Source organism: Maribacter sp. PR66 (assembly GCF_028464205.1).
In the GTDB taxonomy this organism is placed as follows: domain Bacteria; phylum Bacteroidota; class Bacteroidia; order Flavobacteriales; family Flavobacteriaceae; genus Maribacter; species Maribacter flavus.
This window is the reverse complement of the sequence record NZ_JAQPCH010000012.1, coordinates 1-113,440: the sequence shown is the minus strand read 5'-3', so window position 1 is coordinate 113,440 and position 113,440 is coordinate 1. Positions and strand designations below refer to the sequence as shown.

The 113,440-nt window shown below is 43.5% G+C and carries 76 protein-coding genes and 1 tRNA gene; 33 read left to right on the top strand and 44 right to left on the bottom strand.

Annotated elements, in window-relative coordinates; genetic code table 11:
- Positions 1–176: 176 nt before the first annotated feature.
- Together PP181_RS16805 and PP181_RS16800 are read left to right on the top strand one after the other, a co-directional pair.
- Positions 177–1,367: a molybdopterin molybdotransferase MoeA gene (locus PP181_RS16805; RefSeq protein ID WP_272637938.1), complete on the top strand. Its 1,191-nt coding sequence runs from the start codon at positions 177–179 to the stop codon at positions 1,365–1,367.
- 124 nt (positions 1,368–1,491) lie between these two features.
- A complete protein-coding gene (locus PP181_RS16800) occupies positions 1,492–1,899 on the top strand; it encodes a hypothetical protein (RefSeq protein WP_154920793.1) in 408 nt (135 codons plus the stop codon).
- 108 nt (positions 1,900–2,007) lie between these two features.
- Here PP181_RS16800 and PP181_RS16795 read toward each other — a convergent pair whose 3' ends face one another.
- From PP181_RS16795 to PP181_RS16780, 4 genes are all read right to left on the bottom strand, one after another.
- Complete coding sequence (locus tag PP181_RS16795) at positions 2,008–4,404, bottom strand: penicillin acylase family protein (protein ID WP_272637937.1); 2,397 nt, start codon at positions 4,402–4,404, stop codon at positions 2,008–2,010.
- Between the two features lie 328 nt (positions 4,405–4,732).
- Positions 4,733–6,025 carry an amidohydrolase family protein gene (locus PP181_RS16790; protein WP_272637936.1) on the bottom strand — a complete coding sequence of 431 codons (1,293 nt, stop codon included), beginning with the start codon at positions 6,023–6,025 and terminating at the stop codon, positions 4,733–4,735.
- 28 nt (positions 6,026–6,053) lie between these two features.
- Complete coding sequence (locus PP181_RS16785) at positions 6,054–9,008, bottom strand: amidohydrolase family protein (protein WP_272637935.1); 2,955 nt, start codon at positions 9,006–9,008, stop codon at positions 6,054–6,056.
- A 213-nt stretch (positions 9,009–9,221) separates the two neighbouring features.
- Positions 9,222–10,283 (bottom strand): DUF3810 domain-containing protein, encoded by a 1,062-nt coding sequence (locus tag PP181_RS16780; protein WP_330072501.1) that lies wholly within the window; start codon positions 10,281–10,283, stop codon positions 9,222–9,224.
- Positions 10,284–10,349: 66 nt separating this feature from the next.
- Between PP181_RS16780 and PP181_RS16775 the strand changes: the two genes are divergently transcribed.
- Positions 10,350–11,813: an aminoacyl-histidine dipeptidase gene (locus PP181_RS16775; RefSeq protein WP_272637933.1), complete on the top strand. Its 1,464-nt coding sequence runs from the start codon at positions 10,350–10,352 to the stop codon at positions 11,811–11,813.
- A gap of 58 nt (positions 11,814–11,871) precedes the next feature.
- Here PP181_RS16775 and PP181_RS16770 read toward each other — a convergent pair whose 3' ends face one another.
- From PP181_RS16770 to PP181_RS16760, 3 genes are read right to left on the bottom strand one after another with little or no spacing between them, the layout of a single operon-like run.
- Positions 11,872–13,011: a peptidylprolyl isomerase gene (locus PP181_RS16770; protein WP_419776396.1), complete on the bottom strand. Its 1,140-nt coding sequence runs from the start codon at positions 13,009–13,011 to the stop codon at positions 11,872–11,874.
- 8 nt (positions 13,012–13,019) lie between these two features.
- Positions 13,020–13,571: a gliding motility-associated peptidyl-prolyl isomerase GldI gene (gldI, locus tag PP181_RS16765; protein ID WP_138259403.1), complete on the bottom strand. Its 552-nt coding sequence runs from the start codon at positions 13,569–13,571 to the stop codon at positions 13,020–13,022.
- On the bottom strand, positions 13,568–14,584 hold the full coding sequence (locus PP181_RS16760; protein WP_272637940.1) for a DHH family phosphoesterase: 1,017 nt from the start codon (positions 14,582–14,584) through the stop codon (positions 13,568–13,570). Before PP181_RS16760 ends, gldI begins: the two co-directional genes overlap by 4 nt.
- 136 nt (positions 14,585–14,720) lie before the next feature.
- Here PP181_RS16760 and PP181_RS16755 point away from each other — a divergent pair, with 136 nt between their 5' ends.
- Positions 14,721–15,140 carry a nucleoside-diphosphate kinase gene (locus tag PP181_RS16755; protein WP_138259404.1) on the top strand — a complete coding sequence of 140 codons (420 nt, stop codon included), beginning with the start codon at positions 14,721–14,723 and terminating at the stop codon, positions 15,138–15,140.
- 360 nt (positions 15,141–15,500) lie between these two features.
- On the opposite strand, the gene PP181_RS16750 is transcribed toward PP181_RS16755, so the two are convergent.
- From PP181_RS16750 to recF, 3 genes are read right to left on the bottom strand one after another with little or no spacing between them, the layout of a single operon-like run.
- Entirely contained in the window at positions 15,501–15,797 is a 297-nt protein-coding gene (locus tag PP181_RS16750) for a DUF721 domain-containing protein (RefSeq protein WP_272637931.1), read from the bottom strand.
- A 2-nt stretch (positions 15,798–15,799) separates the two neighbouring features.
- Positions 15,800–16,213, bottom strand: a complete 414-nt coding sequence (locus PP181_RS16745) for a hypothetical protein (protein WP_154920802.1) — start codon at positions 16,211–16,213, stop codon at positions 15,800–15,802.
- Between the two features lie 3 nt (positions 16,214–16,216).
- The gene (gene recF / locus PP181_RS16740; RefSeq protein WP_154920803.1) at positions 16,217–17,296 is read right to left on the bottom strand and encodes a DNA replication/repair protein RecF; all 1,080 of its coding nucleotides are present in this window, start codon (positions 17,294–17,296) and stop codon (positions 16,217–16,219) included.
- 122 nt (positions 17,297–17,418) lie between these two features.
- Between recF and PP181_RS16735 the strand changes: the two genes are divergently transcribed.
- The 7 genes from PP181_RS16735 to PP181_RS16705 all read left to right on the top strand — a co-directional run bounded on the left by PP181_RS16735 (position 17,419) and on the right by PP181_RS16705 (position 23,599).
- Positions 17,419–18,186 carry a tetratricopeptide repeat protein gene (locus PP181_RS16735; RefSeq protein WP_272637930.1) on the top strand — a complete coding sequence of 256 codons (768 nt, stop codon included), beginning with the start codon at positions 17,419–17,421 and terminating at the stop codon, positions 18,184–18,186.
- Positions 18,186–18,668: a 6,7-dimethyl-8-ribityllumazine synthase gene (gene ribH, locus PP181_RS16730; protein ID WP_272637929.1), complete on the top strand. Its 483-nt coding sequence runs from the start codon at positions 18,186–18,188 to the stop codon at positions 18,666–18,668. The genes PP181_RS16735 and ribH overlap by 1 nt, the downstream gene beginning before the upstream one ends.
- A gap of 134 nt (positions 18,669–18,802) precedes the next feature.
- Positions 18,803–19,099: a riboflavin synthase subunit beta gene (locus PP181_RS16725; RefSeq protein ID WP_154920806.1), complete on the top strand. Its 297-nt coding sequence runs from the start codon at positions 18,803–18,805 to the stop codon at positions 19,097–19,099.
- A gap of 2 nt (positions 19,100–19,101) precedes the next feature.
- Positions 19,102–20,946, top strand: coding sequence for a DNA mismatch repair endonuclease MutL (gene mutL, locus PP181_RS16720; RefSeq protein ID WP_154920807.1), 1,845 nt, complete (start codon positions 19,102–19,104; stop codon positions 20,944–20,946).
- Positions 20,947–21,693: a rhomboid family intramembrane serine protease gene (locus PP181_RS16715; protein WP_138259412.1), complete on the top strand. Its 747-nt coding sequence runs from the start codon at positions 20,947–20,949 to the stop codon at positions 21,691–21,693. It abuts the gene before it with no gap.
- A complete protein-coding gene (locus PP181_RS16710; protein WP_138259413.1) occupies positions 21,693–22,568 on the top strand; it encodes a rhomboid family intramembrane serine protease in 876 nt (291 codons plus the stop codon). The genes PP181_RS16715 and PP181_RS16710 overlap by 1 nt, the downstream gene beginning before the upstream one ends.
- A 62-nt stretch (positions 22,569–22,630) precedes the next feature.
- Entirely contained in the window at positions 22,631–23,599 is a 969-nt protein-coding gene (locus tag PP181_RS16705; RefSeq protein WP_272637928.1) for an endonuclease/exonuclease/phosphatase family protein, read from the top strand.
- On the opposite strand, the gene PP181_RS16700 is transcribed toward PP181_RS16705, so the two are convergent.
- The 9 genes from PP181_RS16700 to udk all read right to left on the bottom strand — a co-directional run bounded on the left by PP181_RS16700 (position 23,576) and on the right by udk (position 30,453).
- Positions 23,576–23,896, bottom strand: coding sequence for a DUF6122 family protein (locus tag PP181_RS16700; RefSeq protein WP_272637926.1), 321 nt, complete (start codon positions 23,894–23,896; stop codon positions 23,576–23,578). The genes PP181_RS16705 and PP181_RS16700 overlap by 24 nt on opposite strands.
- The gene (locus PP181_RS16695) at positions 23,889–24,515 is read right to left on the bottom strand and encodes a WbqC family protein (protein ID WP_272637925.1); all 627 of its coding nucleotides are present in this window, start codon (positions 24,513–24,515) and stop codon (positions 23,889–23,891) included. The genes PP181_RS16700 and PP181_RS16695 overlap by 8 nt, the downstream gene beginning before the upstream one ends.
- Before the next feature lie 12 nt (positions 24,516–24,527).
- Positions 24,528–26,228 carry a signal peptidase I gene (gene lepB, locus PP181_RS16690; RefSeq protein WP_272637923.1) on the bottom strand — a complete coding sequence of 567 codons (1,701 nt, stop codon included), beginning with the start codon at positions 26,226–26,228 and terminating at the stop codon, positions 24,528–24,530.
- A 96-nt stretch (positions 26,229–26,324) separates the two neighbouring features.
- Positions 26,325–27,026: a 4-hydroxy-tetrahydrodipicolinate reductase gene (dapB, locus tag PP181_RS16685; protein ID WP_272637922.1), complete on the bottom strand. Its 702-nt coding sequence runs from the start codon at positions 27,024–27,026 to the stop codon at positions 26,325–26,327.
- Positions 27,027–27,028: 2 nt separating this feature from the next.
- Positions 27,029–27,664, bottom strand: a complete 636-nt coding sequence (locus PP181_RS16680; RefSeq protein ID WP_272637921.1) for a DUF5683 domain-containing protein — start codon at positions 27,662–27,664, stop codon at positions 27,029–27,031.
- Entirely contained in the window at positions 27,657–28,556 is a 900-nt protein-coding gene (locus PP181_RS16675; protein ID WP_272637920.1) for a ParB/RepB/Spo0J family partition protein, read from the bottom strand. The genes PP181_RS16680 and PP181_RS16675 overlap by 8 nt, the downstream gene beginning before the upstream one ends.
- 1 nt (position 28,557) lies before the next feature.
- Positions 28,558–29,331: a ParA family protein gene (locus PP181_RS16670; protein WP_138259420.1), complete on the bottom strand. Its 774-nt coding sequence runs from the start codon at positions 29,329–29,331 to the stop codon at positions 28,558–28,560.
- Between the two features lie 172 nt (positions 29,332–29,503).
- A complete protein-coding gene (locus PP181_RS16665) occupies positions 29,504–29,839 on the bottom strand; it encodes an FtsB family cell division protein (RefSeq protein WP_272637919.1) in 336 nt (111 codons plus the stop codon).
- Complete coding sequence (gene udk, locus PP181_RS16660) at positions 29,839–30,453, bottom strand: uridine kinase (protein ID WP_154920815.1); 615 nt, start codon at positions 30,451–30,453, stop codon at positions 29,839–29,841. Before udk ends, PP181_RS16665 begins: the two co-directional genes overlap by 1 nt.
- Before the next feature lie 109 nt (positions 30,454–30,562).
- On the opposite strand from udk, the gene PP181_RS16655 reads away from it, so the two are divergent.
- Positions 30,563–31,783 carry a multidrug effflux MFS transporter gene (locus PP181_RS16655; RefSeq protein ID WP_272637918.1) on the top strand — a complete coding sequence of 407 codons (1,221 nt, stop codon included), beginning with the start codon at positions 30,563–30,565 and terminating at the stop codon, positions 31,781–31,783.
- A 173-nt stretch (positions 31,784–31,956) separates the two neighbouring features.
- Here the strand turns inward: PP181_RS16655 and acs are convergent, their stop codons facing one another.
- The 8 genes from acs to nagB form a co-directional block, all read right to left on the bottom strand.
- Positions 31,957–33,864: an acetate--CoA ligase gene (acs, locus tag PP181_RS16650; protein WP_272637917.1), complete on the bottom strand. Its 1,908-nt coding sequence runs from the start codon at positions 33,862–33,864 to the stop codon at positions 31,957–31,959.
- Between the two features lie 84 nt (positions 33,865–33,948).
- Positions 33,949–35,643: a sodium:solute symporter family protein gene (locus PP181_RS16645; RefSeq protein ID WP_272637916.1), complete on the bottom strand. Its 1,695-nt coding sequence runs from the start codon at positions 35,641–35,643 to the stop codon at positions 33,949–33,951.
- Between the two features lie 67 nt (positions 35,644–35,710).
- Complete coding sequence (locus PP181_RS16640; protein ID WP_138259426.1) at positions 35,711–35,971, bottom strand: DUF4212 domain-containing protein; 261 nt, start codon at positions 35,969–35,971, stop codon at positions 35,711–35,713.
- Positions 35,972–36,015: 44 nt separating this feature from the next.
- A complete protein-coding gene (locus tag PP181_RS16635) occupies positions 36,016–37,092 on the bottom strand; it encodes an anhydro-N-acetylmuramic acid kinase (RefSeq protein WP_272637915.1) in 1,077 nt (358 codons plus the stop codon).
- A gap of 7 nt (positions 37,093–37,099) precedes the next feature.
- Complete coding sequence (locus PP181_RS16630) at positions 37,100–38,662, bottom strand: glycoside hydrolase family 3 protein (protein WP_272637914.1); 1,563 nt, start codon at positions 38,660–38,662, stop codon at positions 37,100–37,102.
- Position 38,663: 1 nt separating this feature from the next.
- Complete coding sequence (locus tag PP181_RS16625; RefSeq protein ID WP_272637913.1) at positions 38,664–39,929, bottom strand: MFS transporter; 1,266 nt, start codon at positions 39,927–39,929, stop codon at positions 38,664–38,666.
- The gene (locus PP181_RS16620) at positions 39,913–41,445 is read right to left on the bottom strand and encodes a glycoside hydrolase family 10 protein (protein WP_272637911.1); all 1,533 of its coding nucleotides are present in this window, start codon (positions 41,443–41,445) and stop codon (positions 39,913–39,915) included. The genes PP181_RS16625 and PP181_RS16620 overlap by 17 nt, the downstream gene beginning before the upstream one ends.
- 48 nt (positions 41,446–41,493) lie before the next feature.
- Positions 41,494–43,419: a glucosamine-6-phosphate deaminase gene (gene nagB / locus PP181_RS16615; RefSeq protein ID WP_138259431.1), complete on the bottom strand. Its 1,926-nt coding sequence runs from the start codon at positions 43,417–43,419 to the stop codon at positions 41,494–41,496.
- Positions 43,420–43,591: 172 nt separating this feature from the next.
- On the opposite strand from nagB, the gene PP181_RS16610 reads away from it, so the two are divergent.
- Together PP181_RS16610 and murQ are read left to right on the top strand one after the other, a co-directional pair.
- A complete protein-coding gene (locus tag PP181_RS16610; protein WP_272637908.1) occupies positions 43,592–44,341 on the top strand; it encodes a DeoR/GlpR family DNA-binding transcription regulator in 750 nt (249 codons plus the stop codon).
- Positions 44,342–44,349: 8 nt separating this feature from the next.
- On the top strand, positions 44,350–45,159 hold the full coding sequence (murQ, locus tag PP181_RS16605) for an N-acetylmuramic acid 6-phosphate etherase (protein WP_154920825.1): 810 nt from the start codon (positions 44,350–44,352) through the stop codon (positions 45,157–45,159).
- A gap of 107 nt (positions 45,160–45,266) precedes the next feature.
- On the opposite strand, the gene PP181_RS16600 is transcribed toward murQ, so the two are convergent.
- Positions 45,267–46,388, bottom strand: coding sequence for a PQQ-dependent sugar dehydrogenase (locus tag PP181_RS16600; RefSeq protein WP_272637907.1), 1,122 nt, complete (start codon positions 46,386–46,388; stop codon positions 45,267–45,269).
- A gap of 138 nt (positions 46,389–46,526) precedes the next feature.
- Between PP181_RS16600 and PP181_RS16595 the strand changes: the two genes are divergently transcribed.
- The 3 genes from PP181_RS16595 (at position 46,527) to PP181_RS16585 (ending at position 57,534) form a co-directional block, all read left to right on the top strand.
- On the top strand, positions 46,527–55,124 hold the full coding sequence (locus PP181_RS16595) for a T9SS type B sorting domain-containing protein (RefSeq protein ID WP_272637906.1): 8,598 nt from the start codon (positions 46,527–46,529) through the stop codon (positions 55,122–55,124).
- 189 nt (positions 55,125–55,313) lie between these two features.
- Complete coding sequence (locus PP181_RS16590; RefSeq protein ID WP_154920828.1) at positions 55,314–56,033, top strand: prolyl oligopeptidase family serine peptidase; 720 nt, start codon at positions 55,314–55,316, stop codon at positions 56,031–56,033.
- Positions 56,034–56,061: 28 nt separating this feature from the next.
- On the top strand, positions 56,062–57,534 hold the full coding sequence (locus PP181_RS16585; RefSeq protein WP_272637905.1) for a sulfatase family protein: 1,473 nt from the start codon (positions 56,062–56,064) through the stop codon (positions 57,532–57,534).
- Positions 57,535–57,565: 31 nt separating this feature from the next.
- Here the strand turns inward: PP181_RS16585 and PP181_RS16580 are convergent, their stop codons facing one another.
- From PP181_RS16580 to tsaD, 9 genes are all read right to left on the bottom strand, one after another.
- Positions 57,566–59,062, bottom strand: a complete 1,497-nt coding sequence (locus PP181_RS16580) for an FG-GAP repeat domain-containing protein (protein ID WP_272637904.1) — start codon at positions 59,060–59,062, stop codon at positions 57,566–57,568.
- A gap of 128 nt (positions 59,063–59,190) precedes the next feature.
- Complete coding sequence (locus PP181_RS16575; protein ID WP_272637903.1) at positions 59,191–62,508, bottom strand: VCBS repeat-containing protein; 3,318 nt, start codon at positions 62,506–62,508, stop codon at positions 59,191–59,193.
- A 212-nt stretch (positions 62,509–62,720) separates the two neighbouring features.
- Positions 62,721–64,466, bottom strand: a complete 1,746-nt coding sequence (locus PP181_RS16570) for a RagB/SusD family nutrient uptake outer membrane protein (RefSeq protein ID WP_272637902.1) — start codon at positions 64,464–64,466, stop codon at positions 62,721–62,723.
- Between the two features lie 74 nt (positions 64,467–64,540).
- Positions 64,541–67,849, bottom strand: coding sequence for a SusC/RagA family TonB-linked outer membrane protein (locus PP181_RS16565; RefSeq protein WP_272637901.1), 3,309 nt, complete (start codon positions 67,847–67,849; stop codon positions 64,541–64,543).
- 377 nt (positions 67,850–68,226) lie between these two features.
- On the bottom strand, positions 68,227–69,420 hold the full coding sequence (locus PP181_RS16560; protein ID WP_272637900.1) for a class I SAM-dependent methyltransferase: 1,194 nt from the start codon (positions 69,418–69,420) through the stop codon (positions 68,227–68,229).
- Between the two features lie 6 nt (positions 69,421–69,426).
- A complete protein-coding gene (locus PP181_RS16555; protein ID WP_272637899.1) occupies positions 69,427–70,527 on the bottom strand; it encodes an AI-2E family transporter in 1,101 nt (366 codons plus the stop codon).
- Positions 70,528–70,530: 3 nt separating this feature from the next.
- Positions 70,531–71,178 (bottom strand): DUF4159 domain-containing protein, encoded by a 648-nt coding sequence (locus PP181_RS16550; protein WP_154920835.1) that lies wholly within the window; start codon positions 71,176–71,178, stop codon positions 70,531–70,533.
- Positions 71,179–71,242: 64 nt separating this feature from the next.
- Entirely contained in the window at positions 71,243–71,950 is a 708-nt protein-coding gene (locus PP181_RS16545; RefSeq protein WP_272637897.1) for a 16S rRNA (uracil(1498)-N(3))-methyltransferase, read from the bottom strand.
- Between the two features lie 3 nt (positions 71,951–71,953).
- Positions 71,954–72,982: a tRNA (adenosine(37)-N6)-threonylcarbamoyltransferase complex transferase subunit TsaD gene (gene tsaD / locus PP181_RS16540; protein ID WP_272637896.1), complete on the bottom strand. Its 1,029-nt coding sequence runs from the start codon at positions 72,980–72,982 to the stop codon at positions 71,954–71,956.
- Positions 72,983–73,090: 108 nt separating this feature from the next.
- On the opposite strand from tsaD, the gene PP181_RS16535 reads away from it, so the two are divergent.
- The 4 genes from PP181_RS16535 to PP181_RS16520 all read left to right on the top strand — a co-directional run bounded on the left by PP181_RS16535 (position 73,091) and on the right by PP181_RS16520 (position 80,623).
- Positions 73,091–77,500, top strand: coding sequence for a translocation/assembly module TamB domain-containing protein (locus PP181_RS16535; RefSeq protein ID WP_272637895.1), 4,410 nt, complete (start codon positions 73,091–73,093; stop codon positions 77,498–77,500).
- Positions 77,501–77,673: 173 nt separating this feature from the next.
- Positions 77,674–78,660 carry a 6-phosphofructokinase gene (gene pfkA, locus PP181_RS16530; RefSeq protein WP_272637894.1) on the top strand — a complete coding sequence of 329 codons (987 nt, stop codon included), beginning with the start codon at positions 77,674–77,676 and terminating at the stop codon, positions 78,658–78,660.
- Positions 78,661–78,687: 27 nt separating this feature from the next.
- Positions 78,688–79,689, top strand: a complete 1,002-nt coding sequence (gap, locus tag PP181_RS16525; protein ID WP_138259447.1) for a type I glyceraldehyde-3-phosphate dehydrogenase — start codon at positions 78,688–78,690, stop codon at positions 79,687–79,689.
- A gap of 82 nt (positions 79,690–79,771) precedes the next feature.
- On the top strand, positions 79,772–80,623 hold the full coding sequence (locus tag PP181_RS16520; protein ID WP_272637893.1) for an N-acetylglucosamine kinase: 852 nt from the start codon (positions 79,772–79,774) through the stop codon (positions 80,621–80,623).
- A 1-nt stretch (position 80,624) separates the two neighbouring features.
- Here the strand turns inward: PP181_RS16520 and PP181_RS16515 are convergent, their stop codons facing one another.
- On the bottom strand, positions 80,625–81,008 hold the full coding sequence (locus PP181_RS16515) for a RidA family protein (protein WP_272637891.1): 384 nt from the start codon (positions 81,006–81,008) through the stop codon (positions 80,625–80,627).
- A 10-nt stretch (positions 81,009–81,018) separates the two neighbouring features.
- Positions 81,019–83,751: a putative LPS assembly protein LptD gene (locus PP181_RS16510; RefSeq protein WP_272637890.1), complete on the bottom strand. Its 2,733-nt coding sequence runs from the start codon at positions 83,749–83,751 to the stop codon at positions 81,019–81,021.
- Positions 83,752–83,895: 144 nt separating this feature from the next.
- Between PP181_RS16510 and PP181_RS16505 the strand changes: the two genes are divergently transcribed.
- The 9 genes from PP181_RS16505 to PP181_RS16465 all read left to right on the top strand — a co-directional run bounded on the left by PP181_RS16505 (position 83,896) and on the right by PP181_RS16465 (position 94,902).
- Entirely contained in the window at positions 83,896–85,155 is a 1,260-nt protein-coding gene (locus PP181_RS16505; RefSeq protein WP_419776394.1) for an N-acetylmuramoyl-L-alanine amidase, read from the top strand.
- Between the two features lie 55 nt (positions 85,156–85,210).
- Complete coding sequence (locus PP181_RS16500) at positions 85,211–86,173, top strand: MlaD family protein (protein WP_272637889.1); 963 nt, start codon at positions 85,211–85,213, stop codon at positions 86,171–86,173.
- Between the two features lie 5 nt (positions 86,174–86,178).
- A complete protein-coding gene (locus PP181_RS16495) occupies positions 86,179–87,504 on the top strand; it encodes a 4Fe-4S dicluster domain-containing protein (protein ID WP_272637888.1) in 1,326 nt (441 codons plus the stop codon).
- A gap of 10 nt (positions 87,505–87,514) precedes the next feature.
- Positions 87,515–88,306 carry a (Fe-S)-binding protein gene (locus PP181_RS16490; protein WP_154920846.1) on the top strand — a complete coding sequence of 264 codons (792 nt, stop codon included), beginning with the start codon at positions 87,515–87,517 and terminating at the stop codon, positions 88,304–88,306.
- Between the two features lie 32 nt (positions 88,307–88,338).
- The gene (locus PP181_RS16485) at positions 88,339–88,821 is read left to right on the top strand and encodes an ABC transporter ATPase (RefSeq protein WP_272637886.1); all 483 of its coding nucleotides are present in this window, start codon (positions 88,339–88,341) and stop codon (positions 88,819–88,821) included.
- A gap of 95 nt (positions 88,822–88,916) precedes the next feature.
- Complete coding sequence (locus tag PP181_RS16480) at positions 88,917–91,826, top strand: glycoside hydrolase family 3 N-terminal domain-containing protein (protein ID WP_272637885.1); 2,910 nt, start codon at positions 88,917–88,919, stop codon at positions 91,824–91,826.
- A 196-nt stretch (positions 91,827–92,022) separates the two neighbouring features.
- A complete protein-coding gene (gene bshA / locus PP181_RS16475; protein WP_154920849.1) occupies positions 92,023–93,162 on the top strand; it encodes an N-acetyl-alpha-D-glucosaminyl L-malate synthase BshA in 1,140 nt (379 codons plus the stop codon).
- 61 nt (positions 93,163–93,223) lie between these two features.
- Entirely contained in the window at positions 93,224–93,595 is a 372-nt protein-coding gene (locus PP181_RS16470; RefSeq protein ID WP_154920850.1) for a hypothetical protein, read from the top strand.
- Positions 93,596–93,717: 122 nt separating this feature from the next.
- Complete coding sequence (locus tag PP181_RS16465) at positions 93,718–94,902, top strand: OmpA family protein (protein WP_272637884.1); 1,185 nt, start codon at positions 93,718–93,720, stop codon at positions 94,900–94,902.
- A gap of 215 nt (positions 94,903–95,117) precedes the next feature.
- Here PP181_RS16465 and PP181_RS16460 read toward each other — a convergent pair whose 3' ends face one another.
- The 5 genes from PP181_RS16460 to PP181_RS16440 form a co-directional block, all read right to left on the bottom strand.
- Positions 95,118–95,804 (bottom strand): hypothetical protein, encoded by a 687-nt coding sequence (locus PP181_RS16460; RefSeq protein WP_272637883.1) that lies wholly within the window; start codon positions 95,802–95,804, stop codon positions 95,118–95,120.
- On the bottom strand, positions 95,801–98,905 hold the full coding sequence (locus PP181_RS16455) for a PQQ-dependent sugar dehydrogenase (protein ID WP_272637882.1): 3,105 nt from the start codon (positions 98,903–98,905) through the stop codon (positions 95,801–95,803). Before PP181_RS16455 ends, PP181_RS16460 begins: the two co-directional genes overlap by 4 nt.
- A gap of 94 nt (positions 98,906–98,999) precedes the next feature.
- Entirely contained in the window at positions 99,000–100,556 is a 1,557-nt protein-coding gene (locus PP181_RS16450; RefSeq protein ID WP_272637881.1) for an FAD/NAD(P)-binding protein, read from the bottom strand.
- Positions 100,557–100,902: 346 nt separating this feature from the next.
- Positions 100,903–102,948: an Ig-like domain-containing protein gene (locus PP181_RS16445; RefSeq protein ID WP_272637879.1), complete on the bottom strand. Its 2,046-nt coding sequence runs from the start codon at positions 102,946–102,948 to the stop codon at positions 100,903–100,905.
- A 929-nt stretch (positions 102,949–103,877) separates the two neighbouring features.
- Positions 103,878–103,968, bottom strand: a tRNA-OTHER gene (locus PP181_RS16440).
- A 208-nt stretch (positions 103,969–104,176) separates the two neighbouring features.
- Here PP181_RS16440 and PP181_RS16435 point away from each other — a divergent pair.
- The 3 genes from PP181_RS16435 to PP181_RS16425 all read left to right on the top strand — a co-directional run.
- Positions 104,177–104,932, top strand: coding sequence for a PQQ-dependent sugar dehydrogenase (locus tag PP181_RS16435; protein WP_272637878.1), 756 nt, complete (start codon positions 104,177–104,179; stop codon positions 104,930–104,932).
- A 12-nt stretch (positions 104,933–104,944) separates the two neighbouring features.
- Entirely contained in the window at positions 104,945–109,465 is a 4,521-nt protein-coding gene (locus PP181_RS16430; protein ID WP_272637877.1) for an RICIN domain-containing protein, read from the top strand.
- Positions 109,466–109,734: 269 nt separating this feature from the next.
- Positions 109,735–113,440: PQQ-dependent sugar dehydrogenase (locus PP181_RS16425; protein WP_272637876.1), on the top strand; the 3,706-nt coding region annotated here is incomplete at its 3' end.

The following is a 113,440-nucleotide window of genomic DNA, read 5'->3' as shown; positions in this document are numbered from 1 at the left end:
GCTAAAGGCTAAAGGCTAAAGGCTAAAGGCTAAAGGCTAAAGGCTAAAGGCTAAAGGCTAACAGCGAAGAATGCAGAGTTAAGAGGTAAAAATTATTTCATTAGCCAACAACCAACAACCAACAACCAACAACCAACAACCAACAACCAACAACCAAAAGCCAAAAATAAACAACAGTGATTACATTTAAGGAAGCATTGCAAAAGGTATTGGAACATCCCCTGAATTTAGGGAGTGAACACGTACTTTTGATGGATAGTATGGGTCGGTATTTAGACGAACCCATTTATGCTGACAGGAATTTCCCTCCTTTCGACCGCGTAACCAAGGATGGAATTGCTATCCAATTTGATGCTGTTATAGGCAAAGTTGAAACACTGCGTATTGAAAACATTGCCAGTGCTGGTATGGCACAATGTACCCTTCAAGATGAAACGGCCTGTATCGAAGTCATGACGGGTGCCGTATTGCCCAAGCACACGGACACGGTCATAATGTACGAGCATCTAACCATTGAGAATAATCGTGTAACCATCAATGAAACGGTTACCAAGGGTCAGAATATTCACTATGAAGGGAGCGACGAAAGCAAGGGAACCCAAATATTGTCGAAAGGAACCAAAATAACCCCTGCCGAAATTGGGGTGATGGCCTCAGTGGGAAAATCGAATGTCTTGGTGAAAAAGGTCCCACGCGTATGCAGCATCGCTACAGGGAATGAATTGGTGGATGTTGATGTACTACCGGAACCCCATCAGATTAGAAAATCGAATAGTTTTACCATGGTATCGGCCCTATCCGATTTGCGAATCGAGGGAAGTTCCTTGCATCTTTTGGACGATAAAAAAAGTATTGAAGATGGTCTTTCATCCGCCTTGCGTGAAAATGATGTCCTGTTGTTGAGTGGTGGCGTATCAAAAGGTAAGTTCGACTTTATACCGGAAGTGATGGAAACTCTAGGTGTGGAGCAGCTATTTCACCGGGTGGCGCAGCGCCCTGGAAAGCCCTTTTGGTTCGGGATCCATAAGGAATTCAATACCGTTATATTCTCCTTCCCCGGGAATCCGGTATCGACCTTTGCCAATTATCATTTATATTTTTTGCCGTGGCTGTTTCGTTCCTGGGGAATCAAAATAGAAAATCAATATGCTCAATTGACTGTTGAACTTGATATTAAACCTCCCTTGACCCGGTTTATTCAGGTACGTACGCATTGGCTGGACAGCTGCCTCCAGGTTACACCGGTGGTGGAGAATGGCTCGGGTGATTTAACGAGTTTGTCCCGTGCCGATGGCTTTATTTGCCTAGAACCAAGAGATTTAAAATATACAAAAGGTGAGCTGGTATCTTTTATTTCCACAAGGTAAACTTTGTAATTGCTTTTTGCAAAAGATTACTATTTAATCTCTTATTATTGGAATGAACATAAAATGCTATCTTGGTTTTGCTATAAAGTAAACGATTATCATTCATATCTAAATAAAAGTAAAAATGAACCCCATTATTAAAAATATATTAGCAGTAATTACCGGAGTTTTAGTAGGAAGCATCGTAAATATGGGTATTGTCATGATTAGCGGTTCTATAATACCGCCGCCGGAGGGAGGAGATATTACAACCATGGAAGGATTGAAAGCGACAATACACTTGTTTCAACCAAAACACTTTATATTTCCTTTTCTCGCTCACGCATTAGGAACTTTGGTCGGTGCATTTGTAGCCGCCAAAATCGCAGCAGCACGTCCTTTATCCATAGGTTTGATAATTGGGGTTTTCTTTTTGATTGGAGGGATAATTAATATCACAATGTTGAACGGGCCAGTATGGTTTACTATTTTGGATTTGGTTGGAGCCTATTTGCCAATGGCGTATTTAGGTACAAGATGGGCAACTAGATAATGGAAACCATTTATTTTTAAAAAAAGTTATTTTCTTTCAGGCGAATTTTCCCCTACCTCATTGAAAGTTGCGCAAATACGACATTAAATAATTTGTGAACGTTTCTGACTAATTATCAAAGGGTAGAAACCTCTTACGCTCAACCGCTATGGAATCAACCTTTTGCTTAGTGTAATAGACAGGAAAATACTGGTCCTTGGCCCAAGGTTCAAACAGATTGCTATAAAAAGGACTTTCAGGATTGCCGGATTGCCCCGGGCCATTGGTAGCTTGTGCAGTATCCCAATCCCCGGTATTTACGATCATCCGGAAGGAGGCACCGCTCGACTGGTTGAGATTACCGCCTGTTGATCCCGGTGTCGTACCACTGCCGCCCCTAGGCAAAGGGCCTAGATTGAAAAGGGTGTCACGCATTGCTTTGTTGACAACTTTCCCCAAGGCATGCTCTATATATACGTGTTTGTTTTTTGCCTGACCGTACTGCCATTTTTCCATATCTGGACCCAATCTGTTTTCCAGGTTATCGATGGCTTGTTGAAAGGACTTTTTTAACAACTCGTTTCTATTTCCCTCTGTATCGCTCCCAAAAACTATTTTAGGATGTGAAACAAAGTCAATGATTGTTTTAAGTTGCAAGGAGGTCACAATATGTTTTGCTTCTTTGGGAATGACCAAATCTTCCATCATTTCTGCCAACGAATCCTCCCAAGTTACATAGATGGCCGCGGGAATGGAATTCGGGTTCAATGTAAAATTCCAATCCTCCAATTTCGTTTTGGCCTCTTGGTAGGTACCGTCCAACGTAATTTTATTTAGCAAGGGAACAAGTTCCTTTGCCGGAAGGGAAACATAATCGGTTTGTAAGGCTTTAAAATCCTCCATGGTAAAGTCCGATTTACTACTTAAAACCTCTTCGATCCTGTTACCCCTGTAAGGATCCGACCATGAAAAGCCAATGGCATCCCAATGTTCATAATCGGTTGGTGTTACATTTTGGTTGGCGGTGGCAATAAAGCCTTTGTCAGGGTTATGGTCGTTCGGTTTTTCAACAATGGGCAGATAACCGTCCCATTCATAGGTTCCATCCCCGGGAACCGGGACCAATCCGCTAAAATTTCTTCGGATAGGGGCGATGCCAACAGCTTGCCAGCCGATATTCCCTTCTTTGTCCGCCCAGACCATATTTTCCCCGGGAATATGGCTGTAGTTACAGGCTTCCCGAAATTCCTCCCAATTTTTGGCCTGGTCCATTCGTAAGGATGCCAAGTACGGGGAGCCTCCAGGCTCCAACCAAGCACAACGAACGGCATAGGCAACGTGGTTTTTTGTATCGATTAGGGTTACAGGGCCGTGCTGGGTGTAGTGTAGATTGACAATGGTGTCTTTTTGCCCTTTTATCTTAATGGTTTCCTGAATGGTTTTCATATCCACCCATGCTCCTTGGTACTTATATTGATTCGGATTTTCAGGATTGAGTTCGTACACGTAAAGGTCTTCACCGTCGGTTTCAAAAACAGTCAACCCCCAGGTTCCATATTCATTATGCCCTATTGATATTCCCGGGATTTCGGGCTCCCCGCCGCCAATAACATTCCAACCCGGAGCGACCAAATGGGCCATATAGCGCAAGGAAGGTACGGCAATGGTCCTGTGCGGGTCATTGGCCATAAAGGTGTTGCCATTCTTGGTACGGCTACCGTTGACTACCCAATTATTACTCCCAATGGACAGGGAATCCCTATTTATATACTGACTTTCAATAAAAGCATCAGCGACCTCCTGGCCTCTATATTCGGGTTTAATATCCTCAGGGGCGAACTTTACCGATTTTCTATAGGCATTGTAAAGCTCCAAAATATCCTGGGACAGGAGTTCCTTGTTAATTTTTTTGTCGATGGTCAAGTCAGGATCTTTGGGGTGTAACCAAAATAATTTCTTCGTCACTTGCGGTCCCAGTTTTGCGACCGCCCTACCAATTTGTAACTCGTCATTGATATTTCCCAACAAGCCTTGATGTCTGGATATCACCACTTCTGGCGTCCATTTTTGGGGCAGTATGTCCAATATTTTGAACTCTATGGGCAGGCTATCAGGATTTTGCAATACTTCGTCAATGTAGGCATTGACCCCATCCGTATAAGCGGTTATGATTTCTACGCCATCCTCGTGATAGTGGTTCATTTCCGTTTCCATATCTCCTCGAAACTGGAAGAGTCGGGTGCCAATATCCCGCTTCAATTCACGTTCCCCAAGAATTTCCGCCACGGTACCCGTTGCCTGTCTACGCCATATTTCGAATTGAAAAAGTCGGTCCGCCGCCGCTGCGTACCCTTGGGCGAAGAAAAGATCGTGTTGGTTATTGGCGTAAATATGGTTGATGCCCCATTGGTCCCGCACTATCTCTACGGGTTCTTTAAGACCGGCCAATTCCAAAGCATTTTCCGATGTTTTGTTTTTCTTACAGGAAAACAAAACCAATAGACCTAGGAAGAATATTTTTTTCATACGGAAGGTTGTTATTTACACAAACAAAAAAGCCCGATAGCATACCGAGCTTTTGTTGATACTTAATTCGCTAACAATAAAGTCGATACCTACCGACTTAAATGTACACTTTTATAATCAGATTCCTAATCTAGTAATTAGATTGATTATAGTTTCTGTCCTCTTGAGCGCAGTAGAAAGGTCGACAGAAACATCTCGACTGCGCTCGATGTGACATATGAATAGAGTCGTATGTTTTTAGACGGCCTCTTTGTTTTTATTTGGTTCATTTCCAATTCAGTCGATACCTACCGACTTAAATGTACACTTTTATCTTTTTAGAAACGATTTATTCCCCCTCATATTTGCCCATGTATCGTTTCCACAATTCGGTTTGGTGAGTTTCAAGGGAAATATTCCTACCATCAATAAACGCATGGGTCAACTGGTTGGTGCGCATGTCCAAGGCATCTCCCTCCGAAATAAAAAGTGTGGCACTTTTACCAACTTCCAGAGTACCATAACTATCATCAATGCCCAAAATCTTAGCGGAATTCCCGGTAATCAACTGTAAGGCCTTTTCCTTATCCAATCCCTGTTGCCCCACTTGGCCAGCATAGAAAGGCAAGTTCCTGGTTTGGAAATTGGACGCTTCGTTGTTTTGTAGACCAACCAACAGGCCACTGTCCACCAAGAGTTTGGGAAGTTTGTAAGGAAGGTCATAATCGTCGTCATCAAAAACGGGAAGATTGTGGGTAAACTGAACCAAAACGGGAATATTGTTCTTTTTAAGGAAGTCGGTTATTTTATAGGCTTCATACCCTCCTACCAGTACAACTTCTTTGATTCCGTTTGATTTTAGCGTGTTTATGGCATCTATGATTTCCTTTTCCCCATCGGCATATACATACATTTTCTGAGACCCCTCCAGCACACCTTGCATTGCCGCAAATGCCGGATTCATCTCGGTTGAGGTCCCTTTACCATATGCAGCGGAATTTTTTAGAAAGGTGACTACCGTTTCCACATCTTTAATATAGTCCTTATTGGGTCGATAGCCTCTTTCCTCGCCCATCCACCAACGTCCTTGGCGGAAACTTCTAGGCCAATTTAGGTGTATGCCATCATCAACCTTGACTGCCGCATCTTCCCAGTTCCACGCGTCGAACTGAACTATGGAGGACGTACCGGAAATTCTTCCACCAGATGGGGCAATTTGTCCAATTAGGACACCATTGGGCCGCATGCTTTCCACCACCTTGGATTCCGCATTGTAGGCAATGAGACTGCGCACATGAGGAATCAGTTCCCCGATCTCGTCCTGGTCGTCCGTGGCACGTACGGAATTGATTTCAATAAGTCCCAAGGTTTTTGCCGGGGCAATGAATCCGGGATAGACATGTTTTCCTGTTGCGTCGATGACCTTTCCTTTTCGGGCGATTTTCATTTTGGAATCCCCCACAAAGGTGAGGTTGCCATCTTCGAACATGATCAATGAACTTTCAATGACCTCTCCATTGCCCAAATGTGCCGTAGCGCCTTCAATGGTAATGGCTTCGGTCTGTTTGGAGGCTGGGGTCTGTTGGGCGTTACTTGGCAAATACATTGCTGTTGCCAGAAGTATAATTATTAATTTTTGCATCTTACTAACTATTTTCGTTTTTAGAATTTTAAAGCGTTTCACAAGTGAACGTTTGTTTTACACTTTGTTTTGGACCTTGGGTCTTTTTGCCTCCGGCCTTCTCTTCCAGCATCATTTTTACCAACTCGTTGCGTTCCTTTTTTATAGCTTCCCGCTGGGCCTTGTCCTTTTCCAGGTCAAAGTAGGTGGCACCTTCAATGATGGTTTTTTCGGCTTTCGTATACACTGATAATGGATTGCCGGACCATAAAACAAGGTCAGCATCCTTTCCTTCCTTGATACTACCCACACGATCATCCAGATGAAGGAGCTTCGCCGGGTTGATGGTAACCATTTTCCAAGCTTCGAGTTCCGTCATACCTCCGTATTTGATGGTTTTAGCCGCTTCCTGATTCAAACGCCTCATCATTTCGCGATCGTCACTATTTATGGCGACCGTGACACCTTGTGAATGCATGATGGCGGCATTATAGGGAATGGCATCCTTTACTTCGTATTTGTAGGCCCACCAATCGCTAAAGCTTCCTGCCCCAACACCGTGCTCGGCCATTTTATCGGCTACCTTATATCCTTCCAAGATATGTGTGAAGGTATTGACCCTAAACCCAAAGTGCTCCGCAACTTTCATCATCATATTAATTTCGCTCTGTACATAGGAATGGCATGAAATAAACCGTTCACCATTGATAATTTCTGCCAATACTTCCATTTCTTCATCATAACGATAAGGCTGTCCGCTTTTTTTCTTTTCGTCGTACTCTTTGGCACGTTGAAAATAGTTCATGAACACCTGCTCCACGCCCATTCTCGTCTGCGGGAAACGGGAGTAGCTATCCCAATTGGACTGTTTTACGTTTTCGCCCAAGGCAAATTTTATAAACTTGGGGGAGTTATCGTAGATAAGACCATCCGCTTCCTCACCCCATTTTAATTTTAGGATGGCCGAACGACCCCCAATGGGGTTTGCGGAACCGTGCAATAACTGAATCGAAGTAACCCCACCCGCCAGACTATGGTAAATTCCCATATGTTCAGGATCTACAACATCTTCCATTTTCACTTCTGCCGAGCTATTATGACCTGCTTCATTGACAGCAAGTGCCGCAATATGGCTGTGTTCGTCAATGATTCCGGCAGTTAGGTGTTTGCCTGTGGCATCGATGACCTTGGCGCCGCTGGCTCCCAAATTGGTGCCTATTTTAGCGATTTTTCCATTTTTGACCAACACGTCCGTATTTTCCAAAATTCCCGCTTCCTCACTGGTCCAGACCGTGGCATTTTTGAACAACAAATTTTCCTGCTTGGGTTTGGAGGTATAGCCGTAGCCCACATTTGGAAAGGTAACCGGCATTACCTTGGGAGCATCGGAAGCATCGCTGTCATCTTTGGATTTTTCCTCAAAACCTGATTTTTTGTTGGCCATAAAGGAGGTTTCCGTTCCGTCCGGCAATATCAACCTGCCGGAAAGATTGTCGGTATCCGGAAGCACCGCTCCTATCATCCGGTAGGTTTTGGCACCTTTATCGGCGGAAAAAGAAAAGGTCAGCCAATCATTTTCATAGGATATTTTTGAATCCAGTTTTACGGTATCCAGCTTTACCTCCATTTTGGGCTTTGCGAGTTCGCCAGTTATGGAAATATCATAGGTTTTACCTTCGGTAGTCAGGGTATAGTCACCCCGTATGTCCGTGATGTCCTTATTGTTGATGCTATTTTTATTCCCTTGTACCCAGTTTTCATAAAGGGTCGTGGACTTGTCAAAAATATCGCCCGATGTAATCAGGAAGTTTGCATGCGCCCCTTTTTTTAGGGTTCCAAGTACATTTGATTTTCCCAATATTTCGGCAGGAACCGTAGTTAGCGCCTCTAGGGCCTTAGTTTTGGGTAGGCCATATTCTATAGCCTTCATCAGGTTATCCTTGAATTTTGACATGGATTTTAGTTCGTAGGGTGTCAGGGAAAAAGTGACCCCATTTTCGGCCAGCACTTTCGGATTGGTGGGGGCCTGGTTCCAGTAGCGCATATCCTCCAAGGATACATACCCTGCCTGATAAGGGTCGGAAACATCATAGGCATCCGGAAAATTCAAGGGGATTATGAACTTGGCGTTGGTGGCCTTTATTTCATCAATGCGCTCAAACTCATTTCCACCGCCTAGAATGGTATATTGAATACCATAGGCGTCCCCAATTTTATCGGCACGTAGGTCGTTGCCCTTATCCTTGGCCTCAAAGATTTGGACCAGTCCCTTGTTTTTTATTAATGCCTCCAAGGATCGATCCGTTGTGGATGCATTTCCGTTTGCATACCAATTTGCGTCACTATACATCTGGCGCAACAAGGCTAGCGCACCCATTAGGGAGGTGGGGTAGGACTGTTGTTTGGTAACACTCTTTTCCAACGAAAAATATTGGGCGGATCTATCATCCAGTACCCTGTTGGCATCTGTACCCGCATTGTTCAGGGCGATGAGTACACCCGTACCCCGAGCGATTCCATCGTGGGTATGCGAATTCACCGCACCAAAACCCGCTTCAATCAATTCCTTCGCTTCTTTTTCGTCATACTTGAAACTGCCAATGGCATCGTTTTCGGGCATGATATGGTCGTTCCAGTAAAACCCTTCCCGAGTGGGCTCAAATTGCGGGGAACGTCTTCCACCACTGCTCCGCTTTGGTTGTTCTATCCCAAACTTGGAATAAATATCTATAAAGGAAGGGTATATCGATTTTCCGTTTAAATCCACCACGATTGTATTTTGTGGTAGTGTTACGGATGCGCCAACATTGACCACTTTGCCGTTTTGGATGAGCAGCGTTCCTTTTTGAATGACTTCAGTAGGGGTCACAAAAATCTTGGCGTTCGTAAAGGCCGTAAAATTATTGTTGTTCGCTTTCACGCCTTCACTTTCAGGGAAGTAATCCTGAGAAAAGAGGAGGGCACCACACCAAAATAGGCATAGTGAAAAAATAAGTTTTTTCATTTTGAGTTCGTTTGATTAGTCTTTTTAAAATTAAGGTTTAATCCCTGCTATCCGATGATTTTAGTTTTTTTTAACACTTAAAACGGCCAAATTGTGTGACTTTGAACACAGCTATTAAAATTTGGAAAATTTTATAACAAATTGATATAAATAGTATCAAATTGCTAAAGGTTTTACTCGTTTTGGTTAGCTAATTTTAAAATTGCGGGTATTCTAAAGCGGATATTTTTTGTGATAGGCTATCACAAGGGAAACCACCCCGTTGTAACTTCTAATACCCTGTTCTTGATTATTCGCCTTTAAAAAGGAATTGAAGATCGATTTGAATACGGGTTCCAAGGGGTTTTCATATTGTTCCCAAAACAGGGCCATTTCCTCAAAATTGGCCCGGACACCTGGATTGAGTTTTTGGAACATTCGGTCGAAAGTTTCTCTATTTCCACGCCGTACATCGCTGAGACAATATCCCATGACATAAGCATATGCTGCATATTGAAAATAGGGGTCCTTGTTTTTTGATGTTACCAAGTATCCAATGAAATTGGTCTCATTTTCGGCTGAATAGCCCAATTGATGGCCAATTTCGTGTCCGGTGACAATGGGAAACCTAAAATTGGGCAGGATGCCGTTTACCTGGGCTTCATTGGTAAATGGGTTCAAGTAACCCGCGTAGCCCATATAGGTGAGTCCGGTGCTAAAAAGTGAGGTTTTCACGCTTGGATGTTCGTACCCCAAAAAACCGAATTCCTTGGCAAGCTCATGATAACCTTCAATGCTCATTTGAAACATTTCATTTTGGGAATAGGGAATGTTCACTTTTTCAAGGGTATCGCCAACCACATATTCTTGTATGGAATTTGTTTTTTGGATAAGCCTTTCCGTAAAGTCCAATAATTCTCGATAATCCTTGGTTTCGGTCAAACCCAATTTCTCCGATAGCGGTCTGCGATAATAATTAAATCCCCATACCAGATGGAATGTCAGGTAGGCAATGGACAGCACCATCAGCACATCCCTTAGAAACTTCAGTTTTTGTGTTTTGATAAAAGTCCATCGTCGGTATAAGTAAAAAATGACTGTACATATTAGAAGGAAATAGAGTAGGTCGCCCACGGAAAAAGGAATCCAACCAAAGAGCCATCTGAAAAATCCGGATATATGGGGATACAGCCCCATGCTGTAATAGGATTCTATGAAATCTGTGTTTTGGCCCAACCATTTTACAAGCATAATTTGGGGAATCAAGGAAACCGCGATTACGGTTTTTAAGGACATCTTCATGATTTCAAAAATAGGGATTTGATTTTATGGTATGTATTTTTACTGAAAAATTTCAATCTTATGAAAAACCAGATACTCGAATTAGAACCCAAAAACGTTTGGAAGAACTTTTCAAGATTGAATGCGGTTCCCAGGCCTTCCAAAAAGGAGGAAAAGGTGATTCAATTTATGGTCGATTTTGGAAACTCATTGGGGCTGGAAACCTTGACCGATGCCGTAGGAAATGTCATTATCCGGAAGCCAGCAACAGCTGGTATGGAACAAAGAAAAACCGTTACCCTACAGTCCCATTTGGATATGGTGCACCAGAAAAACGCGGAAACCGACTTCGATTTCGAGAATACCGGGATTCAAATGTTTGTTGCCGGCGATTGGGTAAAAGCTAAGGGTACCACTTTGGGAGCCGACAATGGTATGGGGGTCGCTGCCATTATGAGCTTGTTGGAATCCACGGAAATTGCTCATCCACCTTTGGAAGCCTTGTTCACCATAGACGAGGAAACCGGGATGACGGGAGCTTTTGGGTTAAAGGATGGTCTGTTACAAGGAGAAATTCTGTTGAATTTGGATACCGAAGAGGACGATGAAATCGATATTGGGTGTGCGGGGGGCATTGATGTCACAGCAACCAAATCTTATAATCAGACTCCTAGAATATCGGGGGAAGTCGGCCTGAAAATTACTGTAAAAGGACTTGCCGGGGGCCATAGCGGTATGGATATCCACAAGGGTCTGGGCAATGCCAATAAAATAATGAATCGGTTGTTGTTCCAAGGAAATGAATACGATTTTAGGATTTCTGAAATACATGGTGGGGGCCTTAGAAATGCCATACCCAGGGAAAGCACATGTCTGTTAAATGTGGACGAAAACCAGCTGCCCGCATTTTTGGAAAAATTGAAGACCGAAGCACAAGCTATCAAAACCGAATTGGCGGTGGTGGAACCGAAACTGGATATCCACTTTGAGACAGTCAATCATCCTTTTGAAAAATTGATGGAATTGGAGCAGCAGGAGCAGCTATTAAAAACTATTTACGGGCTTCATAACGGGGTTTACCGAATGAGTGCCAACATGGAAGATTTGGTGGAGACCTCCAACAATGTGGCAAAGGTGACCGTTGCCAATGGCATGATAGAAATCGGTTGTTTAACCCGGTCTTCGATTGAATCCGGAAAAATGGATTTGGCCAATGCTTTAAAATCGGTATTTGAACTTGGGGGCTTTTCGGTTACATTTTCTGGGTCCTATCCCGGATGGAATCCCAATATGGATTCTGAAATACTCAAGATTGTCACATCGGTGTATACAAAACTTTTTGATGCCAAACCCCGTGTGGTTGCCTGTCACGCCGGATTGGAATGTGGGATATTAGGACAAAATTATCCGAGGATGGATATGGTCAGTTTTGGACCCACCATCAAAGGGGCCCATTCTCCCGATGAACGCGTAAGCATCTCCTCCGTACAGAAATTCTGGAAGTTTTTACTGGAGGTACTAAGTCAGATACCTTTAAGGACGTGACGGGTTTGGTTTTTTTAGACCTGACAGGTTTCCAAAACCTGTCAGGTCTTTACATGTACTATTCCTGTATTCCCGTAATCTCCAAATCAAATACCAAATCTGAATTGGGAGGAATGGGTCCAGACCCCTGCGCTCCATATCCAAGATGTGGAGGTATGAATATACGTACCTTGTCCCCAACGTTCATGCTTAAAAGACCTTCCCTGAAACCGGCTATTAAAGGTGATTCTGGACTGTAGTCCATAGGTATCGGCATGTAGCCGCCTCCCTGTAAACGTCGCTCATCGAACATGTCATATTTTCTGGCAACTTCTTCATAATTACTGTCAAACAAAGTACCATCCTCCAGATAACCGGCATACATTACGCCAACTTTTTGGCCTACTGTGGGTTTTTCGCCAGCGCCTTCGTTCAAAACAAGAATTTTTAGACCGGATTCCAAGGTTTTTGCCTCTTGCTTTTGAGTTTCCAAAGTGGATGAGAACTCCGATTTCATTTTTTCGATTTCGGCCCTTTTTGCGGCTTTTTCCTTTTCAATGGCAGCAAGACGTTCTTCCTCCCCGTCAAAATACTCTGTCATTATTTTTACGGCATCGAATTTTTTCGCTTCCTTTCCATTACGAATGATTTCAATGGTATTCATTTTTACGGGTTCCAAGGGCTTATTATTTCCGGGGGATACCTGTACGCCTGCGATGGAATCCACCACTTCCAGACCCTCTACAACTTCACCAAAAACACTGTGCCTGTTATCCAACCATGGGGTAGGAGCATGGGTGATGAAGAACTGGCTTCCGTTGGTCGCAGGCCCTGAATTGGCCATGGAAAGTATCCCTTTTTTATCATGGATGAGAGAGTCGTTGAACTCGTCAATAAATTTATAGCCCGGATTCCCGGTACCCGTAGCCAATGGATCTCCACCCTGTATCATAAAGTCCTTCATCACACGGTGGAAGGTAAGTCCGTCATAATACTTTTTCCCTTTGAACTGTTCACTAACAAAAGGGTTGTTGCCTTCGGCCAAGGATACAAAATTGGCCACCGTAACTGGTGTTTTTTCATGCTCCAGTTTCACGATAATATCGCCATGGGTGGTTTTGATATCGGCGAAAAGGCCATCGCCCAAATCCGCTCTCTGACTGGTTTTACAGCTTGCCATAAGCAAGACAAGGGCCGCCCATAGGTATGTTTTCTTTATCATAATATTTATTCTTCTAAATTATCCTGTTGTTTTTCTATGTTTAAAATTGTAATCGTCGATTTAAGGGGCACATTGGTGCCTATTTTATTATTGTCGCCATGATATCCGTAAGCTATGGACGAGGGGAAAAGGAAAGTGGCCTTTTCGTTTTCCTTTAACAACTTTACCGCCGCTCTAAGGCCCAGAAACAATTCCTGCTTGTCTACCTTATAAGTAAATGTTCCTATCTCATCTTCGGAATACAAGGTGTCGTTATCCAAGGTCAGAAGATTATATTTCATGGTAACAATATCATCCGTTTGGGGGGTATACTCCGTTGAGTCGTTCACCCTAAGGTAATGATACCAGGAACCGGAAGCACTATGGGTGTAATGCTTTAAAGAATCAATCTTTATGATTTCCTGGATTTTTTTTTCTTCGGCCTCCAACAATTTTCTACTCCTTTCAATGGATTCCTTGAAATAACTGCCGCTTTTTCGCTGGACCGGTTTGCGAGGTTCAGGACCCTGACATCCATAAAGTAAAATGAAAACGAGAAGTACGCCAAGGGTTCTCATGCTGTCAACTCTTTTTTATAGTTGGGTAATAGGGATATAAAGTAATCGATGGTCTCTTGCAAGGATTTTTCGCTTTTGCCGCCAGCGGCATTGGTATGTCCGCCTCCCTCGAAGTGGTTCCGTGCAAATTCGTTCACTGAAAAATCGCCTACGGACCTAAAGGAAATTTTAAAGATCCCTTCATCCTTATTCTCGATAAAAATAACCGCAAAACGAATATTGTTCAAGGTAAGGCCATAATTCACGAAGCCCTCCGTATCGCCTTTTTCATAGTCGTACCTATCAAGTTCTTCTTGGGTCAACGTAATATAGGCCGTGTTGAATTCTTCAAGAATGACCATGTTCTTTAGGGCACAGCCTAAAAGGTGCAATCGGCTAGGCGAGTTGGTATCGTAGACTTTCTCGTGGATGGCCGTATTATCGGCCCCTTTGTCCATAAGTTCCGCAACGATGCGATGTGTCTTACTGGTAGTAGCCTTAAACTTGAAGGAGCCGGTATCCGTCATAATACCCGTATATAGGCAGTTTGCTATATCGCTGTCGATGAAATCACGGTCCCCCATGGCATCGATGAGGGTGTAGACCATTTCGCAAGTAGAGCTTATGGTTACATCGGAATACGTGATGACTGCATAGTCCGAAGGTTGCTGGTGATGGTCCACCATGATGAATTGTGCCGATGCATTTTCCAAACATTCCGCCATTTGGCCTACACGTCCAAAGTCGTTAAAATCCAACGTGAAAATCAAATCGGCATTTTCGATAAACTTTTTTACTTCCGTATTATGCCTTTCAAAGTTCAAGATTTCAGTGGCCCCGGGCATCCATTTCAGGAACTTTGGAAAATCATTGGGAGCGAGTACTTGGGTTTCATGACCTTTTTTTGACAGATAATGGGAAAGCGCCAGGGTGGAACCAATGGCGTCCCCATCCGGATTTTTATGCGGTACAATGGCAATCCTTTTTGAAGAGGAAAGCAATTTCTTCAACGCCGTTACTTGCTCAAAATTCATGGGCGCAAAGATACAATTTAATAGGAAAGCGAATACAGGGTCCACATTCTTTTCACAAGGCATATTCTTTTAGTATGCTACTATAAAGTTGTGGTTCTTTGCGAAAAGCGTATTTTTGCGCAAAATTTTAGAATAAATGACTACAAATAGAACATTTACCATGATTAAGCCCGATGCTGTTGAAAATGGACACATTGGAGCTATTTTGGAAAAAATCACGGCGGCCGGATTTAAGATCATCGCCATGAAATATACCCAGTTAAGCGTACGGGACGCACAGGAATTTTATGCCATACACAAGGAAAGACCTTTCTTTGGGGAGTTGGTTGAATTTATGACACGCGGCCCCATCGTTTCAGCCATATTGGAGAAGGAGAACGCCGTGGAGGATTTTAGGGCCTTGATCGGTGCTACCAATCCTGCCGAAGCTGCGGAAGGTACCATCCGAAAGATGTTCGCTACGGATATTGCGGAAAACGCCATACATGGTTCTGATAGTGATGCCAATGCCGCTATCGAGGGCGCGTTTCATTTTTCCGGTAGGGAAATATATTGATAGGAAAATTTAATTTAAGAAAGTAAGGCTGTTCAAATAATGATTTGGACGGCCTTTTTTTGTGGCCTTCGCTTTGCTCCGGGAGACCGTATTGGCTTTTTGGTTGTTCGTTATTTATTATTCGTTGCTCGTTGCTCGTTGTAGGTAGTAGCTAGACGCCTTGTGATGAACGCTTTACGCTGAGCTTTTCGCTTAAGGCTTATAGCTTTTGCACAAAATCGTTCATTGTAAACTTTTTACTGTAAACTCCTACTGTTTACTGCCAACTGTTAACTTATAACTGGTAATTGTTCATTGCCAACTGCACACTTAATACTGGCAACTGAAACATGCTAACGGCAAGCTGCTACTGATTTCTGTTCAACGCAGCACCAATTTTTTTATGAGCTCTTTGCCCAACTCTTCGTTCAGCATGGTGATAATCTTGGTCTTTCCATGGCTTAGTTCTTCCCGTAGCACGGAAGAAGTTAGGGAAACGAACAGCGTGTCCCTTTTAAGTTCCACATCCGTCGTATAATTTAATACCCCATTGCCCATAAGATTGGCCCACGCCGTACGAACATCCACCTTGTCCATTCCTTCCTGCAGGTTGTTCTTTTTTATGAAGGCCGATAAGGCATCCTGCATGCTCAAATGGTCGTTTTCTCTTCGGGGCATGGTCAATCCAGTTTTATAGGTTCAAAGCGTTTGAAACGATATAGGATTCCTTCCGGATTTTCAACGGAAAATGAATCTTCTGATAAAGATAACAACCTTTCCTGCCATTCGCTCAATGGATTTTCATAGCGCAAATAAAAAACACCGTTTTCTTCAAAAATGTTAAAGGGTTCCGCATCATCCGAAGTTTCAAACGTACCATCGAACCGGGGCACCATTTTTTTTCGAAACCCGTTATTCTCGTTGAGCTCGATATAGTCAACCACGGTATTCATGGGGTATTCCTTTTTGTTGCCATTAGGGAATTCCACTTCCTGGATTTCCCAGTATCCGTTCAAATGATGTAAATCCTCCATGGCAATCCTGTCATTGCAGGAAACTCCTAATAGCATTAGTAGAAACAGCAACCTGTACATGGTTCAAAGTTTAAAAATTTTATACGACTGGTGTATTTTTTTTACAACGGCTTCGGTACGGTCGGCATGGGTGTCACTCACAAAAATCTGCCCAAAGTTTTCCTTGTTCACCAAGGAAATGATGTGGGAGACCCTGTTTTCATCCAGCTTGTCAAAAATATCGTCCAAGAGTAAAATGGGATTGGTCTTCGATAAATTGCGCATAAAATGGAACTGGGCAAATTTTAAGGCGATCAAAAAGGACTTTTGTTGGCCTTGGCTTCCAAATTTCTTGATGGGATACTCCCTAATGGAGAAATTTAAATCGTCCTTGTGAATACCCACGCTTGTATACTGCAAGGCTCTGTCCTTTTCCAAATGTTCCTGCAAAAGCGTGCCCAGGTTTTGGGAGAACAGTTTGCTGTCGTAGGTAAGGTTTACATCTTCGATATTGTTTGTGATGGCCTTGTACTGCTCCTTGAAAATGGGTATGAAGTCCTCCAAAAATTTCACCCGCTTTTTGAATAGTTCCGTACCGTAATTTTCCAATTGTCCGTTGTAAACGGATAACGTGGTCTTGTCAAAAGTATGGTTGGCGGCAAAGTACTTTAAAAGCGCGTTTCTTTGCGAGAGGACTTTGTTGTAATTTATCAGGTGTTGTAGGTACTCCTTGTCCGACTGGGCAATGACCCCATCCATAAATTTTCGGCGGACATCGCTCCCTTCCAAAATCAGGTCCCTGTCGGCCGGGGAAATGATCACCAATGGCAATACCCCAATATGGTCCGCAAATTTCTCGTACGGTTTTCCGTTTCGTTTGATGATTTTTTTATTTCCTTTTTTTAAGCTACATACGATTTTTTCTTCTTTGTCCTCCTTTTGAAAATGCCCTTCTATTACAAAGAAATCGGCATCATGCTTTATGTTTTGGGAGGAAACGGGGTTAAAGTAGCTCTTGCCAAAGGACAGATGGTAAATGGAATCCAGGATATTGGTTTTTCCAACGCCATTGTCCCCCACAAAACAGTTGATCTTGGAATCAAACTCCAGATTTTTGGATTCAAAGTTTTTGTAGTTCAGAAGGGAAAGGCTCTTTAAATACATTAAAAGATTCGAGTTTTTATTGCGCAAAGGGCATCCATTGCTTGGACTTCCAAAAATAACGAATAAATACACTATTGGATTTCAATAAAAACTTTATTTTTGCGCGACCAATAAAAATAGAGATGGCAACATACAAGAAAAGAGGATTTAAGCCCAAAACAAAGGTTGAGGCTCAGGAGTTTGAAGAGCAGGAAAGTACTACCGCGGAAGTTTTTAGTTCGTTGGATGAAGGTGCTTCCAGGACCGAAGAATGGGTTTCCAAGAATCAGAATTACATCTTAGGAATCATTGGTGTGGTCGCCGTAGCCGTATTGGGGTATTTGGCCTATAATCAATTTGTATTGAAGCCAAAGGAAGCCAACGCCGCCAACGAAATGTATTATCCGCAGCAGTATTTTGACCAGGCCTTGAACAGCACCACGGCAAAGGATTCCCTGTTCACGCTTGCCTTGGAAGGTGCGGAAGGTAAATACGGTTTCTTGGACATCATTGAGGAATACAGTGGTACCAAGGCAGCCAATTTGGCCAATTATTCCGCAGGCATGTCCTACTTGAACATGAATAAGTACCAGGAAGCCATTGATTATTTAGAGGATTTTAAATCCGATGATGCCATTTTAGGGGCTCTGGCAAAAGGTGGTCTTGGAGATGCCTTTATGCAATTGGACCAACCCTCCGATGCCTTGGGTTATTATGAGGCCGCTTTCAAGCACAGCAATAACGAATATACGACGCCCAAATTCTTGTACAAGGCCGGGGTTACCGCCTTGGAAATGGGTAATAAATCAAAAGCTTTGGAATACTTTCAAAGAATCAAGGACGAATTTTCCGGTTCCCAAGCGGCCACTTCCATCGATGCCTTTATCGGCATAGCCAAAACTGGCGCATAATGGCCACGGAGAACAAAAATCTATCGGAATACGATAAGGACACTATCCCAAACGCGAAGCATCTTCGGTTTGGGATCGTTGTTTCTGAGTGGAATTCCAACATCACGGAAGGGCTGTACCAAGGAGCCGAAACGGCCTTGTTGGATTGCGGTGCGCAGGCGTCCAATATCATACGGTGGAACGTTCCGGGAAGTTTCGAGCTTACCTATGGCTGTAAAAAACTGATACAACAGGAAAAACCGGACGCGGTCATTGCCATAGGGAGTGTCATACAGGGCGAGACCAAACATTTTGATTTTGTCTGTAGTGCTACCACCCAGGGTATCAAGGACCTCAATGTACAATTGAATGTTCCCGTCATTTTTTGTGTCCTAACGGACAATACCATGCAACAGGCCATTGACCGAAGTGGTGGAAAACACGGTAATAAAGGTGCCGAAGCTGCCATCGCGGCAATAAAAATGGCCGTATTGGGCAAGTAGCCGTTTCCTTTTCTTTCAAGCCCGTTTTTCCCATAACATAGTAAGAAATCCAGATTGCCAGGTAATGTGGCGTGTTAACAAATTTTGGGGATTCTTGTAAGGGGCTTTTTGCTATTTTGAGTAACTTTGAAGCTATGGGATTTCTGAGTAAAATAACGCGTTTACGAAAAAACAGAAGGTTCGAGTACAATCCTAGATTTTATGACGATAAGGGCAAAGGAAGCCCCTACCGGATAGAGCCCAAGTTTGATCAGTTTCGAAGTACCCTCAACAATCAACGGGGTTTGAAGAACAAGATCAGCAATGCCCTGGAAGATTCCCGAAGACAGGGCGATAGAAACGTAAAAATCCGATTCGTGATTATCTTGGCCATTCTCATTTTGATTTTCCTATATATAATTGATTTCGATCTCTCCATATTTTTTTCCTGATAATGGCGGATATTATTAGACTTTTACCCGATCACGTTGCCAACCAAATCGCAGCGGGAGAAGTAGTGCAACGACCGGCCTCCGTGGTAAAGGAGTTGCTGGAAAACGCCATTGACGCCCAATCGACCGACATAAAATTGATCGTAAAGGATGGGGGGAAAACCTTGATTCAGGTGGTGGACAATGGCATTGGCATGAGCGATACGGATGCCCGTTTGAGTTTTGAACGGCACGCTACCTCCAAAATCCAAAAGGCCGAAGACCTTTTTAACTTGCATACCAAAGGTTTTAGGGGCGAGGCATTGGCGTCCATAGCGGCCATTGCACACGTGGAAATGATGACACGTATCGCTGAGGATGAGGTAGGTACCCATATAAAAATTGAGGGCAGTAGGGTTATAAGTCAGGAAGTTGCCGTAGTGCCCAAAGGGACTTCCATGATGGTAAAAAATCTCTTTTTCAATATTCCGGCACGGCGTAATTTTTTGAAGTCGGATCAAGTGGAATTCAGGCATATTACGGATGAATTTCACAGGGTGGCTCTGGCGCATCCGCAGGTTTCGTTCAGTTTTTATAATAATGGCAGTGAGGTCTTTAATCTTCCTGCCAATGATTTTAGAAAGCGCATCGTTCAGATTTTTGGGCGAAAGACCAACGAGAAATTAGTACCTGTAAACGAGGAAACCCAGGTGGTGAAAATTACAGGATACGTCCAAAAGCCGGAATTTGCCAAAAAGAGTAGGGGGGAGCAGTTCTTTTTTGCCAATGATAGATTCATCAAGAGTCCGTATTTGCACCACGCCGTTTTGGGCGCCTTTGAGGGATTGATAAAACCTGGAATGCATCCGGGTTATTTTATTTGTCTGGAAGTGGATCCGGCCACTATAGACATCAATATACACCCCACAAAGACCGAAGTGAAGTTCGACGACGAGCATACTCTGTACGCGTATTTAAAATCGACCATAAAGCATAGTTTGGGCCAGTTCAATGTGGCCCCGTCCTTGGATTTTGAAAAGGACCAAAATTTGGAGACCCCATACGATTTTAGGGACAAAGCGGTATCGCTGCCCAGTATAACGGTCGACTCCAGTTTTAATCCCTTTGAGAAATCGGGAACCAATAACGCATCCGGGTATTCCCGACAACCGAGTGCCAAGGGATGGGAAAGCATTTACCACGGCTTGGAACGAAAATTGCCCCAGCGGGACATAGGTATCCTGGAAATGGAATCCGAAGGTATCAATAACACTATTTTTGATACTTCGGTGGAAACCCAGGAATCTGTAACGACTACCTTTCAGCTACGAAAGAAATACATTGTTTCCACCATAAAGTCCGGGATGTTGATCATCAACCAGAGCAGGGCACACCAAAGGGTGCTTTACGAAAGGTTTTTAAAGAATATAACCATCAAGGAGGCGGTGAGCCAACAATTATTGTTCCCGCTGAATCTAAATTTTACCCGGGGCGAAATATCCATACTGAAGGAAATAAAAGAAAGTCTTTGTGCGGTGGGATTTGTCTTTGGCGATATTACCCCCGAAACAGTGGAAGTGAAAGGCGTGCCCGTAGTGGTTACGGAAAGTGAGGTGCAAATGGTTATGGAACAGCTCATCTCAGATTTCCAAATGGAAGTTGCCGAAGATAGTTTTTCACAGGTGGATATGTTGGCAAAGACCTTGGCCAAGACCCTATCCGTTAAGACCGGGGAGGTGTTGGACGACCGTTCGCAGGTAGGTTTGGTAAACGACCTCTTTGCCTGCAAGGAAAGTGCCCTGAGCCCATTTAACAAACGTACCTATACCACGATTACAGAAACCGATATTGATAGAAAATTTATATAAATGAGCAGACTAACCGAGGCGATAAAGCACTTATTGATCATCAATATTTTATTTTTTGTTGCCACACAGATTTATGGGGACCAAATGTATCAATGGTTCTCGCTTTGGTTTCCAAAAAACGAGAATTTCGCAATCTGGCAAATTTTGACCCATATGTTCATGCATGGTGGGTTTATGCATATCCTCTTCAATATGTACGCCCTTTACGCATTTGGAACACCCTTGGAGCGTATGTGGGGTCGAAATAAGTTTCTGTTCTTTTATTTTTCCGCGGGATTAGGGGCAGCCTTGCTCCATACCGGGGTCAACTATTATTACTTTCAGGAAGGACTCAATGCCATCGTTAGTTCCGGAGTATCGGAAAGTTCTGTTATGGACATTGTTACTAGGGGGCAGTACAATACGGAGTGGTATAACATAGCTGGAAAATCAACTGTCGACAATTTTTTAAGCGCCTATCACACACCGGCCGTTGGTGCTTCCGGAGCCATTTATGGTGTATTGGTGGCCTTTGGGATGTCCTACCCCAACAGTGAACTTTTCCTAATTTTTCTTCCGGTTCCCATCAAGGCAAAGTATTTCATTCCCGTATTGATCGGTTTGGATTTGTTTTCAGGGATTACAGGCTATGGGATTTTCGGACAGGGAATTGCACATTTTGCCCATGTTGGAGGTGCGCTTGTAGGTTTTATAATGATGTGGTATTGGAAAAAGAATCAGTTTAACAATAATCGCTGGGACAGATAATGGCAGGATTCGATTTAAAATATCAATATGCACGCTTAAGTGTGGCCGAGAAGCTTATCGCGATCAACGTGGTGGTATATATTGTCAACGCACTTATTCCATTTCTATTTGGCTTCTCCAAAAATGCGATTGTCCAATGGTTTGAGCTGCCCAATGATTTCTTCGGGTTTTTGATGCAGCCCTGGTCCATTATTACGTATTCCTTTTTTCATGGCGGACTGGGACACTTGTTCTGGAACATGCTGCTTATTTTTTTTGTAGGCCGAATTTTTTTGAACCTTTTTGATGGTAGACGGTTTTTAAACGTATACTTTTTGGGCGTTATCCTTGGGGGCTTATTTTTTATGCTGGGCTATAACATATTTCCGGCATTCTTCAACGTGAACGCCGCATTGATTGGCGCCTCGGCCGGTGCGAGTGCCATTCTTATCTTTATTTGCACCTATATTCCCAACCAGGAAGTACGGGTCATTTTCTTCAATGTAAAGCTCTGGTATATTGGGGTATTCGTTATTTTGATGGATTTGATCCAACTGCCCACCAGCGGTAATGCAGGGGGGCATTTGGCCCATTTGGGAGGTGCTTTGCTGGGATATCTGTACGCCAGTCAATTGTTCAAGGGCAATGATATAGGGGCCGGGTTTTCAAATTTTTTTGACAGTATTGCCAATCTATTCAAGCGCACCGAAAAAAAGGCTCCCTTAAAAACGGTATACAGGAACCAAAGTGCCCCTTCCAATAGAAGTACAACCGATTATGATGCCCAGAGCAAGCAGAAAAAAATTGATGCCATTTTGGACAAAATCAGCAAGTCCGGTTATGAAAGTCTTTCTAAAGCGGAAAAGGACTTTCTTTTTAAGGCAGGTAAGGAATAGATTCAAATTGGCGTATGACTCTTTGGGGTAAAACCGTTTACGGGTTAAATATTGTTTTTTCGTTGGCATTGCTATTGGCCTGTGTTGCACAATACATGAAATCGGCCACCCTTTCCTTCTTAAGCCTCCCTGTTCCCGTGTTGGTGATTTCAAACTTTCTATTTCTTTTATATTGGCTCATGGTCAAGCCAAAACGTTTGTGGCTCTCCTTTATCGCTTTGGTGGTTGGCTATTTTAGCTTGGGCTCTTTTGTTCAGTTCAATACCGGGGAGGCGTATGACGATAATGCCCTAAAAGTCATGAGTTTCAATATACAGGGGTTTGAAGGGTTTCCGCGGAATTATGACCGACCCATTGTTCCCGAAATTGCCGAGTTCATCCAAAAGGAAAATCCGGACATACTATGCTTGCAGGAATTTGGATATTACGGTTTGCGGAATGAGGTTTTTACCAAGTATCCGTACAGTTTTACGAATTACGAGGTCGGTTCACAAGAAAAGGGGGTCTTAATGGCCATCTACTCTAAATACCCGATTATCAATAAAGGTGATATTGAGTTTCAGAACTCCTTGAACGGGGCCAGTTTTGTGGATGTATTGTACCAAAAGGATACCCTTCGCGTATACAATCTTCATTTGGAATCCTTAAAGGTGCGTCCCAGAAGCCTGAAAAGGGAGCGATCGGATAGATTACTGGGAAGATTGCGAAATTCCTTTGCGAAACAACAGGAACAGGCAGATTTGATCAGGCAACACATGAAAGGGGTGGGGCATAGCAAAATTGTTTGTGCCGATATGAACAATACCCAATATTCCTATGCCTATCAGGAGCTTAAACAGGATATGGCCGATACCTTCGTGGAAAAGGGAAATGGCTATGGTAGGACCATCAACTTTTGGAAATTCCCATTGCGAATCGATTTTATCTTGACCGACCCAAATATCGAGGTGTTGGGACATAAAAATTACAAGGTAAGTCTGTCCGATCACGAGCCCATCATGGCCGTCCTACAGGTTGTTTCGGATAAATAGGCAGTCGGCCAGATCCGCCACCATGTGGATTAAAAAGGCGATACCCCAGATTCGGGTGGTTTTCCAAAAAAGCATCAAACAATACATACCGATCGCCCAATAAGTGTGCAATGGGTGGAAGTTGATACTACATCTATCGGCATCAAAAATGGGCAAAGCCAAAAGATGATCTACATCCAGAACAATTCCCGCTAAAAGTATCAAAGCCACTTTCAACCGATGTTCCTTAAAAAAAAATAAGGCAACAAGTATGGGGACTATAAAATGAATCCCGTAGTGTACCAAGAACCTAAGCATTGGAAAAGGGTATTTCTATATCGGAAATATACCCGGCGGTGTTGGGACCTAAATTGAAAAGTACGTCTAGAATGCTCAGGTTGGGGATAAACCCATGTCGGTCTCCAAAAACCTGCACATATTCGGGAAATTCGTACGGCACCTCTTTTTTTGCATTTACCAAATACCGATAATCTTTTTCATACTCAAGGGAATAGATATCCGTGAATTCATCCACAAAGTCCAATTGTAGGCAATCACAGATGGTTTGGATGGAAGCCAAATTGAAATCCAAGAGGAGCTCGAATTCCTTTTCGTACAAAGGTTTGATTTCATCTTCGTAAAACTCGAAAAACGGCGAAGTTCTGTAAGCAGTTTCCAAGGTTCTCCAATGCTGGCGTTGCCATGGATAGGAATTGTCCAGTTTCACATCCTTGTAGCACTGCCTGCCTGTGGCACCTTTGGTGTGCACGATGGGAATGCTTAATAAATGTTTGCCCCGGTCCGTGCAGATATACGCCCGGTTCCTGTAGGTCTGTTTTTGATAGTTGTCCTGCATTTCCAGCACCACATTTTTAGCCTTTGTATACACACTTAAAAAAGCCACATTGGGAAAATAAGCAGGATGTAGTACGGTCATGGGTGCCTGTGGTTATTTTTGGGCCTTTTTGCGTTTCCAAAACCAGTTGCCCACGAAATAGGCCGCCAAGAGAATCAGGAAGTACTTAAAATAGGATTGTGGTTCGCCATCCCCGTTTACGGTCGTAAAGATGCGGTCCCATCTGGGGCGCCATTTGGACATGGGTTCCGTAAAGTTGTCAAAACTCATCCATATGAAAATAGGCGTTCCTACGATATGGTTCTCTGGTACATAGCCCCACGCCCTGCTGTCTTCTGAATGGTCCCGGTTATCCCCCATCATCCAATAATAGTCCTGTTGAAAGGTATACGTGTCAGCAACTTCGCCATTGATCACTATTTGGTTGCCGTTCACGTCCAGGGTGTTGCCTTCGTACTCGCGGATAATCTTTTTGTATAGCGGCAGTGTTTTTAGATTCAGCGAAACTGTCGCCCCTTCCTTGGGTATATAGATGGGACCCATTTGACTATAGTTCCAAGGGTAATCCGGACTTTGGGGGAAAAGGTTGATGCCCCTTCTGCCTTTGGGGACTATTTGCCGAACTACGGAATCGATACCCGAGTCCTTGCGTAGCGTAGCTACCATTTCATCCGTAAGGGGAACCAAGCGCTCCCGATCCGTTACCTCTTTAAGAGACAGCCGATTATTTCTAATGACATCGGTTGGGAAGCCTGAACTGCCCGTATAGAGTTCCAAACCGCCATCGGCCAGTTGGTTAAATCCTTTTAAATAGGGATTTATAGCTTGGGCCTGTTGTTGGTTGACGGGTCCTGAAATGTATTTTCTGGTGAAATCCGTAATTCCTAATTGGTCCAACAGTCTTGAGGATACTCCTTTTTGGGCGTAAATGATATAATCATACTGAGGTTTGGCACTTCCGGGTAATTCCAGCTGCTTGCCGTTTACGAATACATATCCATCGCGCACTTCCAGGGAATCCCCAGGAATACCCACGCAACGTTTTACGTAGTTGGATTTTTTGTCGATGGGTTTTTTCACCCCGGCTTCGGCCCTGAAGAATTGGCGAACGGTATCCGCCGGCCAACTAAAAACTACAATATCGTTCCGTTCAACCTTTGTAAATCCGGGTAATCGAAAATAGGGAAGCTGCGGTTTGTTCAAATAGGACTTTGTTCCTATGAGGGGAAGGGTGTCATGCACCATAGGTGCCGCCACCGTAGTCATGGGTGTCCGGGCCCCATAATGGAATTTGCTCACGAATAAAAAGTCGCCCACACGCAAGGTTCTTTCCAGTGATCCGGTGGGTATTACATACGGTTGAATAAAATACGTGTGCACCAAAGTGGCCGCCACTACGGCAAAAACAATGGAACTTACCCATTCGCCCAAGGCCGTGCCTGGATGGAGGCTCCTATTTTCGATATATTGTACGTCCAATGCATAGTTCACATAGAAGATATAAAAGCCTAGGGTCAATACGACCAACCAAGATTCCACGAGGCTGTTCCTGCCATAGCTCCGTATGGTCTCAACCCAAATTACAGGGAACATCAACAGATTGATGATGGGAATGAACAACAAAATGACCCACCATTTGGGTCTGTTGATAATCTGCATCAAAACGATGGCATTGTAGATGGGGACAAGGGCCTCCCAGGGCTTTCGACCGGCCTTAACGTATAATTTCCAAGTTCCTAGAAAATGAATTACCTGTATTGCTAAGATGAATATGATCCACTGTGTGCCATTCATGATGTATACTTTTTACGCGATAATCGATATTTAATGCTCCCGCTAGGAACGTAATTTGATTGTATCTGTCTATTGAATATTCGTTTGTTACTTATTTTAACCCAGGTTTAACACATCCTTCATTGTGAAAACCCCTGTCTTTCCAAGAATCCATTCCGCAGCAATGACGGCTCCCAAAGCAAATCCCTCGCGGTTGTGTGCGGTATGTTTTATCTCAATACTATCTACAGCGCTAGCGTATTCCACGGTATGGGTACCCGGCGTATCCCCGATTCTCTTGGCCGAAATCGCAATTTGATGATTCCCCGGTTCGTTCAGCTTCCAATTTTTGTAATCGGTATGGGCAATAATTCCTTCCGCCAAGGTAATGGCCGTGCCACTGGGTGCGTCCAATTTTTGGGTATGGTGAATTTCCTCCAACGAAACGGAATACTGGGAAAGGTTTTTCATCATTTTGGCCAAATATTCGTTTAGTTCAAAAAAGATGTTTACCCCTAAACTGAAGTTGGAGGCATAGATAAAGGCTCCTTTTTGCTCCTTACAATGTTGGACAACCGACCCGAATTTGTGAAGCCAACCTGTGGTTCCAGAGATGACGGGAATCTTATTGTCAATACAATTTAGTATGTTTTCGTAGGCGGCATCCGGAGTACTAAAATCGATAGCTACTTCCATTTTGGAGAAATCAACCTCTGTGGTACCCATATCGATTTTGGCAACGATTTCATGTCCTCTCTCAACGGCCAACCGCTCGATCATTTTTCCCATTTTTCCGTAACCGAAAAGTGCAATCTTCATACTTAAAATTTTATGGTTAGGGCCATCCCGTAGGTGGGGTTGTTGGTAACGGCGTTCAGGTCAAGATACGGTTCAAAATCCAAGGCCAGATTGTTATCGATATTGAATTGCTTTAAGTGCGCATCCACATTGGCATCGATAATGTTCAAGCTATAGGCCACGATTGATAAAACCAACCAAAGGTCCCGGTCGCGCTGAAAACGTTCCTGTTGGTTTTCCAAATCACCATCGTCCAAAAAGGGAAAAACACCTTCGCCATTAAATTCATCGTCCGTAAACCCGGCCTGCCTTCTTTTAAAGGCCGTCCTGAAACGTTTGTAGTTATCGTTGTTCCAAGTATAGGCATAAACGCTTCCACCAATAGCTCCCCAAACAAGCGGAACCTTCCAATAGCGCTTGTTGTAGATTTGGCCCAGACCGGGCAGCACCGCAGAATAAAATGCGGCCTTGCTAGGAGCCAACGGATTTATATTCCTTGTTTTCTTGACGGTTAGGGAGTCGTCCATTATTAAGACATCCGTACTAAGTGCGTTGGAAATGGAGTCCGTTGCTTTTTCCTCCGGTTGCTCTTCCTCTTGGGAATAGGACGTTACGGTCAAAAAAAACAACAGGGAGAGTATTGAAAAGTGTTTATGCACCCGTAATCAACTTTTTTATTCGCTCGAATTCCTCTTTGGAATGAAAGGGGATGGTAATGCTTCCTTTGGAATTTCCGCTGGTCTTTACTTTGATTCCTGCGGATAGATGTTTGGAGATTTCCTCGATTCCCGATGCCACATAGGTTGGGGTCTCCCCCATTGGTTTTACCGGTTTTGGCTCCTCTTTTTTGTGATAGTTCTTTACGGCATTCTCCGTATCCCGTACCGATAAATTTTGCCCTACGATTTTCTCGTAGAGGGCTATCTGGTCCTGCCTGTTCTCGATATTTACCAAGGCCCTCCCGTGGCCCATGCTCAAAAAGCCGTCGCGCATCCCGGTCTGTATAATGGGGTCTAGCTTTAACAGCCTTAGGTAATTCGCAATCGTAGAGCGTTTTTTTCCTACCCGATCACTTAATTTTTCCTGGGTAAGATTAATTTCATCGATAAGCCGTTGGTAGGAGAGCGCAATTTCAATGGGGTCCAAATCTTGTCGCTGGATGTTCTCCACCAACGCCATCTCCAAGGATTCTTGGTCGTTAGCGATGCGAATATAGGCCGGGATGGTATCCAGTCCTACCAATTTGGAGGCGCGATACCTTCTTTCCCCAGAAACGAGTTGGTATTTGTTGAAACCAAGCTTTCTTACCGTAATGGGCTGGATAACACCCAATTCCCGTATGGAAGAAGCCAGTTCCTGTAAAGTTTCATCGTTAAAATTGGACCGGGGCTGAAAAGGATTGACCTCAATATGCTCTAAATCCAGTTCAATGATATTACCAACGACCTTGTCGGCGTTTTTATCCGATGCAGATTGTATGTCATTATCAGGGTCCTTCAACAATGCCGATAATCCTCTTCCCAAAGCCTGTTTCTTTACTGCTTTTGCCATGTTATGCTGTCTGCTTGTTTTTCTTCACCACCTCGTCCGCCAGGTTCAGGTAGTTCGTAGCCCCTTTGCTGGCCGCATCATACTTTATGATACTTTCGCCGTAGCTGGGCGCTTCGCTCAATCGAACGTTCCGTTGGATGATGGTCTCAAAGACCATATCGCCAAAATGTTTTTTGACCTCTTCTACCACTTGGTTTGAGAGCCGTAATCTGGAATCGTACATGGTCAATAACATTCCTTCAATGTCCAATTGCGGATTGTGTATTCTCTGTACGCTTTTTATGGTATTTAATAACTTACCCAAACCTTCCAAGGCAAAGTATTCACATTGAATGGGGATAATTACGGAGTCTGCGGCGGTCAGTGCATTTAATGTCAAGAGCCCCAAGGAAGGGGCGCAATCGATAAGAATATAATCATACGCATCCTTTATGTCCATGACGGCCTTTTTCATCATATATTCTCGTTCGTCCTTGTCCACCAATTCTATTTCGATCGCCACCAAGTCTATATGGGCGGGAATCAAATCCACATTGGGTGAGGTAGTTGGGATGACGGCCTCTTTGGCAGTTTTTGTATGTTCCAAAAGCTGATAGGTGCCCAACTCGATACTGTCCACGTCAATACCCAATCCAGAGGTGGCATTGGCCTGGGGGTCGGCATCGATCAACAGTACCTTCTTTTCCAGAACACCTAGGGAGGCAGCGAGGTTTACGGTCGTAGTCGTTTTACCAACGCCGCCTTTCTGATTCGCTATAGCAATTATCTTGCCCATATACTAAGTAAGTTAGGGTGTAAAAATACGATTATTTGTGGGGCTGATAAAAGGATTTTGTTAACACAAGGTGAATAACCAAACCCTTTTGATTAAAATAGCGTTAAAGTTTTAGATATCAAAACTTTAGATGTGATACTTGCAATGTCTGTACCGATTGGCAGAAAGGACATCATTCTTTTTTTTCCTTGCGCTTGAGACTGTCTTCGTACTCAATCAAATAGATTTCCTCGTTTTTTTTCTTCAGGTAGTATTCTTCTCTGGCAAATTTTTCCAACTCGTCCTCATTGGACAGTTTTTCGATGACTTTTTTATCCTTGGCGATTTCCTTTTTTAGGAATTCCTGGGTCTTTTCCAACTTGTTTATTTCGCGTTTCAGCTCCATGTGGATGAGCAGGGAGTTGGTGTCAAAGAAGACCATCCATATAACGAATACGGTAAGTACCAAAACATAGATATTGGTCATGACCTTGAACCATTTTTTCTCCCTTAATTCCTTTAGTCCCACTAGGCTTCGGCTAATTTTTCGTTAATAATGCTCCGTACAATTTCAACGGCAACCGTATTGTATTTATTATTGGGAATAATGATATCAGCATATTCCTTGGTGGGCTCTATAAACTGGTCATGCATCGGTTTTATGACATTCTGGTAATTGTCCAGGGTTTCGTTCAAGTTCCATCCACGTTCGTTCACGTCCCTTTTTAATCTACGGATGAGGCGCTCATCGGTATCGGCGTGCACAAAAATCTTTATATCGCACATATTTCTGATTTCGGCATTGGTCAAGATGAGGATGCCTTCTACGATCATCACCTTTCTTGGATGGGTGGGTATGGTTTTTTCTGTCCTATTACATTCCAAAAACGAATACACCGGTTGTTCTACAGATTCCCCCGCTTTTAGCGCCTTCAGATGATTTTCCAATAATTTGAAATCGATGGCACTGGGATGGTCAAAATTGGTCTTTCGGCGTTCTTCCAAAGTGAGGTGCGAAAGATCATTGTAATAGGAATCCTGTGAAATGACCCCCACCTCGTTTTTGGGCAGTTCATTGATAATCTGATTTACCACGGTAGTCTTTCCACATCCCGTTCCTCCCGCTATTCCTATAATGAGCATCCATCTAATATTTGGTCCAAAAATACATATTTGAACATCAAAATGGTACAAAACTTAAAATTGACGATCGGGTAACGGTCATTCTGGTATTAAGGGTTACTTTTGCGCCATGCAAAACGAACAGGTAAAACCTAATTTTGAATTTGTAGCGTTAATGGCCTCATTAATGTCCATCGTAGCCTTAACGATTGATGCCTTGATACCTGCCATTTCCGATATTGGCATGGCCATCCATAGCCTGGACCCGACCCAGAATCAGCTATTGATCATCATGATATTTTTGGGACTGGGCGTGGGGCAGCTCTTTTTTGGTCCCATTTCCGATAGTTTGGGCAGAAAGCCCGTGGTATACATTGGTTTCGGAGTTTTCGCCATCGCCAGTGTTATCTGTCTTTTGGCGCCAAACCTAGAAATCATGATTGTTGGTAGGATTTTACAGGGTGTCGGGCTTTCGGCACCAAGAACCATAAGTATTTCCATTATCCGGGACACCTATCGCGGCGATTATATGGCTAAGATCATGTCCTTCGTAACCGCTTTCTTTATATTGGTGCCGGTCATCGCTCCCGCTTTTGGGAAATTTATCATGAGTTTTTCCAGTTGGGAGGGTATTTTTTATGCGCAGCTGTTTTTTGGTCTAGTGGTATGTTTTTGGTTTTACAAACGACAGGAGGAAACCCTAAAACCCGAATATAAGGTACCTTTTAAAACATCGGTATTTATCAACGGAACCACGGAAATCTTTAAGTACAGGGAGACTGTTTCTTGTACGATTATCTCCGGATTGATTACAGGTTCTTTTTTAGTGTATCTAAGCTCCGCCCAACATGTTTTTGAGGAATTATATGGCATGGCAGATAGCTTTCCGCTAATCTTCGCCGGACTCGCCATTTCCATCGGTTTTTCAACGTTGACGAACGGTACGCTAGTGTTACGTTTTGGCATGCGAAACCTATCTTTCGTGGCCTTGTCCGCCTTCACGGCCATCGCCCTACTCTATAGTGTTCTATTTTGGAACAAGCCCGACCCAAGCGTGCCCGTATTGATCGGTTTTCTTTCGATATTATTTTTATGTTTGGGTTTTATTTGGGGAAATTTACGGTCCATCGCCATGGAACCTATAGGTCACATAGCTGGCATTGGGGCGGCGATTACAGGTTTTGTCTCCACGGTATTATCGATTCCGATATCCATCTACATAGGAAAATTCATAACCGACTCTGTATGGGCCTTGTTCGCAGGGCTTGGTATATGTGGATTATTTTCAGTGGTCCTGTTCGTCGCGTTTAAGACAAGACCACTGTTTGCAAGTAATCAGGCGTATCAGTAGAATAAAACCCAGATTATGCATTAGAAAAGCTGTTACAACTAAAAATCGCTTCAAAATAAAACGCTACGCTGTATTTTCAATTTCGCCATAGCGGTGCTATGCCTAAATTTCCAAACCACTTTACTTTATTGCGCTTTTTACCTTCGCGACGCTCCCCTAATGCATATTCCGGGTTAAAGCGCCTCATCCATGATTTCCTGAACGATTTCAGGATTTAACAGCGTACTCGTGTCGCCAAGATTGGACGTGTCTCCACTGGCAATCTTGCGGAGGATTCGTCGCATGATCTTACCACTTCGGGTCTTGGGCAATCCCGAAACGAATTGGATTTTATCCAGTTTGGCAATAGGGCCAATTTGCTCCGTTATCTGCTGATTGATTTCCTTCCTGAGATTGTTTTTGTCCCTGCTTTCACCGGTTTCCTTCAAAATTATATATCCGTAGAGTGCATTTCCCTTTACATCGTGAGGGAACCCGACGATGGCGGATTCTGCCACTGCCGGATGTTCGTTGATGGAATCCTCAATAGGTGCCGTACCCAAATTGTGACCGGATACGATGATGACATCGTCCACCCGACCCGTAATCCGGTAATAGCCAACGGCATCGCGCAATGCACCATCGCCCGTAAAATACATGTCATTATAGGCCGAAAAATACGTATCCCTGTATCGTTCGTGGTCGCCCCAAATGGTTCTTGCCATGGAAGGCCACGGGAATTTGATGCAGAGCCTGCCATCGACCTGATTCCCCTTGATTTCCTGTCCGTTTTCGTCCATCAGGGCTGGCTGGATGCCTATAAACGGTAACGTTGCATAGGTTGGGGTCGTTGGGGTCACGTACGGAATAGGGCTTATCATGATGCCGCCCGTTTCCGTTTGCCACCAAGTATCTACAATGGGGCTTCGTTTTTTGCCAACATTGTTATTGTACCAATGCCAGGCCTCTTCATTGATGGGTTCGCCTACAGAGCCCAAAACCTTTAGGCTGGATAGGTCGTATTTTTCAACATAATCGAGATTTTCCTTTGCCAAGGCGCGTATTGCGGTGGGAGCTGTATAGAACTGGGTTACTTTGTGTTTTTGGACCACTTCCCAAAACCGACCAAAATCGGGGTAGGAGGGGATTCCTTCGAACATTACGGTGGTGGCACCGTTGGCCAAAGGCCCATAGACGATATAGGAGTGTCCGGTAATCCAACCGATATCGGCAGTACACCAAAACACGTCCTCTTCCTTGTATTGAAAGACATTTTTGAAGGTATAGGCGGTATAGACCATGTATCCGGCGGTGGTATGGACCATTCCTTTTGGCCTTCCCGTGGAACCTGAAGTGTATAAAATAAATAGTGGGTCTTCGGCATTCATGATTTCGGCCACATTGTCGCCATAGGCATCGTCCAATAAAGGTTGTAACCAATGGTCCCTTTCCGGCATCATATCGATATTGCTATGGATGCGTTTCGCCACTAAAACCGTTTCTACACCGGGGCAGCCTTCCAAGGCTTTGTCCACAATTCCCTTTAAATCGATGGTCTTGGCACCTCTATAGGAACCATCCGAAGTTATGACCAACTTACAATCGGAATCATTGATCCGTGTAGCGAGGGCATTGGAGGAAAACCCGGCAAAAACGACGGAATGTATGGCGCCAATTCTGGCGCATGCCAATACGGAAACCGCCAATTCAGGTATCATGGGCAAGTAGATACACACCCGGTCCCCTTTTTTGATGCCTTTTTCCAACAGCACATTGGCCATTTTACATACGCGCTGGTGCAATTGCCTGTAGGTAATATGTTCCGCTTCTTCCTTGGGGTCGTTGGGTTCAAAAAGAATGGCCGTTTTATCGCCACGGGTAGGAAGGTGTCGGTCGATGCAATTCTCGGTAATGTTCAACTGTGCACCTTCGAACCACTTTACTTCCGGTTTTTTAAAGTCCCAGCTCAGGACATTGTTCCATCGCCTGCGCCAAACAAAGTGCTCCTCTGCGATTTCTTCCCAAAAGGCCTCTGGATTACGGACGGATTTTCTATAAACTTGATAATATTCCTCTAGATGTTTAATGTGATAGTTACTCATTTTTGTATGCTGATTTTACGCTATAATCTAAATTGAAAATATTCCAAAACTGGTCCGTTCCGGTTTTTAAAAATACGAATTTATTTAATGGTCTATGGCCTCTCCCGCACCGCTTGGAATCCGAATATCTTCCACAATCTCCTGAACATTATAGGGAGGGGGCGGGGTGAGTTTCATGACACTAATGGATACCAAAAAATTGGCGAGCATGGCAATGCTTCCAAAACCTTCTGGGGATATTCCAAACCACCAATCTTCTGAAGTTCCACCGCCAAACCAGTCGAACTTGAACTTGGTCATATAGAACAGCATCAAAAGGGTTCCCGTGACCATGCCGGCAATGGCCCCTTCCTTGTTCATCTTTTTGTAAAAAATTCCAAGCACAATGGCCGGAAAAAAAGAAGCTGCGGCTAATCCAAAGGCGAGGGCGACCACGGCGGCAACAAAACCGGGCGGGTTGATTCCAAAATAACCAGCGATTACAACGGCAACCGTTGCCGATAAACGTGCCGCCCAAAGTTCCCCTTTATCTGAAATAGTGGGTTTGAATACTTTTTTTATGAGGTCGTGGGATACTGAAGCCGAAATCACCAATAGTAGGCCTGCCGCGGTAGATAACGCGGCCGCAAGGCCACCGGCCGCCACCAGGGCAATTACCCATGCAGGAAGGTTGGCTATTTCCGGATTTGCCAGTACCATGATGTCACGGTCTACCGTAAGTTCGTTTACGTTGGTGTCAGCAACATATTGAATTTTACCATCCCCATTTTTGTCGTCGAATGTCAGTAAACCCGTAGTTTCCCAATTGGTAAACCACTGCGGCATATCACCATACTCTTTATCGCTAACTGTCTTGATCATATTCGTTCTGGCGAATACGGCCACGGCGGGTGCCGTGGTGTATAAAATAGCGATTAGTAGTAGTGCCAATCCGGCCGATTTTCTGGCGTCCTTGACCCTTTTGACGGTAAAGAATCGGACAATGACGTGGGGCAGTCCGGCGGTGCCAACCATCAACGCCAAGGTAATGGCCAGCACATCGGTCATTGATTTTGAGCCGTTGGTATAGGCGTTAAAGCCTAATTCCGTGGATAATCCGTCCAACTTGTCCAAAAGGTAGGTTCCCGAGCCATCGGCCAATTTGGAACCCATCCCTAGTTGTGGAATGGGATTGCCTGTCATCTGGATGGAAATAAATATAGCAGGTACCATAAAGGCGAAAATCAAAACACAGTATTGGGCCACCTGGGTATAGGTGATTCCTTTCATTCCGCCGAGCACGGCATAAAAAAGAACGATGATCATTCCTATAATGACTCCGGTGTTGATGTCGACCTCTAAAAATCGGGAAAAAACTACGCCAACCCCGCGCATTTGTCCGGCTACATACGTGAAGGAAACGATAAGGGCACAGATTACGGCCACGATTCGGGCGGTTTTGGAATAGTAACGGTCCCCTATGAAATCCGGTACGGTAAACTTTCCAAATTTCCGAAGGTATGGAGCCAATAAAAGCGCTAAAAGCACATAGCCCCCTGTCCAGCCCATAAGGTAGACGGAACCGTCATAGCCCGCAAAGGCGATGATGCCTGCCATGGAAATAAATGATGCGGCGGACATCCAATCGGCTGCAGTGGCCATACCGTTTGCCAACGGGGAAACCCCGCCCCCGGCCACGTAAAAATCCTTGGTGGAGCCGGCGCGCGACCAAATGGCAATACCGATATACAGGGCAAAAGTAATTCCGACGAGAAGGTAGGTCCAGATTTGAACGCTCATAATTTTTTAGTTTGTGTGGTCTTTGGTTTTAGGCAGTCTTGGTGTTGTTTGAAAGCATTTTTAGAGACTATTCATTATAGCCATATTTTTTGTCCAGTTTGTTCATGAGTCGGACATACACGAAAATAAGGATTACGAAAACGTAGATAGATCCTTGTTGCGCGAACCAGAACCCGAGTTTAAAACCGCCAATTTTTATCGTGTCCAAGGCATCTTTAAAGAGGATACCCGCTCCATAGGAAACCAAGAACCAAATTGTTAAGAGAATGAAGAGATATTTTACGTTTTCCTTCCAGTATGCGGAGGCTCGTTTTTGTTTGTCGGACATTTTTAGGAATTATCTAATTAAGATAGAAAATTAATGAAAATACTTCAATTGGGTAAAAAAATAACCCCGCTTGAGGAATCCCTTTTGGCACCCGTAACTGTTTTGAGTACATTAATTTCCTTTTCCGACCTCAATACCCCCATGAACGCGAAAACCAGCGCTTCCTTGAATTCAATTATTTTTTTTTCCGGCACAACGACTTCTATATTTTTATTTAGTTTTTGCTTCAATGTTTCAATGAGAAAGGTGTTCAGGGCACCTCCACCGGTGATGAATAATTTTTGGGCTTGCTTTCCGGAATTCAAGGTCACTTGATGGGCAATTTTTTCGCAAATGTGATGAACGGCGGTGTGTAAAAGGTTCTCTGTACTGTCTTTTGTAGTTTCTACAATAGGAACGACCTCCTCCAAAAACCACTCATATCCAATCGATTTGGGGTGTGGCAATAAATAGTAATTAAGGTCATTGAGCTTTTTCAACATCTCAGGATTGATGTTGCCCGATTTTGCCATGGTCCCGTTTTCATCATAATCCAGTCCGATTTTTCTGGTGATGTAATTCAGGATCATATTCGCCAGGCCGATATCATAGGCAATCCTGCTACCTTTGGATTCAAAGGAGATGTTGCTGATACCCCCAAGGTTGAGGCAAAAATCATATGCACTGAAAAGCAATCGGTCACCGATGGGAACCAGGGGCGCACCCTGTCCGCCCAAGGAGAGGTCGTTACTTCTAAAGTCGCAGATTACTTTATGTCCGCAAGCATTGGCCAAATGCTGCCCCGATCCCAACTGAAAGGTGAGTCCTAGTTCCGGCCTATGATGCGAGGTATGGCCGTGGCTCGCAATAAAATCGGTCTCCAGATTATTTTCAGCGATGAATTCCTTGGCCCTTGCCCCAAGCCAACTTCCGTACTCGTTGTGCAGTTGCAGCAATTTTTCGGCCGATAGGTGTATGGCATCCTTGAGCTCGTTCTGCATTTCTTGGGTATAGGATATGCTTTTTGTTGCCTTGATCTCGAACTCCCATCGGTCCTTATGTTTCCAAAAATGGCAAAAGGCCATGTCCAGACCATCCAATGAGGTGCCGGACATCATTCCAATGACGTTATATTTTTTCATAGTTACGCTATTTTAAAGAAACAGGTAATTTTCCATGCGCCTTTATTTTTCCCAGGAAATGTTCTGTGGCCACATCCTGAAACTCGGTAAAATCTTGATAGACCAATACGGTTGCAACGGATTTTTTTACATCAAAAAGCTTTAGGGAATATGGATTTCCAAAATGGTAAAGTACCACGTTCTTTTCCTCTAGCATTGCATTGATGAAATCAATTTCTTCTTGAAAGAAACCAAATTGGTTCGCGGGCTTCACTTTGGGCGGGGTTACCAGTAAAAGAATATTTTTCTCTTGTTTGGTATCCTGTTTGGCTTCCTCCAAAAAGGATAGGATATCTTCCTTTGAAGCGTTTTCTTGGGAACGTTTTAGGGTAAGGGTACAAAAGTCTTTTTTGCTGAAAGAATCTATATCGGCTTCGGTACCATGGTATACCGTGATGCTTTTCCTTGCGATTTTTTTGTTTAACTCACTGCTATCCGAAAGTTCGCCCAATCCCTTCCAAAAGGGGTTTCCCATCGCCTTTTCCTTGAGCTTCCATACGCGTTCAAAGGTTTCTTCAAGCTGTTTTTCTGTACTATTTATTGTGATGGTCTCAATACCTTCCTTTACGTGTTCGGCAAAGCAAAGGATATCGTTTCCAGCATGGAAGGCGAACCATTCCAGTTCTCCGGGCACAGGATGGATTATTGAAACGGCATGCATGTTCAGGGCATCGGAGATGACAAGGCCCTTGAAATTTAGTTCGCCCCGTAAAAAATCGGTAATAATTTCACGGGAAATACTTGCGGGTGTATCCAAGCCATTCGCCAAAGCCGGTACCGACAAATGGCCCACCATTACGGCATCCACACCTTCTGATATTATTTTTTGAAACGGATAGAGTTCATTTTCCAAAAGCTCCTTCTTCGATTTATCAATGACCGGAATCCCCAAATGTGAATCTACGGAGGTATCCCCGTGTCCCGGAAAATGTTTGATGCTTGTCAATACGCCAACACTTTCCGTTCCTTTTATGTAGGCCAATGCTTTTTGCGTTACTTGTTCCCGGTCATCTCCAAAAGACCGATACCCGATCACAGGGTTGTTGGGGTTGTTATTGATATCCACTACTGGTGAAAGGTTCCAATGAATTCCGGCAGCCAAACAGTCCTGGGCAATCTTTTTCCCTACTTCATAAATCAGTTTCTCGTTTCCGGAAAACGCCCCCAAAGTGATGGCGTAGGGATATTGTGGGGTATTTTCAACGCGCATCGCCAAGCCCCATTCCGCATCTATGGCAATAAAAAGGGGGTATTTTGATACCGACTGATATCTTTTTATCAGGGATTTTAAGGTTTCAAAACTTTGCTCGTTTCGTAAGACCTCCTTTTTACCCTCAAAATTGGTAGCCGCACTCGCCCTCGAATGAAAAAAGCAAATGCCCCCAATACCGTAATTCCTGATCAAATCTTCCAAGGCACGGATTTCTTCTTCCGTATCGTTGATAAACGCTGCGGGCATGAAAAATTGACCAATTTTTTCGGCAGTACTTAAGGTGTTTTTGGCTTCGGTATAGTTAGGTAACGACTTCATGTTAGTTATCGGTTTTCTTTCCGAATTCCGGTGGGTAGGTGATGTATTTCAATAATATCAAGGCGGGTAAGGCCGCGATAACGACCCAAATAAAGAATCCGTCGTACCCCAACCATTGTTGCATATATCCGCTGATCATGCCAGGAAGCATCATGCCGAGTGCCATAAATCCTGTGGCAAAGGCATAGTGGCTTGTCTTGGACCTGCCTTCGGCTATATAAATAAGATACATGAGAAAAGCCGCAAAGCCGAAACCATACCCAAATTTCTCGAACATAACGGTGGCAGTTACTGGTATGACATGCGTGGTTTTGGTAATCGCCAAAAGGGCGTACAAAATATTCGGCAAGTTTAGGGAAAGCACCATGGGAAGCATCCATTTTTTGAGTCCGTCGCGGGAAATCAGGATACCGCCCAGAATACCCCCAATAGAAAGCATGATAACACCTGCCGTACCAAAAATGGTCCCTATAAGTTCCGTGGAATAGCCCAGCCCTCCTTTTTCCGGACTGTCCAGCATGAACGGTGCCGCCATTTTTACCAATTGCGATTCCCCTAGTCGGTACGTCAAAATGAACGCCAACGCGATTCCAATATTTTTTTTCTGAAAAAAGGATTTAAAAACTTCCAGGAAGCTTTTGGGTTTTTCGGTAACATTCGATGCTTCGGATTCATATTTTGGGGTCACAAAGAAATTGGAAATGGTGAGCAACAACATGAGAACGGCCGCGGCGATCATGGTCATGCTCCAGGCCTTGGAATTGTCCCCGTATTTGTTTTCCAGAAATCCGGCCATAATAACGATCAGCCCTTCTCCTGTGACCATCGCCAATCGATAAAAGGTACTTCGCATACCCACGAAGAAGGATTGCTTTTTTTCCGTTAGTCCCAGCATATAATACCCATCCGAAGCGATGTCGTTTGTGGCCGATGCAAAGGCCGCCATCCAAAAACAGGCGAGGGTTGTTATAAAAAACATATTGGTGGGGATGCTCAATCCTACGCCCAATAAGGCAATTGCGATGAGCAGCTGCATGGCCAAAAACCACTTTCGCTTGGTACTTTTGAGGTCTACCAAGGGACTCCAAAGGGGTTTTATTACCCAAGGTAAGTACAGCCAACTGGTATACAGTCCAATGTCCGAATTGCTGACGCCCAACTGCTTGTACATGATGACCGAAACGGTCACCACCAACACATAGGGCAGGCCTTGCGTGAAATATAAAATGGGCACCCAGCCCCATGCGCCCTTATCTTTTTCTGCCATACCCTGATATTTGTTTTAAATGTATGATTGTTGGTTGGGATTCCCGCCCATATCGGTCCAAAAAAGTAACCGCAATTCGCTTTCCTTTGAGAACCGACTTTGGTATTTGGACCTGATTTGATTCCGCCTCAATAAAAATCTTGTCAAGAAGTTTCTTGGCTTTTAATTCCGATGCCGTTCTTTTTCCCGATTTATATACAAGTGCATATTGAATTGCATCATTGTGCGCTATGGTCAATGTCAAAAAATCATCCGATTGTACCTTGCCGATAATGTCAATGTTTTCCGAAGGTTGTTTTTGCCCACCACTAATTTCTGGTGTAAGGGCCGGCCATTTGTAATACTTTTTTTTCAAATAGGAAACCACGTCCGGGTTATTATCCATTAGGGATTTTGCACTGAACAAAATATTGCCTGATATCTCCGGGGTCTGCCTCGCCAATTTGAACTGGTTGGGCAATTCCTTTTTTTTCTCCCAGGCTTGGTCACTATTATTTCGGACTTTATAAGCCCCATTCCCAATATATACTTGAGTATTCGCACTGTTCTTGGCCCACCAATCAACCAAGGTTTTATGGGAGGCCACAGAAAGGTCCAAACTCCAATAGATTTGTGGGGCTATGTAATCCAACCAGCCATTTTCCATCCATAGGAGCGGGTCGGCATAGAGGTTTTCATAGGTGGTCTGGCCCGCTTGTGTTTCGGAACCCCGTGGGTCTGTAGACTTATTTTTCCATACCCCAAACGGACTCACCCCAAAGGAAACCCATGGTTTTATTTCCTTGATCGTTGTGTAGCTTTTTTTAATAAGGCTGTCCACATTGCTTCTTCGCCAGTCTTCCAAAGACTGATTGGGTAAAGAGCAGTTGTAATACGTGACGCTATCGTTAAAAACTTCGTCCTTGATGGTGTAGGGGTAGAAATAGTCGTCAAAATGTACCCCGTCAATAGCATACGAACTGGTCAATTCATCTATTATAGAAGTCAATTTTTCCTGCACTTGGGGCAGTCCGGGATTGTAGTAAAATTTGGTTCCGTATTTGACCATCCAATCAGGATTTACATTGTAATCATGGTCTGGACTTAGAATGTCGGTATTTAAATCGAATGTGGCCCTGTACGGATTTAACCAAGCATGGAATTCCAAACCACGGCTATGCGCCTGTTCGATCATCCATGCCAAAGGGTCTTCTTTCCACTTGGGGTTTTCCCCTTCCGTTCCGGTCAGAAATCGGGACCACGGAGCATATTCCGAAGCGTAGAAAGCATCCCCGGCGGCGCGGACTTGCACAATCACGGCATTGTAGTTGAGGTTCTGATAAAAATCCAGAATTTTTAGAAAATCCTCCTTTTGTTTTTCGACCGTATCCAAGCCATTTTTAGGCCAGTCAATGTTCACCACCGTGGCTACCCAAACCCCTCGAAATTCCTTTTTTGGTTGTGGGATAGTGGAGGTAAGGACACCGCAGGAACTGGCAAGTGTCAAAAGGAAAACAACAATTAGCTTTTTGGGCATGGGAAAAATAAAAAGGGCCTATCGAAAATAGGCCCTTTTTTAAGAGTATTAAAATTTATGTCTTACAAAAGCTTCCATGGCCGCATAGGAAGACATGCCCAAAGCCTTGTATTTGTTTGCGGTATCCCTATTTCGCTCCTCGGCTCGCATCCAGAATTCGCGGGAGTCGTCCCCTTGGAACATAACCCCATCCTTTTGGGACTGATGGCAGAATATGGCATTTCTCTTTTTTAGGACCTGTCCCGGACTCATAGGAACGCACATTTCTATTTCGTTGATGTCCCATTCGTGCCAAGCGCCCCTATACAGCCACAACCAACAGTCTTGTATGAAAGGTTCCGGTTTTAGTCGTTTTAAGGCTTCTAGAACGGCGTCCAGACAGACTTTGTGGGTGCCATGAGGGTCTGCCAAGTCCCCGGCAGCATATATTTGATGCGGTTTAATCTGGCTTATGATATCTACCATTAAGTCTATATCCTCTTTAGAAAGATTGTTCTTTTTAATCGTTCCGGTTTCGTAGAAAGGCAGGTCCAAGAAATGGACGTTGGCATCCTTTAGGCCCATGTATCGGGTGGCGGCATAGGATTCGGACCGCCTGATATCTCCTTTCAACCTACGTAATTCCGGGGAATCGATTTGGCTATCCCGTTTGTTGTTGATTGAGTTGATGATTTTCTGAACTTTTTCAGAGGGGTTCAAGTTCATGGCGATTTCCGCGAATTTGCGGGCATCGGTATCGGATACGGCAATATTTCCGGATGTTTGGTACACTACATGCACTTCGTGGCCTTGTTCCACCAATCTATCGAAAGTTCCCCCCATGGAAATGACGTCATCGTCTGGATGCGGGCTAAAAATAATGACCCGTTTTTTGGCAGGTTCCGCCCGTTCCGGTCTGTAAGTGTCGTCCGCATTCGGTTTTCCGCCGGGCCATCCCGTGATGGTATGTTGTAGTTTGTTGAAGATCTGTATGTTGAGGTCATACGAATCCTCAATGGCGAGTAGATCGGCCATGCCGTTGTCGTTGTAATCCTTATCGGTGAGACTCAGAACGGTCTTGCCTGTCTCTTCGCAAAGCCAGATGATGGCCTTGGCCTTGAGTTCTTCCGTCCACTCGCAGGCATCTACCAGCCACGGGGTTTTGTTTTTTGTCAATTCCGAGGCTGCACCGGTATCCAGGATAAAGGTGCAGTTGGGATGGTTTTGTAGGTAGGTTGCCGGCACCTGCGAGGAAATTTCCCCTTCAATGGTTTTTTTGATGATTTCAGCCTTGTTTTCGCCCCAGCCCAAAAGCACGATCCGTTTGGCCTTGCGAACTGTGGCGATACCCATGGTGATGGCCTTCCTGGGAACGTTGGTTATTCCAAGAAACGCTGGTGCGGCGTCCACACGCGTGATGTGGTCCAAGGTGATCACCCTTGTCCCGGAATTATAATGGGAACCGGGTTCGTTGAAACCAATGTGTCCCGTTCTACCGATACCCAATAACTGAAAATCGAGTCCGCCGTAGTCCTTTATTTTCCGTTCGTAACCCAAACAATAGGCTACTGTATTCTCAGGGGCTACGGTACCGTCCGGAATGTGCACGTTTTCTGGGTCAATGTCGATATGGTTGAAGAGATGTTCGTGCATGAAGTAGTGATAGCTCTGAATATTGCTTTTTTCCATGGGCAAATATTCGTCCAAATTGAAGGTGACTACATTTTGGAAGCTAAGACCTTCCTCTTTGTGCATTCGTACCAGTTCAGAATACACACGAATAGGAGAGGAGCCAGTGGCCAGCCCCAAAACACATGTTCTTCCCTGATTTTGTTTTTTTCGGATGAGTTCCGCAATCTCTTCCGCTACGCGAATGGACGCTTCATTGGAATCCGAAAAAATTACGTTGTGGATTTTTTCAAATCGGGTTTCCTCAAATTGTCCAATGGGTTGGTGGCTTATGTCCCTCTTTTTTTTGACCATGGTGGTTTTCATAGAAAATTGGAATTATACTTTTTAAATTCATGCAAATATAGGCAATAAAAATATATTTTGCTGTTTTTTGCAATATTAAATATTAAATTAATTGTCAGGACACAATAACGGAATAAAACGGCATGTTTAAATTTTAGTTATCTTTGTCCCAATTCTATTTATTTGAATACCTATGTTAAAGGAAGAACGCCAACAAATCCTCTTGAACGAAGTAGAATTGCATAATAGGATTCTATTGACGGATATTGCAGAAAGCTTGGATGTTTCCATTGATACCATCCGTAGGGACGTTAAGGAACTGGATGCCGAAAACAAATTGAAGAAGGTTCATGGTGGTGCCATTTCCTTGGGTTTTACCAATAGCAATAGCAGGAATACAAACATCTATGCCCTGGAGGAAAAAGTAATTATCGCCCAAAAGGCTGTTACTTTGTTAAAGGACGGTGCGGTCATTTTTATCGATGGGGGTACCACCTGTATGGAGCTGGTACGGCTCATTCCGGATAATTTGAATTTGACCTGTTTTACCATCAGTCTACCGGTAGCCATGGAACTGTCCCACAAACCAAATGTAACGGTCATTTCCATTGGGGGACAGATTTCCAAGGAGGCCCAAATATCCATTGGTGCGAACGCCATTCATAATCTTTCTGAAATTAGGGTCGACTTTAGCTTTATCGGTACGGGGTATGTGGATGCGGTCTATGGGCTTACGGAGTTTGATTGGGATATCGTACAAGTAAAAAAGGCGGTCATAAAGGCGGCAAAAAAAACGGTTTTATTGTCCATTTCGGAAAAGCTAAATTCGCAGCATCGGTATAAAACCTGTGATATCAATACCATTAATACCATGATAACGGAGTTGGAACCGTCCGACCGAATGTTGGAGGTCTTCCGCAACTGTGACATACGCATCTTATAAGAAACTTTATGGAATACAAAAAAATTACGGAGTCCCCCTCCAATCATGATCATTTGGAACAATTGGATACGGTTTCCATCCTCCAAAAAATGAATGAAGAAGATAAGAAGGTTGCCGATGCGGTCGCCTTGGTAATCCCCCAGATTACTCAGTTGGTGGATGCCCTTGCCGAACGTTTTATACAAGGGGGACGTTTGTTTTACATAGGTGCGGGAACCAGTGGCCGCTTGGGGATTTTGGATGCCTCCGAAATTCCTCCCACTTTTGGTATGCCCCACGAACGTGTTATTGGACTTATTGCAGGAGGTGATACGGCTATTCGAAAGGCGGTCGAGAATGCAGAGGATGATACCCAACAAGCTTGGCTGGACCTAAATGAACATACAATAAATGAAACCGACGTTGTAGTTGGTATTGCAGCTTCGGGCACTACACCTTACGTAATCGGTGGTCTTGAATCGGCACAAAAAAATAATATCCTCACGGCTTGTATCACTAACAATCCGGGTTCGCCTATTACAAAGGTTTCCGATATTCCTATTGCTGTGAACGTGGGTCCTGAATTCGTTACGGGAAGCACGCGCATGAAAAGTGGTACCTCCCAAAAGCTGGTGCTCAATATGATCTCCACGGCACTGATGATAAAGATCGGACGTGTAAAGGGAAACAAAATGGTCAACATGCAACTCACTAATAACAAATTGGTGGATCGAGGAACGAGATATATTGTAGAGGGTCTTGGTGTAAGTTATGACGAGGCCGAGGCTTTGTTAAAAAAACACGGCTCCGTAAAAAAGGCCTTGGAGGCCGGTAAATAGTAAAAGTGTTTGCTTTCCTGGATTTGAGAATTAAAAAATTCAAAACACTAAAACCAAAATGCCCAATGTCAAAATCCCAGTGAATAAATGGCTTACCCTAAAGGTTTTTATTTTTTGGGGTTTAGCCGATAAATCCCTTTTCCTTCCACTCCCACGTAAATTAGTCCGTCAGGTCCTTCTTCAATGGAACGAACACGTCCTATGCCGTCCATTAATTTTTCCCTTCTCGTAACCTTGGTTCCATTCAGTTCCAAGCGTTCCAGATATTGAAATGCCAGGGAACCTACAAGGACACTGCCTTTCCATCCGTTATATTTGTCCGTAGTTATAAAGACCATGCCACTTGGGGCGATGGATGGTACCCAATAATGAATGGGTTGTTCCATGCCTTCCATTTTGGTCTTATCCGTAATGGGCGTGCCGCTATAGTTGATTCCATAGGTTATTACAGGCCACCCGAAATTGGCTCCCTTTTTGACGATGTTGATTTCATCACCGCCTCGAGGACCATGTTCGTTGTCCCAAATTTCACCGGTTATAGGGTGTACGGCAAGCCCTTGCGGATTTCTATGTCCGTAGCTATAAATGGCGGTTTTTGCTCCATTTTTTCCAACGAAAGGATTATCCTTGGGTATGCTGCCGTCATCGTTTAACCTATAAATTTTGCCACCGTCCCTAGTGATATCCTGCGGATTGACGTCCCGTTCCCCGCGTTCCCCTATTGAAAAATAAAGAAACCCTTTATCGTCAAATACTATTCTTGATCCAAAATGTTGCCCTTTTGTGGTGTTGGGAACTGCTTTGTAGAGCACTTGGTTTTGGACCAGTTTATCACCCTCCAGTTTGGCCCTGATGATGGCCGTATTTCCACCTTTGCTATCTCCTTCCGGGGAGGCATAGGACATATAGATCCATCCATTTTTTTCATAATCGGGATGCAGTTCAATATCCAAAAGACCACCTTGTCCCCGCTGATAAATTTTGGGTGCGTTATCGATTTTTGTCTTTTTTCCATTTAAAAATCGGATTAAATCACCGTTTTTTTCGGTAATCAGCAAACTTCCATCCGGAAGAAACGTAAAGCCCCATGGAACCTGTAGGTCATCGACGAACAGCTCTGCATCGAACGGAACGGTTTCTGGCGTAGAAACCTTGTTTTCAGGGTTTTGTGCGCAAGAAAAATTGAGCAATACAACGAAAAAACAGAAAAATAATACACTTTTTTTCATCTTGGAACGTTAGAAGAATATTAATGAGTGAAGATAGATTTTTTATCCTAATACCGAGAATATAAGCAAAAAATTTTACACCAAGGAGGGATATTGACACCCAAATCATTGTCCTTCTTACCAAACACTACTTAACCTATGCACCCATCACAACAGCGAAGATCGCTGTATGTACTCCTGCTGATACTGCTATCGGTGGTTGGCTCTACGGCACTTGCGGATTCAAGCATTACCAAGATTTTTAGTGAGGTAACCCTTGCAGTGGAAAGGGTGGTCGAAAATACGGTTTCCAAGAAGAAAGTCGAAACCTCTTCGGATTTTGATATTTCAAAGACCAAAGACTCCAACACTAAGTCGGCCACTGCCATGGCTCCAATGTTCATGACCATCATCCAAGGCGCGGACGAGGAGGTAGGTTGTAGCAGTAACGGATTCACGGTAGCCCGGTTTAACCTTTGTGGGAACAGCGATGATCGGATTATTAGTCTATCCGGTGGACCATACGGTTCTGTCTCGTGGCAGACGTTGGGCGGTTCCTGTTCTCCGGATATCAACAACGACTGTCCCAATACGGGTTCCTGCTACACACAAGTGGCCACGGGGCAAACCTTCAGTTTGGATGCGAGTTCCATCCCATCGACCATTGGTGCCGAATATAGGGTGGTCGCAGACGGACAAATATATTATTTCAAGGTCAAAAAGAGTACCATCAACCAAACCTTCGTTAAGGAGGATTATATCTGTGATGTACCTGGACGGATACAAATAACCAACTTGTCCAGCGCCTACGAATTTAGTATTGATAGTGGAAGCGGTTTTGGGCCATGGCAAGGCGCCATTTTCTCAAATTTGACTCCAGGTACCTATATTGTAAAGGCCAGGCTGAGAAATATCCCAAATACCTGTGAGTATCCTTACGAGCCTATTGAAATATTGGAAAGAAATTTGGATTTGTCCGTAAACTTTACGGATATCAACTGTCCCGGGGAAACGGGCACCATCACCGTAACGCCCACACCCGGCCTTGGACCGTATAAGTACACCCTTCTTAATAATATGGGCGTGGCGCAGGAATTTACCGCCTTTATACCGGATGAGACCTATACCTTTTCCGCCGTGGGTTCCGGTACCTATATCGCCCAAGTTGAGACCCAGCAATGTACGGGTGATCCATTGAACGGAATCAATCCGCCAAGAATTGCGGTTGATACTTTTGGAAACCCCATAACCATTGGATCCGGAATAAGTCCCCTAGATGCCTCCACGGAGGTAAATTCCAGTTTTGGATGTGCGACCATTTCCAGTGTGGATATCACGGTGAATACATCTGGTGGTTCCGCGCCGTATACATTTACGGTTAATGGTGGGCCTGTACAGCCTTCTTATGGGAATGCGGCGACAGATACCGGAACTACGACCTATACCGTAAATTCACCAGGAACCTATGACTTCGTTATTACCGATAGTAACGGTTGTATTATTACGGCCTCTTCCAACGTGGAAGACTTGCTGCCGCCAGATGTAACAGCATCCGGAATTGACGGAACGTGTAGCAATGGGGGTGCAAGAATTAACTTTACCACTATCGATGCAAGAGGCTACAACCTGTCCTATAGGGTGAATTCTGGTGACCCTTGGGTGACAGCCCCCCAGATTTCAGTTCCCGCGGGCACTTATAATAGTATTGAAGTCCGATATCAGCAAGGAGGTTTTGAATGTACCATTACCCTTCCTCCGATAACGGTGACCACGGTTGGAAACATAAACGGTTCCGCGACCAAAATCTCAGATGTTACCTGTGATGGCAGTGGAGGTACTAATGGAGGTCAAATAGACTTCGTGGGCCCCTTTACTGGTGGATCGGGTAGCGGATATGAATTCAGTATCGATGGGGTGAATTTTACGGGTATCACCTCTTATTCGAATTTATCGGCAGGAACGTATACTCCGATTATCCGTGATGGCGGTGGATGCAGATTGGAACTTACTCCGATTGATATTTTGGATGTAGATCCACCAACGAACCTTGATTTCGCCCAAAGTAATATTAGCTGCGCGGCCGGTACGTCCGATGTAACCCTGACACCGACATCCAATGCGCCAATTGTCAATTATTCCATCATTAGCCCCGTTCCCTTTAACAATGGGGGTAGCGCTACGTTTGTTGGATTGAGTACTTCGACATCCTATATTTTTCAAATTACCGATGCCAATAACTGCACCTACACGGAAGGTTTTAGTCCGGCCGTAATCAGTTCCATACGGGCCCGCGTCAAATCCGGTGGGGACTTACGAGTCTGTAATGGCGCTACGGATGGTACGGGCACCTTCATCATCGACGGATTTGCGAACAACTACACCTATAATATCAATGGAGGTCCTGAAAGTACCCCGCAAAACAATGCAGAAGTAGACTTGCCGTTATCCGGAATAGGGACCTATACCATTACCGTTACTGATGCTGATACCGGCTGTACGGATAGCGTTTCCTTTGATATTGTGGATGCACCTGCATTGGACATTAGCGGAAGTACCGTCACCCCTATGAGCTGCGCCAATGGAAATATAGGTAGCGTTCGTGCCAATTTTACCGGAGGTTGGGGCGGAAACAGGTATACCTTGACTCCGCCTTCCGGGCCTGCAATCGGACCTAGATCAGGTAGGACGTTTAGTAACCTGACAATACCCGGTACCTACACATTGACCGCCGAAGATGCGGAAGGTTGTACCGATACTTTTACTTTTGACCTGACACCAATAGACGCACCTACGGTAAGTTTGGACAATGCGGCATCCGATTTTTGTTATATTCCCGGTACCGGGGCAACCGCAGTGGTAACTTCCACGGCGGGCACAGCGGCATTGGGAACGCATGAATTCCGTATCAATGGTGGTGCTTTGCAACCAACGGGTACCTTCAATGGATTGACTCCCGGTAATTATACCATAGAGGTGGTAGACGGTAACAATTGTAGCGATTCCATAGTAATCACTGTTGCTCCACAACTAAGGGTCAATACTGCGGTAGTCACGGAAATCCCTTGTGGGGGATTGTCCGGCCAGATTCGGGTGGACGTAAGCGGAGGGTATGCTTCTGGAACCGGTCTCTATGAGGTAAGTTCCGATAATGGGGTAACGTTTAGTGCGCCTGCACCCTATACCTCCAGTACCTTCTTTTACGATACTGCCATTGATGGCACCTATATATTTAGAATAACCGATAACAATACTACCAATGCAGGTTGCGAAGCCACATCGGCACCGCTCATATTGAATCCGCCAGCGAACATTGCCGCTGCTTCGGTAATAACAAGGCCTGTAAGTTGCGGTGCTCCAAATAATGGGGTCGTAACCATTATACCCGACGGAACCAGTGGGGTGCCGCCGTACGAAGTCAACTTCAACGGTATGGGATGGAGTTCGCAAACAGTATACTCCGATTTACCGGCCGGTACATATCCTTTTTTAGTTAGGGATTCCAGAGGCTGTGAAACCGTACCGGCAAATGCCGTCATAGGTACCGATACCACCTTGCCACCGGATGCATCGGTTACCCAAGATGCGGCTATTTGTGACGGTAGTGGTGTCGTGAGCGGAGGAATTACCATTAACGGCGTTACCGATGGAACCCCAAATTTCGACTTTAGGATCGAGGACAGTACGGGAACGGAAATCACACGTTTGGAAAATCAGTCGGCATTTCCAATTACCATTAGCGATACCAACTTGATTCCAGGGAACTATACAGTGATTACCTTGGATGCCAATGGTTGTACGGACATAGATACGGTAACTATCACTTCAAATGAAGTTGTGATTACACCCATTTTGCCACCATTACCACCATCCTGTGACGATAGTAGTTTTACATATGCTGTTAGTGTGAGCGGCGGTTCCGGTTCTTATGAAATCAAGTTGGCGCAACAGCCTTCGTTTTATCCCTTGAACAATACGCCGGGCATTAATGACCATACCTTTAGTAATGCTACGGACGGTATCCAATATGGTATTGCCTATACCGTACAGGTGAGGGATGTAGTAACAGGTTGTTTGTACGAGCAGGAAATTCCGCCAGTTGATGCGCCTTCAACACTCGAAATTACGGCATCTTCAACACCTGGAGCCTGTGATGTGAACAGAAACGGGGAGATTGCCTATGAGATCATTGGTTATAATTCTGGGGATGTTTTAAGAATTGAGTTGCTGAACAATGATACAAACACCACAACGTTGATTGTCCCATCATTTTCGGCCCCTGCGCCACCATATACCAACACGTATCCAGAGTTGCCCGGGGATTATCAAATAATCGTGGTGAACGAAACGGATACCTGTAGGGACGCTACGAGTGTTATTATAGATCAGAATCTACCGGCAATTGATGTCATCTCCGATGTTCCCGCGAATTGCAATGCCTTCGGACAGATAACGGTACAGGGCCGTGGTGGATCGGGAGGTCCGTATGAATATGCCTTTGTGCCCGATGGTTCCCCTGAACCGGCCTATCCTGCGGATTATGTAAGTACCACGACTTTTGTAGGCCCTGCTGGAGACTACGATATTTATGTGCGCGATAGTGGTGGCTGTATCTCGTTTGATATTGCCACGGTAATCCAACTGGATCCGGATCTTCCCGTTCCCACATTTACAGTTGTGAACCAGTGTAATCCCAGTTCAACTTCCTTTGATATTACGGTGGCCATGCCAAATTCGGTCAACACGCCTCGTTTTACATTGGCAGGAGATGAACAGATTCCAACGGATGATGGAACCAACTGGGTATATACCTTTACGGTTGCCAGTCCGGGGGATTATGTGGTCGATGTGGTCGATGCAAACGGATGTACCAGTCAGGGTACCGCTACGGTATATAACTTCCTTTCGGCTACGGGCACTTTTTCTACGGATTCAACATGCAACGATGCCGATGGCGAGATTACGATTGCGACTTTTGGCGGCAGCGGTGATTTTGGATACATCCTTTCGGGAACCGATTACACTGGTGCTTCGGTGGGACCCATTACCCAAGAGGACGATCCCGTTTTCACCGGATTGGCTCCCGGTACCTATGATGTTTTGGTGGTGGACCGAATTATGTTCGACGGAACCAATTTCTGCGAATATAATGTGGCCGGAATCAATCTGAATCAGGCCGCGCAACCAGTTATCACTTCAGAATTGGCTACCGATATCACTTGTCGTGACAACAACGACGGTACGATTGAAGTGGTCGTGGGACCTGCAAATGCTTTGGTGCCATTTACTTCTCAGGATATGCCCATTACATATATTTTGAATAACCTTACAACTACTTCGGAACACGACCGAAACAATACGGGTACCTTCTCCAATTTACCACAAGGGGATTATCAGGTTCAGGTGGTGACACAACGAGGATGTGAGGTTTTATCGGCTGTTCATACGATAACGAATCCGGCCGACTTTAGCATAACGGCTTCGGCTCCAGATTTTGCCTGCGAGCCTGGGGCAAATCGCTATAGTTCAACCATAATTACCGTGAATGTTGTAGATCCGGGAACCATCGGCTCCGGATATCAGTATAGTATCACCGGTTTTTCCAACTATCAATCGGGTAACACCTTTGAGATTGTGGATAATGGTTCTCCGCAGGATATAACCGTATATGCCATCGACGGAAATGGATGTCAGACTACCTTTGACCTGCCTACGATCAATCCACCAACCGATGTTGTTCCAACATTGAGCGTAGTGAGTGAATTGGATTGTGCCAACGATGAACGCGTTCGCATCGATGTGGTAGGTACGATGGATTTTACCATTGTCACGAACTCGGTCGTACCGGTAGCCAATGTAACTATTAGTGGTGCTTCCTTTGGGTTTGTAGATTTGCCGGCATCGGGCGATTATATCATGGAAATTGTGGACAATACGGGTGGATGTACTTATCCACTTCCTATCCATACCGTAAACGAACCACAATTGCCGTCGGTATTTATTACGGAAGCCAAACCGGTTAGCTGCTTTGGAACCAATGATGGAGAATTGTTCATAACGGTATCTGATTATGTAGGAACTTATAACTATACGGTCTATATGGCCGATGACATCACCAAGAGTACGCCCATAGCCACCGGAAGTTTTGATACCACCAATTATCCCGATGTGAATGGGGAGGAGGCTAGGATAACCGGACTGCCAGGAGGTAATCTTATAGTTGAGGTGGTTTCCACGGACGTTCCATTCTGTAGTAATGACAGCAATGTGGCCAATATTCGTACCCCTAATGGACCCCTACAAGTTACGGCCAGTTCGGTCGGTAATGTTGGCTGTGGTAATGACAGTGGCGAGATTCAGGCGACCGGAACCGGTGGTTGGGACGGTACGCCGTATGAATACCGATTATTGTTCAGCACCGATGGTGGTACGAGCTACGCCACTGAAGCAGCGCCTTTTTCCAACAACAATACGTTTTCCGGATTGGAATATGGTTTCTACCGAGTGGAGATTCGGGATGCTGAGCTTTGTACGAACATTTTTGATATTCAATTGGATGAAGTACCACAAATCGATGCGGGGATTAGGCAACCGCAAGGGCTGGATTGTCCCAATGGCAATAATGCCGTTTTGGAAGCTTATAATCCCACAACGGGTGATGCTACCACAGCGACTGCTGGAGCCACGGGAGGATTTCCAGGCGCTGGTTATAACTATCGATTACTGTATTTGAACGGCAACGACAATACGGATATCGCATCTACCAGCGGATTACAGAACACGCCAACTTTTATTGGTGCCAGCGGTGGTTTTATCAGTGCCGGATGGTATGCCATAGAGGTTTCCTCTAGCTTTGGATGTTTGTTCGTTACGGAGCCTTATTTTGTGGATCCGCCACCACCAGTGGCCCCGTTACTGGTTCAGACACGGGTACCCGGTTGCGGCGGTGATGGTGAAATGCGATTGTCAATCCAAAATCCGGAACCTTCTTTTACGTATGAATATGCGCCTGTGGAGAATGGGGTTGTGGTAGGGCCTTATCAAACCATGGTGGGAACTTCCGTTTTGGTACCAGGCGTACAGGGAATCACCTATCAATTTGATGTAAGGAAGACCAATGCGGCCAGCACCTGTTTAGCAATAAGATCTAACGGTATAACCATGACCAATGCCACGGGTATTACGTTATTGCCCAATTTACCGGACGATATTTCCTGTGCTTCGGAGCTGGACGGTAGGATAGAATCTTTCGTAAATGGTGGTGTGGGTGACGATACCTTTTACCTCTATAACGGAGACCCGGTAGACGCGTTTAATCCGTCCGCATCGGCAACCTTATTCAGGGGACCACAGGATAATGGAACTTTCGAAGGCTTGCCCGAAGGTACGGACTACTATATTGCCGTAACCAGCGGGGCCACATGTATGGACATTGCAGGGCCTTTCCAAATTGTGAGGCCAGACCCTATCGTATTCGATGCAGCACCTACAACGGTAAGTTGTAACGGGGAGCAGGATGGAACTATTACCGTTGAGGTGTTATCAGGAGGTATCGGTTTGATTCAGTTCGCCATAGGCCCAAATTTCAATGAGTTCTTTAGTGATCCGGCAACTCCGGGAACTTATACCTTCGAGGATTTGGCACAGGGTACCTATGAAATATTGATTCAGGATGAAAACGGCTGTTTTGAACGTGATTTCATCACTGTGGACGAACCCGAGGTGCTCCAGGCCGTCAACATTCAAACTACGCCGGAATTGTGTATAGGTGCAAATGATGGCACTATGACTTTTGAGATAACCGGCGGAACACCCTTTAATGACCCCATGGTAAGTGCTACGCCTTACTATGAGTATAAGGTAGAAATGATCGACCCCATCGACGAATCGGGTACTGGAACTTTTGCTCCATATGTGCCTGGTCAATTGATTGAGAATTTACAGGGCGGTGCCTCCTACGCCATTCATATTAAGGATGCCAATTTATGTACTGGATTGGAATTGTTTAATATCGGCATTGGTGTCGATTTAACTGCCGAACCGTTGGTTGTGTATGGATGTGAGGGAATCTTCCCAAATAGCACGGTAACCATTGACATGTTGGGCAATATAAATATGGATGATTTGATGTTCGCCTTAGATCCCATAGATGCTACTGACGCCATAACTTCCAATGCTGGAATGGACTATCAATGGGGAGATCTTGCTCCGGGTGACCACACCGTTTACATCTACCATCAGAACGGGTGTACCAATTTTGTGGAATTCACGGTCGATGCGTATAATCCATTGACCTTATCAGCAGAAAAAACAGGTCCCAATGAACTTGTGGCCATGGCACAAGGCGGTTATGGCGATTATGAATATTTCTTTAATGGCGTTTCCTATGGAAGTGAAACTACCTTCACCACAAATCGAAGTGGAATGGTAAACATTCGGGTAGTAGATGCCAATGGTTGTGTGGCCGAAGTCGACCTTCCTTTTGAATTTACAGGAATGTTGGAAATTCCCAATTTCTTTACGCCGGACGGAGACAGACAAAATGATGTATGGCAAATACGAAATACGGAATTCTTTGACGATTTGGAGGTAAAAATTTATGATCGTTACGGTAGGGTAGTGGCCGTATTGGACAAGGTGACCGGATGGGATGGAACCTATGAAGGCAAAGAAGTGCCTACAGGCGACTACTGGTATGTGGTCAATGCCCTGGGAGAACGGAAATCCCGTTATGTGGGACACTTCACATTGTACAGATAACATTTAGTAAGGGAAGCTGGGAAAGCTTCCCTTTTTGTTTCATACGTTTAAAATTAAATCAATAGCTTTTAATTTAAACATTTCCTCTTGTAATGGTATTCGACTTCCCGAAACGAATCTCTCGAAAAGGGTTTCACTCATTTTTTAAGCCAAAAAATATGTATCTTCAAAGGATATAATTCGCCTGATTTGTATAAAACCATCTTATTTGTTTTCCTGATACTCTTGGTAAACAGTTGTGCCTCGCAACCTAGTTATACCTTGGTAGATGGAGAGTTGGAGACATCGGTAACGGAAACCTTAAAGTATTACCTGTACTATCCACCGGAATACGAATTGAAACCTGAAAAAAAATTTCCTGTTTTATTGTTCTTGCATGGAGGGGGAGAGGTGGCCGAAGATTTAGGTCCCAATGAAAGAATTCCGCCACCAAACCTCATTTTACAAGGTAGAAAATTTCCATTTCTGATTTTAGCCCCTGAAAATTCATATGCGAAAAGTTGGTGGAACACCCGTGCCGTAAAACAGCTCTTGGATTCCGTGGTTTCAAAAAACCGTATCGATAGGAATAGGATTTACCTATCCGGGATAAGTCGTGGCGGGGGTGCGGCCTGGGAGATGGCGGTCCAATATCCAGAAACTTTTGCTGCCATGGCCGTTGTCTGTGGGATGACACCGTTGCCCTATGCTTCATGGATCAATAAGAAAATGCCCATTTGGGTCTTCCATGGCGAAGACGATGACGTGATTCCGGTCGAAGAATCCGAGTCCATGGTGAATAAACTCAAGGAGTTTGGGTACGATGTCCGGTTCACCAAATATGAAAATGTGGGCCATGAGGCATGGTCAAAAGCATATGCTACGGATGAACTCTATGCGTGGTTTTTAAGGCAACAATTACAGAATTGATGGTACCTCAAACTAAAAAATACATATTATGAAAATAGCACATGCACTAGTTTTTTTGACTTTCTCTTTGTTTTTTCTTGGGAGAGGAAATTCCATGCCCAACAAAAAGCAGCCTAGGAACGTAATTTTCATTCTTACCGATGATCATCGGTATGATTACATGGGTTTTACAGGAAAAGTTCCCTGGTTGGAAACCCCAAATATGGATAAGCTTGCCAGGGAAGGAGCTTATTTGCCCAATACCTTTGTAACGACTTCCCTGTGCTCCCCCAGCAGGGCTTCTATTTTGACGGGTATGTTTTCCCATAGCCACACCATAGTGGACAATCAAGCACCAGATCCGGGCAACCTTACTTATTTTCCCCAGTATTTGGAGAAGGCCGGATATCAAACCAGTTTTTTTGGAAAGTGGCATATGGGCGACCATGGGGATGAACCACAACCCGGATTTACGCATTGGGAGAGTTTTCCAGGCCAGGGTGTGTATTACAATCCCACCTTGAACATAAACGGAGAAAGAATATCCTATAAGGACTCCACGTATATTACCGACCTATTGACAGAACATGCCATTGATTGGCTTGATAGCAGGGATAGGAAAAAGCCCTTTTTTATGTATCTATCCCATAAAGCGGTTCATGCTGGATTTCAGCCGGCCAAAAGACACAAGGGAAAGTACAAAGGAAAACGGATCGACCTCCCAACAACCTATGAGCAGACAAAAACAGGTGCCTATCGTGACCTAAAATGGCCTCAATGGGTAGCTGACCAACGGGTAAGCTGGCACGGTGTGGATTATATGTACCATGAAAATAGGGATATCCATGAGATGGTGGTGGATTATTGCGAAACCCTTTTGGGTGTCGATGAGAGCATAGGTGCCGTGATGGATTATATAAAAAAGGAAGGTCTGGACGCATCCACCCTGGTAATTTATATGGGGGACAATGGTTTTAGTTGGGGGGAACATGGATTGATAGATAAACGTCATTTTTATGAGGAGTCCGTTAAAGTGCCTTTATTGGTACGTTGTCCGGAATTGTTTGAGGGTGGAATCCGTCCGAAGCAAATGGTACAGAATATTGACATTGGACCCACCGTTTTGGCCGAAGCGGGAATAAAGCAGCCCGAGCATATGCCGGGTACTTCGTTTATTCCAATTCTTAAGGGGGAGGCCAATGAAAATACCCGAAAAGAAGTGTTTTATGAATATTATTGGGAATATGATTTTCCAATGACACCCACCGTTTTTGGGATGAGGACGGATAAATACAAATACATGAAGTACCATGGCATTTGGGACCGAAATGAATTGTATGACCTGGAAAACGATCCCGATGAAATGTATAACCTAATTGCAGATCCTGACAAACAGGAGATAGCCAAATCCATGTCCGCCGCCATATATGATTGGTTGGAAGAAACAGGAGGCATGCAGATTCCCTTAAAGCGGACTGTAAAGTATAGGTGGGGCGATTTTAAGCATCAGAATGAGCATTGACTTCTAGGGATTCGCAACCCCCTTAAGAAAATCACGGGTTTAAATTGTTTTCAAGAATCAAGAGATCCACTTCGGATTTACTCCAGGCCTCATTGAGATTATCCGGAACGGGAGTGAAGGAGTAACTAAAGGCGCTAAGAATAATATCCGTATCTCCGTCCTGATCCACATCTCCCGCATCCATTAACATCCATCGGCCCAGATCGCCAGTGTCCATACGATAGGGTTCAAATTGGAATGAATTGGCATTTTTGTTTTCCAAATAAACAAAGGAGTACGCAGGGGTTCGTTCATAATCCGGAAAAGTGGATAGAATTCCAAAGTCGATGTCCCCGTCTTGGTCATAATCATTGGAAACGACCCTAGTGGCACCGTTCATAGGATAAAAATAAGCTTCGGTAAAATTATTGTGGCCATCGTTGATATGGATTCGTAATCCGTGATACGGCTTGTGAACATAGCTTTTATCGGCATTATCGCCTTGTACGGTTATGAAGTCCTCAAATCCGTCGTTATTATAATCAATAACTTCAAACCAACTAGAACCGTACTCCGGACTGAACTGTATGGGGGTTTCCATTCTAAATTTTAAATCGGCCTCCTGATAAAAAATGGTAATGCCCTCCCTACCTTGTGAAGTTAGCACCACCAAATCATCTAGGCCATCTTTGTTCATGTCCTTAGCCATAGCCCTTGTACTTCCTGGTTGGTTCAATAATATCTGGTTTTTATAATTAAAATCCCCATTATGGCTTAGAAGGGTAAGTTTCCCTGTCAAATCCCCAAATTCACAGACCACAACTTCGTCATTGCCATCCTTGTCAAAATCATGGACAAGGCTATGAACAGGTCTATGTAACTGAATATTGGCTCGGTTTATTTTTCTCTTGCTGGGCTCGATAACACTTAAACTGCCCTGAGAGAGCTCAGAAGGGTCAAGATAACCAACATAGGTGAAATATTTTAAGGTGTCCTTTTGGGAGTAGGAGGTAAGTGCTTGCTCCGTACGTTCTGTTTTGGTGACTTTTTTTAAAATAGGATCATAATGAATTAATCTGCTATTTAGGTTGCCGGTTATTATTTTTTTCTGAACAGAATCAAATTTCAAAAATGTAAATAGCGCTCCCTTGATACTATCCAGAACTATTGGTTGCACCTTAAATTGGGATATTCCATTGGTTGGTGTCTTCACAATGCCCAGATCAAGGGAATCACCGGCCATTTTAAGAATATAGTCTTTGAGTAAATTCCAATCCTCTATGGATATACTAGGTTTTTCAGGATACACCCCGGACTGAACAATGGCAAATTGTTCCATGCGTGAAATGCCCTCATAGGGATCGTATGCCGTGTCCTTGATTCCCATACGCGCGCCCATATCCGGTAAAATGCCATCTTTCCAAATATGTTTAGGTAAGTTATCGATATCCGGAAGCAGATGGCAACTCGCGCAATAAGACTCATAAAGTGCTACAGCTTTTTTCTCCTTCGGCTCACATGAAATCAAGGATGTTATTACAGCAAGCAAAAAAAGGAGTTTCATGTTGGAAGACATTGTCATGCTATTTAAAAGAAGAAATCTTTCCTTTGGTTCAATCCTAATTAAGGGGAAGTGCTATCCATACATATTTTCGATAAAGGCGGATAAATAAAATACTACTCATTTTTAAGAAAAACTCTTAGCGGGCCCCTGTTCTGTGAGACCACAATGAATGGATTACTCTCGTTGGCATTATTTACAATGGTAATATCCTTGGTATCACCTTGAGCTACAAACCCACTTTTTTGGATATCGACAACAGAAAAATTACCCTTTCCATCCCCTTCCAACAAAAATCCGTTGGAGGCATCATATTTTCCAATAAATACCTCGTTGCCATAGTCGTTCCCAACCAATAGAACATCGTCATTGCCATCGTTGTTGTAGTCCGTTACCGCGATACTGTTGATCGGTGCCATTTGTGTTTCCCAAGGTAGTTCCTTATAATTGAACGTGCCATTACCTAAATTTTCCACGTATATGCTTCTATCAAAATTTCCTGTCAATGTAAGGGCACCGTCCATTTCCTCTTCCGTGAACAAGGTGTTGATATCCGCATTTGCAAAGCTTTTATATGTATTGTATTTAGAACGGAACAAAGGACTCTGACCATTTAGATCGCCCCAAAACTTCAAGGGAAACGATCTGTATTCCGGATTGTCAAAGCTATACTTAAGATAGCTGAACATCACAGGGTCAACGGTGCCATTATTGTCGAAGTCTTTGGAGACGAGCTTGGTAGGTCTTTCAGGGGAAGGTTGGTAAAAATTGTTGGCCCCTAAATTCCCAACGATAAAATCCAAATCCCCATCCTTGTCAAAATCATGGGCAACGATGCTTTCCCAGAAACCGTATAAATCATCCATACCGGTCCCCTCCATTTTTGTTAGTTTTTCCCCATTGTTTTTGAAAACGGTAATTGGCATAAATTCCCCAATAACTATCAGGTCGTTAATTCCATCGGAATCCACGTCTGCCCAAGTAGCATCGGTGACCATACCTATATCACGTAATTCGGGACACATTGAATCGGTTACATCCACCAATGTACCATTTTCATTTTTTAAAAGATAGCTGCTTTCCGGAATGGGGTATTTCGCAAATGGTGTTCTGCCCCCTACAAATAAATCTATAAAACCATCTTTGTTAAAATCATTTGCGGCAACTACGGAGCCACTCTTTTTGATTTCAGGCAATTTATCCAAGGCAAGGGAAAAATTACCCTTTCCATCGTTAACAAGAATCCTATCCAGATAATAGCTGTCATCCGGTGTAAATTCATTGCTTCCGGACACGAAGTAAATATCAAGATCCCCATCGTTATCCAAATCAAAAAGGGCTATTCCTTCTTCCTCGTATTTTTTGTCTTCTTCTTCCTTGAATAACTCTCGTTGCAAAAATTGTCCATTCGATTCTTGCAAAAATAAAACCGGTGAATACCTGGCGGAACTACCCACAATGAAATCCTCCAGACCATCGCCATTGAGGTCTCCCGATGCCAAGCAAGGACCATTTTGGGTCAATTTATGCGGTAATATTCTTTGAATATTGAAGTCGATTACATCCAACTCCTTATGTTCATAATCCATTCCATATTCTTTTGAAACTTCGGTAAATAACTTTTGGTCCTTTTTGGGATTGAACGGAAATTCCAGGGATTTTACATCTATTGGGGAGGCTTCACTTTGTTTCAGTACCAAGGTTTGATTAGGCTGAACGCCTTCCAATTTTTGATAGTTGCCATTAGGCCATAATATCTCTAAAGAATTAATTTTTGCCTTATCGCCCAGACCAAAATGCACTATACCATCCAAGGAGGACATATAGCCTCTATACAAGTAGTTTTCATGGTATTGAAAAGTACCATCGTCAAAGCGCACAACTACTTTTGCACCTATGCCGTAGGTGTCCGAGTTTTTAAGGTTGATTCTTACATAGTTGTTTTCTGCCCCTAAGTTGTTTCTAAAGATGAAAGCAGGGTCGTTGATATTGTTAACAACATAGTCCAAGTCACCATCATTATCCAAGTCTGCAAATGCCGCTCCATTTGAGAAGGAAGGTATATTGAGACCCCATTCCTCACCTTTATCCTCAAATGTATCCTTACCGTTATTTACGTAAACATAGTTTGGAATCTTGATAGTAGGTATGGAATCCAAAATTTGACCTGGTTTCAAATACCTACTTACATTAAAATTGAAGTCCCCAAAATCAAGGTCGGTGATATCCCTAGGAAAACCATTCGTTATCAATAGGTCTTTATGGCCATCATTGTTCATATCCGCAAATAATGGCGACCAGCTCCAGTCGGTTTTAGAGACACCAGACATTAAACCGATTTCACTAAAGGGTACACCATTTCCGTTTCCTTTCTGCAACATGTTCCTGGAATATTGATATTCATAATTGTAACGTTCATTAAGGACATAGTTGGTGTAATTATTACTTGCTATGGTCGTCTTCAACCTTTGGTTGGTTTCACCCAACATATCCAAAGTGATGATATCCAAATAGCCATCATTGTTAAAATCCGATATATCATTGCCCATGGAGAATTTACTTTGGTGCTTCACAAATTCCGATATTCTATTGGTAAAAGTACCGTCCTGATTATTGATATACAGCAGGTCATTGGTGAGGTAGTCGTTGCTTACATATATATCTGGCCAGTTATCGTAATTGATATCCGCAATGGCCAAACCAAGTCCGTAGCCTTCTAAAGTGATGCCGGCTTCAAGGGAAACATCGGTAAAGGTACCATCCCCATTGTTACGATACAGATGGTCCGTGCTCAGCGCAGAGCCGTCCGTTATCTTTTCCCTGTAGTTGGAAGGAAGCACATGAATATCCACGTTATTGAGAACATAAAGATCTAAATCTCCATCTTTATCATAATCGAAGAAGGTGGCTCCCATACTGTTACTGCTATCTGCAATGCCATATTCTTTAGCCATCTCTTTGAAAGTAGGAACACCATTGGCATTGGGTCCTTGATTTACGAATAACATATTGGCCTTTTCTTTATCGGAATCCAACATGGCCGCACATACATAAATATCAAGGTATTTGTCATTATTTATATCTACCAGGGCAATTCCGGTACTCCATTTGTCAATTCCTTCAATCTGTGCCTCTGCGGAAATATCCTTGAATTTAAAGTCGCCTTCATTTAGGTAGAGTTTATTTGAAACTTGGTTTCCCGAGAAAAAAATGTCGGGCCTGTCATCATTATTGAAATCTCCAATGGCAACACCGCCTCCATTAAAAATATATTCACTTGTTAGAATATTAAAGCTGTCCGTTTCTATAATCCTATTGTTAAAATCTACGCCAGAACTTTTAGCTGGTATTTGGGTAAAGAGCTTTTCTTTTTCCTCTTGGCAAGATGTAAAGGCAAGGGCAATAAGAACTGTAATGCAAATTATTTTTTTCATTTTTAGTGCAATAGTTTTAATAATGATATTAGGATATCAAAAAAGCGATGATTTTAAATGGCTATAAACAAAGTTAATTAAACGGTAATGTTATAAAAATTTAGGAGTAGAAAAGCTTGTTGGATTAAACTTTCATTAATCAATTTTAGTTTTTGAATAATAAAAAAAGGGCGTGTTACACACGCCCTTTTCTATAAATATAGGTTGATTAATTAATAACCTGGGTTTTGGGATAATACATCCGAACCTTGAATGTCTATTTGCGTTTGTGGTATTGGATAATACTCGTTTTTACCAGCGGTAAAACTTGCTCCACCAAACTTTGTCACCAAATATTGGGATTCATAATCCAAGTACGCGTTCAATTCCTCCGCAGCTACGCCCCAACGAACCAAATCGAAGAAACGATGGCCTTCTCCGGAAAGTTCCAATTTACGCTCGAAACGTACAGCTCTTCTCGCGAAATCCTGATTTGGGAAAGAAGTATATTCAGAAATCACATAGTTTGCTGCTGGGCCACTTCCATCATATTCTTGTACCCAGAACTCAGAATTTGCGGCTCTTGCACGTACCCTGTTCACATATTCCAAGGCTTTATCCAAGGAACCTGCTTCTACTTCCGCTTCGGCTGCCATTAAAAGCACATCGGCAAAACGAATTATGGTATAGTTCATAGTTGCATAACCTCTGGTCCACGAGCTTCCATCCGTAAAGCTATTCTCCTGACTCCTATAGTAAATATACTTTTTAGGAGAGTAGGGACCCGCATAGGGGAAGCTACGAATCCAAGCGGAACCTGGATGCTCGATCCAATCCAAATATGGAATTCCTTTTCTACCAATGGAATGGTCAATTCTTGGATCTAATGGGTCTGGATCTTCTACGAAGGTCGATTCATCATTGTCATTTGTGAATACATGTCTGTAGATATTGTCCACTTCATTGGCAGGGTCATTGTATGAGCCATCCAAAAGTGGTAAGCCATCTGCACCGGTTCTAAAGGAGTTGGCCAATTCCATACTCGGTTGGAAGAACCCACAACAGTTCCCAGGACCGTCAGGGCCTGTATTATAAGGGTAATTCAAATCATCAAAGTAATTGGCATTTGCTGTACTACCAGTATTATTGGCAGATTCCACATCCATTACTGCTTCTGCATGGTTGTCATTTTCAGCATTGTAAATTTGGGCATAGTTATCCAAAAGGTCATAGGGCAATCCGTTTGAAGTAACACCTTGTTCTATGACTGTAGTGAACAAATCTTTGGCGGGACCAAATTTTTGCTGATACAGGTAGGCCTTTGCCAAGTAAGCTCCAGCTGCCCATTTATTAACCCTTCCGGGGCCATTTTCTGCAGGTAGATTGTCATATGCAAACTGAAAATCAGCCTCGATAAAACCCCAAACATCCGGTGTATTTGGAATACTCGGTATATCGGCAGGGAGCACAGTTTCATCAAACAATGGAATACTATTGAAGTGCTTCTTTAAGTCAAAGTAGAAATGACCTCTTAACAAACGTGCTTCCCCAGCAATACGTGCGGCATCGGCGGCTGATACATCAGTGGCCACTGCCAATGCTGCTAACACTTTATTCGCTCGACTAACTCCTTCAAAGCGACCATTCCATAAACTGTTAAAATCTCCAATGGTTGGATCAGCCTCGTATCTTTGAATTGGATTAATGGTCGAATAGTCACCAGCATCCGTTCCTTTGTTGGCTTCACCACCCATGATGGAGCCGGTTACCCAATGGTTGGGTCCTTCAAAACGATTGCCAAATACGCCATTTAATGCGGCATATGTGCCGATAAGTAGACCCTCAATTCCATCTTTCGTACCCACCTGAGCATCCGCTAAGGAGCCGGTAGGAAGTACTTCCAAGAATTCATCGTTACATGACACCCCTATCATAAGAAAGGACATCGCAGCAACGACTGTCTTTTTAAAATTAATCATAGTTTTCATAGTTTATTTTTACTTAAAGATATAATATATTTTGAACATAACTATCACAGTTTTATAACATTGAATTAGATTCCCACCTCAAGTGTTATCAAATATTGTGGTGCGACTGGATAGTTTCCTACATCGATACCAAAGTTGGTATCAGCTCCACCACCAATGCCTGGGTCAAGACCACTATAATTTGTTATAGTCCAAATGTTGTTTGCTGAAAGTCCTAATTTTAACCTGCTCAATCCAAGTCTATCTGTTATATCAGCGAAGTTATAGGCAAACGCCAGTCTTTGTAGACGAAGATAGGATCCATCCTCAACATACCAAGAGTTACCGACACCACTGGTACTTAAATTAGTAGCACTCTCCCAAATGGGGGCAGCAGCATTGTTTCCTAATTCAGGAGTCCAAGAACGCTTGGCGGCCTGACCTTTTGCAGAGCCTTCAAAAGTACCAAAGAAATCAGTGAACCATTTGGACTGATTAAATATGTCGTTTCCAACAGAAGCAAACCAATAAGTTTCAAATTCCAAATTTTTATAGCGTAAATTGATGGTCGCACCACCAGTATAATCTGGTACAGGACTTCCTATAAAAGTTCTATCATCTGGGGTAATTGCGCCATCCCCGTTAATGTCGGCATATCGGAATCGACCTAGACCCTTTCCATCCTGAGCAGGAGAGTTAGCTACTTCTTCAGCACTGTTGAAATAACCAATTACCTCATAACCAAAGAAGGAGGACAAAGGCTGTCCAACAGCATTTCTGGTAGCTTGAATTCCTCTGTATGTTTGACCGTCAAAAAAGTCAAGTCCCGGAGCCAATGCTGTAATCTCATTTTTAAGAAAGGAATTGTTAAGGGTGACCGTGAAGGAAAGGTCCTCTGTAAAATTACCCCTTCCAATAATTTGGAAATCGAGTCCAGAGTTGCTCATACTTGCAATGTTAACGGATGGTGCTTGTGCAAAATTACCGGTAACCCCAGCTAAAGGCAATTGGTACAATAGGTCATCAGTATCCTTTTTCCACCAATCTAAAACCAATTCTAATTTATTGTTGAAGAAACTTGCATCAAAACCTACATTCAGTGTGGTACTTGTCTCCCATTTTGCATCTGGGTTACCTATTCGACTTTGGGCGAAACCTTCATCGGCCCCACTGTTCTGACCTTGAATTGGATACCATGTGTTTCCTCTATTGGAGGCAAAAAGGGAGTACTGGTTATTAGGGTCAACGTTGTTCGAGTTACCCATTTGGCCCCAACCACCCCTTATTTTTAGGTCGGACACAACTTCTTGATTTTGCATAAATGGTTCTGAAATAACCCTCCAAGCAGCTGAAAATGCAGGGAATGTACCATAACGGTTATTGCCACCAAAACGAGAGGCACCATCCCTTCGTATAACCCCGGATAGATAATATCTCTCATCAAAGTTATATTCTAGAGATCCAAATGTAGAGAAGAAGTTAACCCCGTTGCCTAAGCTACTATTAACTACAGGACTTTGAACCACACTTAAATTTTGAAAGTCCAAATCTGTAGAGAAAGGATTGATACCAGATCCAGAAATTGACCTTCCTCTACCGGTATTCAAGGCTTCTAAACCACCAAGAAGCTTAACTTTATGTTTGCCGAATAATTTTTCATAGGTGGCCGTATTGGTGAAAGTCCATTGGAAACCGTAACCACTACCTTCTGAGAAGGTATTGCTGGCTTCTGGTTCGGAATCACCTAAATACCTGAAACCGTAATTCACAAAATAATTGTTGCTGTATCCTCCCCCTATACTGGTACGGACCACTAATCCATCCAAAGGTTTGATATCAGCATACAGGTTACCAAATCCACCAATGGAGTAATTTTTATCATCGCCAGCGTTAAGTACTTGCTGTCTTACAGGGTTTCTTGGGTTGTTAAAACCTGTGGCCCTCGTACTGGCAAAACTACCAAATTCGTCTCGTACCGGTATAATCGTTGGCATACGATAGGCGGATAAAATAACTGATTCGTCGTCAGCGCCACCAATACCTCCTTCACCTCCAAATCCACCTACTACAGAACGATAGGTAACTTGAAAATTCTCACCTATGCTTAACCATGGGGCTACATCCCACTCTGAGTTAAATCGCGCGGTATATCTAGAAAAATTGTTTTCAATAAGAATACCCGCCTGATTCTGTGCGGAGATTCCCATGTAGAAGCGACCGTTTTCATTGCCTCCATCAAAACCTAAAGTAACACGACTAAGGGGTGCAATTCTGGTCAACTCCTTGTACCAATTGGTTCCTTGAAGGTTTGGACGTATCAAGAACACATTATCAGGATTAGCCTCATAATTTGCACGTATTTGTGCTAAATTAATATCCGATTCAAACACACCATTTTGCCCATCTGCATGCAAATAATCAGGAAATCTTGGAGTAGGATTGGTTCCATATTGTGGATGGGTATACTGAGGTGCAGTACCATTCGCCCTTGCATTATTTTCATAGGCCAAATGGGTGAATTCGGCCATTTCCTGTGGACTAAGGTTTTTTGGTGCTCCACCAACATTAGGGTCGCTCACACCGCTCTGAATATTAAGTGAAATTCTAGTTTTTTGACGGCTTCTTGATCCTTGTTTCGTGGTGTATACCACAACACCATTAGCCGCTCTTGCTCCGTAAATCGATGCTGCAGCAGCATCCTTTAAAACAGTTGTTGTTTCAATGTCGTCCGGATTAAGAAACTCCGTGTTTTGAACTGGCACACCGTCTACTATATATAATGGTTCGTTACCTCCAAAAGCACCAAAACCACGTACACGAATTTGTGATGAGGTTCCTGGCTGTCCATTGGTCAATACTGTTACACCGGCAACTCTACCCTGTAGTTGCTGCTCTACGTTACCAGAGGGAATTGCAGCTAACTCCTCAGCCTTTACTATGGAAACTGCAGCCGTGGCCTCTCTTCTACTTGTAGTAGAGTAACCCGTTACAACGACCTCGTCTAATGCGGCTGCATCTTCGGATAAAAATACATCGACATTGGATTGGCCATTTACGGCTACTTCCTTCCTTTGAAAACCAATGTAGCTGAAAACCAATGTTGCTCCAGACTCTACATTAATAGTAAAGTTTCCGTCAAAATCTGTTTGGGTACCATTGGTAGTACCTTTTTCGACGACGTTGGCACCAGGTAGCGGCGCGCCATTTTCATCCGTTACCGTACCGGTAACAGTAGACTGTAAAGTTTCGTCCAACATAATTTTGTAGTTGGCAATTGTTGCATTTGCAGAAGCGAGTTGCACTCCTAAACAAATGACCATCGATAAAATCCCAGCTTTAAAAAAGGTAATACCTCTTTTGGATTTAACCGATTTGAAATCATGTTTTTGATTCATAATCCTTGTTGTTTGTTAGTTTAAATTAATCTCCTTGAACTGGTTTTTAAAGGGCTCTTCCGTGAGTGATGGAAATGTTAAAAAAAACCAAATTCAGCGTAATGATAACAAAATATTATGAAATATAAATAATGACCAATTCATTATTTTTTAAAATTAAGTGTCAAAAAATTACTTAAAATCTTGCGTATATGGTATAATTCACCGTTTTTATTGGCTTTGTAGAAATTTTGGTTCGTAAAATTTTAATAAATTGGAAATTTGCTAAATTTAACAGTATTGTCTCATGTTGTGTCAATAATTGCCAGTTTTAGCTGATTTCAAACGTTGTAGTCCGTTTGAAATTTGAGTTCAAATTCACACTTTTCAATCGGTTTTTAACTTTTGATTCGAGCTGCTGCAATAGCGGAAATGACTATCAAAGAATTTTTGGTATCCTTAGTAAAAAAAAGATAGTTTTGTCCTCCGTCCTCCAATTTGAATTTCTTTCGAATTTGGACAACGGTTTCGGGAAAATTTCGTGTTGTAATATTGGCTTTTTTTATCCCTAGTTGTTTGAAGCGTTTATTATTATAGGGAATGGTTTTAACAATTTCAAAAACCCTTCCTGGAAAAGACAATAAAGCTTCTGAGGTATATAGATGAGTATGTTCCTGTAATTTTTTTAGGCCGTATCTTTCGCTCACTAGATTGAATGCCCCAGATTTCATTATTGCGGCATTAGGCTCATAGAGATATTTTAAGGGTTTTGAGAACTCCGCCTGCGCATTTTCTTTTTCATAAAGGGCATATTGAAATGTTTCCGTATTGCCCTTGTTAAAATTGATTGTCCTTAAAAAGGGGGCTTTGCCAAAATCAGGTTTTAAATGCCACAACACTTCCTTGACTTCATTTTCAAGACTTACAATATGTATTTCGAATACCTGATCTAATTGTTCCAGCCCCATGGAAAGATCCAACATAGGTCCGGTTTTTATCAATATATTTTGTGATTTTGAGCGCAGTAATTCCAAATGTTTGGTAACATTCGGCTCACAGTCCTCCAAGAAAAACACTTTTTTGTTGCTTTGGTCCCTTCGGGAAGGATCAAGATAGATCCAATCCAAAATTTGCTTATTTTTTTCAAGAAAGGTAATTCCGTCCCCATACAGTACTTCTATGTTGGATACGCCAATTTGGGCAAAATTGTGTTTTGCAATCTCGGATACTTCCCTGTTCTTTTCAATGTGGAAGACCTTATCAATTTTCTTGGAAAAATAATAACTGTCAACACCAAACCCTCCTGTTAAGTCTGCCAGCGAATCTCCTGAAACTAAATCTGCCTTATACTGGGCACAAATCTCGGACGACGTTTGCGATAAATTCAGCTTGTTCGCGTAATAGATATTTTTGGTTTCAAACCAAGTAGGTAATTTCTTTTGGGCTTTTTTTTTGGATTCCAGTTGTTCCACAACTTCCCTGTTTTCAACAGCTGAGAACAGTTTCTTTCCTAAAAGGATTGTATGGATATCAGACCTAAAATTGGTGTCTATAAAATCCTGTACCTCCTTATTTAGTAGGTTTTTGTTCAAAGGACGCTAAAGGTTTTCGGTCAGGGATTTGACGATTTTGTTTTCGGAAAGAAATTCCTTGAGAATTACTTTAATGGCCGTATATCCCGGTACGGCTACGATCATCCCCACGACGCCGAACAAAAGCCCGGCAATGATGATCACCAGAAATATTTCCAAGGGGTGCGATTTTACACTGCTCGAAAATATGAAGGGCTGTGAGAAAAAATTGTCCACCAACTGACCGATCACCAGTCCGATTAAAACATAGCCAGTTTTTGGAAGGATTACCTCGCTAAAATCCGCTCCCAAATTGCTGGTCATGGTAAGTGTTATCATCAGGGCGCCACCGATCAAAGGTCCCACATAGGGAATTATATTGAACAGGGCGCAAAGAAAAGCGATCACGATTGCATTTTCGATACCCACGATCAAAAGCACTATGGTGTAGATGACGAAGAGTATAAAAATCTGAAGCAGCAGGCCAACAAAGTACCTGGAGAGTAAATTGTTTATTTTTTCTATGGAGTTGACCGTGCCTTTTTCCTTTGTTTTGGGAACAAAGATGAGAAGGCCGTTCTGAAACAGACTGCTATCCTTTAAAAAGAAAAAGGAGATAAACAAAACGGAAAAAAGACCAATACTTGCTGAGCTTAGAATGTTCAATAGGGAATTGAGAAAATTAGGAACAAAGCCAATATCCAATCCTTGAATGATGTTCCTTTCGATCTCTGAATCATGGATGACATCTTCCACCATATTCGAAGAAAGGCCAAAATATTGGGTGGTCTTGAGGTATAAGGTATTTATACTTCGCTGTAGTTCCTCAATATTCAGCAAGGAAAGGTTTTTGCTCTGTTCCGTAATCAGCGGAATGAAAAGTGCAAAAATGCCCGCTAAAACCCCTACCATAAAGATCATGGTCAAAATTACTGCCAGCGTATTGGGAAAATTCAATTTTCGTCTTAAAAAAAGAACAACAGGTCTTCCAATTAGGGCGATGACCGCTGCAGCTGCCAAATACGCCAAAACAGAACGTATCATATAGAAGAAATACAGGGTCAGCAGGATTCCTGTTACGATACCCAGGGCCCTTAAAATTCCGTTGGCAATGGTTTTGGAGGTCATTTTTTAGTTTTTAAACACATATGAGACGATATTCGCACCCATTTGTAGCGCTTTTATTCTTATTTCCTCCGGATCGTTGTGTACGGCGGCATCTTCCCAACCATCCCCAAGATCGGATTCCAAGGTCAATAATAAAACTAATCTATTGTTTTCAAATATGCCCAGTGCCTGGGGTCTTTTTCCATCGTGTTCGTGGATTTTGGGCAAACCCTGCGGAAATGCATACTCCTGCGAAAAAATAGGATGGTCCAAGCCAATTTCCTCCAAATTGCTGTTTGGGAATAACTCCTCTATCTCACCAATAATATATTCCCGCATGCCATAATTATCATCGATATGTAAAAAACCACCGGATAATAGGTAGTTCCTTAGGTTTTCCTTCTCTTCCGAAGAGAAGACCACATTACCATGGCCGGTCATATGGAGAAAGGGATACTGATAAATCGTATTACTGCCTACTTCTACGGTTTCTGGTTTTGTAGTTAAACGGGTCCCGATGTTGGAATTGCAAAAATTAATTAAGTTGGGCAGCGCTGTAGGGTTCGCGTACCAATCCCCGCCGCCCTGATATTTCAAAATGGCTATTTCCTGCGCTTTGGCCGATAGACTAAGACCTGCGGCCAAAAGTAACGTGACGATTAGTTTTCGCATCTTCGAAAGGCTATAAAATCAAAAATACACATTAAGTCCAAACAAAGATATTCCAATCCATTATTTAGCCATTATTGATAATGGCCACCGTGGTACAGGCTACAATTGCGGCGGTTTCCGTTCGTAATCGATTTCTGCCCATGGAAACGGGGAGGAAGCCTTTCTGTTTTGCGGCCTTTATTTCCCTGGCCGAAAAGTCACCTTCCGGTCCGATCAATATGGTAATCGGTTTGTCCGGGATGACCTTTCTTTTTAGTTCGTATTTTTCCGATTCTTCACAATGGGCAATGAACAGGCCGCCTTCCCTTGGTTCTTCTAGGATGTCATTAAAATTGGTCAATTCGTTCAATTTGGGCAAAAAGGCCTGATTGGACTGTTTCAAGGCCGACTGTATGACTTTCATATAGCGATCCAGCTTTATTGTTTTTCGTTCTGAATGTTCGCAAAGAACGGGTGTAATTTCATTAACGCCTATCTCGGTAGCCTTTTCCAAAAACCATTCAAAACGATCGTTCATCTTCGTGGGGGCAACGATCATATGGAGCCAATAATTTTGAGGATGCACCCTCTTCACCCCGGTAATTTCAACCGCGCATTTTTTGGGGTTACTGTCGGTAATTTTGGCACTTAGCATCAACCCCTTTCCGTTGGTAATCAGTACTTCATCGTTCACTTTTTTTCGAAGGACACGAACCATGTGCTTGCTCTCTTCCGCGTCAAAGAAAAATTGGGAAGAGGTCTCGTCCAAGTTGGGATTGTAGAACAATTGCATGATTTAGGATGTTAGGTTATAACGGGCTTTGGCGGAAGTATCTTGTTTCGCGAATTGGCCCGACTTGTATTTGAAATAGCCCACGATCCCTATCATGCCGGCATTATCCGTACAGAATTCAAAATTAGGCACATAAGTGTTCCATCCCATTTCTTTTTCGGCATCCTTCAGTGCTTTTCTAATACCTGAGTTTGCCGAAACACCACCCCCAATGGCAATATTTTTTATTCCCGTTTTTTTGACCGCCTTCTTTAGTTTTCCCATTAAGATATGTACAATGGTGAACTGGATGGAAGCGCAAATATCCGCAAGGTTTTCAGTAATAAAATCCGGGTTTTGGGAGGTCTCTTTTTGGATAAAGTAGAGGATGCTGGTCTTAAGACCGCTAAAGCTAAAATTGAGGTCCTTGACCTTGGGTTTTGGAAATTCAAAGGCATGCGGATTACCCATTGCCGCGTATTGGTCGATCAACGGTCCACCGGGATATGGCAAACCCAGAATTTTGGCACTCTTATCAAAAGCTTCGCCAACGGCATCGTCCAAGGTTTGGCCCAAGATCTCCATGTCAAAATAGTCTTTCACCTTTACGATCTGGGTATGTCCGCCACTAATAGTGAGGGCTAAAAAGGGAAATTCCGGAGCATTCATGTTTTCGTCCTTAATGAAATGGGCCAAAATATGGGCCTGCATATGGTTCACTTCGATCAAGGGGATCTCTAAAGCCAAGGATAAGGATTTAGCAAACGAAGTACCTACCAGTAGGGAACCCAACAGACCGGGTCCGCGTGTAAATGCTATGGCGGATAATTGTTTTTTATCGATATTTGCTTTGGCTAATGCTTGGTAGGTAACCGGGACAATATTTTGTTGATGTGCACGTGATGCAAGCTCCGGTACGACCCCGCCATATTCTTCGTGAATTTTTTGGGAAGCGACTACATTACTCAGCATGATATCATTTTTTAGGACCGCTACCGAGGTGTCGTCACAGGAAGATTCAATGGCCAAGATGTAAATAGTTTCGTTTTCCAACGGTTTTGGAATAAAAATTGAAAGACAAAGGTAAAACATAATAGCCCTATCAAAAAACTTAGAAAAATACTGGTTAGAACACTTCTGGTTCTTTTGCTGACCTGTGTTTTGGGGACTATTGTACTCTCGTTGCCGCCCGTGCAGACCACATTGGCAACCTATGCCACGGATTCCATAAACGAGGAATTTGGAACGAACATCCATGTAGAACGCCTGAGGGTGTCACTGATTTCTTGGGACACTTCGTTGAAGGGTGTTTTTGTGGAGGATTACAAACGGGATACCTTATTTTATATCAACGAATTAAAAACATCTATCGTAAGCATCGGGAATTTGGCCAAGGGCCGATTGGAGTTTGGAGATATCGAGATCGATGAACTTCATTTTAAACTGAAAACCTATTATGGCGAGCAGGAAACCAATATCAATGTTTTTGTGGACAAATTGGATGATGGAAAGCCCAGGGCCCCTGGAACCCCGCCCTTCTTTTTTTCTTCCTCCTATGTAGATATTGAGAATAGCAGGTTTCAATACATTGACGAAAATCTCGAAAACGAGGAGGCGCTCCACTTTAAGAACCTTAAAATTGAGGCGAACGAATTCCAGATTCTAGGTCCTGAAGTAACGGCAGGTATCGAAGAAATGTCCTTTTTAAGTGAACGTGGAATCCTTGTTGAAAACCTGAAAACCAATTTCAAATATACCAAGGAGCAGATGCGTTTTGATTCGTTGCAGATCAAGACGCCATTGTCCAATCTAGATGGAAATATTGTTTTCAACTATAATAGGGAAGATTTTCAGGATTTTCTGAACAAGGTAAACATCGAGGCCAATTTTGAGGAGTCCACCGTCTCCTTTGATGAAATTAATTTGATATATAATGAATTCGGACAAGGAAAGACCGCTACCCTCAGCACTACCTTGAACGGCGTACTCAACGACCTAAACATTGAAAATCTTTTTCTTGTTTCGGACAACACGGGAATCAGGGGCGACTTCAACTTTAAACACCTTTTCAACAAGCAAAAGTCCTTCGTGCTGGATGCCGACATGCGCAATGTGACCAGTAGTTATTATCAATTGAACGCCCTTTTGCCCAACCTGATTGGAAATTCGTTGCCGTCCACTTTCAGTAAACTGGGACAGTTCACTATCCGGGGAGAGGCGCTGATCACGGATTCTTCCATAGACGCCAAAGTAAACCTCAATACCGCCGTGGGCAGCAGTTATTCGGATATCGTGTTGTCCAACTTCAACAATATTGACAATGCCACCTACACGGGCTTTATTTCCCTTATCGATTTTGATTTGGGCGAATTTGTGAACAGTAAAAGTCTGGGGAAGACCAATCTGGACTTTAATGTGGAAGGGCAGGGATTCGTGACCGAAAAGTTGAATACGGAAGTCATCGGACAGATATACTCCATCGAGTTCAATAATTATAACTATCAGGATATCAAGGTGTCCGGTATTTTGAAAGAACAATTGTTCGATGGATCCTTGACCAGCAATGACGAAAATTTAAAGTTCAACTTTAAGGGTCTTGCGGATTTTGGGGAAGAAAGCAACAACTTCAATTTTAAGGCTTCAGTTGATTATGCGGACTTGAAGCGTCTCAACTTTATTAACGACAGTGTATCCATTTTCAAGGGCGATGTGAGCATGAACATCCGGGGAAATACCTTGGATAATATCGTGGGAGATGTAAACTTTACAAAAACAAATTTTCAGAACAAAAACGATACCTACTACTTTGAGGATTTTACGGTTACCTCTTCCTTTGAAAGCGATTCGGTACGCGTAATCGACATCAATTCCCCGGACATCATCACGGGTTTTATGAAAGGAAACTTCCGCGTTAGGGAATTGGGCAAATTGGTGCAGAATTCCATTGGTAGTATCTACACCAATTATAGGCCCTTTAAGATTTCCGGCGGACAGAACCTGAGCTTCAATTTTAAGATATACAATAAGATTGTGGATGTGTTCTTTCCAGAAGTAAGGTTCGACCCCAATACGTTCATCCGAGGGAAAATAGTATCGGACGAAGGTGATTTTAAATTGAACTTTGAATCGCCCAGTATTGTGGCCTTTGGTAACGAGGCCGATAATATAGAGGTGCAAATAGACAATAAGAACCCCTTGTTCAATACCTATGTTTCCGTTGGCGATTTAAAGACGCCCTATTACGATGTAAAGGATTTCAACCTGATCAACACTACCTTAAAGGACACCCTGTTTTTTAGGTCGGAATTTAAGGGAGGTAGTGAATATAACGACAGCTACAACCTTAACTTCTATCATACGTTCAATGCGGACAACAAGTCGGTCATAGGTCTTAAAACCTCTGATGTCAGTTTTAAGGGCAATAAATGGATTTTGAACAAAGATGGGAACAGGAAGAACAAAGTCATCCTGAATAGGGCACTGGACAGTATCTCGATAGAGGAAATCGTAATGAACAATGATGAACAGGAGCAGATTCGATTACGGGGCCAATTGGCGGATTCCACCTATAAAGACCTTCAGCTACAATTTAAGATCGTTTCCCTGAACAAAATTACACCGGTGATCGACAGCCTAAGATTGCAAGGTGAAGTAAACGGGAATCTGAACATATTGCAAAAGGACGGAATCTATCTGCCATCCTCCAATTTGAACATTGACCGATTTGCCGTGAATGATATGCCCATGGGAGATTTGGCCATTAGTATAGTGGGCAACAGGGATTTGACAGAGTTTCAGGTCAATTCGCAATTATCTGAAAACGGCATCGAAAAATTTGGGGTAGTTGGAAAGATCGAGAACAAGGAGGAAATGCCCACGGCGAATTTGGTGGCCAATTTCAATAAATTCCCAATCGATCCCTTCAATCCGTTGGGCGAGGGCATTATTGACCATATTAGGGGTGAATTGGACGGAAGGGTCAATATTACGGGTCCTGTGGACAATCCCAATTTTAACGGATTGGTGACTTTGGAAAACGCTGGCATCGCCATACCCTATTTAAGTGTGGATTACGCCTTTGCCCCAAGGTCAAGGGTGCGTTTGGAAAATCAGACCTTTGATTTTGACAACATAGCCCTTTCGGACGTTACCATGGGTACACGGGCGAATCTGGACGGGACCATAACCCATAGTTATTTTGATAATTGGGTGCTCAACTTCAATGTCGACACCAACAATAATAGGTTCCTGATTCTAAATACGGAATTCAAGGAAGGGGATTTGTACTATGGCACGGGCTATCTGAATGGTACGGGCCGAATTTATGGTCCAACCACCGCACTGAACATAACGGTAGATGGGGAAACGGCAAGGGGTACTTCCCTGAAAATACCTTTGAGCGATGTGGCCAGTTTAGGGGACTATTCATTTATCAATTTCTTGGAAAAGGATACGGTCCAATCCCAAGGCGAGCAGCGGGATTTGAAGGATTATCAAGGTCTGGAGTTGGAGTTTAACCTGGATGTGACCCCAGAGGCCGAGGTAGAAATAGTTACGGATACCAGAACGGGTAGTTCCTTGAAAGGAACGGGGGAAGGTATCCTACTGATACAAATTAATACGAACGGCAAGTTTGAAATGTATGGGGATTTTGTGGTGGTTACCGGACAGTTTCGATACAAGTTTGGTGGCATCATAGATAAGACCTTTACCGTGGAGCCCGGGGGGCAAATTAACTGGGACCAAAAGCCCTTGGAGGCCTTGTTGAATATGGAAGCGGTGTATTCGCTGACGGCAAATCCTGCGCCGCTGCTCCAAAACCAGGCGTATACCCAAAGAATACCAACGGATGTGATCATTCGCTTGACCGGGGAACTTCAAAATCCCGATATAGAATTCGGCATCGACTTCCCAGGAACCAATTCCATTGTACAGTCAGAACTGGAATACGCTTTGCAAGATCCAACGGTTGCGGAGAAAAATGCCATATTCCTATTGGCCCAAGGAAATTTTGTGAACGACCAAAGTGGTATCAACCAGCAGGCGATTACCGGAAACTTGGTTCAGAGTGCATCGGGTATTTTGAATTCCCTTTTAGGGGGTGGAAATGATAAGTTGAATTTTGGTTTGTCCTACGAACAAGGATATCAAGGAGCCCAATTGGAAACGGACGATAGAATAGGGGTAACGGTCTCTACGCAAATTTCTGATAGGGTATTGTTCAACGGTAAAGTAGGGGTGCCGGTTGGTGGAACAAGCGAAACCTTGGTCGCAGGGGACTTTGAGATTCAGCTCCTATTAAACGAGGAGGGAAGTTTAAGTGCAAAGTTTTTCAGTAGGCAAAGTGAAATCCAGGCATTCCTGCCCGATCAACAAGGCTCTACCCAAGGGGCCGGACTTTCCTACGAAGTTGATTTTGACAGTTTTAAAGAACTATTCAGGAAAATCCTTAATAAGGAAGTTAAGCAGAAACCTATCAATACCCAGAAACTTAAACCTCAAGAACCGCCCATTTCGGTAATGGGTCAGGATAGTTTGCTTAACTTTTATGCAAAGCCTAAATCGTTTTGACTTATTTTTTCAATTTTGTGGGCGAATCCATTGTTAAGTAATCATAGGTTTTCGTTATTTTTTGGTTAAAATGTAACAGCCTTGCTATTTTTCTTCAATTCTTTCCAAATGCATGCTGGGCATATTTCGTAATTGAAAGAAGATTTACTAATTTCGTTGGCTTAATTTTTCGAATGTCTTCAAACATAAAAAAAATAGCAGTGCTAACTTCTGGGGGAGATTCTCCTGGGATGAATGCGGCCATACGTTCGGTAGTTAGGACCTGTGCGTATATGAAGGTTGAATGTGTTGGAATATATAGAGGCTATCAAGGCATGATAGAAGGTGATTTTAAGCCGATGGATGCCAGAAGCGTCAACAATATCATCAACAAGGGTGGTACTATTTTAAAGTCCGCACGATGTGAGGATTTTAGAACTCCCGAAGGTAGGAAAAAGGCCCATGAACAATTGGTTTCTGCTGGCATCGATGCCTTTGTGGTCATTGGCGGAGATGGTAGTTTTACAGGGGCCATGATCTTTAACCAAGAATACCAGTTCCCAATTATGGGGATTCCCGGAACCATAGATAATGATATTTTTGGAACCAGTTTTACACTTGGTTTTGATACCGCCTTAAATACCGTAGTCGATTGTATCGATAAAATTCGTGACACGGCAAGTTCCCATAACCGATTGTTCTTCGTAGAAGTTATGGGTCGGGATGTTGGACATATCGCTTTGAACGCCGGAGTTGGTGCGGGTGCCGAGGAAATTTTGATTCCAGAGGAAAATCTTGGACTGGATCGTTTATTGGAATCCTTAAAAAGAAGCAAAGAATCAGGTAAGTCTTCCAGTATCGTAATCGTTGCCGAAGGGGATAAGACCGGTAAAAATGTCTTTGAGCTAAAGGAGTATGTGGAAAAACACCTGCCAATTTATGATGTACGTGTTTCCGTTTTGGGACACATGCAACGTGGTGGTGCGCCTTCATGTTATGACCGTGTACTGGCAAGTAGAATGGGGGTTAAGGCCGTGGAATCCTTATTGGAAGGAAAAACGAACCTTATGGTTGGGGTTCAGGATAACAAAATTACCCTCACGCCAATTAATAAGGCCATAAAAGGACACACAAAAATAGACAAGGAACTTATCCGCGTCTCAGAAATAATGACAACATAAAGTATAATCGATTAAAAACAATAGAAAATGTCAAATTTAAAAATAGGAATTAACGGTTTTGGTAGAATTGGTAGGTTAGTGTTTAGGACTACCGTAAAAAGAGGCGATGTCGATGTAGTTGCCATTAACGATTTATTGGATGTTGAGCACTTGGCGTATTTGTTAAAATATGATTCCGTTCATGGAAAATTCGATGGTACCGTAGATGTGAAGGATGGAAACTTGATAGTAAACGGAAAAACTGTAAGGATAACCGCAGAAAGAGACCCTAAAAACTGTAAGTGGGACGCGGTAGGGGCAACTATAGTAGCGGAATGTACCGGTATTTTTACCACATTGGAGACGGCTCAATACCATATTGACGGAGGGGCTAAAAAAGTGGTAATTTCCGCTCCTTCCAAAGATGCACCTATGTTTGTAATGGGCGTAAACCATAAAGAAGTAAAAGCTTCTGATACTATCGTATCCAATGCTTCTTGTACTACAAACTGTTTGGCACCTATGGCCAAGGTTTTAAATGATGCTTTTGGAATTGAAGAAGCGTTAATGACTACCGTACATGCCACTACTGCTACTCAAATGACCGTGGATGGTCCTTCTAAAAAAGATTGGAGAGGAGGTAGAAGTGCCATGTTGAATATTATTCCCGCTTCTACGGGAGCAGCCGTTGCGGTTACCAAAGTAATTCCAGAATTAAAGGGCAAACTTACAGGGATGGCATTTAGGGTTCCTACAGCGGATGTATCCGTAGTGGATTTGACTGTTAGGTTGCAGAAGGAAACTTCCTATGAAGAGATTAAAAAAGCGTTCAAAACCGCTTCCGAAGGTGAATTGAACGGTGTGTTGGGCTATACCGAAGAGGCAGTTGTTTCACAAGATTTCATTGGTGAAACGAATACCAGTGTTTTTGATGCCGAAGCTGGTATTGAATTGAACTCCAAATTCTTTAAGTTGGTTTCCTGGTACGATAATGAATCTGGGTTCTCCAACAAAATGGTAGACTTGATACAACATGTGAATAGCCTATAACAGGCATTTAGATTTCATATAATAATCCTGTGAATAAGGTATTTTTTCCTTATTTTCAGGATTATTTTTTAAATACCAAGGTATGATTTTAATTGTTGATAGTGGGGCGACCAAATCTGATTGGATCGCATTGGATGAAAAAGGTGAGCAGCTCTTTTTGACTCAGACTTTGGGTTTGAGTCCAGAGGTTTTGACAAAGGACGTTATCGAAGATAGATTGGCGAATAACTTTGAGCTCTCCAAGAATAGAGAGGAGGTAAGCCATTTATTTTTTTACGGGGCAGGTTGCGGTACGGATCGAATGAAGAATTTCTTGAAGGATATTTTCAAAGACTTTTTTCCAAATGCTGTTGCGGAAGTGAAGGAGGATACCTATGCGGCCATTTTTGCTACAACCAAGGTAGGGCATCAAGGAATTGTCTGTATTTTGGGTACGGGTTCCAATTGCAGTTATTATGATGGGGAAAAACTACATCAGAAGGTGACTTCCTTGGGCTACATTCCAATGGATGATGGTAGCGGTAATTTTTTCGGTCGGAAATTGATACGGGATTACTACTTCAACAAGATACCCAAGGATTTGGCCGATAAATTTGCCAGCCAGTATAATTTGGATGCGGATGTCATCAAGGATAATTTGTACAAACAACCAAACCCCAATACCTATTTGGCGACTTTTGCCCGATTCCTAATCGAGAATAAAAGCCATCCCTATTCAAAAGGAGTAATCGACAAGGGCTTTCAACAGTTTATAAATAACTATATCATGCAGTTTGATTTGGCCACAAAGGTCCCAATCAATTTTGTGGGGAGTATAGCCCATTATTTGCGGGATGAACTTACAACCGTGCTACAAAGAAACGACTTGATCGTTGGGGTAATTCGCCAAAAACCAATTGAAGGTTTGGTAGAATTCCATCGGGCGAATATGTAGCCTAGAATTGTACGGCTATCATAGAGATTTCCACGTTCACGAATTTGGGTAGGTTGGCTACTTCAACGGTTTCCCTTGCCGGAGCCGTATCTGAATTGAAATAAGAGCCGTATACTTCGTTTACTTGGGCAAATTGATTCATATCGCTCAAAAATATAACCGATTTCACAACATTTTCAAAGGTCATTCCCGCTTCGTGCAGAATGGCCTTTAAATTTTCCATGGATTGCCTGGTCTCTTTTTTAATATCGCCGGAAACTAGTTCTCCAGTTTCTGGGTCCAAGGGGATCTGACCGGAAATATAAAGGGTGTTGCCAATTAAAATAGCTTGGTTGTAGGGACCGATTGGCGCTGGGGCATTGGATGTGTTTATTATTTTCTTCATTTTGGTGTGTTTAATTTCTAAAGGGCTGACTTCTATTTTCCCATTTCAGGTCACTTAATATGGAGGCATCGATTCCTATAAAGAAGTACCACCTCCTAAATTCTCCAAAAGGGGTCCAATTGAAGCGCATGGAAAAACTCTTCAGGTCCCTCTGAAATCGTAACTGCGTTAAGGTAAAACCTTTATTTTTAAAGTCGTATCCGGAAGATCCGCCTACTTTCCAGCGTGGAGATAGTTCTATATCCCCGGAAAACATTAGGGAATGTGCGCTAAACTCGTTTTGTCTGGCACTGTTCAAATAACTTGCCGAATAGGCCAACCTGAAATTCCAGGGTATTTTGGTTGCATAGGCAGGATTTTCCACATTAGTTCCCTTTTCCCGTTCTTCCCTTGGGTTGTCCCTAAAGCTATCGGCGCGGCCAAAGAGATCGTCCGTTCTACCGCCACTTTGGGCCACATAGTCAAAAGGATCTTCGGCTTCTTCGGCTTCGTCGTCCTTTTTCTTTGCAAACATTTTACTGTCAATGGAGTAGGAGATGTTCATATTGGCACGTGTCAACCTAAAAAGACTTCCTCCATTATCTATGTTCCAGGTATCGATACGCCTTCCATTATTATCTATGGCATAGGGGTCCAGTCCTGCCGCGAAGTTTATGGACATTTTGTTGTTCAGGATATTGGTTCCCCCATTAATGTTCAATGGACTTAGCCGAAGGGAATCGGCTTCCAGATTATACGCCGTTGATATGTTAAAATTGCTCAACAAGGGAATCTTTTTGGGTTCCGTTTTTGTAGAGTCCTTGTCCCGCACCTTGGCCTCCAAAACGTTGTTCAATGCAAGGCTTAGGCTGTTGGAGCGGCCCAGTCTAGGCGCACCGTTTAAGGTTCCATCAAACCTGCTATATTGCACAACACGGCCATCTCCGTCCAAGCCTTCCACATATTCGTCATAGAACTGCTCAAAGGAGGGGGCATACCCATAACTTATAGTTGGCCTAAGCACGTGTCTTATGGCCTGTATCTTTTTGTCCGCTCCAAAATTGAATGTTCCATAGAGCGTAGTACCAATACTGGCATTAAGGTTGTATTGGTTGTACCTGTCAAATCCGGAAATAGTATCTATAACTACTCGATTCGCCTCAGGATCAAAACTTCGTTCGAATGTTTGCATGGTCCAAACATCTTCGTAGTTTCCTCCCATGGTCACGCTAAAGTATTTGGCAATTTTAAAGTTGGTACTTATTGGGATACGGTGTCTAGCCCCGATCCTGGCGTTGTCGAACATACGGCCGGTCAAAAAATCCTCGTCGTTGGTGGTGAGTCGGTTTTGGGCGTTGACATCATATTGAAAGTTAATGTTCTGAATGGCCCCTTTTTTAATCCCATCCCTTTTTGCAAAGGGAAAAATACGTTCCATACTCGCCTGGAAGGTTGGAAGTGTCATGTTGATATTGTCTGGATTGGTAGTCGTAGCCGTTGGTGAGGTCAATTGCGAATGTGTCGCCGTAACGCTCATATTTACAGATGGATATGCTGGAAATGTTTTGGAATATGAAATGGAAGAAGAAAGCGTATTGTTCTGTGTATTGGGTAGGTTGCGTTGCTGTAAGGAGTTTCGGTAATATTCGCTACTCCCCAAATTCACCGACGCCGAAAACCGGGAATTGGGACTTGCCTTTTGATCCTGCGAGTGTGAAAACTGCAAGTTCCAGTTTTTTGATAAACTATAGTCGCTGAAGCCCTTTTGGCTCGTCACCAGGTTTTCGTACCTAAAATTGACATTGCCCCGGTATTTGTATCTTTTGGTGTATATGGAGGCCGTTCTAAAACCCCAACTTCCGTTGGTATAAAAATCACCTGAAAACTCCACATTGGCATAATCTCCCAGCGGAGCGTAATATCCAAAATCCTGTAAAAAATAGCCCCTGTCCGGGTCGTTTCCAAAAGTGGGCATTAAGACTCCCGGTGCACTTCCAACGGATAAGGGAAAATACGCAAAGGGCATGGCGATGGGCGTGGGAACATCGGCGATATAGAGATTGCTATAGCCGGCGATCACTTTTTTCTTTGGGACGAATTTTGCCTTTCGGACCCTGATGTAATAATCCGGATTTATGGTGTCCTCGGCGGTCGTAATTTTCGCTTCGCTCAGAAAATAGACAGAGTCGTTCTCTTTTTTTGTGATTTCGGCATATACCTTCATGGCGTCACTACCCAATTGTCCCGCGGCGGCTTGCTGTTCGGTCCTGGAATTCCAGATAATCGCCTTTTGGGTATCGAAATTAAACCGAATGGAATCCGGAATCACCACATTGGAGCCCTGTTTGAAGTAGGGAAGTTGGGTGTAATTGCCTACCGAATCCTTTATCCTACCCGCGTATACTTCATTTTTGATATAATCCATTATGATGATACCGGCCTTTAGCTCCGTATCCTGATAATAGATTTCAGCTTCGTTGTACAGATAGATTTTATTCTCCCGTTGGCTCAATTTCACATAGTCCTTGGCCTTGTAGGTTATGTTGTCCAACAGTAGGGGAGGCTTTTGATTTAGGGAGTCCCTTTGCAGGGAATCTCGCTGAATACTATCTCTTTCTAAGGGTTTTGGGAAAAGCGGGGCAACAATGGAATCTCTTTCAGCCTTAATTTCAAGGGGGATGACCTTGCCCTCTTGTGCCGTTCCCAAAAATAGACCAACAAAAAGTAGGAATAGGAAAAGTACGTTCTGTTTATTTGATTGCAAGGCTATAAATCCTATTTTTGTAAAGGTTTGGCAATCGGTAAGCCATTTGGTTCAGATGCCAAACTTACATATATTTTTTGTTCTCTTTATAGGGTGTTACCATAAATTTAACCATATAAGGAGGTGGAGAAACCTATTAAGAATATGAAAATAAAACCCCAAATTATCTTCCTTGTTTCCTTGTTATTACTACCGATGATGGCCAGTGCCTCGGAAACGGGAAAAGGACCTACGGTAGATCCATTCATTGTGGTATTGGACGCCGGCCATGGTGGCCATGACCCGGGAAACCTAGGGAACGGGTATTTGGAAAAAGACATAGCCCTAAAGATTGTGCTGAAGGTTGGCGAACTGCTTTCTGCCAATAAGGACATCAAGATCATTTACACCAGAAAGGACGATACCTTTGTGGACCTTTTTGTGAGAGGGGAAATCGCCAATAAGGCAAATGCCGATTTGTTTGTTTCTGTCCATTGCGATTCCCATAATTCCGATGCCCACGGGGCCGGAACCTTCGTTTTGGGACTACATGCCAACAAACAGAATTTTGAAATCGCCAAAAAGGAAAACTCCGTAATCTACCTGGAGGACAATTACGAAACCCGATATGCGGATTATGACATCAATTCGCCGGAATCCGTAATCGGGCTCACCATTATGCAGGAAGAGTTTTTGGACCAAAGCATCGCCTTGGCGAAAAACATTCAAGATAACATGTCCGGTAGGCTAAAGCGGGTGGACAGAAAGGTGAAACAGGCCGGTTTTATCGTACTACATCAAACCTTTATGCCCAGTGTTTTGGTGGAAACGGGCTTTTTGACCAATAAGGATGAAGGGGCCTATTTAAATTCATCAAAAGGACAGGCCGAAATGGGCACCGCCATTGCGGATGCCATTTTAAAATATAAGACGGAGGTACAAGGGGTATCCCAAGCGACCCAAGTTTCGAACCCCGCTACACCGGAAAAATCGTTGAAGGACGAAAGTTCCTCCGTTGCTGCGGTTGTAGTTTCCAAAGAGGAAACTTTGGAATCCAAAGAAATCAAAGAAATCAAAAAACCGGAATCGGCAGAAAAGAAACAGGAAGTATTGGCCGTATCGGAACCAAAAGAAACCCTAGAGGAAAAACCGGATGAAAATACCATTATCTATAAGGTCCAGTTAATGGCGAGTAGTAAGGATTTGGCATTATCACCCGAAAATTTTAAAGGTCTGCCCCAAATTACAAAGGAAGCTTATAATAATTTATATCGGTATATGTACGGGGCTACCAAATCCTACAGGGAGGCGAAAATGTTACAGTCAAAAGCGGCCAGGACGGGATACCCATCGGCATATATCGTAGCCTACAAAAAGGGCGTAAGGGTTTCCGTGCCCAAGGAGGTGGAAGAGGAATCCCAATAACGGCCATTGGTATGTTATTTATTCCTAATTTTGTGAGAAACATAAAATTGATTGCTTGAAACTATCCAGGGAAATTAAGACGGGAATTATTGTAATTGGAGGAATACTCCTATTTATTTTGGGGTTTAGTTATTTAAAATCGACACCACTTTTTGACAATAGTAAAACCCTGTACGCGGTTTATCCAGATGTGGGCGGACTACAGGCCGGGACCGTTGTGTCCATCAATGGTTTTGGGGTAGGAAAGGTAAACGATATAAAGTTTAAGGATGCACAAGGAAATTTGGTGGTCACCTTTACGGTAAGCAGCGATTTTCAATTTTCCAAAAATAGTACCGTAGAATTGTACGATACGGGAATAATTGGCGGAAAAGGATTGCAGATTACACCCGTTTTCGACGGTGCAGAGACCGTTCGATCCGGTGATACGCTTTCTACCGAAACAAGACCCGGGTTAACGGAGCTGGCCCAGGAAAAACTGACCCCATTGTTCAAAAAATTTGAATCGGCCGTTTCCGATGCGGATTCCGTACTGATCAACGTGAACCAGGTTCTGGATACCAAAACCAAAAAGGATTTACAGACCGCAATTAAAGGGCTTAGTGAACTTATGGCGAGTCTCAATGGAAGCGCCAAGGTATTAAACGATATTTTGGCCAACAACGAACAAAAGTTGGATAGTTCGCTTTCCAATTTTGAGACCCTTACCTATAATTTCGCCAAGCTTTCGGATACCCTTAACAACGCAGGTCTGGGAAGGACATTCGCAAGTTTGGAAACCACCATGTCGAATTTGGACAAGGTGATTTCTAAAATCGAGCAGGGTGATGGTACCTTAGGCAAGTTAATGAACGATAAGGAACTATATTCCAATTTAACTGATGCCTCCAGGGAGTTGGATCTGTTGCTACAGGACTTTAGGTTAAATCCAAAACGCTACGTGAACGTTTCGGTCTTCGGTAAAAAACAAAAGGAATATGAGGTTCCGGAAGATGATCCGGCCGCTAAAATAGAATAGATCCAATGCTGTATATACCCAATATCCTTTTTGTAGCGATTCTTATTGTGGGAATCGGATATTTCGCCAAAAACATTGGTAAACTTAGGCGCAACATTTTATTGGGAAAAGATACCGAAGTTTCCGATGACAAACCCACAAGATGGCGCAACATGCTCCGGATCGCCTTTGGTCAATCCAAGATGGTCGTGCGACCTGTGGCGGGTTTACTCCATGTAATTGTCTATGTTGGTTTTATCATTATCAATATTGAAGTTTTGGAGATCGTCATCGACGGTATTTTTGGGACACATAGAATTTTTGCAGGTCTGGGTCCTGTGTATGATTTTCTGATTTCATCCTTTGAAATCCTGGCGCTCTTGGTCATTATAGCGGTAATCGCTTTTTGGGTAAGAAGGAACATCATAAAGCTCCAGCGATTTTTAAAGCCGGAAATGAAGGGTTGGCCCAAAAAGGACGGTAATCTTATCCTTTACATTGAGTTGGTGCTGATGCTTTTGTTTCTCACTATGAATGCGGCGGATTTCCGTTTGCAGCAATTGGGTGCGGAGCATTACGTGCAGGCCGGTAGTTTTCCTGTAAGTCAGTATATTTCAAATTGGTTCACTGGTATGGACATTTCCAGCTTGATACTTTTGGAGCGAACCGCATGGTGGTTGCACATTGTGGGGATACTGTTCTTTTTGAATTATCTATATTTTTCAAAGCACCTGCACATCCTATTGGCATTTCCCAATACGTTTTACGGAAAATTGGGGCCCAAGGGAAAATTTCAGAATTTGGAGGCCGTAACCAAGGAGGTAAAATTGATGTTGGACCCTAATGCCGACCCGTTTGCTGCTCCCGCCGATACGGGGGATGTGCCATCAAAATTCGGGGCATCGGATGTGATGGATTTAAGTTGGGTGCAATTGCTGAATGCCTACACCTGCACGGAATGTGGTCGATGTACCAGCGAATGCCCCGCCAATCAGACCGGAAAAAAATTGTCCCCAAGAAAGATCATGATGGATACGCGGGACCGCCTGGAGGAAGTGGGTAAAATTTTGGACGCCAATAAGGGGGAATTCAAGGAGGACGGGAAACAGTTGTTGGACGATTACATTACCAGGGAAGAATTGTGGGCCTGTACTTCGTGCAACGCCTGTGTGGAAGCTTGTCCGGTAAGTATCGACCCATTATCCATAATTATGGACATGCGCCAGTACTTGGTAATGGAGCAATCCGCCGCACCATCGGATTTGAATAATATGATGGGAAATATCGAAAATAATGGAGCTCCGTGGCCTTTTAACCAAATGGACCGTTTGAATTGGAGTACCGAATCATAAAAGACTAGAAATGGCTGACACCCTTAAAGTTCCTACAATGGCAGAGATGTTCGCTGCCGGTGAAAAACCCGAAGTATTGTTTTGGGTAGGTTGTGCCGGTAGTTTTGACGATCGGGCCAAAAAAATTACAAAAGCCTTTGTGAAAATTCTGAACAAGGCCAATATTTCCTTTGCCGTTTTGGGAACGGAGGAAAGCTGTACAGGGGATCCGGCCAAAAGGGCAGGAAACGAGTTTTTATTCCAGATGCAGGCCGTCACCAATATAGAGGTGATGAACGCCTATGAAATAAAGAAAATTGTGACCACATGTCCGCATTGTTTCAATACCATCAAGAACGAATACCCAGGTCTTGGAGGTACCTATGAGGTGGTTCACCATACGCAGTTTTTGAAGCAGTTGTTGGAGGAAGGACGTATAACCATGGAGGGAGGAACCTTCAAAGGAAAGCGCATCACCTTTCACGACCCCTGTTACCTAGGTAGGGCCAATGGCGTGTATGAAGCGCCAAGGGAGCTGATACGGAAATTGGATGCCGAGTTGGTGGAGATGAAAAGCTGCAAGCAAAGAGGCCTGTGCTGTGGTGCCGGTGGTGCCCAAATGTTCAAGGAACCCGAAAAAGGGAACAAGGATGTGAATATTGAACGTACCGAGCAAGCTTTGGAGACAACGCCCCATATTATTGCCGCTGGATGTCCTTTTTGTAATACCATGATGACCGATGGTGTTAAGAACAAGGAAAAAGAGGGTGAAATTGCCGTTATGGACATTGCGGAACTTATTGCCAAGGCCGAAGATTTATAAGGCGTTGATTTTAAAACTATAAAGAAGGATTCATGCTAGCAGATTTTAATACACTACCCGATAGTTCCAGGGTATGGATTTACCAGGCGAACAGAAGTTTTACGGAACAGGAATTACAGGAAATACAGGACGACCTTACACTTTTTTTGGAAAACTGGACGGCCCACGGTAAGGACCTGAAGGCCGGTTTTGAGATAAAGTACAACAGGTTTTTGGTAATTGCCTTGGACCAAAGTGGGCAGTCGGCCACAGGATGCTCCATTGATGCATCGGTTCATTTTATACAACATTTGGAAAAAAAGTACCAAGTGGAACTGCTGGATAAAATGAACGTATCGTTCAAGCAAGGTGATTTTATAGCCTATAAGAACTTATTGGACTTTAAGGCGATGGCCAAACAGAAGGCCATATCAAGGAATACCATCGTTTTCAATAACCTTGTGGCGACCAAGGGTGAATATATGGAGCATTGGGAAGTTCCCGCTTCCGAAAGTTGGCACGCGCGTTTTGTCTAGATGCTAGCGGTCGTTAACATCTATTTTTATTAGGTTTTATCGATGAAATGCAATAAATTTCATGGTTTGATGTTATTTCCATACAGTAAAAACACATGAAGCTTTTTCTCAAATTTTTCTTTTTTCTTTTTGGCTCTTCTTTTCTTATTGGACAAAACCCTTTGGTTAGTTCGGATAGTCTGGCCCAGGCCATTTGGGTAACCGAACAATACCAAAAAATGACCTTGGAAGAAAAGGTAGGGCAATTGTTTATGGTCATGGTGACCTCCAACCAAACCGATGGGGAAAAGGAGAAGATAAAGCAGCTCATTCTTGAGCAAAAAATAGGGGGAATCATTTTTTCAAAGGGTGGGCCCGTACAACAGGCCAAACTTTGCAACGAGTTTCAATCCCTATCAAAGATACCGTTATTGGTGGGAATGGATGCGGAATGGGGATTGGCCATGCGATTGGACTCCACCTATTCTTTTCCTTGGAACATGACCTTGGGAGCCATTCAGGATACTAAAATCGTAGAAAAAGTAGGGTATAGGGTAGGACAGCACGCAAAACGCTTGGGGGTGCACATTAATTTTGCACCGGATATCGACATCAACACCAATCCTAAAAATCCGATCATTGGCAACCGTTCCTTTGGGGAAACTAAGGATGTGGTTGCGGATAAGGGCATCGCCTTTATGAAAGGTATGGAAAGTGCGGGTGTGCTATCCAGCGGAAAGCATTTCCCGGGCCATGGCGACACCGACGTGGATTCCCACCATGATCTGCCCGTAATTCCTTTTTCCAGGGAGCGATTGGACAGTCTGGAACTGTATCCCTTTAAAAAGTTGATCAACGAAGGTCTAAGTAGTGTCATGGTAGCCCATTTGGAGGTGCCATCCATGGAAATCAAGGAAGGTCTACCATCCTCGTTATCGGAACAGATCATTTCTGGAATACTCAAGGAGGAACTGGGATTTGAAGGTTTGGTCTTTACCGATGCCTTGAATATGCAGGGAGTGACCAAATTCGGTACCGAGGGTGCAGTAGCGTTGGCCGCTTTCAACGCAGGCAACGATATCCTTTTAATGCCCCAGAACGTGGAGGATGCCAAAGACCTATTGATCAAAAACTACAACAGGGGCCGGATCAGTGAGGCAAGGCTTGCCCAATCCGTGAAGAAGATATTAATGGCAAAATTCAAGGTGGGACTCCATAATTATAGACCCATTGCTCTGGACAATCTGTACGAGGATTTAAATACCGTTGAGGATGATATCCTTTATGAGGAAGCCATTGAGAACGCCCTAACGGTTGTTAAGAATCGGTTTGACTTGCTTGGCATTAAAAATTTGGAAAACAAGAAAATCGCCTATGTAAAATTTGGGGATGCTCCCAATGATGACTTCATATCGGAACTGAACAAATATACTACGGTGACCCAAGTAAATGCCAATACCATTGAATCGCTCAAAAAGCAGTTGGAGCATTATAACTTGGTAATCATCGGTCACCATAAAAGCAATGAGAGTCCTTGGAAACCCTATAAGTTTACTGACAGGGAACTGGCTTGGCTGCAGGAAATTTCCAATTTAAGGTCTTCAAACCTAATCCTGACCGTATTTGCAAAACCGTATGCACTTTCGGATATCTCCACGTTTCAGAATATTGATGCCGTTGTGGTTTCCTATCAAAATAGCGCCATTGCCCAGAGGAAAACAGCGGAACTTCTGTTTGGTGCGATTCACGCCTCGGGAAAGTTGCCTGTTAGTGGAAGTTTTGAATTTCGGGCCGGAACGGGAATTCAATTATCCTCGCTAAATAGGTTGGGATATAGTCTTCCGGAAAGGGTAGGTCTTAGTTCAAAGGGCCTTTCCAAGGTAGATGAATTGGTGCAGGACGGACTGGATAGTCTCATGTTTCCTGGGGCCCAGGTTTTGGTGGCCAGGCATGGGAAAGTGGTGTACAACAAAAGTTTTGGGAAACCCACGTACGAGTCCGAAGTTGCCGTCGCCGATGATGATATTTACGACCTAGCTTCGTTGACAAAGATTTTAGCGACCTTGCCCATGGTCATGAAAATGGAGGAAGAAGGAAAGATTGCCTTGAACGATACTTTTGAGGAACTGGTACCCGAATATTCCAATACGGAAATCAAGAACGTAACGGTCTTAAAGGCCTTGTCGCATTATGGACGGTTGCCTGCCTGGATACCCTTTTATGTCCGCACCTTAGACGAAAATAGAAGGCCTTCCAAGGAGTTTTATCGCACCCAACCAACGGATGGCTTTTCGGTCAAGGTTGCAGAAAACCTATATCTCACCGATGCCTATAACGATTCCATTTATAATAGGATTGGAAGACAGGATTTAAAATCCAACAGATATCGCTATAGCGACGTGCCATATTATGTCATGAAAAAATACGTGGAGGATACGTATGGGGAAAAATTGGATGTACTCGCAAACGATTTTTTGTATAGTAGAATAGGGGCGAACTACACTGCCTACAATCCCTTGGAAAAAATTCCAAAGAACAAGATTGTGCCTTCAGAAGAGGATAATTATTATAGATACCAGACCGTACAGGGCTATGTCCATGACATGGGGGCGGCCATGCAAGGTGGGGTGGGAGGTCACGCGGGCCTGTTCAGCAATGCGAACGACGTGGCCAAGATTATGCAGATGTATTTACAGAACGGATACTACGGTGGGACGAAGTTCTTTGATTCCCGGACCGTAAAGAAATTCAACACCTGCTATTTTTGTGATAAAAACGTACGAAGGGGCGTTGGCTTTGACAAGCCCCAACTGGAACACAGTGGGCCCACCTGCGGGTGTGTTTCCAGAAAAAGCTTTGGACATAGTGGTTTTACGGGAACGTACACCTGGGCAGATCCGGAAGAGGAGATCGTGTATGTATTTTTATCCAACCGTACCTATCCATCGGCCTCCAACACCCTTTTAGTTAAATCTGGGTTAAGAACTAGGATTCAGCAGGCCATTTACGACTCCATACTAAATTAAAGAGTAGTTTTGTAGTCAAGGGCATCCGTTAGAAGATTCCTTTAAAGACTGTATGCCTTCGGGATTTCATAACTGACCGATTGCAAAATGGATTTAGACAGAATGAAACCCTCAGAGAGGGATTTGTTGTGTTAAGTTAAATAACAATACAAAAGGAAATGTTTAAGAATCAAGCTATTGATCTAATTTTATACGCATGAAAATTGCTATTGTTTGCTACCCAACGTTTGGTGGTAGCGGTGTTGTTGCCACGGAATTGGGAATTGCCCTTGCGAATAGGGGGCACGAGGTACATTTTGTAACTTATCGTCAACCCGTGCGATTGGAACTTTTAAACAATAGTATTTATTTTCACGAGGTACATGTGCCGGAATATCCTTTGTTCCATTATCAGCCTTATGAGTTGGCATTGTCCAGTAAATTGGTGGACACCATAAAATTGTACAATATAGATTTGTTACATGTCCATTATGCAATACCCCACGCTTATGCCGGTTATATGGCCCAGAAAATGTTGGAGGAACAGGGAATTTATGTTCCGATGGTGACGACCTTGCATGGAACCGATATTACCCTTGTAGGCAAGCATCCGTTTTATAAGCCTGCGGTGAATTTTAGCATCAATCAATCCGATGTGGTAACCTCCGTTTCCGAAAGCCTAAAACAAGGTACTTTGGAGATATTCGATATAAAAAAAGATATAGAGGTTATCCCCAACTTTATAGACAAAAACAAATACAAGCACACGTTTACGGATTGCCAACGATCGGCTATGGCAAAGGATGGCGAGCGTATAATTACGCATATAAGTAACTTTAGGAAAGTGAAGCGCATACCCGACGTAATCAAGGTATTCCAGAAGATTCAGGAAAGAATACCTTCTAAATTGATCATGGTAGGCGAGGGGCCTGAAAAAGAAGGTGCGGAACGATTATGTGAGGATTTGGGCATTGGCAATAAGGTCATCTTTTTGGGAAACAGTAATGAAATAGACAAGATACTTTGCTTTTCAGATCTCTTTTTGCTGCCGTCCCAAACCGAAAGTTTTGGTTTGGCGGCTTTGGAGGCCATGATTAATAAAGTTCCTGTAATTTCGAGCAATACCGGAGGAATTCCAGAAGTGAACGTCCATGGCGTAACAGGGTATTTAAGTGATATTGGGAACATTGAGGAAATGGCACAAAATGCGATATCCATTTTGGAGGATGATGACACCTTGGAGCGATTTAAATTGAACGCCGTAAAGGAAGCCGAAAAGTTCGATATTTTAAAGGTGTTACCACTGTACGAGAAAGTATATGAACGAGCTTATAATAGCCGATTAAAAAATGTTTAGGCCCTTTATCCTCCTATTTATTCTCGTAGTTTCCTTGGGTTCGTGCAAGAGTCAAGAAAAAATGAAACTCGAAAATACCGATACAGTTGCAATGTACCTGATTATGAGCGGCGATCATAGTGGCTTTGAGCAGGAACATTTGTTAAAAATTGATAGTCGGCTGGAATTTGAGGAGTTTTTTGGAAAAATCAATAGAACCAGAAAACCGGGAATACCAGTTCCGGAGATCGATTTTAAAACAAAGTCGGTCATTGTTCGCTTGAAAGGCACTACTACCAATAATGAACCTGATATTACCCTGCAAAAGTCATCCAAGGAGAGCTTACTCTTAAAGAAGATCCGGACAAACTCAAGAAAAGAAACTACGGCCGTGTTGACACCTTTTTTTATTTACAGTGTTCCCAAAACAAATAAGGACGTAATAATCCAATAGATTACATCGGATAATTATAGGAATACATCTATCAAACGATAAAAAATACCTTACAAAGGACTTTTTTGAAAACGAGCAGTTATTATACTAGTTTTACACATTAATACCCAAATTCAATGGACATGAGAACCAAAATTTTATTTTTAGCTATAGCAATTCTTGCCTTTTCCAATATCTCTTTTGGTCAGGAAGAAGAACTTCAAATCACCTCAAAGGATAGTATCGTCATAAGTTCATGGATGGTAGGCCTCGGTTTCAATGCCGTGGACGATTCCGGGAACGTTTTTGACGGACTTTTCGATGTTGGGGATGAATGGAATATCTTGCCGTATCCTTCCAGGTTAAGTTTAGGAAGATATTTCAAAAGTGGACTAGGTGTGGAGGCCATAGGGACTTTGAACAAGTATAAAGAGGGCAAAATTATTGACGGGCAAGTGAATCCTGAAGATATTGACTATTATGCCATTGATGCTAGGATTACCTATGATTTGAACAAAATTATAGGGGAAACCGGTTGGTTCGATCCATACGTTGGTGTAGGAGCGGGTTATACCGAGGCCAATAATTTGGGAAGGGGAACGTACAATGCCGTGGTAGGATTTAGAACATGGTTTTCGGATAGATGGGGCTTGGATTTTAATTCGTCCGGTAAGTGGGCCATGAGCCAGTCAGACGGCGCTACCAACCATATCCAACATGCCGCTGGGGTAGTTTACCAATTTGGTATCGAAAAGGGGCTATCAAAAAGGGGCGAGGAGAAGAAGGAATTGTTGGCGGCCATTGAAAAGGAAAAACAACGACAGGCAGATTCCATTGCCGAAGTCAATCGATTAAAAGAGGAAGCTTTGTTGACGGAGCGACTTCAAAAAGAGAAAGAGGCTGCCGAGCTGGCCGCCGCAGAAAAAGCCGCTAGGGATAAAAAAGAGGCAGAACAAAAAGAGATTCAAGATCAAATAGACGGATTAGGGCGTGTTTATTTTAGGTTTAATTCCTCGTATTTGAAAAATGATGATAAGTCATTGTTGGATAAACTTGCAGCCATACTAAAAGAACATGAAACCGTCAAATTGGAGATTTCCGCCCATACGGATGCGAGGGGTCCTGAGGAATTTAACCAATGGCTATCTGAAAGACGATTGGAAAGAACGGTCAACTACTTAAATGAATTGGGAATTACATCCGATCGTTTGGTTGGAAAGGCCCAGGGTGAATCCCAGCTGACCAACGAATGTGGCAATGGGGTAAAATGTCCAGAGGTCAAACATCAGGAGAACCGAAGGTCACAGTTTAGTATTATAGAGTTCTAACCTAGTCGTTGTAAAATTTTGAGCCGGATCATTATTTAAAATGATACGGCTCTTTTTTTTTGAAATAAATATAATTGAAACTTTATCCATAGAATTATCTAAAACCTAAAGATAAAAGGCGCCTTGTTTTTTGTTATTTGCTGATTATGTCCGGTAGAATTATTTTATAAACAAGAATAAATTTTATGTTACTAAAATCTTACTTATAAGTGGTATTATCCAACGGTAAATGAAAAAATAGGGGAGACGGATTCATTCCCCTGACTGTCCTTAGTAACTACTTTCCAATAATAGGTTATACCCGCAACCACAGGAATACCAAGGAATTGGTCATTTTCCAAATCCGATTCAAATAACGCAGGGTCATTGTCTTCTCCAAAATAAAGATCATATCCTACAATGTCGTCATCTCGATCTTCCGAATTCCATCGTAAGTTTACTGTAGTTGCGGTCGCTGAGATGGAAGCTCCGTTGGCAGGCGAAATCGCCGTAGCAGGTGAAGGAACAAAAGATTCAGATCCAGGACCCTCGTTGTAAAAAGACCAAGTTTCACTTCGGATTTTATTTGGACTGGATGCTGATGAAATACTCCATGAATAGGGGGTGGCTCTCTTTAAGAGCACATTAAGTTGCGGTTGGTCACTTTCAAATTCTTGGATATTGGAGGTGTTGAGATTTGTAAGCGTCATTTTATAGGTTTGTACGCGATCAATACCCTCCCAAAGGAATGTCAATTCACTTTCTGTTTCCGAAACCAAAGTTCCTTCCGTACATTCCGAAAGATTTTCTGGAAAAGTAAGCTCAATGGTAATGCTCGGACCCAATAATTCGGCCAGGTCGCTGTCCGCTGAACAATTTCCAAGAAAGACGGCAATCATCATTAAAGATGCGACTTTCCTCATGATTTTAGTACTTTGAATATCCTTTTTTTCTTACCATTTCCAATTTGAACGACATAAAGCCCATCCGTCCATTGTGCGGTGTCTAATTTAATGGTTTTGTTGTAAACAGGTAGTGTTTCACTGAATACTATTTGTCCTAAAGTATTGTAAATCAAAATTTCTTCTTTTTCACCTTCAAAATTGTTAAGAAATAGCTCCAATTGTTCGGTAAATGGACTTGGATAAGCGGTTATGGCATTTTCCATCAGTATGGTCTCCGTATAAGAACCATGACAACCTTCTTCCGATATGATGGTAAGATTGTTTACCTCTTGGGTTAGGGGAAGGGTAATTTCATTTTCTACCTCTTCCCAAAATTCCTGATTTAGTTGAACCCTAAATCGTGATGTGCCTGTGACAGAAACGGAAACTGTATTGTCAATAAAGTTCATGGAAGTGGATACCGATAAGGGTTCAGGTTCTCCAATAGTAATGGTGTAGCAACTTTCAAGGAACTGCCCATCAATTGAATTTAGACAAACATTATAGGTTCCCGATGCAAGGTCTGTAAAGGAAATACTTTCATTAAAATTCAAGCTCTCAGAACCTTCTTCATCAGATAAAACGGCCTGATAGTTGCCGCTTGACTTACTTGTTATCGTTATTTTTCCGGTTGCCGTGCCCAAACAGGATACCTTAAAAGTACTTAAGGAGAACTGATCAGAAGGAAAAGCTGCCAATGGACATCCATTTAAAGAGACAAGGGTGTTTTCAGGAGTTTCAGGACATTCATCTTCTGCATCTGGAACACCGTCCCCATCCGTATCCATAAGCGACCATATTGCTATGTTGTTTGTATTGGAATTATTACCGGCACGGCCAAAATTCCCACCCAAAAATAATTCCTTGGTTTCCTCAATAAAATAAAGAGCATTGCCTCTATTGTCGATTCCAACATCCGTTCCGGGCCCAAGTGCTTGCCAGCCAAGAGTAGGGTTCCACCTGGCAATGTTGTTCATTACTTTGTTTTCTGAGATAATGTCGCTTGCAGTTTCAAACGTTCCCGTGGCGTAAAGATGTCCATTATGCCAATTCAAATCATTAACATTACCGCTGATACCAGCACCCAGCGTCTCCCATGTCTGGTTTTGAAGATGAAACCTGGCTATTCTACGTACGGTACTGTTACCTGCATTCACAAAGTTTCCGCCCGCATAGACGAAACCATTGTTAATAATAATAGCCTGAACGAATCCACTTGTACCAGTTCCCAGCGCATCCCAATTGGTGCCATCCCAACTCGCAATTCTATTGGCAGTGCGGCCACCTGCCAAATCAAAGTTTCCGCCAATGTACAGGTTGTTTTCTTCGTCAAACGCAATGGCCCTAATCTCATTGTTGGTACCTGTTATACCTGTGCTACTATCGGTTAGACTGAGCCAATTTCCGTTTTCCCACTTTGCGATATTATTTACAGTCAATTCTCCCGCATTGCTAAACACACCACCGGCGTATAGAACGGATCCGCTCTTGTCAAAGGAAATTTTGGAAATAGGTCCGTTTGTTCCATTTCCCAATGAATTCCAATTATCCCCATTATAATATGCAATGTTATTTGCGGGTATTCCACCAATTTCACTGAAATCACCTGCTACAAAAAGATTGCCGTTAGCAGATAGGGCCATATCCAATATGGGGCCATTGGAGCCGGATGTATAGGCACTCCAGTTACCGTTGGAATCGTACATGGCTAAATTTCCAACGCTTACACCCCCACCGCTGCTAAAATTACCGCCAATAATCAAATTTCCATTACTGTCGGTTATCAAACACTCAACGGTGCCATTGGTTCCTGCATCCAAAGGAGTCCAATTGCCTACACCATTGACTTGGATAGTTTCCGGTTCTGAAGAATTCCCTGATAATCGATATATTCTGGCGGTATTTGAATAGCCAAGAAAGTAAAGTTCTCCGGATTCGTCTTCGCCAAAAGATGAGATATACGTGCCGTTTGTTTTGAATAGAAGTTCATTGGACACGGTTTTGGAGGCTTCATCGTAACGCAACGCCCAAACTCTTCCCGAAACATAATCCCCATAAACATAGGCATTTTGCAAGCGGGAATCCTGAAGGCCGCCCTTATACCAATAACCACCGGTAATGGAAACGTCCCCAGAATTGTGATCATAATAAAATAGCGGCTTACTATCTGGCGTGGTAACCAATGAAGTTCCTGAGCCATAACTGGGTTGGCTTTCAGCCTCAAATCTGTTCCATCCATAATTTCCGCCTTTTTCTATGAGGTTGATTTCCTCGAATGCATTTTGACCAACATCCGCCCCCCATAGTCTACCTTGTTCGTCGAAGGAGAACTTCCAAGTATTTCGTATGCCCCAAGCAAAGAGTTCGTCCAAACCTGCTTGTCCTACCCTAGGATTATCACTAGGAATCTCATAATTTCCATTGGGTAGTTCAGGATTGGTTTCCAAAGGATTATCACCATCAATATCTACATCGATTCTTAAGATACTTCCAAATACCGTATTTAAGTTTTGACCATTTTTTTGGGGATCTCCGCCCCCTCCGCCATCCCCTACGGAAATGTACAGATATCCGTCCGGACCAAAGGCGATTTTTCCTCCGTTGTGATTAGAGTCACTCTGGTTTTTTTGGAATTGTGCAATAACAAACTCGGAGGTTTCATCTAAAATATTTGGATTCTCTTGGGATACGGTGTATCTAACGATATTGATCCTGTAATTATTCGGCCTATCAATATAGTAAACAAAAACATAACCATTTGATGTAAATTGTGGATGAAAGGCAAGGCCCAAAAGACCAATTTCCTGCCCAGAACTGTAGGCCACTTTGTTGGAAATATCTAAAAATGTAGCCACTTCGTTTTGGGAGATGGAAGGACTATTCGGAAATACTTTGATGATTCCGGGCTGTTCTAAAACGCACAATCGGTTACTTCCATCGGGTGGTGCCTGCATTTCCACGGGGAAATTAAAGGAAAGGTTAGTAAAGGCATTTTCATAGAAAACCTGGGCAAAAAATGGGGTGTTTATAAATAGCAGAAGAATGATAAGTCGGAACTTAGAAACAGGTGTTGGGGTCATGAAATATGTTATTTTCACAACCCCAAAAATACAAAGTCACAAACAATTGACTACTTTAAATCCATGAAATATGGACTCTAAAAGGAAGAATGGTCTATACGGCCACCTTTTCGGTCAAACTGGCCCAAAGATTTTTGGACAGTACATTGCTGGACCAAATGATTCGTACACAATGCTCCAAATGCCAAAATATTTTGTCTTCAATTTGGTTTCCAGCCAATAAGGGTCCTGCTACGAATAGGTTTTTTGACGCCTGCATTTTTTTGTCAATATGGAATCCTATTTGTGAAGGGTTTGGGGTACAAAGTCCATCTGTTATCAAACCTTTCAAGAAGGGGGAAAGGTCATCTGCCATCAGGTTCACACTTCCTAGACAATTTACCACAATGTTAAAATCCTCCTTGCCTAAATTCTTCTCGGAATTAGTATCGGTAATTGTATAGCTAACTTCCAATCCGTTTTCATTTTCTTGAAGCTGTGCGAATCTGCCTTTTATATGGGAAAATCGGTTCCTTTTGGAAAGCTCATCAACAACTGAAAGGTAGTGGTTTCCGGCACAACGTTGTCTTCGTCCTATTTGATTGCCATAAAAACAAGCGAAATTTGAAAGTTCTCCCTCATCTAGTCTTGGTAATAATGCACCAAAACCTTTTGATATAATTCCAACAGAAGTGGCAGCTCCGATCTCAAGGGATTCTGCTGCATCTATATCCTTATGTGCGGCCTCGGAGATTTCCTTGGCAGTTAATGTTTTTTTATGGGACAAAGCGATCAAATGCTTTGGCTCAAAGGATTTTGCTTTTTCCTGGTCTACCGTTCCGTCGGGCATCACCCCGTGAGAAGACAAGGTCTTAAAGCTTGTTTGGTACTCTTCCAAGGGTAATTTATCACAGATTTTATAGATCATTTCCAGTCCACTGGCATTGGCGCCCAAAACAGCTATTTTTGTGGGAAGATTCTTTTTATTTCTATTTTTGACGAAATTTACGATTTGCGTCATATTTTCTTCCATCCCAACCCCATACGGTTCTTTTATATATAGGGTATTTTCTTTATTCAAAATGGGCTTTTCATACAGTTGCTTATAAGGTAAGGAACCAATGGAAAGAACTGTTTTCTCGACATCTAAATGCGTCCCATCATTAAAAAATAATCTAAAATTTTCTCCCTGCCTAGTAATTCTAACAATTTCTTTTTTTATATAATGTACTGAAAGGCAATTTTTTGACTTTAGTTTCTCTATCCTTTGCAGCACCTCTTGTTCGATATACCTGCCGAAGAAAAAACGGGGAATATAGAGATCGTCCCAATCACCTTTAATATAGGTGGCATTGTTTTTTCGCACCCAATCTGAGGCATAGTGTCCGCCATGTTCCACGAACTCTTGTGCCAATCCATCTATATTTTCGTTCAACCAATTTTTGAAATGCGTTCTTTGAGGTTCTGAGATAAAGTTTTTAAGGTCTTGGATCAAGAGTACCGATTTTCCGGAACGTTCCCCATAGGGCATACCCTTAAAAAAATCATTGCTCTTGTCTACAACATATAATTCTAGACTTGTTTCTTTTTGATAGGAAAGGTTGTCTAATAATGGTATTAACGTGTAACTGGTAGCAATTCCGGCACCTATAAATGCTATTTTTGTGGCCATTTTTATTTGGTTTGATGTAAATTTCCCAATTTATATTGTAAGAACAATGATAACGGGAAATATTTTGATTAAGTTTCAGAAATGTTCGATAACATACATTTCTATTTTTTTATCCCATGAAATGGCAAACGTTATTTTTTTCTATTTATTGGAATGAATTTTTTACGAATTGGACTCCTAAATTATCGGGGATAAAAGCGACTCTTCAGAAAACATGAAATACAACAATAATATTAGGTATATTTTGAAAAATTTAAGCACTAACCTTATAATATTTATGTCCGATGTTTCCATCAATATTCTGTTCGTAAAAAAATCATTCTGTTATGGGATTACATTTTCTAAACTAATTACCTAGGATTATTTTCTTCGTGACAGAGCTATCGTCCTTGTAATTTATCTTTAGGAGGTATATTCCAGTTTGTACTTCAGGAATGTCCATAGGGAATAAGGTTTCAGTTGTAAACTGATTTGAATATTCCAATATTAATTTTCCAGATATTTCATATAAACCTATTGTGTCTACGGGTGAAAGTTCTATTTGCTTACTTGGTATTTTGATATAGACTAAGTTCGTTGTAGGATTGGGGTAAAGTATAATACCTTCATCGGAAATTACGGATACTTCGATATTATCCGTAAAGGAACCGTCGTTGGTGGTGGCGGTGATGGTCGTTGTCCCTGCCCCAATTGCCGTAACGGTCCCGTTTGTGCTTACCGTTGCAACCCCGGGATTGCTGGTGGACCATGCCACGGACGTGTCGGTCGCGTTTGCCGGGCTGACGGTGGCCGTTAGGGAGACGTTGTCCCCAACGGTCAGGGTCTCGCTTGATGGTGTCACCGTGACCCCTGTGACAGGTACCGTGACCGCCTGAACCGTTATTATTGCCGTGTCTGTAAACGAGCCGTCAATGGTCGTCGCCGTTATCGTTGCCGTACCCGTACCTGTTGCCGTTACCAGTCCGCTGCCGTTTACCGTTGCCACCCCTTGGTCGCTCGTGGCCCATGAAACGGAATTGTCGGTGGCGTTGCCCGGGCTTACTATTGCAGTGAGCTGAGCGCTCTCGCCTGTTTGTAGCGCCCTGGTAGATGGGGTTACAGTGACGTCGGTCACGGGTATTGTGTTGGAGTCCCCAAATAAAGCCAATAATTGGGTGTCATTGTTCCACCGTTCGTAAGTATCATATTGCCCACTGAACCATATGGCATGCTGGCTCTGTCCATGGTTTTTTGGAACAATGGGCCTGAGGTGGTCAGAAGTGGAGTTTTGAGTAATGGGTTGCCACGAAAAGGTAAGGCCTCCATCAGAAGTTTCCCCTTTCCAAATTTCATATCTGTCATTGGTATTCAAGGGAATATTAGTGTCCTGCCAGGTTAGATCAAAAGGATTGGCGGCATTGGTAGATAGATATATGACGTTAGGGTTGTCGGGGTCTATAGTGATTCCTCCAGAATAATCTTCCTCTCTATCATATAAGGGCCGACCAGCTTTTGCAATCATGCGCTTTTGCCAATTTGTACCTGTCCATCGAGCATAATAATAAAATATTCTAGTGGCCAAATAGTTATTTGGGTCTGAGGGTGAATCCAAGCTTACTTGAAAGACGGTAGCGGGATTTCCATCAGTGTAATATGCCGTATCCCATGTCCAGGCTCTACCATTGGGAATCCAGTCGTCGGGTCCTTCGCCACTACCCCAAGAATCAGTTGAAAATTGATACACTAGAGTTCCCCTTTCCCCACCATCATGTTCAATGGGCAAGTCTTGGAAATCCTTAAAAAAAGATCCATTGGAATTTCGAAAAACCCCATTTTCATAATATAAATGATAAATAGAATTGGACGATATTCTCGGATGCCCATCAGTGTAGGTGAAGTCAATCCTATTTACCTCATCGGTTGCAAACTTAGGGTATGGCCTTTGTAAACCTGAACCTGTCGTCCTTATTAATTGAATGGGGTCTTCCCAGGTAGCTGCATCATCCCTTGAAATAGATACGGTGGGGTTATCATTTATGCCTCGATAAAAATTATAAATAGCGTTGCTTTCTCCTGATAAGGAATAGGTGTTGGAAAAAAGATTAGGAAATGGTAGGTTCCACTGAACCTCTGGTCCCCAATCGGCCAACGTCCTTGGAATGGTATTGTTGGAAATTCTATAGAAAAATTCATTCCCCATATGTAGGGTATGCATTGCCAGCAACCTCCCATCAGAAAGAATGGTTATGGAGGGTGCAACATGGTCGTCCCTGAGTTGTGAATCTAGTGTTGAAATAATACTTTCACTTATATCCCCCGTTTCCGGATCATATCTTGTCAGCCCTACCCGGCCATCACTCAAGGCATACCCTACGAATAAATAACCATTATGGAACACAGCTCTTTCATCCATACTCCAGTTCCAAGCGGCACCCGTGGCTAAATTTCTTATAATTGGCTCTGAGGGAACTTGCCCTAATGACTTAAAATTGATTATAAAAAAAAGGACTAGGGCATAAAAAAAATAGCATTTTGTACCTACGTAGTTTTTTTTCATCTTTAGCGATCTCGTTAATGTATTCCCCAAAGAAACAATTTTTTATGTAAACTCTTAAAATACAATCGTTTTACCCGTTAGAATATACGATTAAAGGCATTTGTATTCATCTAAGGATTACAAAGGGGCAATATCGATTCGTTAGGTATGATCAGTGGATTGGGATAGCTATTTTTATTTAAAGGCCGATTAGGGTTATCATTATATTATTGATTTGAAAGACACTATTAAGCTTCTGCCTTACAGGTTTTTTTAATCGTTAATACGGGAAAATAGAATGGATTGACATACGGGTTTAACAAAAATAAGACATGTACAACAAATCAATGAAACCTGCGCAATCCCTGCTTGCCCGTGCTGCGCTTCCAAATGGGTTTGTTTGTATTCTTGCAAAGGATTCGGAAACACAAAACCCACGACGAAACCGTCGCGGGTTTCTTTTGCGGAGGAAGAAGGGATTTTGTCCTAACATCCCGAACAGGGAATTCTTTGCAAGCATAAAACCTACGCAAACCTTGCTTGCCCGTTCTATGCTTCCAAATACTTTTGCAAGTTTGCTTGCAACGCATTTGGAAACACAAAACCCACGACACTTACGTCGTGGGTTTCTTTTGCGGAGGAAGAAGGGATTTTGTCCCAACATCCCGAACAGGCAATCCTGTGCAAGCATGAAACCCACGCAAGCTTTGCTTGCCCGTTCTGCGCTTCCAAATACTTTTGCAAGTTTGCTTGCAACGCATTTGGAAACACAAAACCCACGACACTTACGTCGTGAGTTTCTTTTGCGGAGGAAGAAGGGATTCGAACCCTCGGAGGCGTTAACCTCAATAATGACATGAAGCCATTATTTGCATTAGACCACTCTGCCATTCCTCCATTTTGGTTTATAGAACGAGTCATATTTTACTTTATTGTCAATCAATCCTTTTTAATTCTTTATAATAGTTTCTTTTTCTCTTGTGCAAAGTTTAAATTTGTGCCCTTGAAATTAAACGTTTTTATAAGTTCATTTAACGATATTAATCTTTAAAGACTGTTTAATGTTATTTTTTTGTTGGTTGAATTTACTTACATCTTTTATGCTATGAAAAATAATTACGATTTTAATTTTAAAAAGCTTAAGAAATACCTTTATATATCATCTATTACTGCTTTTGCAGCTGCTATCATGAGTTTCGGTCCCATGTTCTTTGGTCCTGGGATGACTACCCCGGAGCCGTTTTCAATTGGGTCCAATACCAGTTTTCCTGCTGGGGGTGTCGGTAGCCCTGCGTATGAGGTGGCATTTCCCAATTTAGATTTCGATTCTCCCATTACCTTCAATCCCGTGCCCAATGACAATAAGATCGTCATTGGCCAACTGAACGGGGAGATTTACTGGATCGGTGAGGATAATGGCACTACTCAAAAGGAATTGATTGTGGATTGGTCCTCTGAAGTAGGAGATCGTAATGAAGGTGCCGTATGGGACGGGGGCTTTTTGGGTTTGGCGATACATCCGGAATTCGGAGTAGACCCCACCAAGAACTTCATGTTCGTGTACTATTCCACGAACGCCGCAAACAATGCCTTGGGAACTAATCAGGGTTTTAGGTGCAATCGGGAAAATTTTAGCGGAAATTATCTAATATTAGAGCGTTTTAGGGTGGATCCGAACACAATGCTTTTTGTTGCTGATAGTCGGGAAATGATGATGCGCCGGGAATTATACAATACTACGCACAGGGGTGGTGGCATGACTTTTGGCCAGGACGGCTTTTTGTACCTGACCACTGGGGACCAGGCTACCTATGTCAGTGCTCAGGATCCCATTAACAATTTGGACGGTGGGGTGTTATGATTGGATGTGGATATGATAGGAGGCGCCACCAGTCATGCTCCAAGAAGATTTCTACAAGACCCTGGGGTGGGCAATACGAATCCTGGTAGGCCAGGCTTTATTCCCAGTGAAGGCTTGGAAATGTCCGGTGCATATTACTTTATACCTAACGACAACCCTTTCAACGACCCCACCGGTGGCATATTCGAGGAATATTATACCATAGGCCACCGGAGCCCGCATCGTTTGACGATGGACACAGCTACGGGCGATTTATACATAGGCGAGGTGGGCGAGGGGACCCATGAAGAGATCAATGTGCTTCGGAACGTTCCCGGCACTGCTGGGCAGAACTATGGATGGCCCTTATTTGAGGGAACCGCCCCGTTCAGCCCTCCCACGCAGGCTGGCATACCCTGTGACGTAGTCCAATACCCTGGGACCCCCCTTACGGCCCCATTAACGGATTTCGCAAGGTCCGAGGCAGCGTCGATCATCGGGGGGTACGTCTACAATGGTTCCATAGCCCAGTACCAGGGTCGATATATTGCGGGAGATTACATCACCAACCAATTGTTCGCCATAGACACCCAAAGCGGTTCCAAGGAAAATCTGGGCGTGGGCCCTGGCGATATCATTTCATTTGGCCAGGATAGCACTGGGGAGCTCTATATGCTTACCTTGGGAGCTGGCGGTGATAGCGGTATATTTAGGTTAAGGCAGTCCATTAATACCAATGCGGCCCCTGTCCTGCTTTCGGAGACCGGGGTGTTCGATACGGACGGGGATGGAGATTTTTCAGATATTGGTGAGCTTACCGTTACACAAGGGTTTATCCCTTATGAGATGATCGATCCCTTTTGGTCGGACGGGGCATATAAGCGTCGTTGGATGGCCATTCCCAATGATGGCAGCCACAACACGCCTGCAGAACAGATCCAATGGTCTGAAAATGGCGATTGGCAATTCCCTATAGGTTCAGTTTTAGTAAAACATTTCAATTACCCAATCGATGATACCAATCCCAATGTCACCCGTAAGATCGAGACCCGTTTTTCCATTAAGGGGGCGGATGGCAGTTTTTACTTTCTCACATACAAATGGAATGCGGCGGAAACCGATGCCACCTTGGTGGATATGACAACTGGCGACACGGCCAACATTCAAGTGGCCACCAATGGTGGGGGCACACGAAACGTCAACTGGCTCTATCCTAGCAATTCGCAATGCATCCAGTGCCATGATCCGGCGCTTGGGGGTTCTTTGGGGCCAAGGACACGATTTTTGAACAAGGATTTTGATTACGCCGAGAAAGGCGGTATCGAGGGTAACCAATTGGTAACCTTGAGTGCTTTGGGTATTTTGGATCAAACAATTACAGATCCGGATACGGAAACCTACCTCACCCATGCTCCTATGGACGATGACCTTAATTATACATTGGATGAACGGGCACGTTCCTATTTGGACAATAACTGTGCCTACTGCCACCAGCCTGCCACGGGCAATAGGGCTCAATTTGATCTCAGGCTCATCAATACGCTTCAACAAACAGGGCTCTTGACCGCGATAGGTAATAATATTCCCGGGGAACCCACCATCACCCGTATATTGGTCCCTGGAGATGCAGCTAACTCCCAGCTCTACCATAGGGCCAACAGTCTGGATCCTGGAATCATGATGCCTCCTGTGGCCAAAGGCATTATAGATACGGAGGGCGTTGCCTTATTGGAAGCTTGGATAAACCAGTTGGAGGCGCCGGCGCCACCTCCGTTGGGCGATTACAGGATCGTGAACCGTGCCTCCGGACAGACGTTGCAGGTACCTGACGCCGGCACGGCGAATTCGGCCAATGTGGCCACGGGAGGCTATGCGGGCCTTGCGCACCAGAACTTTGCCTTGGAGGATGCGGCCGTTGCGGGCTATCACCAGTTGAAGGCCCTTCACAGCGACAAATACCTGGACGTTGCCGCGGCCTCGACGGCCAACGGGGCGAACGTATGGCAGTACACGGGCAACGGAACGGACGCACAGCTTTGGGAACTGGTTGACGCGGGGGACAACACCTACAACATCGTCAGCAAGTTGAGCGGGTACTACCTGGGGACCCAACCCAACGGGAACGTGGTGGTATCGGCAAATAACGGCAGTGATATCTTCCGGTGGGAATTTCAACCTACAGGTTCTTCTTTGGATTTGGGTATTACTGTGGCAGAAGCGCCATTAGTAACTTCAGAAGATGGTATGGAAGACGAGATAAGCATTGTTTTGGACGCTCCACCGGCCACTAACGTGGTACTAATCATAAATGGAATTACAAATGAGGATGAATTTTCCTTATCTGTATCCCAAGTTACCTTCACACCCGCCAATTGGGATACTCCGCAATTCGTCACGATAACAGGGGTTGATGATACAGAAGTGGATGGTGTACAATATTTTACGGTAGAAATTAGCGTCGATGATTCGCAAAGCGATCCTTCCTACTCCGGATTTACGGCTACGATTGAGGGTTATAATTCTGACGATGATGGGGGCGGTGTTGGTCCACCGGCTTTGGGGATTTACAGAATTGTAAATTTTGATAGTGGGGAAACCCTTCAGGTACCAAATGCAAGTACCGCAAATCTAGCTAATATTACGGAAAATGCATATGAAGGTCTAAATCATCAGCATCTTGAATTGGAATACGTCGGGAATAACCTATATAAATTAAAATTTGTACATAGTGGCAGCTATCTGGATGTTGCACAAGGATCTGCTGCACCAGGAACGAATGTTCTGCAGTATGAAGACAACGGCGGTAATACGGATGCCCAGTTCTGGCAAATTGTAGATGCTGGTGACGGTACTTTCCATTTAATTAGCCAGGCTGGAGGACATTATCTAGGTACACAACCCAACGGGAACGTGTATGTGCAGTTGAATGACGGAAGCGATATTTTCCGATGGCAGTTCTCAACCCCAAGCGGACCTTTAGGCAATGGGATTACAGTAAGTCCTGAGGTAGTTGCTGTTTCTGAAGATGGCCAAACTGATATTTTGAGTGTTGTCCTCACTGCGGCGCCTACGGAAGATGTGGTTATGACTTTGGTTGGAATTTCCAATATAGAAGAGTTTAATTTGTCTCTCGGCGAGCTAACATTCACTTCAGAAAATTGGGATACACCCCAAGAGGTCACTGTATCTGGTGTTGACGATACCGATGTTGATGGAGTACAATACTTTGAAATAGAGATTGCGGTTGATGCCGTGAGAAGTGATGCGCTTTATACAGGTTTTTCTTTAGTGGTCGATGGATATAATTCCGACAATGACGGTGGTGGCGTAGGCGCTCCGGTCACCGGAACCTATAGATTAATCAATAGGGCAAGTGGAGAAACCTTGCAGGTTCCTGATGCGAGTCTTTTGGACCAGGCTAATGTAGCTGAAGGAACTTATAATAATACGGATAATCAGCACTTCGAACTCGAATATGCAGGTAATAATTTATATTCCCTAAGAGTATTGCATAGTGATAAATATTTGGATGTTGCTACTGCCTCAACAGCCGTAGATACGAATATTTGGCAGTACGAAGGCAATGGATCGGATGCTCAACTATGGCAAATAGTAGATGCAGGTGATGGTACTTTCTATCTTATTAGCGAGTTAAGCGGATATTATTTGGGAACGGAACCAGATGGTAATGTAATTGTTCAGGAGAATGACGGATCGGACACCATTCGATGGGAATTTAGATTGACAGGATTTCCACCCACTGCGATCGCCAGTAGCGATGTAACGGAAGGCGAGGCCCCATTGGAAGTCGCCTTTACGGGTGATGCCTCCACGGACGATATCGGTGTGACGGGCTATCTATGGGACTTTGGTGACGGGAACACGTCCACCGAGGCGAACCCGGTGAACACCTTCACCACGGCGGGCACCTACGAGGTCAGCTTAACGGTTAGCGATGCCGGGGGCTTGAGCGATGCTACGAGCCTCACTATAACGGTCACGGCCGCCAACGGTACTCCCACTGCGATCGCCAGTAGCGATGTAACGGAAGGCGAGGCCCCATTGGAAGTCGCCTTTACGGGTGATGCCTCCACGGACGATATCGGTGTGACGGGCTATCTATGGGACTTTGGTGACGGGAACACGTCCACCGAGGCGAACCCGGTGAACACCTTCACCACGGCGGGCACCTACGAGGTCAGCTTAACGGTTAGCGATGCCGGGGGCTTGAGCGATACGGCTATTTTGACCATTACGGTAAATGAAGAAAATGAATCCTTGGAGGTGCCTTCCTTTGAGTTTATACTGGCTCCCAATCCTGCTACTGATTTTGTTGAAGTAATTATGGACGCTAATCTTGATATGGACGAAATCATAGGAGTCATGTTGCATGATATGTCCGGTAGGTTAATACGACAGTATGTTACGGATCAAGTCCTTTCCGGGAATACTCTTAGGATTCCTACGGCCATTTATAGAAGCGAAGTTTATGTAATTACATTGATGTTCTCTAATGGGGATCCTATCTCTAAACGACTGGTCATTCAAAATTGACAACATGAAATATTAAACTTTTGAAACGGGTTGGCCACATTAAGGCTAACCCGTTTTTTATGCCCATAATGCTATGATGCTTTTGCCATGACAAGGGAACGATAAAAAAAGAAAATTACATTGGTCAAGAAACATCGACTTCTAAAAACCTTTCACAAACATTTTGTCGAAGAAAATAACTTTTTATCGAATAAGGACAATAATAATTTACAGGTGCTAATCTGCTGATTAAATTTAAGTGATTCCCCATCTTTTATAACCATTGTATTATGAAAATAAATAAATGGGGGCCTTTTGCCACCGCTTTTTTCCTCCTGGGATTTTTTAGCTTTACACCTTATTTTTTTGGTCCAGGTTTATCGGAACCAGAACCTATCGGCAAATTCCTGAATGGTAGTTTTGAAAATGTGAATACTAGTTCTGAGCCTTATCGCGTGGCTTTCGAGAACCTAACATTTGACTCTCCTTTAAACTTTAGTCCAGTTCCAAATCAATCAAAATTACTTGTTGGTCAAAGAGATGGTAAAATTTTCTGGTTTGATGACGACGAATCAACGGCCCAAAAAAACTTAATACTTGATTTGTCCTCTGAGGTGGGGGTTATTTGGGATGGTGGTTTTTTGGGAATGGTTATTCACCCTGAATTTGGTGCCAACGGAACAAACTTCCTATATGCTTTTTATAGTACAAAAGATGCAGAGGGGAATAATTCTCCTGACTTCGCAACAAGTTTTAGATGTGGGTTGGAACGTTTTTATGGTAATTATTTACAATTGGTTCGTTTTGAATTAAATCCGGTCACAATGGCGTATGTACCCGACTCAAAATTAACGATGATAAGGATGAGATTATATAACTCAAGCCATCGTGGAGGTGGGTTGAGTTTTGGAAATGATGGGTTTCTTTATTTGACAACAGGAGATCAAGGAGCTTACATTAATTCTCAAAATATTATTACTAATTTAGACGGTGGCGTACTGCGCATAGACGTGGATAAAGATCCGGTCAAAAGTCACCCTCCAATTCGTACGCTTTCCTCATCGGGTGCTGGTGAAACCGATGAATTCTCCGGAATTGAATATTGGATTCCCAACGATAACCCATTTTTGGATGCCAGTGGCGGACTTTTTGAAGAATATTTTTCGCTGGGCCATAGGGCACCTCACCGAATGACACTTGATGCCCAAACAGGTTTAATGTACATTGGTGAGATTGGCGAGACAAGACATGAGGAAATCAATATTTTATCTAAAGGGAAAAATTATGGTTGGCCGGTTTTTGAAGGTCGTGGGCCGGGGCCTGTTCCTGATTGTGTGCCGAATTTAATGGATAATATGCCCCATGAAGAACCGTTGGTCGCGTTTCCTAGGGCGGAGGCCAATTCTGTTATTGGCGGATATGTATATAGGGGCAATGAAGTGCCGGAACTCTATGGTAAGTACATTTGTGGAGATTTTGGAATTGCCAATGAAATTTGGGCCGTAGATACCGAAAGTGGGCAATACGAACTTTTGGGTAACTTCATACCTTCGGAAATAATTTCTTTTGGCCAGGATTCCAGTAATGAACTGTTCATTTTAAAACGTGGGGAGAACGTTAACCTATATAAATTAAGAACTAAGGTTGATTACAACGGTATACCCCAAAAACTTTCAGAAACGGGTGCTTTTTCAGATTTAGAGAGTCTATCTGTCAATGAAGGTGTACTTCCTTTTGAACTGATCGAACCCTTTTGGTCTGATGGGGCTTTAAAGAAACGATGGATGGCCATACCCAATGATGGTACCCATAATACGGCCGAAGAACAGATTTCCTTTTCTGAAAATGGGATTTGGGAGTTTCCTGCGGGCTCAGTTTTAATCAAACATTTTGATTATCCCATTGATGACAACAATCCTAGTATTACCAAAAAAATTGAAACACGTTTCTCTGTAAAGGGAGATGATGGCAATTTTTATTTCTTTACCTATAATTGGAACGAATCCCAGACCGATGCCTTTTTACAAGAAGTGGGCCTTGATGAGTCTATTCAGGTTACAAAGACAGATGGAGGCAGTAGGGAAGTTATTTGGCATTATCCTTCCGTTAGTGAGTGTATTGCATGTCATAACAACACTACAAAAGGAACTTTAGGTACGCGAACCCGATATTTAAATAAAGAATTCGACTATTCTGAAAAAGGGGGTAGTATAGGAAATCAATTGGTTACTCTTAGTGCACTGGGTATTTTAGATACTGAAATTAATGATATGGATACCCCCAATTTTCTAACCTATACCTCATTGGATGATGAGACTGCGGATATAAACGATAAGGCTAGATCTTATCTTGACTTAAATTGTGCCTATTGCCATCAATCAGGTACTGGTAACCGTGCTGATTTCGATTTGAGGTTAGTTAACAGTCTTTCCCAAACAGGTTTGTTGACGGCCGGGATGAATGCTACCTTAGGCATCGATGGGGAAGGCATTTTAATTCCCGGTGATGCCTCAAAATCACAACTCTATCATCGTCCCGCAAGTATTAATGAGGGTATTATGATGCCTCCATTGGCAAAAAACCAAGTAGATTCAAAAGGGGTGTTGTTAATTCAACAGTGGATCGATCAGTTACAGGCGCCGGTTCCCGCTCCTGAGCTTGGATCATATTCAATTTTGAATAAAGGGAATAATTTCGTCTTGAACGTTGTTGATGGAGGAACATCAAATAGTGACAATATAAATGTATCTGAATTTTTAGGATTGGAAAGTCAGTATTTTGTACTTGAAAATTCATTTGCTGGGTACTTCATGCTCAAGGCCAGCCATAGTGACAAATACCTGGACGTTGCCGCGGCCTCGACGGCCAACGGGGCGAACGTATGGCAGTACACGGGCAACGGAACGGACGCACAGCTTTGGGAACTGGTTGACGCGGGGGACAACACCTACAACATCGTCAGCAAGTTGAGCGGGTACTACCTGGGGACCCAACCCAACGGGAACGTGGTGGTATCGGCAAATAACGGCAGTGATATCTTCCGATGGGAACTCTTGCCGGCAAATCAAAGTGGTGCACTTACTCTTTCCCCAGTCGCTGACCGCTCTGATAGGGTGGGTGATGAGGTGGATTTTATGGTATCCGCGAGTGGGGGGGACCCTTCGGCGGAACTGGTCTACACGCTCAACGGCGCCCCTTCGGGCGTATCCATTGATGCGTCCACTGGCCGGGTGACTGGGACCCTTCCCAACGGCTCCGAAGTTGGCGCTATTGATGGTTCGGGTACCTATACGGTAATGGTCACGGCATCCAGATCTACTGGGGCGCAGTCTAGCACAACTTTTTCCTGGACGGTCTCCACGGCCCCTACGGCCCCCGTAGCGGTGTATCGCATCAATGCCGCTGGCCCTGTGGTGTCTTCGACTGACGATGGACCCGACTGGTCCGGGGACATGGCCCCCGGGGCACAGTCCTTTCCCGGGCACACGGTAAGCGCGGGCAACTTGAGCACGAGCACGGCGATGGCGGCCTCGGGCCGCCATGGGTCCATTCCGGACTACATGGATGCGGCGACGTACACATCGTTGTTTTCCAGTGAGCGTTGGGATCCCGCAGACGAGCCGGAGATGGGCTATACCATTCCCCTGCCTGGTGGCGACTATGTGGTGAACGTGTATCTTGGCAATTACTATTCGGGCGCGGACGGTGTCGGCGACCGTATCTTCGATATCTTGGTTGAGGGCACACCGGCACACGTTGACGTGGATCCGGTGGCACTTTTCGGCCATTTGGGGGGCGGAATGCTAAGCTATTCCGTGACGGTATCGGACGGCTTCCTTGACGTTGCCTTCGTGCACGGGGCTTCGGAGAACCCCTTGGTCAACGCCATAGAGGTATTGGGCGGATCGCCCGAACCTACGGAGCTTGCCCTTTCGCCCATATCGGACCGTTCGGATTCGGTCGGGGACGCGGTGGACTTTATCGTGACTGCAAGCG

Coding starts and splice junctions, on each gene's coding strand:
- PP181_RS16800 (WP_154920793.1), top strand. CDS start 1,492: ATGAACCCCATTATTAAAAATATATTAGCAGTAATTACCGGAGTTTTA.
- PP181_RS16795 (WP_272637937.1), bottom strand. CDS start 4,404: ATGAAAAAAATATTCTTCCTAGGTCTATTGGTTTTGTTTTCCTGTAAG.
- PP181_RS16790 (WP_272637936.1), bottom strand. CDS start 6,025: ATGCAAAAATTAATAATTATACTTCTGGCAACAGCAATGTATTTGCCA.
- PP181_RS16785 (WP_272637935.1), bottom strand. CDS start 9,008: ATGAAAAAACTTATTTTTTCACTATGCCTATTTTGGTGTGGTGCCCTC.
- PP181_RS16780 (WP_330072501.1), bottom strand. CDS start 10,283: ATGTCCTTAAAAACCGTAATCGCGGTTTCCTTGATTCCCCAAATTATG.
- PP181_RS16775 (WP_272637933.1), top strand. CDS start 10,350: ATGAAAAACCAGATACTCGAATTAGAACCCAAAAACGTTTGGAAGAAC.
- gldI (WP_138259403.1), bottom strand. CDS start 13,571: ATGAGAACCCTTGGCGTACTTCTCGTTTTCATTTTACTTTATGGATGT.
- PP181_RS16760 (WP_272637940.1), bottom strand. CDS start 14,584: ATGAATTTTGAGCAAGTAACGGCGTTGAAGAAATTGCTTTCCTCTTCA.
- PP181_RS16755 (WP_138259404.1), top strand. CDS start 14,721: ATGACTACAAATAGAACATTTACCATGATTAAGCCCGATGCTGTTGAA.
- PP181_RS16750 (WP_272637931.1), bottom strand. CDS start 15,797: ATGCCCCGAAGAGAAAACGACCATTTGAGCATGCAGGATGCCTTATCG.
- PP181_RS16745 (WP_154920802.1), bottom strand. CDS start 16,213: ATGTACAGGTTGCTGTTTCTACTAATGCTATTAGGAGTTTCCTGCAAT.
- recF (WP_154920803.1), bottom strand. CDS start 17,296: ATGTATTTAAAGAGCCTTTCCCTTCTGAACTACAAAAACTTTGAATCC.
- PP181_RS16735 (WP_272637930.1), top strand. CDS start 17,419: ATGGCAACATACAAGAAAAGAGGATTTAAGCCCAAAACAAAGGTTGAG.
- ribH (WP_272637929.1), top strand. CDS start 18,186: ATGGCCACGGAGAACAAAAATCTATCGGAATACGATAAGGACACTATC.
- PP181_RS16725 (WP_154920806.1), top strand. CDS start 18,803: ATGGGATTTCTGAGTAAAATAACGCGTTTACGAAAAAACAGAAGGTTC.
- mutL (WP_154920807.1), top strand. CDS start 19,102: ATGGCGGATATTATTAGACTTTTACCCGATCACGTTGCCAACCAAATC.
- PP181_RS16715 (WP_138259412.1), top strand. CDS start 20,947: ATGAGCAGACTAACCGAGGCGATAAAGCACTTATTGATCATCAATATT.
- PP181_RS16710 (WP_138259413.1), top strand. CDS start 21,693: ATGGCAGGATTCGATTTAAAATATCAATATGCACGCTTAAGTGTGGCC.
- PP181_RS16700 (WP_272637926.1), bottom strand. CDS start 23,896: ATGCTTAGGTTCTTGGTACACTACGGGATTCATTTTATAGTCCCCATA.
- PP181_RS16695 (WP_272637925.1), bottom strand. CDS start 24,515: ATGACCGTACTACATCCTGCTTATTTTCCCAATGTGGCTTTTTTAAGT.
- lepB (WP_272637923.1), bottom strand. CDS start 26,228: ATGAATGGCACACAGTGGATCATATTCATCTTAGCAATACAGGTAATT.
- dapB (WP_272637922.1), bottom strand. CDS start 27,026: ATGAAGATTGCACTTTTCGGTTACGGAAAAATGGGAAAAATGATCGAG.
- PP181_RS16675 (WP_272637920.1), bottom strand. CDS start 28,556: ATGGCAAAAGCAGTAAAGAAACAGGCTTTGGGAAGAGGATTATCGGCA.
- PP181_RS16670 (WP_138259420.1), bottom strand. CDS start 29,331: ATGGGCAAGATAATTGCTATAGCGAATCAGAAAGGCGGCGTTGGTAAA.
- udk (WP_154920815.1), bottom strand. CDS start 30,453: ATGCTCATTATAGGAATAGCGGGAGGAACGGGATGTGGAAAGACTACC.
- PP181_RS16655 (WP_272637918.1), top strand. CDS start 30,563: ATGCAAAACGAACAGGTAAAACCTAATTTTGAATTTGTAGCGTTAATG.
- acs (WP_272637917.1), bottom strand. CDS start 33,864: ATGAGTAACTATCACATTAAACATCTAGAGGAATATTATCAAGTTTAT.
- PP181_RS16645 (WP_272637916.1), bottom strand. CDS start 35,643: ATGAGCGTTCAAATCTGGACCTACCTTCTCGTCGGAATTACTTTTGCC.
- PP181_RS16640 (WP_138259426.1), bottom strand. CDS start 35,971: ATGTCCGACAAACAAAAACGAGCCTCCGCATACTGGAAGGAAAACGTA.
- PP181_RS16635 (WP_272637915.1), bottom strand. CDS start 37,092: ATGAAAAAATATAACGTCATTGGAATGATGTCCGGCACCTCATTGGAT.
- PP181_RS16630 (WP_272637914.1), bottom strand. CDS start 38,662: ATGAAGTCGTTACCTAACTATACCGAAGCCAAAAACACCTTAAGTACT.
- PP181_RS16625 (WP_272637913.1), bottom strand. CDS start 39,929: ATGGCAGAAAAAGATAAGGGCGCATGGGGCTGGGTGCCCATTTTATAT.
- PP181_RS16620 (WP_272637911.1), bottom strand. CDS start 41,445: ATGCCCAAAAAGCTAATTGTTGTTTTCCTTTTGACACTTGCCAGTTCC.
- nagB (WP_138259431.1), bottom strand. CDS start 43,419: ATGAAAACCACCATGGTCAAAAAAAAGAGGGACATAAGCCACCAACCC.
- PP181_RS16610 (WP_272637908.1), top strand. CDS start 43,592: ATGTTAAAGGAAGAACGCCAACAAATCCTCTTGAACGAAGTAGAATTG.
- murQ (WP_154920825.1), top strand. CDS start 44,350: ATGGAATACAAAAAAATTACGGAGTCCCCCTCCAATCATGATCATTTG.
- PP181_RS16600 (WP_272637907.1), bottom strand. CDS start 46,388: ATGAAAAAAAGTGTATTATTTTTCTGTTTTTTCGTTGTATTGCTCAAT.
- PP181_RS16595 (WP_272637906.1), top strand. CDS start 46,527: ATGCACCCATCACAACAGCGAAGATCGCTGTATGTACTCCTGCTGATA.
- PP181_RS16585 (WP_272637905.1), top strand. CDS start 56,062: ATGAAAATAGCACATGCACTAGTTTTTTTGACTTTCTCTTTGTTTTTT.
- PP181_RS16575 (WP_272637903.1), bottom strand. CDS start 62,508: ATGAAAAAAATAATTTGCATTACAGTTCTTATTGCCCTTGCCTTTACA.
- PP181_RS16570 (WP_272637902.1), bottom strand. CDS start 64,466: ATGATTAATTTTAAAAAGACAGTCGTTGCTGCGATGTCCTTTCTTATG.
- PP181_RS16565 (WP_272637901.1), bottom strand. CDS start 67,849: ATGAATCAAAAACATGATTTCAAATCGGTTAAATCCAAAAGAGGTATT.
- PP181_RS16555 (WP_272637899.1), bottom strand. CDS start 70,527: ATGACCTCCAAAACCATTGCCAACGGAATTTTAAGGGCCCTGGGTATC.
- PP181_RS16550 (WP_154920835.1), bottom strand. CDS start 71,178: ATGCGAAAACTAATCGTCACGTTACTTTTGGCCGCAGGTCTTAGTCTA.
- PP181_RS16545 (WP_272637897.1), bottom strand. CDS start 71,950: ATGCAATTGTTCTACAATCCCAACTTGGACGAGACCTCTTCCCAATTT.
- pfkA (WP_272637894.1), top strand. CDS start 77,674: ATGTCTTCAAACATAAAAAAAATAGCAGTGCTAACTTCTGGGGGAGAT.
- gap (WP_138259447.1), top strand. CDS start 78,688: ATGTCAAATTTAAAAATAGGAATTAACGGTTTTGGTAGAATTGGTAGG.
- PP181_RS16520 (WP_272637893.1), top strand. CDS start 79,772: ATGATTTTAATTGTTGATAGTGGGGCGACCAAATCTGATTGGATCGCA.
- PP181_RS16515 (WP_272637891.1), bottom strand. CDS start 81,008: ATGAAGAAAATAATAAACACATCCAATGCCCCAGCGCCAATCGGTCCC.
- PP181_RS16505 (WP_419776394.1), top strand. CDS start 83,896: ATGAAAATAAAACCCCAAATTATCTTCCTTGTTTCCTTGTTATTACTA.
- PP181_RS16495 (WP_272637888.1), top strand. CDS start 86,179: ATGCTGTATATACCCAATATCCTTTTTGTAGCGATTCTTATTGTGGGA.
- PP181_RS16490 (WP_154920846.1), top strand. CDS start 87,515: ATGGCTGACACCCTTAAAGTTCCTACAATGGCAGAGATGTTCGCTGCC.
- PP181_RS16485 (WP_272637886.1), top strand. CDS start 88,339: ATGCTAGCAGATTTTAATACACTACCCGATAGTTCCAGGGTATGGATT.
- PP181_RS16480 (WP_272637885.1), top strand. CDS start 88,917: ATGAAGCTTTTTCTCAAATTTTTCTTTTTTCTTTTTGGCTCTTCTTTT.
- bshA (WP_154920849.1), top strand. CDS start 92,023: ATGAAAATTGCTATTGTTTGCTACCCAACGTTTGGTGGTAGCGGTGTT.
- PP181_RS16470 (WP_154920850.1), top strand. CDS start 93,224: ATGAAACTCGAAAATACCGATACAGTTGCAATGTACCTGATTATGAGC.
- PP181_RS16465 (WP_272637884.1), top strand. CDS start 93,718: ATGAGAACCAAAATTTTATTTTTAGCTATAGCAATTCTTGCCTTTTCC.
- PP181_RS16460 (WP_272637883.1), bottom strand. CDS start 95,804: ATGAGGAAAGTCGCATCTTTAATGATGATTGCCGTCTTTCTTGGAAAT.
- PP181_RS16455 (WP_272637882.1), bottom strand. CDS start 98,905: ATGACCCCAACACCTGTTTCTAAGTTCCGACTTATCATTCTTCTGCTA.
- PP181_RS16450 (WP_272637881.1), bottom strand. CDS start 100,556: ATGGCCACAAAAATAGCATTTATAGGTGCCGGAATTGCTACCAGTTAC.
- PP181_RS16445 (WP_272637879.1), bottom strand. CDS start 102,948: ATGGATGAAAGAGCTGTGTTCCATAATGGTTATTTATTCGTAGGGTAT.
- PP181_RS16435 (WP_272637878.1), top strand. CDS start 104,177: ATGAAAAATAATTACGATTTTAATTTTAAAAAGCTTAAGAAATACCTT.
- PP181_RS16430 (WP_272637877.1), top strand. CDS start 104,945: ATGATAGGAGGCGCCACCAGTCATGCTCCAAGAAGATTTCTACAAGAC.